Genomic DNA, 114,373 nt, shown 5'->3' on the forward strand with positions numbered 1-114,373 from the left:
CTGTCGGGTGGTGGGACTGATGACATCGTTATGATGTTGATAGTTGGCTTCACCGACGCCCACGTAGGCCAGCACGTGTTCCGTATTGGTGATCGCCACCGCGTCGGCGGTAATGTCGCGGCGGATAATGTCGCAAACCTGGCGCAGAGAATCGCTGTTGACCTGACGGAACAGCGGCAGGGTTTTGTTGGCAATGTCGAGCGCCAGTTTCGCCTGCCGCGCGGCGCTGGCCTCCTTTTCCCCTTCCACGCTCTGCACCAGCAGCACGATAAAACCGATGCAGACGCTGCCGAGGATCATCGGGATACCAATTTTCGAAACAATATCCACGCCGAGGCTGAGGGAAGGGGCCCAGATCACCACCAGGATCATGGTCAGAGTCTCACAGACCATTCCGGCCAGAATGCCGATTTTCCAGCGTTGATCGCGGGCCACTTTGCGGTTAATCAACCCCGACAGCAGGCCGGCGATGATGCTGGTGATAAAGCAGGGCACGGCGGTCACCCCGTCAATATCAATCAGATAGCGGTGCACACCGGCAATCACCCCGACAATGGCCCCCACCCAGGGACCAAACAGGATCCCGCCGGACATCACGGCGATGATGCGCACGTTTACCAGCGATCCTTCCACCGGCACACCGGACCAGGTACTGAAGAGCGCGAACAGCGAGAAAATGGCGGTGACAGCCAGCAGCTCTTTCGGCGTATGCGCCGACTTATGCAACAGTTCGCGGAACAGGCGCAGGCGAATGAGAAAAAACAGGCAAATAAGCATCAGGGCCGCACGATCATAGACCGCCAGCATCATAGTAAAGATTTCGTGCATGGGTGCGCCGCGTCAGTGGCCAGAAAAGGACATGATAAAAAACCTGACGACAGAAGACCAGCCGCAGAAAAATAATGAGGAAAAGGCGCACTTTTAAAAGGGGATTGAGGGGTGGGAAGGCGATGTACCGCCAGACGCCAGAAGAAACGATAAATACCCGTGATAGAAAAGATATCAATATGTTACCACTTGCAGACAAAACGGTATTCATCCCGCAGCGTACTGCCGTATTTAGCGCAGACGATACCCGTTTTTAACGCCAGTGATTATTTTTCGTCAGGGCACTCGACAACGTGATTTTTTTCAGGTTATTTTCTAAACGAGCCGCAACAGCGGCAGCGTCGCTCGGACGGTCCGGGCGCTAACGTTAATCAGAGGAACCTATGGCTGAATCCAGTCCTGAACGCCGTTTTACGCGTATCGATCGTCTCCCCCCGTACGTTTTTAATATTACTGCCGAACTGAAAATGGCTGCGCGCCGGCGCGGCGAAGATATTATCGATTTCAGTATGGGCAATCCCGATGGCGCGACGCCGCCGCATATCGTGGAAAAACTCTGCACCGTCGCCCAGCGGCCTGACACCCATGGTTACTCTACCTCGCGGGGGATCCCACGCCTGCGTCGCGCTATTTCGCGCTGGTATGAAGAACGCTATAACGTCGATATCGATCCGGAATCGGAAGCGATCGTCACCATTGGTTCGAAAGAGGGGCTGGCGCACCTGATGCTGGCGACGCTGGATCATGGCGACACCGTGCTGGTGCCGAACCCCAGCTACCCGATCCATATCTACGGCGCGGTGATTGCCGGGGCGCAGGTGCGCTCGGTGCCGCTGGTGGAAGGGGTGGATTTCTTTAACGAACTGGAACGCGCCATCCGCGAGAGCTATCCGAAGCCGAAGATGATGATCCTTGGCTTTCCCTCGAATCCGACCGCGCAGTGCGTCGAGCTGGATTTCTTTGAAAAGGTTGTCGCCCTGGCGAAGCAGTATGACATCCTGGTCGTCCACGATCTGGCCTATGCCGATATCGTGTATGACGGCTGGAAAGCGCCCTCCATCATGCAGGTGCCCGGCGCACGCGATGTCGCCGTCGAGTTCTTTACCCTGTCGAAAAGCTATAACATGGCCGGCTGGCGCATTGGCTTTATGGTCGGTAATAAGACCCTGGTGAACGCCCTTGCCCGCATCAAAAGCTACCATGACTACGGCACGTTTACGCCGCTGCAGGTGGCGGCGATCGCTGCCCTGGAGGGCGATCAGCAATGCGTGCGGGATATCGCTGAACAGTATAAGCGCCGCCGCGATGTGCTGGTGAAAGGGCTCCATGAGGCCGGCTGGATGGTGGAGTGTCCGAAAGCGTCCATGTACGTCTGGGCGAAAATTCCGGAACCTTATGCCGACATGGGCTCGCTGGAGTTCGCGAAAAAGCTGCTTAACGAAGCGAAGGTTTGCGTTTCTCCGGGGATTGGCTTTGGCGATTATGGCGATACCCATGTCCGCTTCGCGCTGATCGAGAACCGGGACCGGACGCGTCAGGCGATCCGCGGCATTAAGGCGATGTTCCGCGCGGATGGCTTGCTGCCCGTCGCGAGCTAGCGCTTCGGCGAATACGCTATAACAAAAACGGGAGCCTCTGGGCTCCCGTTTTTTTTGACACCGCTGCAGTCTAGATCATCAGGGCAAAAGTACCGGCCCAAACGATGACCATAAAAGAGAGGCCCATAAAGAAGTATTTCACGACTCATCACTCCACGCGCTTATGCGACGTTCAAATGAATTAATTGTTCTGTTTTTCAAGGGCTGTCGCTGGTGAAATCTCACCCTGCGGCAGCTCGCAATTCTGTGCGTTAAGTGCTCCAGATGGCGCTAATGTACGCCTAAAAAATCAGGGAAACAAGAGGCATTTTTTTATTAATTTTTAGTTACTTACGAGTGTCGTGATTCGGCGACACATTAATTTCGCCCGGTAATAAATTTAGCGCCAGCGACGCTGCGAAAACGGGTTTCTCATCAGGGCGATTAGCGGGGCTAGTCAGGCTTGGCGCGCGGCATTCACGTTGCCACGCGCCACCGGTTTAATGCAGATCAGAGGCGCGCTGTCGCCACTCGGCAGGGTAGTGTGCCGGGATAAAGCGCAGCGTGATCGCCATGAGTAACAGGACACAGAGCGCATGCCAGGACCAGTCAAGGGTGTAGTTCCCGCTCAGGCTACGCAGGAGGCCGGAAAGCCAGGGCGACAGGCCGGCGATAATAAATCCGATACCCTGCATAAAGGCTACCAGCCGGCCGGCCACCGTCGGTTGTCCGGCGTGATCGAGGGCCAGCACCAGGCACAGGGGAAACGCGCCGCCCAGACCGACGCCGCAGGCGAGAGCCCAGAGCGCGGAGAAGTGCTGCGGCAGCCAGATGAAGCCGCAGAAGCCAATCAGCTGGAGCGCCAGAGCAAACAGCAGAAGCTGGCGCCGGTCATCCTGGCGAGCCAGCGCCGGCAGCAGCAGCGCGCCCGCGGTTTGCCCAACCGTCAGCAACGCCAGCAGCGAGCCGCTGTACTGGGCGCTGTCGCCAAGCTGCATATAATAGGGCGGCAGCCAGGCGATCAGACTGGCGTAGCCGGCATTGATCAGTCCGAAATAGAGCCCCAGCGTCCAGGCGCGGCGCTGGCCAATAATCGCTACCCGGGGGGCGGCGCTGGTCTGATGCGGAGCACGGGGCAGGTGCCGGCAAATCGCCAGCCAGCTGAGCAGGGCGAGGAGGGCGGGGAGCGCCCACCAGGCCAGCGCATCCCGCCAGGCTGTGCTGTGCGACGCCAGCCACGGCGTTAACGCTGCGCCTAACCCGCCGCCGCCCATTAGCGCGGCTGACCATAGCCCCATCACCAGCGGCGTCCGTCGGGCGAATAAGCGCTTAATCACCGCCGGGATGGCAGCCTGGATGATGCCGATGCCAACGCCTCCTGCCAGGGCGCTGGTGAGCAGTAGGCCGCTATTCGGGGCGATTTCCCGCAACAGGGCGCCCGCCGCGATAATCAGCAGGCTTAGCGCAATGCTACGGTTTTGACCGACATGACGATCGACCCAGCCGCCGGCCAGCGCCAGCACGCCCATCGCTACCACCGGCAGGGCGGTCAGTAGCGCGGCCAGGGTATAGCTCATCCCGCTGGCGGCGCGGATCTCCGGAAGCAAAGGGCCGATGGAGGTGAGCAGCGGCCGCATATTTATGCCGATCAGCACCAGGATCCCCAGCGTCAGATTCTGTCGCAACACGGCTTTCATGGCTGCTGTTCCGCCCACCGCTGATAAACTGCCAGCCCCTCCGGCTGGGGGCGATGATGGATCGGCAACGTCTGCTGCGCCAGCGGCTGCTGCAACTGCTGATAAATCGCGGCGGTAGATAGCTGAAAAGGCTCTCCGTCCTGATTGCTGTTGGCGAAAAATACTTCCCGCACGCCGGTTAGATAGAGTGCGCTAAGACACATCGGACAAGGCTGTCCGCTGGCGTAAATAACGCATTCGCGCAGAACTTCGCTTCCCAGCCTGGCGGCAATATCGCGAACAGCATTCAGTTCGGCATGCGCCGTTGGGTCGCCGCTTAGATGAAAGGTGTTGACGGCTTCGGCGACAACCTCTTTATGGCGCACCATCACGGCGCCAAAGGGGCGACCACCGTGGGTTGTGTTGTGTTTTGCCAGCGCTAAGGCGCGCTGGAGATAGCGATCGTGAGCGGACATAGTCACTCCTGCATAAGATGATGTTCAAGGTAAAAGAGGCAACGGGTCGTGCGTAGAGGGTACGTAACTTGTTTCATAAGTTAAAAGACTTATTTATGATGAACCCTAGTTGAATTACTTATAGGTAAGCGGATGCTCCTGCGCCATCTTTCCTACTTTATCGCTGTGGCAGAACACCGTGGCTTTACCCGCGCCGCCGCGGCGCTGCACGTCTCCCAGCCGGCGCTGTCACAGCAGATCCGCCAGCTGGAAGCCATGCTGGAGGTTCAGCTTTTCGACCGCTCTGGCCGTTATATCCGGTTAACCGATGCCGGAGAGATCTGGCTGGAGTATGCCCGCCGGGCGTTACGCGATCTTGAGGAGGGGCGGCGCGCTCTGCATGACGCTGAGGATCTGCAGCGCGGCAAACTCCGCATTGCCATGACGCCGACCTTCACCACCTATATGCTGGGACCGCTGGTGGAAAACTACTATCGACGCTACCCCGGCGTGAAATTGCTGATCCAGGAGATGAACCAGGAGCGCATGGAAATGATGTTGCTGCAGGATGAACTGGATGTCGGCATCGCCTTTGACGACAGTCGTTCCCCGGATATTGTCGTTCAGCCGCTGCTGACGGAAACCCTCGCGCTGGTGGTGAGCCGCACGCATCCTCTGGCCAGAGAGAACGCGCTCAGGCTGCAGGCGCTCGACGCGCAGCCGCTGATTTTACTGAGCAGCGAGTTTGCCACCCGGGAGCAGATCGATCGTTATTGTCGTCGTCATCGGCTCGAACCTGACGTGCAGATGGAGGCCAACTCTATCGGCGCCGTTCTGTCGGTCATTCGGCGAACGCCCCTTGCGACACTGCTGCCGGCGGCTATCGCCGGGCAGTATGATGATGTGGTGGCGATTGAGCTGGAACCCGCGCTGCTGCAGCGAACGGCCTGTTTGCTCCAGCGCAGGGATGCGTGGCAGAGCGCCGCGGTACGCGAATTTATCGCCCTGGCGCGGGAGATTGCGCTAACGCTTGAGCAGGAAAACCGCCTGCCTCCTGCCTGAAGGCGTGCGTCGCTCGACGGCGAGCCAGGATTAACGGTGGGCTGCGTTGCTGGTGTCGGCCTCGTCGGGCAGGGCATTCTCTCTAAGCATGACTTCCTCCTTCAGCCTTTCCAGCACGTGATGAAAGAGCTGGGTCTTGTCAGGCTCAGCCATTTGCTGCAATTTCACATTAAATAAACTATGGGACAGAATAAGATCGTGGATAAATTCCAGCAGTACCTCACTTTGCGGAAGTGAGGTTAATTCCTGATGGGTATAACCGGTTTGTTGCCGTAGCGGATTTTTTGTGACATCCATCGGTCGGGCGCTAATGCTATGGGCAAATATTTTCTCAATTGCCTGACTGGTAATATAGAGCCGATTCAATGACAGGATGGGGTTTTCGGCTTCCTGCGGAATGAAGTGACAATAAACAAACGGTTTCTCAGGCAGCATCATGCTGAACCTGTTTTCACGATGAATATCGTTAGGCGCCTCCAGCAACGCCATTAAATTCCGGCTGTGCGGATGCCAGAGTCCTGAAGCTGTGACCTTGACGTTGAACTGCGTGACGGTATTCCCGCTCTGGGTTTCCATGACGGGAATATCGCCATCAATCCGCAAAATGCTATGGATATGGGAGTGTGGCGACCAGTAAGTTTCCAGCGTCTCAGATGAATTGAGTGGATTAAATGTGTTGGTTACCTCTTTTTCCTGATGAGAAAGGACGGCGAGTTTTAGTGTTCCCCGCGTCGGGTTAAGCTTCAGGCATAGATTGATCGCACCGATATCATGCCAGTGAAGAATGTCTTCAATTTCACAGTTTAATAATTTTTGCGCCCGGGAAAGGGAACAATACTCCATTGGCGGTAAATTATTTAATTTCCAGATATTCCGTTCTGTTATATTCATAAGGATTGTTTATTGCAGAAAAATAGCGGTCGGTATTAGCAATGAAAATCTGATGGTCATGTGCTTTTTTTTGTTAACGTCGCTGGTCTGATTGATGAAATTCATTCATGTTGAGAATATTATATCAATAAGATGATTATTCTTATTGTTACGTCTGTCATTCACTTGATTGTGTAATACTATCATTTATTTCGCTCGAGAAAAATAGTTTGCTTAGCGCCTGAATACAACACTTTTTTTGTTTTTTTATTAACGACCTCGACGAGAGGGAACGCATCATGAAGAGAATGTGGATCTTGAGATCAATGCCTGGACGACAGGGATAACGCAAACGGATGCTCGCGGAATCCGTTTGCGGCGGCCAAGCTTAACGGGTTACAGAGGGATAGCGATCTCCTGGCTGCGCGATGGCATACCAGGCCATCATCTCCGCGGTACCCGGCTGACCTTCTGCTGGCGCCCAGTCCATAGTGTCGATTTCAGCAAGCGGTTGATAAGCGCCTTGTTTGACTTCAAATACCATTCCACCAGCGTCGAGTGAGAGCACCGTATGCCAGGTGCCAGGCTCCATTTCCAGCGCCGTGCAGGTTTCACCCAGCACCACCCGGTTAGTGATCGCGCCATGATCATCAAAATTTAGCACCACAAAGCGACCTTTCAGCGGCAGCAAAAGTTCAAAGGTATGTCGGTGCCGGTGCGGGCGGATATAGGTGCCGGGTTCCATAGCGATAGCCAGACGCTGCACCGGGTCGCTCAGCTCAGGGTGAAAATTGCGATGGGCACGTAAGCGCGGGGAACTGGCCGCCGCTTCGCTCTGCTGCTGCATATCGCTAAGGGTGATCTGTTTCATATCAACGCCTGGCTCCTTTGTTGTCCAGAGAGTGTTGCATCGGCTGGGCGGCAGGTTGACGACCAGGCCACGCGATATTGTACGCATAAAGCGTGTTGCTGTCGGTTAATTGTCGAGGCTATAGAGTGCAGGAGGGCTTCTGCCAGGCAACCACGCAATTCCTACCTGCTTTTTTTGCCTGGTACAGGGCGCCGTCGGCACGGTTAAGTCATTCATTCTATACCGTTTTAGGATCCTCCGTTGTGGCAAGACCGATACTGATCGTAACGCTTTAGGCCAGTTTAACCCTGCTGCTGACGTCGCCTGGGTTGATAATGGTCTGGCGGGTCCGCTCGGCGATGAGTTGCGCCTTCTGTTGGCCCACGTCAGACAGTAATAGCGCAAATTCCTCGCCGCCTGTTCTGGCCACAATATCATCTCTGCGAACCTGATCCTGAAGTACCCCGGCCACATACTGAATAACAAGATCTCCCTGAAAGTGACCATATTTGTCATTGATGCGCTTGAAATGATCGATGTCGCATAACAATTTAGACAATGGTTTTGCACAGAGACCCGTTGCATTTTTTTATCAGCACAAGGTAAAAATAACGGCGGTTATACAGCTGCGTCAGATAATCACGAATCGAGTTCTGATAGGCATTCTCATATTTATTGTTGGATAATTGATAAAGATTAAACGCATTAAGGAAAATAATGATAATAAAGATCAGAGTGCCCAGCGTTTCGAAAAGCCTCGCTTTATAACCTGTGTTCTCGCTAGCGACATCTGCGGTTGTTAAGAAAGAGAAGGTTAAGATATAAACGAAGTAGTAAAAATAGATTCCTGTCCAGAATATATTTCTGAAGCGGGTTAATGCCATCGTCGTGAAAAAAAAGAACGTCCATATGTAAGCCATTATATTACTGGCTAAGCGAATCGTTGGTTCATACAGGTGGATTGAGGAAAATCCAACAATCAGGACGATAGCTAAGGTCAGGCTTACACAGGCAAAGGTAATAATAATGTGATTATGGGAGGCCAGCAGGCGATGCGAACGAAACTTGAATACTAATGCCGCGGTGATGATTTAGGTGAGTGTTAACGCGTTGCGGTAAAAATAGATGAGTCTGATGGCCTGTTCATTAGGTCATACCTGTCAGGGCAAGAAAACTATGTTTTTATGATCCTGAATATCAATATTTTGAATGTCTGTCGGGAGTGAGCAGTATGCTTTTCGTGCGGTCGCTGCTGACGATGTCATTACGTTTTACAACTCGTCTTTTCCTGTGAGTTGTTCATTTTAGTCACAAAATTATAACTGGTGTTTTCCTCTTTTTAAAAAGAGGAATGGCGCCACGGGTTTATATCTATAAATAAATCACTTTGTGCGTTAACAGGAAGGGGGCATTGATGATCAGGTCGGTACCACCTTGAGTAGACTGTCTACAGGAGCTGCAGAAAAACCATCAAAAGTCGGCGTGGATCCGACATAAAGCAGGAGGGTTATGGTGTCCCCTGCAGGAATCGAACCTGCAACTAGCCCTTAGGAGGGGCTCGTTATATCCATTTAACTAAGGGGACAAGGCGGCACGAGTATAGCGTTTTTCGCCCGCCTGAGTAAGAGCTATACCGTCTGACTGCTTAAACCCTCGCCATTCTGAGCGCTTTTTTATGCCCGGTCGGCGTTTTTGGCTTTTCCGGCGGCCTGCGCGCGGGCTTCTGCTTTTCGCTTGTTGCTCATGTCGTTACGGATCTGCGCATGGCTCAACAGCGCGAAGATGAAGGTTCCGCCGCAGATATTTCCCGCCAGCGTCGGCAGGGCGAACGGCCAGATGAAGTCGCTCCAGGGAAGGCTTCCGTTAAATACCAGATAGAGGATCTCTACCGAGCCCACCACGATATGGGTGGTATCCGCCAGGGCGATAAGCCAGGTCATCAGAATGATCACCACGATCTTGGCGGCGCCGGCAAGGGGAAACATCCAGACCATGGTGGCGACCAGCCAGCCGGAAATAATCGCATTGGCGAACATCTCCGTCGGGCTGTTTTTCATCACATCTTCGGCGATGCTGACGAAGGCCTGGCGGGTCGGCTCATCAAAAACAGGCATATAATTGAAGGCCCATGCGGCCACCGCGGTGCCGATGAGATTGCCCGCCAGTACCACCGACCATAGCCGCATCAGCAAACCGACGTTTCCGGGGGTGGGATTGTGCATCACCGGCAGTACGGCGGTGACCGTGTTTTCCGTGAACAGCTGCTGGCGGGCCATAATCACGATAATAAAGCCGAAGGTATACCCGAGGTTCTCGAGTAAAAATCCGCCAGGGATCCCCTCCAGCTTGACGTGAAAAATCCCTTTCGCCAGCAGGGAGGCGCCCATCGACAGACCGGCCGCAATCGCCGACCACAGCAGGGCCAGCGCATCGCGCTCCATCTCTTTTTCCCCTTCCTGGCGAATATGTTCATGGATCGCCATCGCCCGAGAGGGAAGGCGATCTTCGTCAACTTCTATCTCTTCACCGCGCTGTTTTTCTTCACTTTCGACCTCGCGTTCGTCATCCGCAGGCTTTAATTTGTTATCGTCTGGTTCATCCATTTCACGGCCCTCGCTGACAAGTTATCTAGTTAAAGCGTAGCGGCTTTCCCTGGCGACTGGCTGGGGATACTCTTAAATCGCAAAAATGGTTACGCCAGATTTTTATCGCTCCGCTAGAATAGGAGCCCCGCGATCTCGTTATTCCCAGGCTATGATCAAATCAACAACTTGGGTGATATAGACATCGTTCAACGTGCTGTTACAATCGCTCACATCTTTACGGGCGGAAACGTTGTCTTTCCGTCATGGATGGCAACTCGCGATAGCCATAAAAACCAGGGAGACATCTATGAATTATCGCCTGTCGGCGCTTGCGCTTGGCGCCACATTGCTGGTGGGATGTGCCAGTTCCAGCTCTGGCGATCGGCCGCAGGGGCGCTCAGACCCGTTAGAAGGGTTTAACCGCACGATGTTCAATTTCAACTTTAACGTGGTTGATCCTTACGTGCTTCGTCCCGTCGCGGTGGCATGGCGTGACTATGTTCCGCAGCCGGCGCGCAATGGCTTAAGTAACTTCACCAGCAACCTGGAAGAGCCGGCGGTGATGGTGAACTCCTTCCTGCAGGGCGACCCCTATAAAGGTATGGTCCACTTTACCCGCTTCTTCCTGAACACCATCCTCGGGATGGGGGGTCTGATCGATGTCGCCGGGATGGCTAATCCGCAGCTGCAGCGCGTTGAACCGCATCGTTTCGGCAGTACGCTCGGCCACTATGGCGTCGGCTATGGTCCGTATGTGCAACTGCCATTCTACGGCAGCTTTACCCTGCGTGACGAAGGCGGCGATATGGCCGATGGCCTCTATCCGGTGCTTTCCTGGCTGACCTGGCCGATGTCGATCGGCAAATGGGCGGTAGAAGGGATTGAAACACGCGCTCAGCTGCTGGATTCCGACGGCCTGCTGCGCCAGTCTTCCGATCCTTACATTATGGTGCGTGAAGCTTACTTCCAGCGTCATGACTTTATCGCCAACGGCGGTAAGCTGACCCCGGCGGACAATCCGAACGCCCAGGCCATTCAGGATGAACTGAAAGATATCGATTCACAGTAATCGGCAAAGAAAAAAAAGGGTGAACATGATGTTCACCCTTTTTTGTTGTGTGCCGCTTATCAGAAGCGGTAGTTGAAGTTGGCGCCGTACAGCCAGGCGGTCCCTTCGGAGCGGAAGGTATACGGGCCTTCCTTGATTTCAACATGCTGCCCGTGCATATAGGAAATCCCGACGTCAACCGACGCATCCTTGTTGAACGCGTAGGTGGTACCCGCGCTCAGCCACAGGCGATCCTGATCCGGAATGGAAATGGAGCGATTGTTGGCCGGTACCGGGCTGTCGTCGAAGGCGATACCGGTGCGGAAGGTCCAGTTATCGTCGTAATAATAGGTCGTCCCCAGCGCTACGCGGTAGGCGTCCTTAAAGCCTTCCTCTTTATAGAACAGCGTCTGGCCGTTGCTGCCGGTGGCTTTCAGCTCCTGGAACTGGCTCCAGCTGGTGTAGGTCAGACTGTAGTGGACCGCCCACTGCGGCGCCACGCGGTTATAGCCCGACAGTTCCCACATTTCCGGCAGGTTAAGGGTCAGTGAACCGCCGGTGGTCTGGCCGTTAGTACCCGCCGGCAGACCGAAGTTGCCGAGGATCTGGTTATAGGCTGCCGGCAGGCTGCTGCGATAGTTACCGTCGAAATCGATCTTGACCTCGGAACGGTAGGTTAAACCGTAGCGGTTGTTCTTATCCAGCTCATAGAGGATACCGGCGTTCCAGCCAAAGCCCCACGCATTGCCGTTAAGATGGGCGATCTGCGTGTCGGCTGGGATCTTCGCCACCTGGCCTGCCAGCGCCGGCGGCAGCGCGCCAGAGCCAGCGACAATCTGGCCCAGATCGCCTGCATAGCGCTCGATCTTCGCCTTAGCGTAGACCGCATCGAAACCTAAGCCAAAGCTCCAGTTGCTGTCGAGGCGATAGGCGCCGCTCAGGTTGAAGTTAGCCGTAGTCAGGTCGGTTTTACCGCCCATGCTGCCGGCCGCATAATCATCGTTATACTCTGTTGCCAGGCCGTAGTTGGAGGTGATGGACGCCCCCCAGCCGAACTGATCGTTAATCGGCGCGACAAAGTGGAAGTTGGGTACCCACGCCGTCGGGGCGATATTGTCCGCATTCAGGCTTTTGCCGGTGGGGGAAGTCCCGGAGACATTGACGCCCGGGTCGACAAAAACGGCGCCCGCCGACATAGTCGGACGGTCAAACATCATAATTAATGCCGGGTTACGACTGGCATTGCCTGCATCGTCTGCGATAGCCCCTTCACCGGAATAGGCCCGACCCAGCCCTGATGAAGAGAATTCGTTGAGCTGGAAGCCTGCTGACCAGGCCTGGGTGGAAACAAGTGCGACAGCCACTGCAAGGGCAGATTGGGTAAAGCGGGTTTTCTGGCTCATGCCCATAACCTCATTGAGTTATTTTTTTTTAAACTATGTTACATGCCGTAACAGAAGCGCGGAAGTGTAGGGTCTGCGGTACAACAGAGAAATCAGACCAGTGCGCTGAGTATAGGTCTGACCAGATGAGTTGTTGCAAGTTTGTTTATGAAGTTTTTCAATTGTGATAACAGAAACGCGATCCAGCTGGCAAAATTGTCGGGGGGAAGGCGACGGAGAAAAGATGATTTTTGTTTTAGATCATTTTTAAGTGTGATTTCTGTCACTTAACGCCGTGATAGCGATTATCGGCTGGAGGCAAACCGGAGGGCGGGCGTAAAATAGGCACATTAATTGTCTGGCACCGCAGGTGCATATCCAGAGGAAATCTACGATGAGTAAATGTAGCGCTGATGAAACCCCGGTTTGCTGCTGTATGGATGTTGGGACCATTGTCGACAACACTGACTGCACCGCCTCATACAGCCGCGTATTCGCCAACCGCGCGGAAGCAGAGCAAATGCTCGCCGCGCTGAGCGAAAAAGCCCGGAGTGTGGAATCTGAACCGTGCAAAATTAATCCCGTCTTCGCCGACGTTGACGGCGGCGTAAAGCTGGATATCGATTTTGTGTTTAGCTGTGAAGCCGAATCCCTCATCTTCCAGCTGGGTCTGCGTTAATCCCTCCGCTTAGCGCCCCGTGAACGGGGCGTTATCTTTTCTGTTCAATGTGTTTTGGCTCGCAATTTTTCGCTTCCCCGATTGGCTTAATGTAAAAAATTAGTTAACAATGCTATCAGGTCAGACCACTTGGTTGTCTTGGTTAACAGGGGAGAGTTATGAGTCAGGCATTACCGCTTATCACCCGTCAGGGCGATCGCATTGCCATTGTCACAGGGTTACGCACGCCGTTTGCGCGTCAGGCGACGGCATTTCATGGCGTTCCTGCCGTTGATTTAGGAAAAATGGTGGTTGGCGAAATGCTGGCGCGCAGCGATATTCCTGTGGAAGCCATTGAACAGCTGGTCTTCGGTCAGGTCGTGCAGATGCCGGAGGCGCCGAATATCGCCCGGGAAATTGTGCTCGGTACCGGAATGAGCGTGCACACCGACGCCTACAGCGTCAGTCGCGCCTGCGCCACCAGCTTCCAGACCGTGGCGAATGTCGCTGAAAGCCTGATGGCCGGCACCATCCGCGCCGGTATCGCCGGCGGTGCCGATTCCTCCTCTGTGCTGCCTGTCGGCGTCAGCAAAACGCTGGCCCGCGCGCTGGTCGATGCGAACAAAGCCCGCACGCTGAGCCAGAAACTAAAGCTGTTTTCCCGCCTGCGGCCGCGCGACCTGCTACCAGTCCCCCCGGCGGTGGCGGAATATTCAACCGGCTTACGGATGGGCGATACCGCCGAACAGATGGCGAAAAGCTGGGGGATAAGCCGGGAACAACAGGATGCGCTGGCGCATCGATCACACCAGCTGGCGGCTAAAGCCTGGGAAGAGGGAAAGTTGTCCGCGGAGGTGATGACCGCCTATGCGCCCCCCTTCCGCGAGCCGCTGGAGCAGGACAACAACATCCGTAAAAATTCAACCCTCGCAGATTACCAAAAGTTACGCCCGGCCTTCGACCGTAAACATGGCACCGTTACCGCCGCCAACAGCACGCCGCTGACGGATGGCGCGGCGGCGGTGATCCTGATGACCGAGTCGCGGGCCAAAGAGCTGGGTCTGACGCCGCTGGGTTATCTGCGCAGCTATGCCTTTACCGCCATCGACGTCTGGCAGGATATGCTGCTGGGGCCCGCATGGTCCACGCCGCTGGCGCTGGAGCGCGCTGGCCTGACGCTGGCAGATCTCACGCTTATCGATATGCACGAAGCTTTCGCCGCGCAGACGCTGGCCAATCTTCAGTGCCTGGCAAGCGACCGCTTTGCCCGCGAGGTGCTGGGGCGTGCGCAAGCCACCGGTGAGGTGGATGAGAGTAAATTTAACGTCCTCGGCGGCTCTATCGCCTACGGTCATCCCTTTGCCGCCACCGGCGCGCGGATGATCACCCAGACGCTGCATGAGCTGCGGCGACGGGGAGGGGGATTTGGTCTGGTGACGGCCTGCGCGGCAGGCGGTCTGGGCGCGGCGATGATTGTGGAGGCTGAATAATGGATACGGTTTCCGCTTTTAAGCTTGAAGTCCGTGCGGACAACATCGCGGTGATTACCATCGATGCCCCGGGTGAAAAAATGAATACCCTGAAGGCCGAGTTCGGCAATCAGGTGCGGGGACTGATACGCCAGATACGCGACGATAAGTCGGTGCGCGGCGTGGTATTTATCTCCGCCAAAGCCGATAACTTTATCGCCGGCGCAGATATCAACATGATTGCCCGCTGCCGCAGCGCGCAGGAGGCGGAAGCGCTGGCCCGCCAGGGGCAGCAGATTATGGCCGAGATCCATGGCTTGTCGATTCCGGTCATTGCCGCCATCCATGGCGCTTGTCTGGGCGGCGGACTGGAGCTGGCGCTGGCCTGCCATGGCCGCATTTGTAGCGATGACGAAAAAACCCGACTCGGGTTGCCGGAGGTACAGCTTGGCCTGCTGCCGGGTTCCGGCGGGACGCAGCGTTTACCGCGGCTGATCGGCGTCAGTACGGCGCTGGATATGATGCTCACCGGCAGGCAGTTACGGCCGCGCCAGGCGCTGAAGGCCGGTCTGGTGGACGAGGTGGTGCCGCAGACAATTTTACTGCAGACGGCGGTGGAGCTGGCGCTGAAGGGGCGCCCGGCCAGCCGCGAGGTGCCTGTTCGCGAACGCGTGCTGGCGGGCCCCCTGGGTCGCCATCTGTTATTCCAGTACGTCGGCAAGCAAACGCAGCGCAAGACCCAGGGCAACTACCCGGCGGTGAAGCGAATTTTGCAGGTCGTCGAGAATGGTCTGGCCCATGGCTGCAGCAGCGGTTACGCCGAAGAGGCCCGCGCGTTTGGCGAACTGGCGATGACCCCGCAGTCGCAGGCGCTGCGATCGATCTTCTTTGCCAGTACCGATCTGAAAAAAGACCGTGGCGCCGAGGCGGAACCCGCTCCGCTGAGAAGCGTTGCCGTCCTGGGCGGCGGCCTGATGGGCGGGGGGATCGCCTATGTGACTGCCTGTAAAGGCGGACTGCCGGTGCGAATCAAAGATATTCAGCCGGGCGGGATCAACCACGCCTTAAAGTACAGCTGGGATCTGCTGAACAAACAGGTTCGCCAGCGTCGACTGCGCCCCAGCGAGCGCGATCGTCAACTGGCGCTGATCACAGGCACTACCGACTATCAGGGCTTTACCCATCGCGACGTGGTGATTGAGGCGGTATTCGAGGACCTGGCGCTGAAACAGCGGATGGTCAGTGAAGTGGAGCAAAACGGCGGGCCGCAGACTATCTTTGCCTCGAATACTTCGTCGTTACCGATAGGCGATATAGCCGCCCATGCCAGCCACCCTGAGCGGGTGATCGGCCTGCACTTTTTCAGTCCGGTGGAGAAAATGCCGCTGGTTGAGGTGATCCCGCATAAAGGAACCGATCCGCAGACCATCGCCACGGTGGTGCAACTGGCTAAACGTCAGGGGAAAACGCCGATCGTGGTGGCGGACAAAGCGGGCTTCTATGTAAACCGCATCCTCGCGCCGTATATAAATGAAGCGATGCGCCTGCTGGTGGAGGGAGAACCGGTTGAGGTGATTGATAAGGCGCTGGTGAAATTCGGTTTCCCGGTGGGACCGGTTCAACTGCTGGATGAAGTGGGTATTGATACCGGCACCAAAATTATTCCCGTGCTGGAGAATGCCTTTGGAGAGCGTTTCAGCCCGCCTGCAAACATCATTGACGCGATTTTGAAGGACGATCGCAAAGGTAGAAAAAATAATCGTGGTTTCTATCTTTATGAGACAAAAGGGCGTAAAAGCAAAAAACGGCCCGACCCGGCAGTCTATCCGCTGCTGGGCATCGACCGCCCCCAGTCGCGGTTGTCTGCGCAGCAGGTGGCGGAGCGCTGTGTGATGATGATGCTTAACGAGGCGGCGCGCTGCTTTGATGAGCAGATTATCCGTAGCGCGCGCGATGGTGATATCGGCGCCGTATTTGGTATAGGGTTTCCGCCATTTCTTGGCGGCCCGTTCCGGTATATGGATACTATCGGCGCGGGTGAAGTTGCCGCGATCCTGCAGCGCCTGGCCGCCCAGTACGGCCCACGTTTTACACCCTGTGACACTTTATTACGCATGGCCGAACAGGGGACCACCTTTTGGCCAGCGGATGAACGGATGACCTAAGTTATGGTCAAAGAAGGTAAATCCGGCTGCGGATGACGCTGTTGATTGGCTGTTTTGTAAACAATCATTGACTATACTTACGCCATTGAGGTAAAAAACAGCGTTTCATTCGTTGAATGGATCAGGCACAATGCCCGGCCACCGGGTCACCTGCGTATTGTCTTCGCAGGCCAAACTACGGTGCTTCTGGTTAACAAAAGCGGTGCAATATGCAAGTTTTTATTATGCGTCACGGCGACGCTGCCCTCGATGCAGCCAGCGACTCGGTTCGTCCATTAACCGTATGCGGTTGTGATGAGTCTCGTCAGATGGCAACCTGGCTGAAAGGTCAAAAAGTGGATATTGAGCGCGTTCTTGTCAGTCCCTATCTGCGTGCGGAACAAACGCTGGATATTGTTGGGGAGTGCATGAACCTGCCGAAACATGTCGACGTGATGCCGGAACTCACGCCGTGCGGCGATGTGGGAATGGTGAGCGCCTATCTGCAGGCGCTGGCAAATGAAGGCGTGGCGACGGCGCTGGTCGTCTCCCACCTGCCGCTGGTGGGGTACCTGGTCTCAGAGCTGTGCCCGGGGGAAACGCCCCCGATGTTCACCACCTCGGCTATCGCCTGCGTTAATCTGGACGCCGACGGCAAGGGTGAATACCTCTGGCAGAAAAGCCCCTGCAATCTCAAGATGGCCAACGCCATCTGACGACCCCGGAGCTCGCCGTCAAGGCAGCTCCGGCGGTTGCCACTCCTCGACCTCAATCAGAATCAGCAGTGCGGCGTCACCGCCGTACTCTTTTGGCGCCTGATGAAAAGCCATGATGTGCGGATGCTGCGCCAGCCACAGCGGGGTTTGCTGTTTGAGAATGTGCTTCCCGTGCCCGTGCATCACGCAGGCGCAAAACACATGCTCGCGGCGGCAGGCAGCAATCAGCGCGCCCAGTTCCTGTTTGGCCTGCTGCTGGGTGAGCCCATGCAGATCGAGAAACAGTTCCGGCGAATAATCCCCACGACGCAGCTTTTTCAGCTCAAAATGGCTGACGTCGGCGCGGACATATTTTGTCGAGCCTTCGGTATTCAGTAACGGCTGAAACTCATCGGAAAAATAGTGGCTGTTGTCGGCCTGCTCCTGCAGCAGACGCTTAGGGGCAACCTCGGTGATTTTCTTGCGCTGCGGGCGGTGAACGATGGTGTCCTGTTTGATCTTCCGCGTGCCGGTCATCAGCTGACGGAACAGCGCCTGATCCTCCTCGCTAAGCGATGTCTTCTTTTTCATTGTCCGCTCTCATTAATACTTTGCGCTAGTTTACCCGACTCAATATCCCTTCGGGCAAGGAAAACCTGTTTTTTCCCCCGCCACCCCACGCAAGAATGCTGATTTATCGCCGTCTTCATGGCACACTAGCCGCCGAATTTATAGCAGAGTGTGCCCTGGAGGATGTCGTGGATAAAATTTTTGTTGATGAGGCAGTCAATGAGCTGCATACCATTCAGGACATGCTGCGCTGGGCGGTAAGCCGTTTCAGCGCTGCTAATATCTGGTACGGTCACGGGACTGACAACCCATGGGACGAGGCGGTACAGCTGGTGCTGCCTTCGCTGTATCTGCCGCTGGATATTCCGGAAGATATGCGCACTGCGCGCCTGACCTCCAGCGAGAAACACCGCATTGTAGAGCGGGTGATTCGCCGCGTGAACGAGCGTATTCCCGTCGCCTATCTGACCAACAAAGCGTGGTTCTGCGGCCATGAGTTTTACGTCGATGAGCGAGTGCTGGTGCCGCGCTCCCCGATCGGCGAACTGATCAATAACCAGTTTGCCGGGCTGATTACCCATAAGCCGCAGCATATCCTTGATATGTGCACCGGCAGCGGCTGCATCGCCATTGCCTGCGCCTATGCCTTCCCGGAAGCCGAAGTCGACGCCGTGGATATCTCCCCGGACGCGCTGGCCGTCGCCGAGCACAATGTGGAATCCCATGGCCTGATCCATCATGTGACGCCGATCCGTTCCGACCTGTTCCGCGACCTGCCGAAGCTACAGTACGATCTGATCGTCACTAATCCGCCGTATGTCGATGAAGAGGACATGGCCGATCTGCCGGAAGAGTATGAGCATGAGCCGGTTCTGGGTCTGGCCTCCGGAAGCGATGGCCTGAAGCTGACGCGCCGCATCCTCGGCAATGCGCCGGATTATCTCAGCGACGACGGGATTCTGATTTGTGAAGTCGGTAACAGCATGGTACATCTGATGGAGCAGTATCCGGACGTGCCGTTTACCTGGCTTGAGTTTGATAACGGCGGCGACGGCGTCTTTATGCTGACCAAACAGCAGCTGATTGACGCTCGCGCGCACTTCGGTATTTATAAAGACTAAAAAAAACAACACGCCAACATAACGACAAAGAATGGAGCCGTGATGGCAGGAAATACAATTGGACAACTCTTTCGCGTCACCACTTTCGGCGAGTCGCACGGCCTGGCGCTGGGCTGCATCGTTGACGGCGTGCCGCCGGGCATTCCGCTGACCGAAGCCGATCTGCAGCACGACCTCGATCGTCGTCGCCCGGGTACCTCGCGTTACACCACGCAGCGTCGCGAGCCGGATCAGGTCAAAATCCTCTCCGGCGTCTTCGAAGGCGTCACCACCGGGACCAGTATCGGGCTGCTGATTGAGAACACCGATCAGCGCTCGCAGGATTACGGCGCGATCAAAGATCTGTTCCGTCCTGGCCATGCGGATTACACCTACGAGCAAAAGTATGGTCTGCGCGACTATCGCGGCGGCGGTCGCTCCTCCGCCCGCGAAACCGCGATGCGCGTGGCGGCCGGGGCGATTGCCAAAAAATTCCTCGCCGCGAAGTTCGGCATCGTCATTCGCGGCTGCCTGACGCAGATGGGCGACATTCCGCTGGCTATTAAAGACTGGGATCAGGTTGAACAGAATCCTTTCTTCTGCCCGGACCCGGAGAAAATCGACGCTCTCGATGAACTGATGCGCGGTCTGAAAAAAGAGGGCGACTCCATTGGCGCCAAAGTGACCGTCGTCGCCGACGGCGTACCGCCGGGCCTTGGCGAGCCGGTCTTTGACCGCCTTGATGCCGATATTGCCCACGCGCTGATGAGCATCAACGCCGTGAAAGGCGTGGAGATTGGCGACGGTTTCGACGTGGTTAAGCTGCGCGGCAGCGAAAACCGCGATGAGATCACCAAAGCCGGATTCCAGAGCAACCACGCCGGCGGCATTCTTGGCGGCATCAGCAGCGGTCAGCAGATCGTTGCCAACATCGCGCTGAAGCCGACCTCCAGTATTACCGTTCCCGGTCATACCATTAACCGCTTTGGCGAAGAGGTGGAGATGATCACCAAAGGGCGTCACGATCCGTGCGTCGGCATACGCGCCGTACCGATCGCTGAGGCGATGCTGGCGATTGTCTTAATGGATCACTTTATGCGTCAGCGCGCGCAGAATGGCGACGTGACGACGACAATTCCACGCTGGTAACCATGAAAAACACCGTTATCGCCCTGCTGGCGCTGCTGGCCAGCGCCGGCAGCCTGGCCGCCACGCCATGGCAGAAGATATCCCAGCCAATTGGCGGCAGCGCGCAGTCGATTGGCGCGTTCTCCAATGGCTGTATCGTTGGCGCCGAGGCGCTGCCGCTGAACGCCGCCGGCTATCAGGTGATGCGTACCGATCAGCGTCGCTACTTCGGTCATCCGGATCTGGTTCAGTTTATTCAGCGCCTGAGCAATCAGGTGCACAATAAAGGCATGGGGACCGTGCTGATTGGCGACATGGGGATGCCGGCAGGCGGCCGCTTTAACGGCGGCCACGCCAGCCATCAGACGGGCCTCGATGTCGATATCTTCCTCCAGCTGCCGCAGACGCGCTGGACATCGTCCCAGTTGCTGAAGCCGCAGGCCCTGGATCTGGTCGCCAGCGATGGCAAACGCGTGGTGCCGTCGCTGTGGAGTCCGCAAATCAGCCAGCTGATCAAGCTGGCGGCGGAAGATAGCGAAGTGACCCGCATCTTCGTCAACCCGGCGATTAAACAGCAGCTGTGTCTGGATGCGGGCAACGACCGCCAGTGGCTGCGCAAAGTTCGTCCCTGGTTCCAGCATCGCGCCCATATGCACGTCCGTCTGCGCTGCCCGGCGGGCAGCCTGGAGTGCGAAGATCAGGCGCCGCCGCCGGCCGGCGATGGCTGCGGTGCGGAGCTGCAGAGCTGGTTCGAGCCACCTAAACCCGGGTCTACCCCACCTGTGAAGAAGACGCCGCCGCCGTTGCCGCCTTCCTGCCAGGCGCTACTGGATGAGCATGTGCTGTAATGGATAGTTTTATCGAGTTGTTTTCCGTATCGCCGCTGGTGCTGGTGGTGCTTTTCTTTGTCGCCATCCTGGCCGGTTTTATTGACTCACTGGCCGGGGGCGGGGGCTTACTGACCGTGCCGGCGCTAATGGCCGCCGGTATGCCGCCGGCCCAGGCGCTGGCGACCAATAAGCTGCAGGCCTGCGGCGGATCGCTGTCGGCGACCCTCTATTTTGTCCGCCGCAAGGTGGTCAATCTCGCCGATCAGAAGCTGAATATTCTGATGACCTTTATCGGTTCAACCGCCGGCGCGCTGCTGGTTCAGCACGTGCAGTCCGATATTCTTAAGCAGATCCTGCCATTGCTGGTGATCGGCATCGGTCTCTATTTTCTGCTGATGCCGAAACTGGGCGAAGCGGACCGACAGCGTCGGCTCTACGGCCTGCCGTTTGCGCTGGTCGCCGGCGGCAGCGTCGGGTTTTACGATGGCTTTTTCGGCCCCGGCGCCGGTTCGTTTTATGCGCTGGCGTTTGTCACCCTGGCCGGGTTTAACCTGGCGAAGTCGACGGCCCACGCCAAACTGCTCAACGCCACCTCGAACGTCGGCGGCCTGCTGCTGTTTATTATCGGCGGAAAGGTTATCTGGGCCACCGGCTTTGTGATGATGGCCGGCCAGTTTATTGGCGCCCGCGCCGGCTCCCGGCTGGTGCTGAGCAAAGGGCAATCGCTGATCCGACCGATGATCGTTATCGTTTCGGCGGTGATGAGCGCGAAACTTCTCTACGACAGCCACGGGGCTGAGATTTTGCAGTGGTTGGGAATTCATTAATGCAACAGCAACACCATTATCAGCAGCTTATTGACCTCTTCGACAGCTGCTTTGCCGCAGATTTTAATACTCGCCTGGTGAAAGGCGACGATGAGCCGATCTACCTCCCGGCGGACGATGACACGCCATATCACCGTATCGTCTTCGCGCACGGTTTTTTTGCCAGCGCTCTGCATGAGATCTCCCACTGGTGCATCGCCGGCAAAGCCCGCCGCGAGCTGGTGGATTTTGGCTACTGGTACTGTCCGGACGGCCGCGATGCGATGACACAAAGCCAGTTTGAGGACGTGGAGGTGAAACCGCAGGCCCTGGAGTGGCTGTTCTGCGTGGCGGCGGGATTTCCGTTTAACGTCAGCTGCGACAATCTGGAAGGTGACGTTGAACCCGATCGCATCGCCTTTCAGCGCCGGGTACATGCCCGGGTGATGACTCTGCTTGAGCAAGGGATCCCCGAACGTCCGGCGCGTCTTATTCGCGCATTACAACACTATTATCAAACGCCGCCATTGACGGCAGAACACTTTCCGTGGCCGGAAGACCTGCACTAAGGCCACACATTACATGACAAGAGGTAAGATGATGATCGCGGAGTTTGAATCACGCATTCTGGCGCTGATTGACAACATGGTAGACCACGCCAGTGATGATGAACTGTTTGCCGGCGGTTATCTGCGCGGCCACCTGACGCTGGCGGTGGCTGAGCTGGAAGGTGAGGGCGAACATTCAGCGGAAGCGGTACACAGCAAAGTCAGCCATAGCCTGGAGAAAGCCATCGGCGCTGGCGAACTGTCGCCGCCGGACCAAATTCTGGTGCAGGGCATGTGGGAAAACCTGTATCAGCAGGCGAAAAATCAGGCCTGATCCATGATGTAGGTCGGATAAGCGTAGCGCCATCCGACACGCTAACGGCGCAACCAGGATTTACCCTGTTTGCGCTGTGCTTCGCCGGGCTACCGCGTTGGTCGCCCGGATGAGGCCGGGAATGTCGCGCTTCCCAGGATTTTTCTCCCCTTGCGCTGTTACTTCACCGCTTTTCCCTTCAGCAGTTTTCTCACCCATAGCCGATTCGGATTCAGCGCCGCCAGGGTGCCGCTATCCAGCGGCAGCGGTTCAGCGCTCATCTGCGCCGCCAGCAGCTCAGCGCTTAACGGCGCGGTGCAAATGCCTCGCGATCCGAGGGCGCCAAGCATAAACAGGTTATGGAAGACCGGCGCGCTACCGGCGTTATCCTGCCGTTCGTGGAGGCTGGCGTATTGCATCAATGTCGCCGCATAGTCCGGCACGTTGCCGACCATCGGCAGATGATCGCGGGTGGCGCAGCGCACGCCGCAGCGGGCGTCACTGGCGCTAATATCCACGTCCTGCGGCCACTCCGCGCCCGGGAAGCAGTCGATCAGCCGTTGCCGGTTGTGCTGCTGATCTTCTTCGCTGAAGGTGGTGTCGGTTTTGCCGCGATGGTAGCTGGCGCCAATGCAGTGCTGCTGATTTTGCGGATTCTGCGGCGTCAGGTAGCCGTCGTAGCACAGCACCTGGCGCAGGTCGGAAAGCCGCGGGGTGGTGGGTATATGGCTGACCTGGCCGCCAACGGGGTAGACCGGCAACGGCGCGGTTTGCGCAAAATCCGATATGCGGTGGCCGTTGGCCAGCACGACCGCCTGATGATAGCGCTGCCGGTTGAGCAGCCAGCCATCGCCCTCCGCACTCAACGTCTCGACCTGATAACCATAATGCACGTGCAGTCCGCGAGTCGCCGCCAGCGCCAGCAGCTCGGCGGTGAGCTGCTGCGGGCACAGCCAACCGCCGGCCGGATAGGTTATGCCGCCGCAGCCGGTCTCGACGCCGGTCAGCTCCGCGGCCTGCTCCGCCGTCACCGCGCAGGCGATATCAGGGGGCAGCTCCAGGGCCAGCATCTGATTGATTTTGTGTGCGCTTTTTTCATCCCAGCCAAGCTGGGTGACTCCGCACCATTGATGATCGAACAGCACCGGCAGCGCGTCGTAGGTGCGGCGGGCGAAGGTAAAGGCGGCCGGGAAAAAGCGCGCCAGCGCCGGATCGTGCTGGCTTAACAGCGGGTAGAGCGCGCCCTGGCGATTACCGGAGGCGCCCTGCGCCGGGGCGTCGTCCGCACAGTAAAGGGTCACCTGCCAGCCGCGACGCAGCAGCGCCAGGGAGAGCAGGGCGCTGGCGATACCGCCGCCGACGATGGCCGCCTCGCGGGCCTCGCTCCCGGGGCGGGCGAACCAGGGCGCGCGCGCCGGAAAGGTCAGCGTTTGCGCCATCTCGCCGGTCAGCATCTCCCGTTTGCGGCCGAAGCCTTTGGTTTTACGCAGGGTAAACCCAGCTTCCTGCAGACCGCGGCGGACAAAACCGGCGGAGGTAAAAGTGGCCAGCGTCCCGCCGGGACGCGCCAGGCGCGCCATGGCATTGAACAGATCCTGGGTCCACATGTCGGGATTTTTCGCCGGGGCAAAGCCGTCGAGAAACCAGGCGTCCACCTGCTGATTCAGCGAATCATCCAGCTCTCTGGTCAGCTCGTTGATATCGCCAAACCACAGATCGAGCGTGACCCGTCCGCCGTCGAGCAGCAGACGATGGCATCCGGCGAAGGCCGAAGGCCATTGCGCCTGCAGTTGTTCCGCCCATGGAGCCAGCTCTGGCCAGCGCTGGTGCGCCAGGCGGAGATCTTCCGCCTTCAGCGGATATTTCTCAAAACTGATGAAATGTAACCTTTGCAGGGTAACGTCCGGGTTATCGCGAACAAAAACGTCAAACGCCTGCCAGAGGGTGAGGAAATTGAGCCCGGTGCCGAAGCCGCTCTCCGCGACGATCAACAGCGGGCGAGGGTGGCTGGAGAAGCGCTCCGGCAGGCGATTTCCGCCGAGAAAGACGTAGCGTGTCTCTTCCAGACCGTTGTCATTGGAAAAGTAAACATCGTCAAAATCTCGGGAAACAGGTGTACCCTCAGCATTGAATTCCAGGTTGGCGGGTTGTATAGCGTTTTGTTTCACGTAAGTTACTCGAATCACAAGGCGTAGCGCGATCTTAGCGATGTGTGCCTGAGGGCGCAAATTTATACACAAAATGTCTGATCGGACTTGTTCGGCGTACAAGTGTACGCTATCGTGCGACACGAAACTTAAAATAGTGCGACTTACAGAGGTATTTAATGAAACGTGCAGTGATTACTGGCTTGGGCATCGTTTCCAGCATCGGTAATAACCAGCAGGAAGTCCTGGCATCTCTGCGTGAAGGACGTTCAGGGATCACTTTCTCTCAGGAGCTGAAAGATTCAGGGATGCGCAGCCACGTATGGGGCAACGTCAAACTGGATACCACTGGCCTCATTGACCGCAAAGTAGTGCGCTTCATGAGCGACGCCTCCATCTATGCTTACCTGTCCATGGAACAGGCCGTTGCCGACGCAGGTCTGGCGCCGGAAGCATACCAGAATAACCCGCGTGTCGGCCTGATCGCAGGCTCCGGCGGCGGCTCCCCGAAATTCCAGGTCTTCGGCGCCGATGCCATGCGCAGCCCGCGTGGTCTGAAAGCCGTGGGTCCGTATGTGGTCACCAAAGCGATGGCTTCCGGCGTTTCCGCCTGCCTCGCCACGCCGTTTAAAATCCACGGCGTTAACTACTCCATCAGCTCCGCCTGCGCCACTTCCGCACACTGCATCGGTAACGCGGTAGAGCAGATCCAGCTGGGCAAACAGGATATCGTCTTTGCCGGCGGCGGCGAAGAGCTGTGCTGGGAAATGGCCTGCGAGTTCGACGCCATGGGCGCGCTGTCCACCAAATACAACGACACGCCGGAAAAAGCCTCCCGCACCTATGACGCCAACCGTGACGGCTTCGTTATCGCCGGCGGCGGCGGTATGGTCGTGGTGGAAGAGCTGGAACACGCCCTGGCGCGCGGCGCGCACATCTATGCGGAAATCGTCGGCTACGGCGCAACCTCCGATGGCGCAGACATGGTAGCCCCATCCGGTGAAGGCGCTGTGCGCTGCATGCAGATGGCGATGCACGGCGTTGATACCCCGATCGACTACCTGAACTCCCACGGTACTTCCACGCCGGTCGGCGACGTGAAAGAGCTGGGCGCGATCCGCGAAGTGTTCGGCGACAACAGCCCGGCTATCTCGGCGACCAAAGCAATGACCGGTCACTCGCTGGGCGCTGCTGGCGTGCAGGAAGCTATCTACTCCCTGCTGATGCTGGAGCACGGCTTTATCGCGCCGAGCATCAACGTCGAAGAGCTGGACGAGCAGGCTGCCGGCCTGAACATCGTCACCAAACCGACTGACGCTAAGCTGACCACCGTGATGTCCAACAGCTTCGGCTTTGGCGGCACCAACGCCACGCTGGTGATGCGTAAATACAACGCCTAATCGGCACGCGATGCACTGAGGGGAGCCACCGGCTCCCCTTTTTTGTCATCTTGACAGGGTAAGAGCCCGCAGGCACACTGCTGGCGGATCCATTAGTCTCTCCACTAATGCGTAAGCGTTTAACGTCAACCAACGCGCCTTAACCCTGATAGTCAGGTGGAGGGGGCGTGTCGCTTTGCTCGCCTTACTCTGCGAATCTGGAGTAATGCATGTCCGCAGTCACTGAAACAACATCTCATTCATCCGCGAATTTGTCGCTTTTTCGCATTACGCTCGCCGTCTTTTTGACCTATATGACCGTCGGTTTGCCGCTGCCGGTGATCCCGCTGTTTGTCCATCAGGAGCTGGGATTGGGTAACACCATGGTCGGCGTAGCGGTGGGGATCCAGTTCCTCGCCACCGTTCTTACCCGCGGCTACGCCGGGCGCCTGGCAGACCAGTACGGCGCCAAACGCTCCGTCCTGCAAGGGATGCTGGCCTGCGCCCTGGCCGGCGCGGCCTGGCTGGCCGCTGCGCTGCTGCCGCTGCCGGTGTTCGCGAAGCTGGGCCTGTTGCTGCTGGGCCGCCTGATCCTCGGGTTTGGCGAAAGCCAGCTGCTGACCGGCAACCTGAGCTGGGGGATGGGGCTGGTGGGGCCGGCCCGCTCCGGCAAAGTGATGTCATGGAACGGCATGGCGATGTACGGCTCGCTGGCGGTGGGCGCCCCGCTGGGATTGTTAATTTACAGCCACTTTGGCGTGGCGGTCCTGGCCTGCGTCACCATGGGACTACCGCTTGTCGCCTTGCTCATCAACGGCACGGTGCGCAAAGTGACGGCGCACGGCGGCGAGCGGCCTTCACTGTGGAGCGTCATCGGCATGATCTGGCGGCCGGGTATTGGCCTGGGCCTGCAGGGCGTCGGCTTTGCGGTGATCGGCACCTTCGTTTCTCTCTATTTTGCCAGCCAGAACTGGCCGATGGCCGGATTTACCCTGACGGCGTTTGGCGGCGCCTTTGTGCTGATGCGGGTGCTGTTTGGCTGGATGCCGGATCGGTTTGGCGGCGTTAAAGTGGCGATGGTCTCGCTGCTGATAGAGGCGGTCGGTCTGACGCTGCTGGGACTGGCGCCCGGCGTCTGGGTGGCGCTGGCCGGCGCGGCGCTGACCGGATGCGGCTGTTCGCTTATTTTCCCGTCGCTTGGCGTGGAGGTGGTGAAGCGCGTCCCGGCGCAGGTGCGCGGCACTGCGCTCGGCGGCTATGCGGCCTTTCAGGATATCTCTTATGGTTTGACCGGGCCGCTGACCGGTCTGCTGGCCACTTCGCTGGGCTACTCGTCGGTATTCCTTGCCGGCGCCCTCTGCGCGGCGCTGGGGATCCTCGTCACCCTCATCTCATTTCGCCGCTAGGTTGTTGTCAGACCAGAAACCGCCGTAGTAAACACTGCGGCGTTTGGCATCAAAGGGTGCCGTGAACGCCGCCAGTGCCTGCTGGGCTACAGCAGGAGCCACAGAACCAGGAGCAGGACAACCGCGCCCAGCGCCAGCTGCCAGGGCTTAGCTGCCCATGTCCGCCGGGTCGCGGGCTCCTCCTGCGGGATCGCCAGCGTCTCCTGGGCGCGGGCTACCCGCAGCACAAACACCTTATTCAGCAGCGCCAGGATCTGCGCCGGGCTCAGCGTGGTCTGCGGCGTGACCTGCCAGTTGCGACGGGCAAAGTCGACAATCTTCTGCCACTCCGCGGCCTCCAGCGGCTGCTTGAGCGCCCCCTGCAGCGAGGTAAGCGTGGGCGCGCTTTGCGCGCTGAGCGTCTGCCGCGCCTGCAGCCAGTACGAAAGCGGCGTGAAGTGCGTCGCCGGGATCAGCTCCCCGGACTTGACGCCGCAAAGTTCCAGCATGGACTGCCAAATCAGTTTGCTTGGTTCGCCGGTGGCGGCCGCCAGCTTAGTCACCAGCTGATTGAGCGTGTTGTGCTCGGCCGGCAGCAGTGGACGAAGGGTCGGCGGGCGCTGCTGCGGCTGCGGGATCGACAGCTGACCGCGCTGCAGCAGATGCAGAATGTTCTCCAGTTGCGACTGGCTGAGGGCATGCAGCGCCGTTTGCCCATAATGCTGACGAATATAATCGCTCACCGCCTGGCGGTTATTGCCCTGGCCGAGCAGATCGCTGAGCTGCGCCAGGGTCTGGCGATGATGATGATTGTCCTGCGCGGCGGCCAGGCGCTGGTTGAGACTGGCCTCGGCGGCGCTGAAATGGCGGGCCAGCAGGGGCGTGTCGCCTTTCAGTCCGAGGTCATGTTTGACGCAGGCCCACACTTCCGCATTCTGCTGCGAGGTCAGCGCCACCAGGCGCGTGATCAGTCGCTCCAGGACGGTGCGTTGCTGCATGGAAAGCGAAGGTTCGCCGGTGGCGGCAGTGCCTGATGGGCCTCGCCCTGGAGGACGGTCTGGCATATCTGCAAGGGGGTGCGTCATGATTCATCCTTTCGATATCGCGGTGCTGGAACCAGGTGATGAGTATGCCTGGCGGCCAGATTATGGCACACTTCCCCGGTTAACTCTCGTTCTCAGACAGGTACTGAACTGTGAAAATCCTCGTTGATGAAAATATGCCCTATGCCCGTGAGCTTTTTAGCCGTTTAGGCGACGTGCAGGCGATCCCGGGCCGCCCGGTCCCGGCCGATGCCCTGACCGATGCGGATGCCTTAATGGTGCGCTCGGTCACCCGGGTCAATGAAGCATTGCTTGCCGGCAAGGCCATCAGGTTCGTCGGCACCGCGACCGCAGGCACCGATCATGTCGATCAGGCGTGGCTGCAGCAGGCGGGGATTGGTTTCTCCGCGGCGCCAGGCTGCAACGCCATTGCGGTGGTGGAGTATGTCTTTTCATCGCTGCTGATGCTGGCCGAACGTGACGGCTTCTCGCTGCGCGATCGCACCGTCGGGATTGTCGGCGTCGGTAACGTCGGCGGGCGACTGCAAAAGCGTCTGGAGGCGCTGGGCATCAAAACTCTGCTCTGCGATCCGCCGCGCGCTGACCGCGGCGACGAAGGCGACTTCCGCTCCCTTGACGATCTGGTCCAGCAGGCCGATGTCCTCACCTTCCATACCCCGCTGTATAAAGAAGGACAATATAAAACGTTGCATCTGGCGGATGAGGCGCTGATTAGCCGCCTGAAGCCCGGAACGATTTTGATCAACGCCTGCCGCGGGCCGGTGGTGGATAACGCCGCGTTGCTGAAACGCCTGGAAGCCGGTCAGTCCCTGAGCGTGGTGCTGGACGTTTGGGAGCCGGAGCCGGATCTCAACATAGCGCTTCTCAAGCGGGTGGATATCGGCACGGCGCATATCGCCGGCTACACCCTTGAAGGGAAGGCGCGCGGGACGACGCAGGTATTCGAAGCCTATAGCGCCTTTATCGGTCATCCGCAGCAGGTGGCGCTGGATACCCTGCTGCCGGCCCCGGAGTTTGGCCGCATCACCCTGCATGGCCCGCTCGATCAGCCGACGCTGAAAAGACTGGTTCATTTGGTGTATGATGTGCGCCGCGATGATGCGCCGCTGCGGAAGGTGGCGGGCGTCGCCGGTGAATTCGACAAGCTGCGTAAAAATTATCAGGAACGTCGCGAATGGTCTTCGCTGTACGTGCAGTGCAGCGATGAGCAGGCGGCGACGCTGTTGCGCCAGCTCGGTTTTAACGCCGTGCATCATCCTGTTCGTTAATGTCTTCTTAATGCCCCTGCCGGATACTCCGGCAGGGCCGCTTTATTTCTGGAGTAAACCACCATGTCTGAAGGCTGGAATATTGCCGTACTGGGCGCAACGGGCGCCGTAGGCGAAGCCCTGCTCGAAACTCTCGCTGAACGCCAGTTCCCGGTGGGGGAGATTTTTGCTCTGGCGCGCAACGAAAGCGCGGGCGAACATCTGCGTTTTGGTGGCAAGTCGGTGATCGTCAAGGACGCCGCCGAGTTTGACTGGACCCAGGCCCAGCTGGCTTTCTTTGCCGCAGGCGTCGAAGCCAGCGCAGCGTATGTCGAAGATGCGACAAACGCCGGATGTCTGGTTATCGATCTCAGCGGCCTGTTTGCGCTGGAGCCGGACGTACCGCTGGTGGTGCCGGACGTGAACCCGTTCGTGTTAGGCGATTACCGCAACCGCAATCTGATTGCGGTGCCCAATAGTTTGACCAGCCAGCTGCTGACGGCGCTGAAGCCGCTTATCGATCAGGGTGGACTGTCGCGCATTAGCGTCACTAACCTGCTCTCCGCCTCTGGGCAGGGGAAAAAAGCGGTGGATGCGCTGGCAGGGCAGAGCGCCAAGCTGCTGAACGGCATCCCCATCGATGAAGACGATTTCTTTGGCCGCCAGCTGGCCTTCAACATGCTGCCGCTGCTGCCGGATCGTGAAGGTAGCGTGCGCGAAGAGCGCCGTATCGTCGATGAAGCGCGCAAAATTCTTCAGGATGACGGGCTGATGATCTCCGCCAGCGTCGTCCAGTCGCCGGTCTTCTACGGCCATGCGCAGATGGTGAACTTTGAAGCGATGCGTCCGCTGGCGGCGGAAGAGGCGCGTGACGCCTTTACCCGCGGCGAGGAGATCGAACTTTCTGAAGAGGGCGGATTCCCCACTCAGGTTGGCGACGCCTCCGGCAACGCCCGTCTCTCCATCGGCTGCGTGCATAATGATTACGGCATGCCGGAGCAAGTCCAGTTCTGGTCGGTGGCGGATAACGTCCGCTTCGGCGGCGCGCTGATGGCGGTGAAGATCGCCGAGAAGTTGATTGAGGAGTACCTGTACTGATGTCTGAGATGGAGCAACAGCCGGTCTGTAAAATCGCGCTGGGCATCGAGTACGACGGTAGCAAATATTACGGCTGGCAGCGGCAAAACGAAGTACGCAGCGTGCAGGAGAAGCTGGAAAAGGCGCTCTCGCAGGTGGCGAACGAACCCATTACCGTCTTTTGCGCTGGCCGCACCGACGCCGGTGTCCATGGCACCGGCCAGGTGGTGCATTTCGAAACCCGGGCGCAGCGTAAAGATGCCGCCTGGACGCTGGGGGTAAATGCGAATTTACCTGGTGACATCGCGGTGCGTTGGGTCAAACATGTCCCGGCGGATTTTCACGCCCGGTTCAGCGCCACGGCGCGCCGCTATCGTTACGTCATCTATAATCATCGCCTGCGTCCGGCGGTATTAAGTCAGGGCGTCACGCATTTTCACCAGCCGCTCGACGCCGCGCGCATGCAGCGTGCCGCACAGTGTCTGCTGGGGGAGAATGACTTTACCTCGTTTCGCGCGGTGCAGTGCCAGTCGCGTACCCCGTGGCGCAACGTGATGCATATTAACGTTACCCGCTACGGCGCTTATGTGGTGGTGGATATCAAAGCGAATGCCTTTGTACATCATATGGTCAGGAATATTGTGGGCAGCCTGATGGAAATCGGGGCCGGAAACCAGCCGGAGAGCTGGATGGCAGAACTGCTGGCAGCAAAAGACAGGACGCTCGCTGCGGCAACGGCAAAAGCGGAAGGGTTGTATCTGGTGTCGGTGGATTACCCGGCCCATTATGATTTACCGGTGCTGCCAATGGGCCCGCTGTTTCTGGCGGACTAATAGGGTCATTAAGGGTAAAGACAAACATGGACTTGATTCACTTTTTAATTGATTTCATCCTGCATATTGATGTGCACCTGGCCGAGCTGGTCGCCCAGTATGGCGTCTGGGTTTATGCCATTCTGTTTTTGATTCTGTTCTGCGAAACCGGGCTGGTGGTAACGCCGTTCCTGCCGGGGGATTCCCTGCTGTTCGTCGCGGGCGCGCTCTCGGCCCTGCCCACCAACGATCTGAATGTCCACCTGATGGTATTGCTGATGGTCATCGCGGCTATCGTCGGCGATGCGGTCAACTACACCATTGGCCGGCTTTTCGGCGAAAAGCTGTTCAGCAACCCGAACTCGAAGATTTTCCGTCGCAGCTATCTGGATAAAACCCATAGCTTCTACGAACGTCACGGCGGAAAAACCATTATCCTGGCGCGCTTTGTGCCGATAGTCCGAACCTTCGCGCCGTTTGTGGCGGGAATGGGGCATATGTCCTATCGTCATTTTGCGGCCTATAACGTCGTCGGGGCGCTGCTGTGGGTGCTGCTGTTCACCTACGCCGGCTATCTGTTTGGCGATCTGCCGGTGGTGCAGGAGAACCTGAAGCTGCTGATCGTGGCGATCATCGTGCTTTCCGTCCTGCCGGGCGTGATTGAGATTATTCGCCATAAGCGGGCGGCGGCGAAGCAGGCGAAGTAGTTTAGCCTGCGTTGCGCGTGACGGTGCACGAGCGTCACGCGCAGCGGTTTGACCACTTTTTTATCCCATGTTCCGGGATGATATGATTTAATGTGCAACATTCATGGTCTGTAAGAGGCAAAAATGGCATTATGCGCCCCTTACGACAAAACTGGCATCGACCAGGTTCAGGCAGAAAGGTTATCAATGAGCTGGATTGAACGAATTAAAAGCAACATCACTCCCACCCGCAAGGCGAGCATTCCTGAGGGTGTATGGACCAAGTGCGACAGCTGCGGTCAGGTACTCTACCGCGCCGAGCTGGAGCGCAACCTGGAGGTTTGTCCTAAGTGCGATCACCATATGCGCATGTCGGCGCGTAATCGCCTGCATAGCCTGTTGGATGAAGGTTCCCTGGTGGAACTGGGTAGCGAACTTGAGCCAAAAGATGTGCTGAAGTTCCGCGATTCAAAAAAATACAAAGACCGCCTGGCGTCCGCTCAAAAAGAGACGGGCGAAAAAGACGCGCTGGTGGTGATGAAAGGTACGCTCTACGCGATGCCGGTGGTGGCCGCGGCCTTTGAATTCTCCTTTATGGGGGGATCGATGGGTTCCGTCGTTGGCGCACGCTTTGTGCGCGCGGTGGAGCAGGCGCTGGAAGATAACTGCCCGCTGATCTGCTTCTCCGCCTCCGGTGGCGCCCGTATGCAGGAAGCGCTGATGTCGCTGATGCAGATGGCGAAAACCTCCGCGGCGCTGGCAAAAATGCAGGAGCGCGGATTACCGTACATCTCTGTGCTGACCGACCCGACCATGGGCGGCGTATCGGCGAGCTTTGCGATGCTGGGCGACCTGAACATTGCCGAGCCGAAAGCGCTGATCGGCTTTGCCGGTCCTCGCGTCATTGAGCAGACCGTACGTGAGAAGCTGCCGCCGGGATTCCAGCGCAGTGAGTTCCTGATTGAAAAAGGGGCGATCGATATGATCGTTCGCCGTCCGGAAATGCGTCTCAAGCTGGCCAGCATTCTGGCGAAGCTGATGAACCTGCCGGCGCCGGTTGCCGCTTCGGAAACGCCTCATGAAGGCGTGGTGGTGCCGCCGGCACCGGATCAGGAACCCGAGGCCTGATAAAGCAGAGGGCAGGGCCTGGCGGCGCTGCCCTTTTTTATTCAAACGCGTTAACCGTCAATTCTTGCGGGCATCATGGAAAAAGATCCTATTCCTCAGGCCACGTCGCCCCTGGCTACGTGGCTTTCTTATCTGGAACATCTGCACAGTAAAACCATCGACCTGGGGCTGGCGCGCGTCAGCGAGGTCGCGCGGCAGATGGATATCGTCAAACCGGCGCCGTTCGTCTTTACGGTCGCGGGCACCAATGGCAAAGGCACCACCTGCCGCACGCTGGAAACGGTCCTGATGGCGGCCGGCTATAAAGTGGGGGTCTACAGCTCTCCGCATCTGGTGCGCTACACCGAACGCGTGCGCATTCAGGGCGCGGAACTGCCGGAGGCAGCGCATACGGCCTCGTTTGCGGAGATTGAAGCGGCGCGGGGCGACATCTCGCTGACCTATTTTGAGTACGGCACGCTCTCTGCGCTATGGTTGTTTAAGCAGGCGCAGCTGGATGTGGTGATCCTGGAGGTGGGCCTCGGCGGCCGTCTCGACGCTACCAATATCGTGGATGCCGACGTCGCCGTGGTCACCAGCATCGCCCTCGATCATACCGACTGGCTGGGACCGGATCGCGACAGTATCGGCCGGGAGAAAGCCGGTATCTTCCGTGCCGGTAAACCGGCGGTGGTAGGGGAGCCGGATATGCCGCACACCATTGCTGAAGTGGCGCGCGAGAAAGGCGCGCTGCTCCAGCGCCGCGGCGTCGACTGGCGCTATGAGGTGGAAGGCGAGACATGGTCCTTCCGCGACGCGGGCGGGGCGTTAAGCCGCCTGCCTCTGCCTCAGGTGCCGTTGCCGAATGCCGCCACGGCCGTGGCGGCGCTGCGCGCCAGCGGCCTTGCCGTGGATGACGCTATCCTGCGCGCGGGGATCCGCGACGCGATGCTGCCGGGACGCTTTCAGATTATCAGCGACGCCCCGCGGGTGATCCTCGATGTGGCGCATAACCCGCACGCGGCGGCTTATCTCGCCGGGCGTCTCAAAACGTTAGCGAAAACGGGACGCGTGCTGGCGGTTATTGGTATGCTGCATGATAAGGACATCGCCGGTACGCTGGCCAATCTGACGCCGGAAGTTGACGTCTGGTACTGCGCGCCGCTGGATGGTCCGCGCGGGGCGACGGCGGAGCAGCTGGTGGAACATTTGCGTGGCGGCACAGTCTATAGCAGCGTGGCGCAGGCATGGCGCGCGGCCATGGCTGACGCTCAAGCGGAAGATACAGTGCTGGTGTGTGGTTCATTTCACACGGTAGCGCAGGTAATGGAAGAGATTGACGCGGGGAGAATCGGTGGCGAGTAAGTTTCAGAACCGTTTAGTCGGGACAATCGTGCTGGTGGCGCTGGGGGTGATTATCCTGCCAGGGCTGCTGGACGGGCAGAAAAAGCATTATCAGGATGAGTTTGCCGCGATCCCGCTGGTGCCGAAACCCGGCGATCGCGATGAACCTGATATGCTGCCGGCGGCGACTCAGGCGCTGCCTTCGCAGCCGCCGGAAGGGGCGGCGGAGGAGGTGCGGGCTGGCGATGCCGCTGCGCCATCGTTAGATCCGTCGCGTATCCCGGTGAACAGCAACAGCTTCGATGACGTTCAGGAGCCGGTGGTTGCCGCGAAACCGCAGCCTAAACCCCAGCCGAAGCCGCAGCCGAAGCCGCAACAGCAGGCTGCGACGCCTACCCCTCCGCCGGCTAAGCCTCAGCAGCAGCAACCACCGCAGCAGCAGGCGGCCCTGCCGGCGCCGACCGGCAAGGCCTATGTGGTCCAGCTGGGCGCGTTGAAGAACGCCGATAAGGTGAACGAGATCGTCGGTAAGCTACGGGCATCGGGCTTCAAAGTCTATACGTCGCCTTCGACGCCGGTACAGGGTAAAATTACCCGTATCCTCGTCGGCCCGGATGCGTCAAAAGACAAGCTGAAGGGCCAGTTGGGCGATCTGCAACAGATCTCCGGGCTCAGCGGGGTGGTGATGGGCTTCACCCCGAACTGATGGTTTTTTTCCGCCATGCGGAGAGAACGCGGCGGGGCTAAACGCCCCGCAAACCCTGTCTCAGCCGCCCTGAAGAGGCGAAAGGCAGTCTGGCGTTGAATGTTTTTTCAGCGCCATTTTTATTTCTGTAGGGCAAGGAAATCCCTACGCAAACGTTTTCTTTTTCTGTTAGAATGCGCCCCGAACTGGAAGACAGGGCGTAAAATCGTGGGACGTATATGGTCTGGATTGATTACGCCATTATGGCGGTGCTGGGTCTTTCTTGCCTGGTCAGCCTGATCCGCGGCTTCGTTCGCGAAGCTTTATCGTTAGTCACGTGGGGTTGCGCGTTTTATGTCGCCAGCCACTACTACGCTGACCTGTCTGTCTGGTTTACGGGCTTTGAGGATGAACGGGTTCGAAATGGGATTGCTATTGCGGCGCTGTTTATCGTGACGCTCATCGTTGGCGCTATCGTGAACTATGTGATAGGCCAGCTGGTGGAGAAGACCGGTTTGTCAGGTACCGACAGGGTATTGGGGATCTGCTTCGGCGCGCTACGTGGGGTGCTGATCATCGCCGCTATCCTGTTCTTCCTTGACACCTTTACCGGGATGGCGAAGAGCGATGACTGGCAGCAGTCGCAGTTTATTCCCTATTTTACCCCCGTCATCAGATGGTTTTTTGAATACCTGCAAAGCTCGTCAAGTTTCTTGCCTAAAGTATAGACTTTGGGTCGTTGCTGAACGAGGAAAAGACGTATGTGCGGTATTGTCGGTATCGCCGGTGTTATGCCGGTTAACCAGTCGATTTATGATGCGCTAACGGTGCTCCAGCACCGTGGACAGGATGCCGCTGGCATCATCACCATTGATGCCAACAACTGCTTCCGGTTGCGTAAGGCTAACGGGCTGGTAAGCGACGTATTCGAAGCCCGCCATATGCAGCGTATGCAGGGCAATATGGGGATTGGCCACGTGCGTTACCCCACGGCGGGCAGCTCCAGCGCCTCCGAAGCGCAGCCGTTTTACGTCAACTCGCCGTATGGCATCACGTTGGCGCATAACGGCAACCTGACCAACGCCCATGAGCTGCGTAAAAAGCTGTTTGAAGAAAAACGCCGCCATATCAATACCACCTCAGATTCCGAAATCCTCCTCAATATTTTCGCCAGTGAGCTGGATAACTTCCGTCACTACCCACTGGAAGCGGACAACATCTTTGCCGCGATTGCGGCGACCAACCGCCTGATCCGCGGCGCGTACGCTTGCGTGGCGATGATCATCGGTCATGGCATGGTGGCCTTCCGCGACCCGAACGGCATTCGTCCGCTGGTGCTGGGCAAACGTGACGTAGGCGATGGCCGCACCGAGTATATGGTGGCCTCGGAAAGCGTGGCGCTTGACACCCTTGGCTTTGAATTCCTGCGCGATGTGGCGCCGGGCGAAGCGGTTTATATTACCGAGAAGGGCCAGCTGTTTACCCGTCAGTGCGCCGATAACCCGGTCAGCAACCCGTGCCTGTTCGAGTATGTCTATTTTGCCCGTCCGGACTCGTTTATCGACAAAATTTCCGTCTACAGCGCCCGCGTCAATATGGGGACTAAGCTTGGCGAAAAGATTGCCCGCGAGTGGGAAGATCTGGATATTGACGTCGTTATCCCGATCCCGGAGACCTCCTGCGATATCGCGCTGGAGATCGCCCGTATCCTTGACAAGCCTTATCGTCAGGGCTTCGTGAAGAACCGCTACGTCGGCCGCACATTTATCATGCCGGGTCAGCAGCTGCGTCGTAAGTCTGTGCGCCGCAAGCTCAACGCCAACCGTGCGGAGTTCCGCGATAAGAACGTGCTGCTGGTGGACGATTCCATCGTCCGCGGCACCACCTCGGAGCAGATCATCGAGATGGCGCGCGAAGCAGGGGCGAAAAAAGTGTATCTGGCCTCAGCCGCGCCGGAAATTCGTTTCCCGAACGTGTACGGTATCGATATGCCGACCGCCAACGAACTCATCGCCCATGGCCGCGAAGTGGATGAGATCCGCCAGATCATCGGCGCCGATGGCCTGATTTTCCAGGATCTCAACGATCTGATCGAAGCGGTGCGCGCGGAAAATCCGGATATTCAGCAGTTTGAATGCTCAGTGTTCAACGGGGTATACGTCACCCGGGATGTCGACCAGCAGTACCTCGACTACCTCGATTCCCTGCGTAACGATGATGCCAAAGCGGTTCAGCTGCAGAACGAAGTCGAAAACCTCGAGATGCACAACGAGGGTTAAGCCGTTCGCGCGTCGCGGGCCCGCCGTTCCTGATGGACGGCGGGCCTTTTTTTCGCCCGGCAACCGTGCGTCAATGGTTGCGCCAACGGCTATAATCCGGCAAAGTCTGCGGCACGACGCGCAAGGGGTAACTGAACGTGAAACGACTGATTATTGGCATTTCCGGCGCCAGCGGCGCCATCTATGGCGTGCGGATGCTGCAGGTGCTACGGGATGTGCCGGATATTGAAACCCATTTGATCCTCAGCCAGGCGGCGCGCCAGACGCTGGCGATGGAGACCGACTTTACCGTGCGTGAAGTACAGGCGCTGGCTGATGTGGTGCATGATGCCCGCGACATCGCCGCCAGCATCTCCTCCGGCTCGTTTAAAACCGCCGGGATGGTGATTTTACCCTGCTCAATGAAAACGCTCTCGGGTATTGTCCATAGCTACACGGATGGTCTGCTGACGCGGGCGGCGGATGTGGTGCTGAAGGAGCGTCGTCCGCTTGTGCTCTGCGTGCGGGAGACCCCGTTCCATCTTGGCCATCTGCGTCTGCTGGTGCAGGCCGCGGAGCTGGGGGCGGTGATTATGCCGCCGGTGCCGGCCTTCTACCATCGGCCGCAAAGCCTGGATGATGTTATCAACCAGACCGTCAACCGGGTGCTCGATCAGTTCGACATTAGCCTGGAACAAGACTTGTTTACTCGCTGGCAAGGGGCCCAGGATTGCACCAAATAGGTGCGCGAAATGTACGCTTGCGCTGCGGTGGTGCAAATTTGTCGCCCCGATCAAATCCTCGACATTTATTTCGTCTTTTTGCGCTCAGGCGCTGCGGTTTCGCCAGTAATGCTGGTATCTTCCCTTTTAAGACAATCCTGCAACTTTATTTTAACAAATTTAACCCTGTTCCCGGCACGCACCGGGAAGATGGCACAAAAACTGCAGGATTGCTCGGCAATCACCATAACAAGCAACGCACCACATCACGACACTTAAGGGTACTGTATGAAGAAGACGATTCTGGCTCTCTCTTTACTCGTGGGAATGAGCAGCACGGCCAGCGTGTTCGCTGCTCTGCCGCAGAGCATTCGCATTGGCACTGACGCGACCTATGCGCCGTTTTCGTCGAAAGACGCGAAAGGGGACTTTGTTGGCTTTGATATCGATTTAGGCAATGAACTGTGCTCTCGTATTAAGGTGAAATGTACCTGGGTCGGCAGTGATTTTGACTCCCTGATCCCCTCCCTCAAGGCGAAGAAAATTGACGCCATCATCTCCTCGCTCTCCATCACCGAGAAGCGCCAGCAAGAGATCGCCTTCTCTGATAAGCTTTATGCCGCCGACTCCCGTCTGATCGCGGCCAAAGGCTCGCCGATCCAGCCGACGCTGGAGGCGCTGAAAGGTAAACACGTCGGCGTGCTGCAGGGCTCCACGCAGGAAGCCTATGCTAACGATCGCTGGCGCAGCCAGGGCGTTGACGTGGTGGCCTATCAAAACCAGGACCTGATCTATTCCGACCTCTCCGCGGGTCGTCTGGATGCGGCGCTGCAGGATGAAGTCGCCGCCAGCGAAGGCTTCCTCAAACAGCCCGCCGGGAAAGATTTCGCCTTCGCCGGCCCGTCGGTTAAAGACAAAAAGTACTTTGGCGACGGCACCGGTATCGGCCTGCGTAAGGACGACGCCGAGCTGAAAGCCGCGTTTGATAAAGCGCTGGGCGAGATGCGCAAAGACGGCACCTACGACAAAATGGCGAAGAAATACTTCGATTTTAACGTCTACGGCGACTAAGACTGCCGCAGGCCCGCGCTATCGGGTGGGCCTGCCGCCATGCTCGTGTAAAAGCCCTGAAAAGGTGCATCGCCAGACGCTGTGGATCATATTAGTGCAAAGGCGGCCGCTTTTGTGGCTAAAAAATGCATAGTTAAGCGTTTGTGATGCAAAAAAATGGCCTTTCTGGTGCATAAATCTTTGCCCTCAAGGGGCGAATAATGGCACGATAACTGGTGTTAATAGTTCTAATAAACCCGTTAGAATGACAGTCTGTCGAGGATAGTTATGAAAAAACTGGCGTTGTCTCTCTCTTTAGCGCTGGCCCTTTCCAGCGTTTCCACGGTCTTTGCCGCTATTCCGCAAAAAATTCGTATCGGTACCGATCCGACTTATGCTCCCTTCGAATCGAAGAATGCGCAGGGGGAATTGGTGGGTTTTGATATCGATCTGGCAAAAGAGCTGTGTAAGCGTATTAATACCCAATGTACCTTTGTGGAAAACCCGCTGGATGCGCTGATCCCCTCTTTAAAAGCGAAGAAAATCGACGCGATTATGTCTTCGCTGTCGATTACCGAAAAGCGTCAACAGGAAATCGCTTTCACCGACAAACTGTATGCGGCTGATTCGCGTCTGGTGGTGAAAAAGGGCAGCCCCGTGACGCCGGACCTCGCCACCCTGAAGGGGAAGCGCGTGGGCGTGCTGCAGGGCACGACGCAGGAAACTTATGGTAATGAGCACTGGGCGCCGAAAGGTATCGAGATTGTCTCCTATCAGGGACAGGACAATATCTATTCCGACCTGACCGCCGGCCGTATTGATGCCGCTTTCCAGGATGAGGTCGCGGCCAGCGAAGGGTTCCTGAAACAGCCTATCGGTAAAGATTACCAGTTTGGCGGTCCGTCGATTAAAGACGAAAAGCTGTTCGGCGTCGGCACCGGTATGGGGCTGCGTAAGGAAGACAACGAACTGCGTGAAGCGCTGAATAAGGCGTTTGCAGAGATGCGTAAGGACGGCACCTACGACAAGCTGGCGAAAAAATATTTCGATTTTAACGTATACGGCGAATAATTCTCACGCCTCACCACTGCGCGTCCGATTCACGCGCAGTGGTGGATGACAGACAGGGTAGGCAGCATGCTGTATGGGTTTTCACAGGTTATTTTGCAGGGTGCGCTCGTCACCCTGGAGCTTGCGCTCAGCTCGGTCGTTCTCGCCGTCCTGATCGGGCTGGCGGGCGCGGGCGCAAAGCTATCGAGCAACCGTCCTCTGGCGCTGGTGTTTGAAGGCTATACCACACTGATCCGCGGCGTCCCCGACCTGGTGCTGATGCTGTTGATTTTCTACGGCCTGCAGATTGCGCTCAACAGCGTCACCGACGCGTTGGGCATGTCGCAGTTTGATATTGACCCGATGATCGCCGGGATAATTACCCTTGGCTTTATCTATGGCGCCTATTTTACGGAAACCTTCCGCGGCGCCTACCTGGCGGTGCCGAAGGGGCATATCGAAGCGGCCACCGCCTTTGGCTTCAGCGGCGGGCAGACGTTCCGGCGCATCCTGTTCCCGGCGATGATGCGCTACGCGCTGCCGGGGATCGGCAACAACTGGCAGGTTATCCTCAAGGCGACGGCGCTGGTCTCGCTGCTGGGGCTGGAGGATGTGGTCAAAGCCACGCAGCTGGCGGGCAAAAGCACCTGGCAGCCGTTCTACTTCGCCATCGTCTGCGGCCTGATTTATCTGGTGTTTACCACCCTGTCTAATGGCGTACTGCTGCTGCTCGAACGCCGCTATACCGTTGGCGTGAAGAGGGCTGACCTGTGATTGAAATTATTCAGGAGTACTGGAAATCACTGCTGTGGACCGACGGGTATCGCTTTACCGGCGTGGCGATTACCTTATGGTTGCTGATCTCTTCGGTGGTCATGGGGGGCATCCTGGCGGTCTTTCTGGCAATCGGCCGCGTTTCGAGCAATAAGTTCATCCAGTTTCCCATCTGGCTGTTTACTTACATATTTCGCGGCACGCCGCTGTACGTGCAGCTATTGGTCTTTTACTCCGGCATGTACACCCTGGAAATCGTCAAAGGCACTGAACTGCTGAACGCCTTTTTCCGCAGCGGGTTAAACTGTACGGTGCTGGCGCTGACCCTGAACACCTGCGCCTATACCACCGAAATTTTCGCCGGCGCGATCCGCTCGGTACCGGCGGGCGAAATTGAAGCGGCGCGGGCCTACGGCTTCTCTTCGGTCAAACTGTACCGCTGCATCATCCTGCCTTCCGCGCTGCGGATTGCGCTGCCGGCCTACAGTAACGAAGTGATCCTGATGCTGCACTCAACGGCGCTGGCGTTTACCGCCACGGTGCCGGATCTGCTGAAAATCGCCCGCGATATCAACTCGGCCACCTATCAGCCGTTCACCGCCTTCGGCATCGCCGCGGTGCTCTATTTAATTATCTCGTATGTGCTGATTAGCTTGTTCCGCAAAGCGGAAAAGCGCTGGTTGCAGCATATCAAACCTTCTTCAACGCATTGAGAACGCCATGTCCGACAATAAATTAAACGTTATCGATCTGCATAAACGCTATGGGGAACACGAGGTGCTGAAGGGCGTCTCGCTGCAGGCGAAAGCCGGGGACGTTATCAGTATCATCGGTTCATCGGGTTCCGGGAAAAGTACCTTTTTGCGTTGTATTAACTTCCTTGAAAAACCGAGCGAAGGCACGATCGTCGTCAGCGGCCAGAATATTGGCCTGGTACGGGATAAAGACGGCCAGCTGAAGGTAGCCGACAAGAACCAGCTGCGCCTGCTGCGCACCCGGTTGACCATGGTGTTTCAGCATTTCAATCTGTGGAGCCATATGACGGTGCTGGAGAACGTCATGGAGGCGCCGATTCAGGTGCTGGGCTTAAGCAAACAGGAAGCGCGCGAACGGGCGGTAAAATACCTGGCCAAGGTCGGGATAGACGAACGTCAGCAGGCGAAATACCCGGTGCATCTTTCCGGCGGCCAGCAGCAGCGTGTCTCTATTGCCCGCGCGCTGGCGATGGAGCCGGAGGTGCTGCTGTTTGATGAGCCGACCTCCGCGCTGGATCCGGAGCTGGTGGGCGAAGTGTTACGCATTATGCAGCAGCTGGCGGAAGAGGGGAAAACCATGGTGGTGGTGACCCACGAAATGGGCTTTGCCCGCCACGTCTCTTCGCATGTCATTTTCCTGCATCAGGGAAAAATTGAAGAAGAAGGGCATCCGGACGCGCTGTTCGGCGCGCCGAAAAGCCCGCGCCTGCAGCAGTTTCTGAAAGGTTCGCTGAAATAAACGGCTCACCCGGCGTCCGCGGGCGCCGGGTGGGATCCACGCTCCAGCCGGTAGATCCAGTCATCGTAATCGACGCCGTTCAGATGATAGGCTTTCTCCAGCACCTGCGTGCGTACAAAGCCCTGCTTCTCCAGCAGGCGCGATGAGCCACGATTCTCTGCCAAAACCCAGGCATTGATAGCCCGCACCCCCAGCGTACTGAAACCATAATCGCAGATCGCCTGCAGCGCTTCGCTGGCATACCCTTTTCCCTGAGCCTCGGGCAGCAGCGCATAGCCGACGTCGGCCTCGTGCGGATTTTTAGGGCTGACGCGAAGCCCAATATCGCCCAGCGCATCGCCGCGCTGATTACGCAGAACATACACGCCGGGATCGGCGCAGCGACTGGCGAACACGCTGCGCAACGCCTCCTCGCTTAACATTTCGCCCATAAAACGCATCACCTGCGGATCCTGGCGCAGGCGCAGAAAAAAGGGCCAGTCATCGGTAACAAAGCGGGTAAGCGAAAGGCGAGGCGTGGTGATGGTCGTCATAAAGCAGTCAATACAAAGAAGGAAAGGCCTACCTTAGCACTTTACTCCGCCTGTTAACACCGGCGAACCGGCCCGCTGTCGATGAACTCAGGCGCTTCAGGGCGCGGGTTGCCCGGGATAGGGCGACGCTGCAGCGCCAGGCTGAGACCATCCTGGCGTGGGGCATTAGCCAGCAGAATGGAATCAGGGGAGCCAATGCCCCCCCTTGTCAGCCATTAACTCAGCACATCCTTTAGCGCTTCGTCGAGATCGTACCAGCGGAAGGCGAAGCCGGCGGCTTCCAGCCGCTTAGGCAGCGCGCGCTGACCGCCGAGCACCAGGACGGCGGATTCGCCCATCAGCAGGCGGATGGCGGCGGCGGGGACGCGGAAAATCGCCGGTCGATTGAGCGCATGACCCAGCGCGTGGGCGAACTGCTCGTTATGCACGGGATAGGGCGAAACCATATTGAACGGGCCGCGCAGATCGTTATCCAGCAGCCACAGAATGCCGTTAACCATATCGTCGATATGGATCCAGGCCAGGTACTGTCTGCCGCTGCCGATAGGCCCGCCGAGGCCGAGCTTAAAGGCTGGGGTCATTTTGCCGAGAATACCGCCCCGCGGCGCCAGTACCACGCCGGTGCGCAGCAGACAGACGCGAGTGCGCTCGCTTTGCGCTTCGCAGGCAATTTGCTCCCAGCGGGCGCAGAGCTTATGGGTAAACTCATTGTGCGGCGGCTCTTCTTCGGTCACCACCACTTCGCCGAGGTCGCCGTAATAGCCGGTGGCTGACCCGCTGATCAGCACGGAGGGAGGGGTGTCGCTGGCGTGGATCAGGCCCACCAACCGCTGAGTGAGATCCCAGCGACTATGGCATAAGCGCTGTTTCTGTTCGGCGGTCCAGCGTTTATCGGCGATGGGCTCGCCCGCCAGATTGATGACGGCATCGATGTCATTGAGGTGGTGATGGCCCTCGAAATCGCGCCACAGCGTGACGCGCGGATCGAGACGGGCGCGGGCGGTATCCGGATGCCGGGTGGAGACCGTGACGCTATGCCCGAGCTCCAGCAATCTGGGTATCAGATGTCGGCCAATCAGGCCGGTACCACCAGTAAGCAGGATCTTCATACCACCTCTCTGACATGGTTAGCGCCGCCAGCTCATGGTCATGGATACCGAGTCGGCATAGCGCAACGCGTGAAGTTTATCGATCTCCACTTCAGCATATGTGACCCAGTGATGTTCGCATGCGATATTCAGCACATCCTGAGTTAATTTTTCCAGCAGTGAAAAACGACCATTCTCAAGATGGCTGATGATGCGTTTGGTAATGGTGCGGTAGTTCAACGCATCATTAATGTCCTCGCTGTCGCGCGCTTTATCGGCAGGGTAGTGAATGGCCACATTCACCACCACGTCCTGGCGGTTGGCGATCTCTTCCTCTTTAATACCAATAAAAGTACGCAGGCGCAGGTTCTTAATACGAATAATGGCGTCTGGTTGAGACATTGCAGGCTTCCTCCGTGGTGTAAGTCCTGCAATCATACAACAAAGCGCGACGGGCGAGCAGGGGGTTAATAAGACTGAATTTTTAGCATCGCTTCCACTGTCGCCGGCCGCTGCTTAATGCGCTCATACCAGTTATGCACCGCCGGATAGTTCGCCAGATCGATCCGCTGGCGGACATGGCAGTTCACCCAGGGCCAGGCGGCGATGTCGGCGATGCTGTAGTGGTCCCCGCCCAGCCACGGGCTGGATCCCAGTCGGTGATTCAGTACCCCGTAGAGTCGCTGGGTTTCCACCTGAAAACGCTCAATCGCGTAGGGCACGGTTTGCGGCGCTGAGTGGGAAAAATGCTGATTTTGCCCCAGCATCGGTCCCAGGCCGCCGACCTGCCAGAACAGCCACTGCAGGGTGGTATAGCGCGCCCGCAGCTCCCCGCTCAGCAGCTTGCCGCTTTTTTCCGCCAGATAGAGCAGAATGGCGCCGGACTCAAAGACGCTCAACGGCGCGCCGCCGTCGGCAGGCATGTGGTCGACGATAGCCGGAATTTTGTTATTCGGCGAAATCGCCAGAAACTGCGGATGAAACTGCTCCCCTTTACCGATATCGACCCGGATTAGCCGATAAGCCAGCTGCGCCTCTTCGAGAAAGAGGGTGATTTTGTGGCCGTTTGGGGTGGGCGCATAGTAGAGATCGATCATAATATTTCCCGCCGTCGTGGGTCGCAAACTGATCGAGTATAGGTGAAGCTGCGCGACCCGGGAGAAAATCCGCGAGCGGCGCGTCGGTCTGTCGCCAGCCACGCAGCGGGCGAGCAGTGACATCGCCTGTAAGACAGGCTATGTTGGTTTATTGCCCTGTCTACCAACCCTGAGGAAGCTATGAGCCAGCCTGTGATTACCCTGTGGTCCGATGCCGATTTTTTCTCACCGTACGTGATGTCTGTCTATGTCGCGCTGCAGGAAAAGAGCCTGCCTTTTAGCCTTAAAACCATCGACCTGAACCGCGGCGAACATCTGCAGGCCGGCTGGACGGGCTATGCCGCCACCCGTCGCGTACCGCTGCTTGAGGTTGACGATTTCGCGCTGAGCGAGTCTTCGGCGATTACCGAATATCTGGATGAACGTTTCGCGCCGCCTGAGTGGGAGCGCCTTTATCCACACGATCTGCAAAAGCGGGCCCGCGCCCGGCAGATCCAGGCCTGGCTGCGCAGCGATCTGGTGCCCATTCGTGAAGAGCGATCCACCGCCGTGGTGTTTGGCGGAGTGAAAATGCCGGCGCTCAGCGAGGCAGGCAAGCGGTCGGCGGAAAAACTGTTTGCCACCGCGACCACACTGCTGGCCCACGGCGGGCAAAATTTATTCGGCGAATGGTCTATTGCCGACGCCGACCTGGCGCTGATGCTCAATCGTCTGGTTCTCAATGGCGATGAGGTGCCGGAGGCGCTGGCGGATTATGCGGCGTTCCAGTGGCAGCGGGCCTCAATCCAGCGTTACGTGGCGCTTTCCGCCAAACGCGGAGGCTGATAACCCGCTGCGCTTCCGCTATCATAGAGGCATCGTAACCAGTGGAGATGGAACCTATGAAGCTGATGTTTGCCTCCGATATTCATGGTTCGCTGCCCGCCACGGAACGCGTGCTTGAACGTTTCGCGCAAAGTGGCGCCAGGTGGCTGATCATCCTCGGCGATGTGCTTAATCACGGACCGCGCAACGCGTTGCCGGAAGGCTATGCGCCGGCGGAGGTGGCCGAGCGGCTGAACAGCGTGGCGGAGCGCATCATTGCCGTCCGCGGTAACTGCGACAGCGAAGTGGATCAAATGCTGCTTCGTTTTCCCATGACCGCACCCTGGCAGCAGGTGCTTGGCGAAGGCTATCGCCTGTTTCTGACCCACGGTCATCTGTATAGCCCGGACAATTTGCCGCCACTTGCCGCTGGCGATGTCCTGGCGTATGGCCATACTCATATTCCGGTTGCTGAAAAACGCGGGGCGATCTCTCTGTTTAATCCAGGCTCAGTGAGTATCCCGAAAGGGGGATATTCCGCCAGCTATGGGCTACTGGATGAGGGGCGTCTGCAGGTTTTAGCACTCAATGATAATCAGGTTATTGCAGAGGTCGCAATTTACCCGTAATTTAGCCCTCAATCATAAAGACGCGCCGCAAGAGCGCTTTTAAAGTAAGGTTTCCTGATGGCGGAACAGAATCATTTGGCAAGCACAGAATGGGTCGATATTGTTAATGAAAACAATGAGGTGATAGCACAGTCCAGCCGCGAGCAGATGCGCGCGCAGTGCCTGCGCCACCGGGCGACCTATATCGTCGTTCACGACGGAATGGGGAAAATTCTGGTGCAGCGACGCACCGAGACAAAAGACTTTCATCCGGGCATGCTGGATGCCACCGCCGGCGGCGTCGTGCAGGCTGATGAGCAATTGCTGGAGTCGGCCCGCCGCGAGGCGGAAGAGGAGTTAGGCATCGCCGGGGTGCCGTTCGCCGATCACGGCCAGTTCTACTACGAAGATAAATTCTGCCGCGTCTGGGGAAGCCTGTTCAGCTGCGTTTCCCACGGGCCGTTTGCCCTGCAGGAAGAAGAGGTAAGCGAGGTGTGCTGGTTAACGCCGGAAGAGATCACCGCCCGCTGCGATGAGTTCACGCCCGACTCCCTGAAAGCGCTGGCGCTGTGGATGACCCGCAACGCCGGTAACGAGTATGATGACGCGGAAGAGAGCGAGCGCGAATAATCGCGCGAACGCGTGGCAGCAAACGCTGTTCGCCTCCTGACAAAAAAAGGCAGCCATCTGGCTGCCTTTTGCTTTTCTCTCAGCGAGCGATTACTTCTGCTGCTGAGCTGACTGGATCGCGGTCAGTGCGATGGTGTAGACGATATCGTCTACCAGCGCGCCACGAGACAGATCGTTGACCGGCTTGCGCATACCCTGCAGCATCGGCCCGATGGAGATCAGGTCGGCAGAGCGCTGTACCGCTTTGTAAGTGGTGTTACCGGTGTTCAGATCCGGGAAGATGAACACGGTCGCGCGGCCAGCTACCGGCGAGTTCGGCGCTTTGGATTTCGCGACGTCAGCCATCACCGCGGCGTCATACTGCAGCGGACCGTCGATCATCAGGTCAGGACGTTTTTCCTGCGCCAGGCGGGTCGCTTCGCGGACTTTTTCTACATCGCTACCCGCGCCGGAAGTACCGGTGGAGTAGGAGAGCATCGCCACGCGCGGTTCGATGCCGAAGGCAATCGCGGAGTCAGCGGACTGAATCGCGATTTCCGCCAGCTGCTCTGCGGTCGGATCCGGGTTGATCGCGCAGTCGCCGTAAACGTAAACCTGTTCCGGCAGCAGCATGAAGAACACAGAAGAGACCAGCGAGCTGCCCGGTGCGGTTTTGATCAGCTGCAGCGGCGGACGAATGGTGTTGGCGGTGGTGTGTACCGCGCCGGACACCAGGCCGTCGACTTCGTCTTGTTCCAGCATCAGGGTGCCGAGAACCACGTTATCTTCCAGCTGCTCGCGGGCGACCGCTTCGGTCATGCCCTTGCTCTTACGCAGTTCGACCAGGCGAGCCACGTAGCTTTCGCGTACCACTTCCGGGTCGACGATTTCGATACCGGCGCCCAGCTCAACGCCCTGCGCTGCCGCAACACGGTTGATCTCATCCGGGTTACCTAGCAGCACACAGGTGGCGATCCCGCGTTCGGCGCAGATAGCGGCGGCTTTCACGGTACGCGGCTCGTCGCCTTCCGGCAGAACCACGCGTTTGCCGGCTTTGCGCGCCAGCTCGGTCAGCTGGTAGCGGAAGGCTGGCGGGGAGAGACGACGGCTGCGCTCGGAGGTCGCGGTCAGCGATTCGATCCAGTCGGCGTTGATGTAGTTGGCGACGTATTCCTGAACTTTCTCAATGCGCTCGTGATCGTCAACCGGTACTTCGAGGTTGAAGCTCTGCAGGCTCAGGGAGGTCTGCCAGGTGTTGGTGTTGACCATGAATACCGGCAGGCCGGTGGCGAAGGCGCGTTCGCACAGCTTGCTGATGCGCGCGTCCATTTCATAGCCGCCGGTCAGCAGGATGGCGCCGATTTCCACGCCGTTCATCGCAGCCAGGCAGGCGGCAACCAGCACGTCAGGACGATCTGCGGAGGTCACCAGCAGCGAGCCCGCGCGGAAGTGCTCCAGCATGTGCGGGATGCTGCGCGCGCAGAAGGTCACGGATTTGACGCGGCGGGTGTTGATGTCGCCTTCGTTGATGATGGTCGCATTCAGGTGATGGGCCATGTCGATCGCGCGGGTGGCGATCAGATCGAAGCTCCACGGTACGGCGCCCAGCACGGGCAGCGCGCTGCCGTTTTGCAGCTGAGCCGGGTCGATCTTCACGACTTTCGCTTTGGATGAGTCGTCGAAGATTTCTGACAGGTCAGGACGGGTACGGCCCTGCTCGTCGACCGGCGCATTCAGTTTGTTGATGATAACGCCGGTGATGCTGGTGTTTTTCGCGCCGCCAAAGCTGTTGCGGGTCAGTTCAATACGCTCGTTCAGCTGTTCTGGCGTATCAGTGCCCTGCGACATCACGAAGACGATTTCCGCGTTCAGGGTTTTGGCGATTTCAAAGTTCAGCGCCTGGGCGAACTGATGCTTACGGGTCGGCACCAGGCCTTCCACCAGTACCACTTCCGCGTCCTGAGTGTTCGCGTGGTAGTTGGCGATGATCTCTTCCATCAGCACATCTTTCTGATTGCTGGAGAGCAGAGACTCAACGTGGTTCATCTTCAGCGGTTCAGCAGCGGTGGTGGTGGAGGAGCTGGCGCGAACGATGGTGGTGGTCTGGTCCGGGGCATCGCCGCCGGAGCGCGGCTGGGCGATAGGTTTAAAGACGCTCAGACGAACGCCTTTGCGTTCCATAGCGCGGATCACACCGAGGCTGACGCTGGTCAGGCCTACGCTGGTACCGGTAGGAATTAACATGATAGTACGGGACACGGTATATCCTCTTTCGTTACCGCCAGTATCAGGCGGGATACAAAACAGCACCACCAGCGACCCGTCATACTCCACGTTGCACGTGCGTTGGCTCTACTTGCTCACCCCGGTCGCGTACGCGCTGTACGCGCCGGGGATCTGCTGTGTCGCCGCCTTCCTGCAGCTCGAAGTATTGCGGGTCAGGGCTGGCGGTGTGGAATTATGCGGTCAGACGGCTGGCGTCTTGCGCGATGACCAGCTCTTCGTTGGTCGGGATAACCACGGCTGGACGGGTGCCTTCTTTGTTGATGAAGCCAGACTTGCCGAAGCGGGCAGCCAGGTTACGCTCATGGTCAACTTCAAAGCCCAGTACGCCCAGTTTGCCCAGCGACAGCTCACGCACCATCGCGGCGTTTTCACCGATGCCACCGGTGAAGATCACGGCGTCGAGACGGCCGTCCATCAGCGCGGTGTAGGAGCCGATGTATTTCGCCAGGCGGTGGCAGTAGACGTCCATCGCGCGTTTAGCGTCGGCTTTTTCCTGGTAGTTGTCTTCCACGTAGCGGCAGTCGCTGGTGACTTCGGTCAGGCCCAGCAGGCCGGACTCTTTGGTCAGCATTTTGTTGATGGCGTCAACGCTCATGCCCAGGGTGTCGTGCAGATGGAAGATGATGGCCGGATCGATATCGCCGGAGCGGGTACCCATCACCAGGCCTTCCAGCGGGGTCAGACCCATGGAGGTGTCAACGCATTTGCCGTTACGAATAGCGGAAACCGAACCACCGTTGCCGAGGTGGCAGGTGATGATGTTCAGCTCTTCAACCGGCTTGTTCAGGATCTTAGCGGCTTCCTGAGTCACGTAGAAGTGGCTGGTGCCGTGCGCGCCGTAACGACGAACGCCGTGCTCTTTGTACAGGCTGTACGGCAGGGCGTAGAGATAGGATTCTTCCGGCATGGTCTGGTGGAACGCCGTATCGAATACTGCCACGTTTTTGTCTTTCAGGTGCGGGAAGGATTTCAGCGCTTCAGCGATGCCGATCAGGTGTGCCGGGTTGTGCAGCGGGGCGAAGGACGCGGCGTCTTTAATGCCCTGAATCACGGACTCGTCGATGACTACGGAGCTGGTGTATTTTTCGCCGCCGTGGACGATACGGTGGCCGATTGCGGTCAGCTGAGCAGACAGTTCTGGTTTTTGTGCCAGAATAGTGTTAACGATAAAGTTCAGTGCTTCGCTGTGCGCGGCGCCCGCGCCTAATTCGGCTTCTTGTTTGCCGCCGTCAATTTTCCATTTGATACGGGCTTCCGGCAGGTGGAAGCATTCCGCTAAACCGGACAGGTATTCGTCGCCGTTCACGGCGTCAAGGATAGCAAATTTCAGAGAGGAGCTACCGCAGTTCAGAACCAGTACTAACTTACTCGACATGGAAGTACCTTTTTATGATACGTGGCTAAAAAAACGTCAGTGTGTCATTAGCGTAGCGCAGGATGACCTCGACATTTATGATTAACATCATGCCTTGTTCTGTTTTCAGGCACGATGAGATAAGTACATTTGATTTTATGCCATTTTGCATAATTTTCAGCCAATGGCAGAATATGCGATAATTTGACTAGCCTGGCAAAAGAGTCTATCCGCCCTTTCAGGCGGGCACAGGATACCTGATTGCGGCATCCTTTGCCAAAATCTTTTGAACGATGTCATGCATAGTTGGTGTTTTGCACGAATTTTTTAAGTTTTATATGTAAAGTTGAGGTAAAGCCATGTCGACCCCTGAGAAACGCCCCGTTAGCTTCTTTAGCTTGTTCAACCGCGGGCAGCACTACGCCAAGACCTGGCCTCTCGACAAGCGCCTCGCGCCGGTATTTATCGAAAACCGCATCATTCGTGCCACCCGCTACGCCATCCGCATCATGCCGCCGATCGCCATTTTCACCCTCTGCTGGCAGATAGCGCTGGGCGGCCAGCTGGGTCCCGCCGTGGCCACCGCGCTGTTTGCATTGAGCCTGCCGATGCAGGGGTTATGGTGGTTGGGTAAACGTTCAGTGACGCCGCTGCCGCCTTCCATTCTTAACTGGTTCTACGAAGTACGCGGCAAACTGCAGGAGGCGGGGCAGGCGCTGGCGCCTGTCGAAGGCAAGCCCGATTATCAGGCGCTGGCTGACACGCTTAAGCGCGCCTTCAAACAACTCGATAAAACTTTCCTTGATGATTTGTAATTCACTACGGAAAACGCATATAAAAGAAGGCGCATGATTTATGCGCCTTCTTTATTTCACGCCCTACCGTGCTACAGGAGTCACAACATGGAAATGACCAATGCGCAGCGTCTGATTTTATCCAATCAGTACAAAATGATGACGATGCTCGACCCGGACAATGCGGAGCGCTACCGTCGTCTGCAGACCATCATTGAGCGTGGGTATGGGCTGCAGATGCGTGAACTGGACCGCGAGTTCGGCCAGTTGACGGAAGAAACCTGCCGTACCGTTATCGACATCATGGAGATGTACCACGCGCTACACGTCTCCTGGACCAACCTGAAAGACGCGGAGGGTATCGACGAGCGTCGGGTCACCTTCCTCGGCTTTGATGCCGCCACCGAAGCGCGTTTTCTCGGCTACGTGCGCTTTATGGTCAATGTTGAAGGCCGTTACAGCCACTTTGACGCCGGTACCCATGGCTTTAACTCGCAGACCCCGATGTGGGAGAAATATCAGCGGATGCTGAGCGTCTGGCACGCCTGCCCGCGCCAGTATCATCTGAGCAGTAACGAAATTAACCAAATCATCAATGCCTGAGGGAGGTGCCCGTGCAGTGTAAAGGTTTCCTGTTCGATTTAGACGGGACGCTGGTGGATTCCTTACCGGTGGTGGAGCGTTCATGGTGCAAGTGGGGGGATCGTTTCGCCATCGACCATGATGAAATTCTCAGTTTTATTCACGGCAAGCAGGCCATTACCTCCATTCGCCATTTTATGCCGGGTCGCAGCGAGGAGGATATCCAGGCCGAATTCCGTTATCTCGAGCAGATGGAAGCCACTGATATCGAAGGCATCGTCGCCCTGCCGGGGGCGTTAGCCCTGCTGAATTCGCTCAATGAGGCTGGGATCCCGTGGGCGATTGTCACCTCCGGCTCGATTCCGGTTGCGCACGCGCGTCACCGCGCGGCGGGCCTGCCGATGCCGGAGGTGTTTGTCACCGCTGAGCAAGTGAAGCACGGCAAGCCGGCGCCGGACGCCTATCTGCTGGGCGCCGAGCGGCTGGGGCTGCCTGCCGGGGAGTGCGCGGTGGTGGAAGATGCGCCGGCGGGGCTGCTCTCCGGGCTGACGGCAGGCTGTCGCTCCATCGCGGTCAAGGTGCCTGCCGATGCCCCCCGTCTGGATGAAGCCGACCTCGTGCTGAGCAGCCTGGAAGATCTGCTGGTTGAACGCCAGGCCGACGGCGTGGTGAATGTGCGTCTTAAAGCGTAAACCCATGATTTCGCCCCGCGTCGTCGGGGCTTTTTTATGCCACTATGTCGACTCCCACTTGTGACAAGGAAACGTTGTGAACGGTGAATTGATTTGGGTTTTATCCCTCCTGGCCATCGCGGTTGTGCTGTTTGCTACCGGCAAGGTGCGCATGGATGCTATCGCCCTGATGGTCATTGTCGCCTTTGTCCTCAGCGGCACGCTGACGCTGACCGAAGCTTTTTCCGGGTTCAGCGATCCTAACGTGATCCTGATTGCCGCCCTGTTTATTATCGGCGACGGCCTCGTGCGTACCGGGGTAGCCACCAAGATGGGCGCCTGGCTGGTGAGCGTAGCAGGCAACAGCGAAACCAAAATGCTGATCTACCTGATGCTCACCGTCGCCGGGCTGGGCGCGTTTATGAGCTCCACCGGCGTGGTCGCCATTTTCATTCCGGTGGTCCTTAGCGTCTCGGCGCGGATGAATACCTCCCCCTCGCGGCTGATGATGCCGCTGAGCTTTGCCGGGCTTATCAGCGGGATGATGACCCTGGTGGCCACGCCGCCCAACCTGGTGGTCAACAGCGAACTGCTGCGCGAAGGGCTGCACGGCTTCAGTTTTTTCAGCGTCACGCCGATTGGCCTGGTGGTGCTGATCCTGGGCATCGTCTATATGCTGGCGGTGCGCTTTATGCTGAAGACGGATAATGGCGAATCCGCGCGCGATGGACGAAAAAGAAGCACCTTCCGCGATTTGATTCGCGAATATCACCTCACCGGCCGCGCCCGCCGGCTGGCGATCAGACCCGGTTCGCCGATGATCGGTCAGCGGCTGGATGATTTAAAGCTGCGTGAGCGCTACTGTGCCAACGTCATCGGCGTTGAGCGCTGGCGGCGGTTCCGTCGGGTGATTGTTAACGTCAACGGGGTATCGGAATTTCGCGCCCGCGACGTCCTGCTGATCGATATGTCCGCCTCCGATGTCGACCTGCGCCAGTTCTGCGGCGAGCAAATGCTCGAGCCGATGGTGCTGCGCGGCGAGTATTTTGCCGATCAGGCGCTGGATGTGGGGATGGCGGAGGTGGCGCTGATCCCGGATTCAGAGATGATAGGCAAAACGGTGCGTGAGATAGCCTTCCGCACCCGGTTTGGTCTCAATATCGTCGGCATGAAGCGCGATGGCAAAGCGATGGATGGTTCCGTGGTCGATGAGCCGCTGCAACTCGGCGATATCCTGCTGGTGGTCGGCAACTGGCGGCAAATTGCTCTGCTGGCGAAGCGCGGTCGGGATTTCGTGGTGCTCAATATGCCGGTTGAGGTCGATGACGCTTCGCCGGCCCACAGCCAGGCTCCGCACGCGATTTTCTGTCTGGTGCTGATGGTGGCCCTGATGCTGACGGATGAAATCCCCAACCCTATCGCCGCGATCATCGCCTGTCTGCTGATGGGCAAATTCCGCTGCATCAACGCCGAAAGTGCCTACAAGGCGATCCACTGGCCGAGCATTATTCTGATTGTCGGGATGATGCCGTTTGCCCTGGCCTTGCAGAAAACCGGTGGGGTGGATCTGGTGGTCAAGGGACTGATGGACGTTGCCGGAGGCGAGGGGCCTTATCTGATGCTCGGCTGCCTGTTTGTGATGTGCGCGGCGATAGGCCTGTTTATCTCTAACACGGCCACCGCAGTGCTGATGGCGCCTATTGCCTTAGCGGCGGCGAAGTCGATGGGCGTGTCGCCCTATCCCTTTGCCATGGTGGTGGCGATGGCGGCTTCGGCGGCGTTTATGACCCCGGTCTCCTCGCCGGTCAACACCCTGGTGCTTGGCCCGGGTAAGTATTCCTTCAGCGACTTTGTAAAGATTGGCGTGCCCTTTACCGTGCTGGTAATGGTGGTCTGCGTCCTGCTGATCCCGGTGCTCTTCCCGTTTTAAGGTATGCAGGCCGGGTAGGGGGCGACCGCTGCCCGGCCTGAAAAATTACAGCGGCGAATCCTGGCTGATTTCATCCAGCGACAGCTGGAAGCTCGGGACAAACACCTGCATAAAATAATCCATCTCCGCGCTGCGCCGCGACGCCAGCGTTTTTTCCAGACGGCCTTTGGCCAGCAGAAATTCATTGTTGCCCGCCGACAGCTCTTCGAGGCATTTCAGGTAGGCGCAGAGGGCGTCAGCCTGTTTGACGATCGACTGCTCTTCCTCACTGTAGTGATGCTCGTCAATCAGCGGTTCGAAAATATCGCGCAGCTCGTCAGGCACCATATCCACCAGCTTCTGCTGGGCGATTTTCTCAATCGCCTTATACTCCTGGGCAATCTGCGAATTGAAATATTTCACCGGAGTAGGGAGATCGCCAGTTAAGACTTCCGAGGCGTCATGGTACATCGCTAACAAGGCGATACGCTCGGCGTTGACCTGGCCGCCGAATTTGCGGTTTTTGATCGCCGCCAGCGCGTGGGCGACCATCGCCACCTGCAGGCTGTGCTCGGAGACATTTTCAGTGCGCACGTTGCGCATCAGCGGCCAGCGGTTAATCAGTTTCAGACGGGAGAGGTGGGCAAAGAAATGACTCTGACTCATAGGAACCCTTAATCAGTGACAACATCGGGTTCCATTGTGCGCAGGGATCGCCGCCGGATGCAAATGCCGGCGGCGGCACGATTACAGCTGATGGTAGCCGGAGAGGAAGCGGCCGAAGCGGGAGATCGCCATCTCCAGGTCGTCTTCGCGAGGCAGGGTCACAATGCGTACGTGATCCGGCCACGGCCAGTTAAAGGCAGTACCCTGCACCAGCAGCACTTTCTCCTGCAGCAGGAAATCGAGCACCATTTTCTGGTCATCGTGAATATTGAAGCGTTTGGCGTCGATTTTCGGGAACATATACAGCGCGCCTTTTGGCTTCATGCAGGAGACGCCCGGAATATCGTTGATCAACTCCCAGGCGCGGTTGCGCTGTTCATACAGACGCCCGCCGGGAATGATGAATTCGCTGATACTCTGGTAGCCGCCCAGCGCCGTCTGGATAGCATGCTGGGCCGGCACGTTGGCGCACAGACGCATCGACGCCAGCATTTCCAGTCCTTCGATATAGCCTTTCGCATGTTTTTTCGGGCCATTCAGCACCATCCAGCCCTGACGGAAGCCGGCGACGCGGTAAGTTTTCGACAGTCCGTTGAAGGTCACCGTCAGCAGATCGGGCGCCAGAGCGGCAATGGAGTGATGCTGGGCTTCGTCGTAGAGGATCTTGTCGTAGATCTCATCGGCGAAAATAATCAGGTTGTGCTGGCGGGCGATCTCCACGATCTCCTGCAGCAGCTCTTTGGAATAGACCGCGCCGGTGGGGTTGTTGGGGTTGATGATCACGATCCCGCGGGTGCGAGGCGTAATTTTAGCGCGGATATCGTCAAGATCCGGGAACCAGTCAGAGGATTCGTCACACAGATAGTGCACCGCTTTACCGCTGGAAAGGGACACCGCCGCCGTCCACAGCGGGTAGTCCGGGGCGGGAACCAGCATCTCATCGCCGCTGTTTAACAGCGCCTGCATCGCCTGGACAATCAGTTCGGACACGCCGTTGCCGATGTAAATATCTTCCACGGTGACATCGCGCATTCCCCGCGCCTGGTAATGCTGCATGATGGCTTTACGCGCCGAGTACAATCCTTTCGAATCGCAGTAACCCTGGGCGGTAGGCAGATTGCGGATGACGTCGACGAGGATCTCGTCAGGGGCTTCGAAGCCGAAGGGCGCCGGGTTGCCGATGTTCAGTTTCAGAACCTTATTGCCTTCTTCTTCAAGACGTTTCGCTTCTTTCAGAACCGGGCCGCGGATGTCATAACAGACGTTCTCTAACTTGCTGGATTTTTCGATGGGGGACATGAATCTTGACCTTTTAGCTGTTATCGCCACTCCCTGCCGTGGAAGTCAGCACGGAACAATGTACTCCGCCTCCCCGCTGTTTTGAAGGCTTTGCAGGAGAAGATTTTGCTAACGCAGGATTTTAAGCGTAATTGATTTATCTGCTGCTTGCTGATTTTTCCTGTGTTTTATGCCTTTTCATGGCATTTTTTCGGTCGTCTATGTTGAGGTAGTGCCTTTTTTACCATCATTTATCTGGTTTGTTTGTCGGGTAAACGGGGGGGCTGAAGAATGGATGGCCGCAAAAAAACGCTATCCTTAATGTAATAGCGGTTGATTTGTAATCTTGATGTTAAGTAATTTTAATAAAAAACTGTGCGCAAGCGCATTATTATTATTTTTGACAGGTAATAATCTGAGGTTTGTTAATTTATATTAAATGTTGAAAAAAATTTAAAATTAACTCAGTTAATCCTTATTAAGGCTTATAAAAAGGATGGGAATCGGTTAGAATATCGCCGTTAATATCAGTGGTAGTCGGTATGATTTACGGCTGAATTGGTATCTAATATATTGTTATTACAGAATTTTATTGTTCGTTTTTCGCCAAAAAAGACGTCCGGCGAAAGAGAGGCTTTCTCACCACCACTGTGCGATTTCCCGGGGAGACGTATGACGCCTTGCTGGCCGTGGTAATTAATAATAATGAGGAATACGAACAATATATTACTCCGGTGTTCTGCGCATTTGCTCAGATGAGTACTTTGGCATGTAATAACGTTCGTCCAGTTGTTTATCCGCCATCTGACGGTGAGCACAAGGCTCAGGGAATAGCCGGAAACCTGGCGTAAAGCATCAACAAGGCAGGTCAGCGTTAGCCACCTGTAAGTGAAGAAAGATGATTAATACAACACGTCCGATACTCAACCTCGATCTCGATCTGCTGCGCACCTTTGTAGCCGTCGCTGATTTGAACACCTTCGCCGCCGCCGCCGCCGCAGTGTGCCGTACCCAGTCCGCGGTCAGCCAGCAAATGCAACGCCTGGAGCAGCTGGTTGGCAAGGAGCTTTTCGCTCGTCACGGACGCAATAAACTGCTGACCGAGCAGGGCATCCAGCTGCTGGGCTATGCCCGCAAAATCCTGCGCTTTAACGATGAAGCCTGCATGTCGCTGATGTATGGCAGTCTGCAGGGGGGACTGACCATCGGCGCGTCGGAAGAAACCGCTGATACTATCCTGCCGTTTCTGTTAAACCGCATCGGCTGCTTCTATCCCAGAATGACGCTGGAGATTAAAGTCCATCCCCACGCCGTCATCATGGCGATGCTGAGCGGGGGAGAGGTCGATCTGGCATTAACCACCCATCAGCTTCCCGGTTTTACCGCTTTTACGCTGAGAACGTCGCCTACCCTCTGGTACTGTGCGGCGGACTACGTGCTGGCGAAAGGGGAGTCGATCCCCCTGATCCTGCTCGAAGAGCCTGGCCCGTTCCGTGAGGACATCATCGCCGCGCTGGAGGCTGCCCGCGTCTCCTGGCATCTGGCCCACGGCGCCTCGTCGCTCTCCGGGGTGAAAGCGGCAGTGAAAGCCGGGCTGGGGGTCACCGCGCGTCCGGTCGAAATGATGAGCCCGGATTTGCGCGTGGCCGGCATTAGCGATGGCCTGCCGGTCCTGCCGGATACCCGGTACGTCGTCAGCTGCAATCCGCAGACGGTGAGCGAACTACCGCAGGCGATTTTTCAGTCTCTGAGCCAGGAGAGCGATCCCTGGCGCGCGGGGCCGGCACTTACTCCGGAAGAGGGAGGAAGCACCTTCATTTTGTGAGGTTATTTTGCTAACAAAGATCACAAAAACTGGTAACAGAATGTAAGTGTCCAAAAAGAGCCTCAGGGGTAGGTTTCTCGTCTGGTGGCTCTTTTTTTTGCACTCTTATTGATGTTTTGAATCTTTTTTTTATTTCTTTGCAGAAAAATCAGCATATTGGCGTGACCGGACGCTCACCTTGCCGACTTTTTCCTGCACTTTCAACACTTCCTGCTAATGTTAAAAAACCGGATGGATTGTTGCCGATTTCCTGGGGTAATTAACAAAACCGTGTCGCAGATCAAGAAAATACCCCTCTTTGGGGGGAGGAATCGAGGCTAAATCCTGTCAAAATAGCAGGGATTTTTGATTTACGACGGAAACGGACACGATTCAACAACACTAAAACCGAACAGTATGCAAGGTTATTTCGCATAAAAGGGCATTTAATGTTAATGAAAAGATTCCAATGTAAATTAATGTTATGAAAACTTTTGTTAAAGTTGACAAAAGGTTAAAGAAAGGGGTAAAAAGCCACGGCATCTGGGCTTCTCACATCTTCCAGGGACGCTTTTTTGCACGGTTATTTTTTATTCCTCCCGTGAAACGCTGTGGCGTTCATCTGCCAGTAAGAGCAGAGGGTTTTGGCGCTACACTTTTTTGGTTAAGCAATGCGTATGTCAACATCCACTGAAGTCATCGCTCATCACTGGGCATTCGCTATATTTCTCATCATCGCTATCGGTCTGTGCTGCCTGATGCTCGTCGGCGGCTGGTACCTTGGCGGTCGCGCGCGCGCGCGTAGCAAAAACACGCCGTTTGAATCGGGGATCGACTCCGTTGGTTCGGCCCGCTTACGTCTTTCTGCGAAGTTTTATCTGGTTGCCATGTTCTTCGTGATCTTCGACGTGGAAGCCCTGTATCTCTACGCATGGTCGGCCTCCATCCGCGAGAGCGGCTGGGTCGGCTTTGTGGAAGCCGCAATTTTCATTTTAGTGCTACTGGCTGGTCTGGTTTATCTCGTTCGCATCGGCGCACTGGACTGGACGCCCGCGCGTTCCCGTCGCACGCTGGTTAACCCGGAAACAGACAGTCCCACTAACCGTCATATGCAGTAAAAGCGAGGCAATAAGATGGATTATACGCTCACCCGCATAGATCCTAACGGTGAGAACGACCGTTACCCCCTGCAGAAACAGGAGATCGTTACCGACCCCCTGGAGCAGGAAGTCAACAAAAGCGTGTATATGGGGAAACTCGAACACGCGCTGCATGACATGGTGAACTGGGGCCGTAAGAACTCAATTTGGCCGTATAACTTCGGCCTTTCTTGCTGTTATGTGGAAATGGTGACGTCATTCACTGCGGTGCATGACGTTGCGCGCTTTGGGGCCGAAGTTCTGCGCGCCTCTCCGCGTCAGGCGGACCTGATGGTGGTCGCCGGAACCTGCTTCACCAAAATGGCGCCGGTTATTCAGCGTCTCTATGATCAGATGCTGGAGCCGAAGTGGGTGATCTCCATGGGCGCCTGCGCGAACTCCGGCGGCATGTACGACATCTATTCCGTCGTCCAGGGCGTGGATAAATTCATTCCGGTCGATGTGTACATCCCGGGCTGCCCGCCGCGTCCGGAGGCCTATATGCAGGCGCTGATGCTGCTGCAGGAGTCCATTGGTAAAGAACGTCGTCCGCTCTCATGGGTGGTTGGCGATCAGGGCGTCTATCGCGCCAATATGCAGTCGGAACGCGAGCGTAAACGCGGCGAACGTATTGCAGTGACCAATCTGCGGACGCCGGACGAGATTTAATTTGCGCCTGCGGGCGGGAGAACCACTTCGCAAATCAATCTACAACAGCGCGAAGTCTCGCCCGGCAGTCACCACGGACCTTTTGCAATGGTGAACAATATGACCGATTTAACCGCGCATGACGCCGCACCAGCCTGGCAAACCCGCGATCACCTTGATGACCCGGTGATCGGCGAACTGCGCAACCGCTTTGGGCCGGATGCCTTTACCGTTCAGCCAACCCGCACCGGCGTACCGGTGGTATGGGTCAAGCGCGAACAGCTGCTTGAGGTGGGTGATTTCCTGAAGAAATTGCCGAAGCCTTACGTGATGCTGTTTGACCTGCACGGCATGGACGAACGTCTGCGCACGCACCGCGATGGCCTGCCCGCCGCGGATTTTTCCGTTTTCTATCACCTGATTTCCATCGACCGCAACCGCGACATCATGCTCAAGGTGGCGCTGTCTGAAAACGATCTGCATCTGCCGACCTTCACCAAACTGTTCCCCAACGCCAACTGGTATGAGCGTGAAACCTGGGAAATGTTTGGTATTACCTTCGATGGCCACCCGAACCTGCGTCGCATCATGATGCCGCCGACCTGGGAAGGCCACCCGCTGCGTAAAGACTACCCGGCGCGCGCCACCGAATTCGATCCGTTTGAGCTGACCAAAGCCAAGCAGGATCTGGAGATGGAAGCGCTGACTTTCAAACCGGAAGAGTGGGGCATGAAGCGCGGCACCGACAACGAGGACTTCATGTTCCTCAACCTCGGTCCGAACCACCCCTCCGCGCACGGTGCGTTCCGCATTATTCTGCAGCTGGATGGCGAAGAGATCGTCGACTGCGTGCCCGACATCGGTTACCACCACCGCGGCGCCGAGAAGATGGGCGAGCGCCAGTCCTGGCACAGCTACATCCCGTACACCGACCGTATCGAATACCTTGGCGGTTGCGTCAACGAGATGCCGTACGTGCTGGCCGTGGAAAAACTGGCCGGGATCACCGTGCCGGATCGCGTCAACGTGATCCGCGTAATGCTCTCCGAACTGTTCCGCATCAACAGCCACCTGCTGTATATCTCTACCTTTATTCAGGATGTCGGCGCGATGACCCCGGTCTTCTTCGCCTTTACCGATCGGCAGAAAATCTACGATCTGGTGGAAGCGATCACCGGTTTCCGTATGCACCCGGCGTGGTTCCGCATCGGCGGCGTCGCGCACGATCTGCCGCGCGGCTGGGATCGTCTGCTGCGTGAGTTCCTCGAGTGGATGCCGAAGCGTCTGGACTCCTATGAAAAAGCCGCCCTGCGCAACACCATTCTGAAGGGCCGTTCCGTCGGCGTGGCAGCCTATACCGCTAAAGAGGCGCTGGAGTGGGGCACCACCGGCGCAGGCCTGCGCGCCACCGGTATCGGCTTCGACGTGCGTAAATGGCGTCCTTATTCTGGCTATGAAAACTTCGACTTCGAAGTCCCGACCGGGGGCGGCGTCTCTGACTGCTACACCCGCGTGATGCTGAAAGTCGAAGAGCTGCGCCAGAGCCTGCGCATTCTTCAGCAGTGCCTCGACAATATGCCGGAAGGGCCGTTCAAAGCGGATCACCCGCTGACCACGCCGCCGCCGAAAGAGCGCACGCTGCAGCATATCGAAACCCTGATCACCCACTTCCTGCAGGTATCGTGGGGCCCGGTCATGCCGGCCAACGAATCCTTCCAGATGATTGAGGCGACCAAGGGGATTAACAGTTACTACCTGACCAGCGACGGCAGCACCATGAGCTACCGTACCCGCGTCCGCACGCCGAGCTTTGCGCACCTGCAGCAGATCCCGTCGGCGATCCGCGGCAGCCTGGTATCCGACCTGATCGTCTATCTGGGTAGTATCGATTTTGTTATGTCAGACGTGGACCGCTAATTATGCACGAGAATCAACAACCACAAACCGAGGCTTTTGAGCTGAGTGCGGCAGAGCGTGAGGCTATTGAGCACGAGAAGCACCACTACGAAGACCCGCGTGCGGCGTCCATCGAAGCGCTGAAAATCGTTCAGAAACAGCGCGGCTGGGTGCCGGATGGCGCGATCTACGCCATTGCCGATGTGCTGGGCATCCCGGCCAGCGACGTCGAAGGCGTGGCGACGTTCTACAGCCAGATTTTCCGCCAGCCGGTTGGCCGTCACGTGATCCGCTACTGCGACAGCGTGGTGTGCCACATTACCGGCTATCAGGGAATTCAGGCCGCCATCGAGAAGAAGCTGAACATCAAGCCAGGGCAGACCACCTTTGATGGCCGCTTTACCCTGCTGCCGACCTGCTGCCTGGGCAACTGCGACAAGGGACCGACCATGATGATTGATGAGGATACTCACAGCCATCTGACGCCGGAGGCAATTCCTGACCTGCTGGAGCAGTACAAATGAAAACCGTAATTCGTACTGCGGAAACGCATCCGCTCACCTGGCGCCTGCGCGACGACAAGCAGCCGGTCTGGCTGGACGAGTATCGCAGCAAAAATGGCTATGAAGGGGCGCGAAAAGCGCTGACCGGCATGGCGCCGGACGAGATCGTCACGGCGGTAAAAGACGCTGGCCTGAAAGGGCGCGGCGGCGCGGGCTTCTCCACCGGTCTGAAGTGGAGCCTGATGCCGAAAGACGAGTCCATGAACATCCGTTACCTGCTGTGTAACGCCGATGAAATGGAGCCGGGCACCTATAAAGACCGCCTGCTGATGGAGCAACTGCCGCACCTGCTGGTGGAAGGCATGCTGATCTCCGCGTTTGCGCTGAAGGCCTACCGCGGCTACATCTTCCTGCGCGGAGAGTATATCGAAGCGGCCCAGCATCTGCGCCGCGCGATTGCCGAAGCCACCGAGGCGGGCCTGCTGGGGAAAAACATCCTCGGCACCGGTTTTGACTTCGAGCTGTTTGTCCACACCGGGGCAGGGCGCTATATCTGCGGCGAAGAGACGGCGCTGATTAACTCCCTGGAAGGTCGCCGCGCTAACCCGCGCTCCAAGCCGCCGTTCCCGGCGAGCTCCGGCGTGTGGGGTAAGCCGACCTGCGTCAACAACGTGGAAACCCTGTGCAACGTGCCGGCGATTTTGGCCAACGGCGTTGAGTGGTACCAGAACATCTCCACCAGTAAAGATGCCGGCACCAAGCTGATGGGCTTCTCCGGCCGCGTGAAGAACCCGGGCGTCTGGGAGCTGCCTTTCGGCACCACTGCCCGCGAGATCCTGGAAGATTACGCCGGCGGTATGCGCGATGGCCTGAAGTTTAAAGCCTGGCAGCCGGGTGGGGCAGGGACCGACTTCCTCACCGAAGCGCACCTCGATCTGCCGATGGAGTTCGAAAGCATTGGTAAAGCGGGCAGCCGTCTGGGCACCTCGCTGGCGATGGCCGTTGACCACGAGATCAACATGGTCTCGCTGGTGCGCAACCTCGAAGAGTTCTTCGCCCGCGAGTCCTGCGGCTGGTGTACGCCGTGCCGCGATGGGCTGCCGTGGAGCGTGAAGATCCTGCGCGCCCTGGAGCGCGGCGAAGGCCAGCCTGGCGATATCGAAACCCTTGAGCAACTGTGTCGATTCCTGGGCCCGGGTAAAACCTTCTGCGCGCACGCGCCGGGCGCGGTTGAGCCGCTGCAGAGCGCGATTAAATATTTCCGCGAAGAATTCGAGGCTGGCATTAAGCAGCAGTTCAGCAATACCCATGCAATCAACGGGATTCAGCCGAACCTGCTTAAGACGCGCTGGTAATCTAAAGGTTTTTTTATTTTTGGAAGCACGCTAATGGCTACGATTCATGTAGACGGCAAAGAATACGAGGTCAACGGAGCGGACAACCTGCTGGAGGCTTGTCTCTCTCTTGGGCTTGATATTCCCTACTTTTGCTGGCACCCGGCGCTAGGGAGCGTCGGTGCTTGCCGCCAGTGTGCGGTGAAGCAATATCAGAACGCGGAAGACACGCGTGGTCGCCTGGTGATGTCCTGTATGACTCCGGCATCCGACGGCACCTTTATTTCTATCGACGATGGCGAAGCGAAGCAGTTCCGCGAAAGCGTGGTGGAGTGGCTGATGACCAACCACCCGCACGACTGCCCGGTCTGCGAAGAGGGCGGCAACTGCCACCTGCAGGATATGACGGTGATGACCGGCCATAGCTTCCGCCGCTATCGTTTTACCAAGCGTACCCACCGCAATCAGGATCTGGGGCCGTTTATTTCTCACGAAATGAACCGCTGCATCGCCTGCTACCGCTGCGTGCGCTACTACAAAGATTATGCCGACGGCACCGATCTGGGCGTCTATGGCGCCCACGACAACGTCTACTTCGGCCGCCCGGAAGATGGCACCCTGGAGAGTGAATTCTCCGGCAACCTGGTGGAAGTCTGCCCGACTGGCGTCTTCACCGATAAAACCCACTCCGAGCGCTATAACCGTAAATGGGACATGCAGTTTGCGCCGAGCATCTGCCAGCAGTGTTCCATCGGCTGTAACATCAGTCCGGGCGAACGCTATGGCGAACTGCGTCGTATCGAAAACCGTTATAACGGGACCGTTAACCGCTACTTCCTCTGCGACCGCGGTCGTTTCGGCTATGGCTACGTGAACCTGAAAGACCGTCCGCGTCAGCCGGTTCAGCGCCGCGGCGACGATCTGATTACCCTCAACGCCGAGCAGGCGATGCAGGGCGCGGCGGATATTCTGCGCCAGTCGAAGAAAGTGATCGGCATCGGCTCCCCGCGCGCCAGCATTGAAAGCAACTTCGCGCTGCGCGAGCTGGTGGGCGCCGACAACTTCTATACCGGCATCGCCAAAGGCGAACAAGCGCGCCTGCAGATGATGCTGAAAGTGCTGCGCGAAGGTGGGATCCACACCCCAAGCCTGCGCGATATCGAATCCTACGACGCGGTACTGGTGCTGGGCGAAGACATTACCCAGACCGGCGCGCGCGTCGCGCTGGCGGTGCGTCAGGCGGTGAAAGGGAAAGCACGCGAAATGGCGGCGGCGCAGAAAGTGGCCGACTGGCAGATTGCGGCGATCCTCAACATCGGCCAGCGTGCCAAACACCCGCTATTCGTCACCAACATCGATGACACCCGCCTGGATGACATCGCCGCGTGGACCTATCGCGCGCCGGTGGAAGATCAGGCGCGTCTCGGCTTCGCCATCGCCCATGCGCTGGACGACAGCGCGCCGGCGGTTGACGGCCTGAGCCGCGAACTGCAGGGTAAAGTCGATGTCATCGTCCAGGCGCTGGCCGGGGCGAAAAAACCACTGATTATTTCCGGAACCAACGCCGGCAGCATGGAGATCATCCAGGCCGCCGCTAACGTGGCGAAAGCCCTGAAAGGCCGCGGCGCCGACGTCGGCGTGACAATGGTTGCCCGCGCGGTGAACAGCGTCGGTCTGGGTATGATCGGCGGCGGCTCGCTTGAAGAGGCGCTGGACGAACTGGAAAGCGGCGCCGCAGACGCGGTTATCGTGCTGGAAAACGACCTTCACCGTCATGCTTCCGCCGCCCGCGTCGACGCAGCGCTCTCCAAAGCGCCGCTGGTGATGGTGGTTGACCATCAGCGCACGGCGATTATGGACAAAGCGCACCTGGTGCTCTCCGCGGCAAGCTTTGCGGAAAGCGACGGTACCGTGGTCAACAACGAAGGCCGCGCTCAGCGCTTCTTCCAGGTCTACGACCCGGCCTACTACGACGCGAAAACCGTCATGCTGGAAAGCTGGCGCTGGCTGCATTCCCTGCACAGCACCGTTAACAACCGTCAGGTTGACTGGACGCAGCTGGACCACGTCATCGATGCCGCGATTGCCGCCCTGCCGCAGCTGGCGGGCATTAAAGACGCCGCGCCGGATGCGACCTTCCGCATTCGCGGTCAGAAGCTTGCGCGTGAACCGCACCGCTACAGCGGCCGCACGGCGATGCGCGCCAACATCAGCGTCCACGAACCGCGTCAGCCGCAGGATAAAGACACCATGTTCGCCTTCTCCATGGAAGGGAACAACCAGCCGTCCGCCCCGCGTTCGCAGATCCCGTTCGCCTGGGCGCCGGGCTGGAACTCCCCGCAGGCATGGAACAAGTTCCAGGATGAAGTGGGCGGGAAACTGCGCCACGGCGATCCGGGCGTCCGTCTGTTTGAAGCGTCCGCCAGCGGGCTGGAATACTTCACGGCGGTGCCGGCCAGCTTCCAGGCGGAAGACGGGAAATGGCGTATCGCGCCGTACTACCACCTGTTTGGCAGCGATGAGCTGTCACAGCGCGCGCCGGTGTTCCAGAGCCGGATGCCTGAGCCGTACATCAAGCTGAACCCGGCGGATGCCGCGAAGCTTGGCGTCAACGCCGGGGCGATGCTCTCCTTTAGCGTGGAAGGCCAGACCCTGCGTCTGCCGCTGGTTATCTCTGAAGGTCTGACCGCAGGACAGGTTGGCTTACCGATGGGCATGCCGGGCATTGCGCCGGTACTGACCGGATCGCGTATTGATTCACTGCAGGAGGCGAAAGCATGAGCTGGTTAACGCCGGATCTTATCGACATTCTGTTAAGCATCCTGAAGGCCGTGGTCATTCTGCTGGTGGTGGTCACCTGCGGCGCGTTCATGAGCTTCGGCGAGCGTCGTCTGCTCGGTCTGTTCCAGAACCGCTACGGGCCAAACCGGGTGGGCTGGGGCGGTTCGCTGCAGCTGGTCGCCGACATGATCAAAATGTTCTTTAAAGAGGACTGGGTTCCGCGCTTCTCGGATCGCGTGATCTTTACTCTGGCGCCGGTGATCGCCTTTACTTCGCTGCTGCTGGCCTTCGCCATTGTGCCGGTCAGCCCGACGTGGGTGGTGGCCGATCTGAACATCGGGATCCTGTTCTTCCTGATGATGGCAGGCCTGGCGGTCTATGCGGTGCTGTTCGCCGGTTGGTCGAGCAACAACAAATACTCCCTGCTGGGGGCGATGCGTGCTTCCGCGCAGACCCTGAGCTACGAAGTGTTCCTCGGCCTCTCCCTGATGGGCGTGGTGGCGCAGGCGGGGTCATTCAATATGACCGATATCGTCAACAACCAGGCGCATCTGTGGAATGTCATCCCGCAGTTCTTCGGCTTCGTGACGTTCGCCATCGCCGGCGTGGCGGTGTGTCACCGTCACCCGTTCGACCAGCCGGAAGCGGAGCAGGAGCTGGCCGATGGTTACCACATTGAATATTCCGGCATGAAGTTCGGTCTGTTCTTCGTCGGTGAATACATCGGTATCGTCACCGTTTCAGCGCTGATCGTCACGCTGTTCTTCGGCGGCTGGAATGGCCCGTGGTTACCACCTTTCATCTGGTTCGCGCTGAAAACCGCGTTCTTCATGATGATGTTCATTTTGATCCGCGCATCATTACCGCGTCCGCGCTATGACCAGGTAATGTCCTTTGGCTGGAAGGTATGCCTGCCGTTAACGCTGGTCAACTTGTTGGTAACGGCGGCTGTCATTCTCTGGCAGGCGCAATAAGGGGTGAATTGAACATGACCTTAAAAGAATTATTGGTGGGGTTCGGCACCCAGGTCCGCAGTATCTGGATGATTGGCCTGCATGCCTTCGCCAAACGTGAAACCCGGATGTACCCGGAAGAGCCGGTCTATCTGCCGCCGCGCTATCGCGGCAGGATTGTGCTGACGCGCGATCCGGACGGTGCAGAGCGCTGCGTCGCCTGTAACCTGTGTGCGGTAGCCTGCCCGGTGGGCTGTATTTCGCTGCAGAAAGCAGAGACGGTAGACGGCCGCTGGTACCCTGAGTTCTTCCGCATCAACTTCTCACGCTGCATCTTCTGCGGTGTGTGCGAAGAAGCGTGCCCGACCACGGCGATCCAGTTGACCCCGGACTTTGAGCTGGGTGAATACAAGCGTCAGGATCTGGTGTACGAAAAAGAGGATCTGCTGATTTCCGGTCCGGGCAAATACCCGGAATATAACTTCTACCGGATGGCGGGTATGGCAATCGACGGCAAAGATAAGGGCGAAGCGGAAAACGAAGCTAAGCCGATCGACGTCAAGAGCCTGTTACCGTAAGGAGAGGGCAATGGAATTCGCTTTTTATATCTGTGGCCTGATCGCCATCCTCGCAACCTTGCGGGTCGTCACCCACACCAATCCGGTGCATGCGCTGCTGTACCTGATCATTTCGCTGTTAGCGATTGCCGGAGTGTTCTTCTCGCTGGGCGCTTACTTCGCCGGGGCGCTGGAGATTATCGTCTACGCCGGGGCCATTATGGTGCTGTTCGTCTTCGTGGTGATGATGCTCAACCTGGGCGGCAGCGAAATCGAACAGGAACGCAAATGGCTGCAGCCGGGGATCTGGATTGGCCCGGCCATCCTTTCCGCGGTGCTGCTGGTGGTTATCGTTTACGCCATCCTGGGGATTAACGACCAGGGTATCGACGGCGCGGCGATCAACGCCAAAGAAGTGGGTATTGCGCTGTTTGGGCCGTACGTCCTGGCGGTGGAGCTGGCCTCCATGCTGCTGCTGGCGGGCCTGGTGGTCGCCTTCCATATCGGCCGCGAAGAGCGCGCCGGCGAGGTGCTGAGCAACCGCGTGAACGACAGCGACAAAAGAAAAACGGAGGAACACGCATGATCCCCTTAACACATGGACTGATCCTCGCGGCCATCCTGTTTGTGCTTGGTCTGACGGGGCTGGTGATCCGCCGCAATCTGCTGTTTATGTTGATCAGCCTGGAAATCATGATTAACGCCGCCGCGCTGGCCTTTGTGGTGGCGGGCAGCTACTGGGGCCAGACTGATGGTCAGATTATGTATATCCTCGCTATCAGCCTCGCGGCTGCGGAAGCGAGTATCGGTCTGGCGCTGCTGCTGCAGCTCCATCGTCGCCGCCAGAACCTGAACATCGATTCAGTAAGTGAGTTGCGTGGATGAACATGCTTGCCTTAACCATTCTTTTGCCATTGATTGGCTTTGTGCTGCTGGCCTTTTCCCGCGGGCGCTGGTCGGAAAACCTTTCCGCCACCGTTGGCATGGGCTCGGTAGGCCTGGCGGCGCTGGTCACCGCCTACGTCGGCGTTGACTTTTTCGCTAACGGCAAACAGGCGGTCAGCGTGCCGCTGTGGACCTGGATGTCGGTTGGGGATTTCAACATCGGCTTCAACCTGGTGCTGGACGGCCTGTCGCTGACCATGCTCTCCGTGGTGACCGGCGTCGGCTTCCTGATCCATATGTTCGCCTCCTGGTATATGCGCGGTGAAGAGGGCTATTCCCGCTTCTTCGCCTACACCAACCTGTTTATCGCCAGCATGGTGGTTCTGGTACTGGCCGATAACCTGCTGCTGATGTACCTGGGTTGGGAAGGGGTGGGTCTCTGCTCTTACCTGCTGATCGGTTTCTACTACACCGATCCGAAGAACGGCGCCGCAGCGATGAAAGCGTTTGTGGTGACCCGCGTCGGCGACGTGTTCCTCGCCTTCGCGCTGTTCATTCTTTATAACGAACTGGGTACCCTCAACTTCCGCGAAATGGTTGAGCTGGCGCCGCAGCACTTCGCTAACGGCAGCACCACGCTGCAGTGGGCGACGCTGATGCTGCTCGGCGGTGCGGTCGGTAAATCCGCCCAGCTGCCGCTGCAAACGTGGCTTGCCGATGCGATGGCGGGTCCCACGCCAGTCTCCGCGCTGATCCACGCCGCCACCATGGTTACCGCGGGCGTCTACCTGATTGCGCGCACGCATGGCCTGTTCCTGATGACGCCGGAAGTGCTGCATCTGGTCGGGATCGTCGGGGCGATAACGCTGGTGCTGGCGGGCTTCGCCGCGCTGGTGCAGACCGACATCAAACGCGTTCTCGCTTACTCCACCATGAGCCAGATTGGCTACATGTTCCTCGCGCTGGGCGTGCAGGCATGGGATGCGGCGATTTTCCATCTGATGACCCACGCGTTCTTTAAAGCGCTGCTGTTCCTGTCGTCTGGTTCGGTGATTCTCGCCTGCCATCACGAACAGAACATCTTCAAGATGGGCGGTCTGCGCAAATCTATTCCGCTGGTGTACGTCTGCTTCCTGGTGGGGGGCGCGGCGCTGTCCGCTCTGCCGCTCATTACCGCAGGCTTCTTCAGTAAGGATGAGATTCTGGCGGGGGCGATGGCCAACGGCCATATCAACCTGATGGTGGCGGGCCTGGTCGGCGCCTTTATGACCTCGCTGTACACCTTCCGCATGATTTTCATCGTGTTCCACGGTAAAGAGCAAATTCACGCGCACGCAGGGAAGGGGATCACCCATCATCTGCCGCTGATTGTGCTGCTGGTGCTGTCCACCTTCGTTGGCGCGCTGATCGTGCCGCCGCTGGAAGGCGTCCTGCCGCAGACCACTGAACTGGCGCACGGCAACGTGATGACGCTGGAGATTGCCTCCGGGATCATCGCCATTGCCGGCATCCTGATCGCCGCATGGCTGTGGCTGGGCAAACGCACCCTGGTGACCTCTATCGCCAACAGCGCGCCTGGCCGCTTCTTCGGTACCTGGTGGTTCCATGCCTGGGGCTTCGACTGGTTATACGACAAAGTCTTCGTTAAGCCATTCCTCGGCATTGCCTGGCTGCTGAAGAGCGATCCGCTGAACGCATTGATGAACATCCCGGCGATCCTCTCCCGCTTCGCAGGTAAAGGCCTGCTGGTGAGCGAGAACGGCTATCTGCGCTGGTATGTGGCGTCAATGAGCATCGGCGCGGTGGTGGTGCTGGCGCTGCTGATGGTATTGCGTTGAGTTTGAGAACCATTGTGTTGCCCGGCGGCGCGCTGCTTGCCGGGCCTACGGGACCGTAGGTCGGGTAAGCGTTAGCGCCACCCGACACAACAAGCCTCAAACCGAAGTGAATTTTCTGTGAGAATTCGTTGAAAATCAGGTCGTAAAGGACAGGCATTATCGGCGAAGTCAACGTGGACGCCGCCTGCGCGGAGCAACCGGAGCGTATTAAAGTACGTGAGGATTGTGAGCACAGCCGGAGTTCGCTATGACGAGTAAGATAGCCTGAACCGGACTTAAATAAGGAATAAAAATCACCATGTTATTGCCTTGGTTGATATTAATCCCCTTTATCGGCGGCTTCCTGTGCTGGCAGACCGAACGCTTTGGCGTGAAAGTGCCGCGCTGGATCGCGCTGATTACTATGGGACTGACGCTGGCGCTTGGCCTGCAGCTGTGGATGCAGGGCGGCTATTCTCTGACGCAATCCGCGGGTATTCCGCAGTGGCAGTCTGAGTTCGTGCTGCCGTGGATCCCACGCTTCGGCATTAGCATTCATCTGGCGATCGACGGCCTGTCGCTGCTGATGGTGGTGCTGACCGGTCTGCTCGGCGTGCTGGCGGTGCTCTGTTCCTGGCGCGAAATCGAAAAATACCAGGGATTCTTCCACCTCAACCTGATGTGGATCCTGGGCGGCGTCATCGGCGTGTTCCTCGCCATCGACATGTTCCTGTTCTTCTTCTTCTGGGAAATGATGTTGGTGCCGATGTACTTCCTGATCGCGCTGTGGGGCCACAAAGCCTCTGACGGTAAAACGCGTATCACGGCGGCCACCAAGTTCTTCATCTACACCCAGGCGAGCGGCCTGGTGATGCTGATCGCCATTCTGGCGCTGGCATTCGTCCACTTCAACGCCACCGGCGTGTGGACTTTCAACTATGAAGAGCTGTTGAAAACCCCGATGTCCCACGGCGTGGAATACCTGCTGATGCTCGGCTTCTTCATCGCCTTCGCGGTGAAAATGCCGGTGGTGCCGCTGCACGGCTGGCTGCCGGACGCCCACTCCCAGGCGCCGACCGCCGGTTCCGTCGACCTCGCGGGGATCCTGCTGAAAACCGCGGCCTACGGTCTGCTGCGCTTTGCGCTGCCGCTGTTCCCGAACGCCTCCGCCGAGTTTGCGCCCATCGCGATGTGGCTGGGCGTGATCGGGATCTTCTACGGCGCGTGGATGGCCTTTGCGCAGACGGATATCAAACGTCTTATCGCCTACACCTCCGTGTCCCACATGGGCTTCGTGCTGATTGCTATCTACACCGGCAGCCAGCTGGCGTATCAGGGGGCGGTGATCCAGATGATTGCTCACGGTCTCTCCGCGGCGGGTCTGTTTATTCTCTGCGGCCAGCTGTACGAACGTCTGCATACCCGTGACATGCGTCAGATGGGCGGTCTGTGGAGCAAAATCAAATGGCTGCCGGCGATGTCGATGTTCTTCGCCGTCGCCACCCTGGGGATGCCGGGCACGGGTAACTTCGTCGGCGAATTTATGATCCTGTTCGGCAGCTATAAAGTGGTGCCGGTGATCACCGTGATCTCGACCTTTGGTCTGGTATTCGCGTCCGTTTACTCGCTGTCGATGCTGCATCGCGCTTATTTCGGTAAAGCGAAAAGCGAAATCGCGGCGAAAGCGCTGCCGGGGATGTCCCTGCGTGAACTGTCTATCATCCTGCTGCTGGTGGTGCTGCTGGTGCTGTTGGGCTTCTTCCCGCAGCCGATCCTCGACACCTCGCATGCTGCGATGAGCAACATTCAGCAGTGGTTTGTTAATTCTGTTTCTACTACAAGGCCGTAATTCGCCATGACAATAACTCCACAACAACTGATCGCACTGCTACCGCTGCTGATCGTCGGCTTGACGGTGGTGGTTGTGATGCTCTCCATTGCGTGGCGACGCAATCATTTTCTCAATGCCACGCTGTCGGTTCTCGGGCTTAACGCCGCGCTGGTCTCGCTCTGGTTCGTCGGCCAGAACGGGGCGATGGACGTCACGCCGCTGATCCGCGTTGACGGCTACGCTATGCTCTATACCGGGCTGGTGCTGCTGGCGAGCCTCGCGACCTGTACTTTCGCCTACCCGTGGCTTGAGGGTTACAAGGACAACAAAGAAGAGTTCTACCTGCTGGTGTTGATTGCCGCCCTGGGCGGCATTCTGCTGGCCGGTGCGAATCATCTGGCGGCGCTGTTCCTCGGCATCGAGTTGATCTCCTTGCCGCTGTTCGGCCTGGTCGGCTACGCCTTCCGCCAGAAGCGTTCGCTGGAAGCGAGCATCAAATACACCATCCTCTCCGCGGCAGCCTCCTCTTTCCTGCTGTTCGGTATGGCGCTGGTGTATGCGAACTCCGGCAACCTGTCCTTCCTTGCGCTGGGCAAGAGCCTGGCGGACAACACCCTGCACGAGCCGCTGCTGCTGGCGGGGCTCGGCCTGATGATCGTCGGTCTTGGCTTTAAGCTGTCGCTGGTGCCGTTCCACCTGTGGACGCCGGACGTTTACCAGGGGGCGCCTGCGCCGGTCTCCACCTTCCTGGCGACCGCCAGCAAGATTGCTATCTTCGGCGTGGTGATGCGTCTGTTCCTGTACATGCCGGTGGGCAACAGCGAAGCGGTGCGCGTGGTGCTGGGGCTGATCGCCTTCGCCTCTATCATCTTCGGTAACCTGATGGCGCTGAGCCAGACCAATATCAAACGTCTGCTCGGTTACTCTTCTATCTCCCACCTCGGCTATCTGCTGGTGGCGCTGATCGCCCTGCAAAGCGGCGAAATGTCGATGGAAGCCGTTGGCGTCTACCTGGCCGGCTACCTGTTCAGCAGCCTCGGCGCGTTCGGCGTGGTCAGCCTGATGTCCAGCCCATACCGTGGCCCGGACGCGGACTCGCTGTTCTCCTACCGCGGTCTGTTCTGGCACCGTCCGATCCTGTCGGCGGTGATGACGGTGATGATGCTCTCCCTGGCCGGTATCCCAATGACGCTCGGCTTTATCGGTAAGTTCTACGTGCTGGCCGTCGGTGTTCACGCCCATCTGTGGTGGCTGGTTGCCGCGGTGGTTGTCGGCTCGGCGATCGGTCTCTACTACTACCTGCGCGTGGCGGTGAGTTTGTACCTGAGCGCGCCGGAGCAGCTGAACCGTGATGCGCCGTCGAACTGGCAGTACAGCGCGGGCGGTATCGTGGTGCTGATCTCTGCCCTGCTGGTGCTGGTGCTCGGTATCTGGCCGCAGCCGCTGATTAGCATCGTGCAGCTGGCGACGCCGCTGATGTAAGTTGATTGCCTCAATAAAAAAACCGCCGGAATGGCGGTTTTTTTTATGCCCGGAATGTTACGCCACCCTGTAGACCATAAAGTCTTCCGCCAGCAGGGTGTCCGGGAAAATCTCCCGGCATTCCGCCAGCATCCGCAGGCAGCCTTCGGCATCGTAGCGAGAGCTAAAGTGGGTGGCGATTAGCGTGCCGACCCCCGCTTCTTTGGCAAGCGCTGCGGTCTGCTGACTGGAAGAGTGGCCGCGGCTATTGGCTTTCTCCGCCATCGTCTGCTCCAGCGTGGTTTCGTGCACCATCACATCCGCCCCGCGCGCCATTTCCAGCGCCTGCGGGCAGGGGGCGGTATCGCCGAAGATGGCCAGCGTTTTACCCGGCGTAGCGGGCCCCAGGTAGCGGCTGCCGTCGATCGTCCGGCCATCCGCCAGCGTGACCTGTTCACCGCGCTTAAGCCGGTGAAACAGCGGTCCGGGGGGCACGCCGTCGGCAATCAGCTGGGCGGCGTCGAGGGCGCCGGGCTTGTCATGCTGCTCAATGCGATACCCGTAGCACTCCACCGGATGGCTGAGCGGGAACGCGGTGACCCGATAGCCCTCTTCGTCGAACACCAGACCGGGGCCGACTTCGACGATGGTCAGGGGATAATCGGTCCACGAACCGCTGAGGCGCAGCGCGGTGTCAATGAATTCCTTTATTCCTTTTGGTCCGTAGACCGTCAGCGGCAGCGAATTCCCCTGCATCGAGCGGCTGCACAGCAGGCCGGGCAGGCCGAACAGATGGTCGCCGTGCAGATGGGTAATAAAGATCTTATTCAGTTTGCCTGGATGATGGGGCGTATGCAGAAATTGATGCTGGGTCCCTTCGCCGCAGTCAAACAACCACATTTCGGCGCGGGTTGGCTGTTGCAAATTGAGTATTATCGACGTCATATTACGCGTGCGGGTCGGCACCCCGGCGGATGTCCCCAAAAAAGTTAATTCCATCGTCCAGTGTCCTCAGGGCGAGTCGCAAAGTATCAGTATATCAATAAGGAGCAGCAGATGATGACCTGGCAGGATCTCCATCATAGTGAACTTACCGTTCCCCAACTGTATGCGCTGCTGAAGCTGCGCAGCGAAGTCTTTGTCGTGGAGCAGCAGTGCGCCTATCAGGATGTCGACGGCGATGATTTGGTCGGGGAAAATCGCCATCTGCTCGGCTGGCGCGATGGCGAACTGGTGGCCTATGCGCGGATCCTTAAAAGCGAAGAGACGTACGATCCGGTGGTGATTGGCCGGGTTATCGTCAGCCCCGCCGCGCGCGGCGAAAAGCTCGGCCATCAGCTGATGGCGCAGGCGCTGGCCAGCTGTCAGCGGCACTGGCCGCAAAAGGCGATTTACCTCGGGGCGCAGGCGCATCTGCAAGCCTTTTACGCCCACTTCGGTTTTACGCCAGTGACTGAGGTCTATGATGAGGACGGCATTCCGCACATCGGCATGGCGCGGGAAAGCCGCGCTCTCTGACCCCTGAACACTCGCGTCCCAACCTTGTTCCGGGCCGGCGAGCGGGGGAGTTAAAACCCGCTCCCTCGTCATGGGTACTGCTATTCCGCCGTTGAACCCCTTATAATGTGGGGTTTTACTACCGTGGAGGTTTGCGTGCTGTCTGTTTCCACTGCGCTGGCCCGTTTACGTGACGGCCTGAGTGAGCCCTTTCCTGACTCACCCGGCACGCGAATTATCGATATTGCCTTTCCGCTGAATGATGCCTTCGATCCGCTGCTATGGTGCGGCCAGCAGCCGCAGTGGCCGCAGTTCTACTGGCAGCAGCGCAATGGCGACGAGGAGCTGGCGGCGCTGGGGGCGGTAAAAAGCTTTCCCTCGCTCGACGCCGCAAACCGCTTTTTACACCAGGCCGGGCGGCAGGATCTGCGCATCTGCGGCCTGAATGCGTTTGCCCCGCAGCAGGGCCGGCTGGTGCTGCCGCGTCTGGAGTGGCGTCGGTGCGGCGGCAGGGCCGTGATGCGGCTGGTGCTGCACAGCGACCTCTCCCTGCGCGACGATGCCGTGACGGCGGGTGATTTTCTCGCCAGTCTGACCACCGCCCAGGCGACCCCTGGCGGCGTGCCGCCGCTGCTGAGCGAGCGCCACTCCTCCGATTATCCCCAGTGGCAGGCAATGATAGACCAGGCGACGCAGGCCATCGCCGCCGGCGACATGGATAAAGTGGTGCTGGCGCGGGCAACCGACCTGCAGTTTGCCGCCCCGCTGGATGCCGTGAGCATCATGGCCGCCAGCCGCAGCCGCAATCTTAACTGTTTTCATTTCCTGATGGCGTTCAATGCCCGGCAGGCGTTTTTCGGCTCCACGCCGGAGCGGCTGTGGCGCCGGCGCGGCGCGCTGCTGCGCACCGAAGCGCTGGCGGGCACCGTCGCTAATCATCAGGATGACGTGAAGGCGCAGCAGCTGGCCGACTGGTTGATGAAAGACGACAAAAATCAGCGGGAAAACATGCTGGTGGTGGAGGATATCTGCCAGCGCCTGCAGAGTGAGGCCTCGACGCTGGACGTTCTGCCGCCGCAGGTGGTGAGGCTGCGCAAGGTGCAGCATCTCCGACGCTGCATCTGGACCGAGCTGGCGGAGCCTGACGACAGCCGCTGTCTGCTGCAGCTCCAGCCCACCGCCGCGGTGGCCGGCCTGCCGCGGCGGGCGGCGCTGGCATTCATTCAGCGCCATGAACCTTTTTCCCGTGAATGGTACGCCGGTTCCGCCGGGTATCTGTCACTGGCGCAAAGCGAGTTTTGCGTGGCGCTGCGTTCGGCGAAAGTGGACAACGACACTCTGCGACTGTATGCCGGGGCGGGGATCGTCAGCGGCTCCGATGCGCAGGAGGAGTGGCAGGAGATTGACAACAAAGCGGCCGGGCTGCGCTCGCTGCTGTGTCCATAAGACGGGAATGACGATGCATATCAAAACGCCGTCACTTTGCCTTATCTATACTTAGCATCAATATTTGATACCGGACAATTTCATGTCAGTAAGCGCATTTAACCGACGCTGGGCGGCGGTGATCCTGGAAGCTTTAACGCGCCACGGCGTGCAGCATATCTGCATTGCGCCGGGCTCGCGCTCGACACCCTTAACCCTGGCGGCGGCGGAAAACCGCGCCTTTATCCATCATACCCATTTTGACGAACGCGGCCTCGGCCACCTGGCGCTCGGTCTGGCGAAAGCCAGTCGCCAGCCGGTGGCGGTTATTGTGACCTCCGGGACCGCCACCGCGAACCTATATCCGGCGCTGATTGAGGCGGGGCTTACCGGGGAAAAGCTGATTCTCCTGACTGCTGACCGTCCGCCGGAGCTGATCGACTGCGGCGCCAATCAGGCGATTCGTCAGCCGGGGATGTTCGCCTCCCATCCGTCGCAGACGATTTCTCTGCCGCGTCCCTCGCAGGATATTTCCGCCCGCTGGCTGGTCTCGACCCTCGACCAGGCCTTGGGCGAGTTGCACGCCGGCGGGGTGCATATCAACTGCCCGTTCGCCGAACCGCTGTATGGCGATATGGATGATACCGGCGTGGAGTGGCTGCAGCAGCTCGGCAACTGGTGGCAGAGCGATAAACCCTGGTTACGTCAGGCGCTGCAGATGGAAAGTGAGAAACAGCGCGACTGGTTCTTCTGGCGGCAAAAGCGCGGCGTGGTCGTGGCGGGCAGAATGAGCGCCGCCGAAGGGAAAAAAGTGGCCGAGTGGGCGCAAACCCTCGGCTGGCCGCTGATCGGCGATATCCTGTCACAGACCGGGCAGCCGCTGCCGTGCGCTGACCTGTGGCTGGGCAACGGCAAAGCGGTGAGCGAGCTGGCGCAGGCGCAGATCGTGGTTCAGCTCGGCAGCAGCCTGACCGGCAAGCGGGTCCTGCAGTGGCAGGCCACCTGCGAGCCTGATGAATACTGGCTGGTGGATAATCTGCCCGGCCGTCTCGATCCGGCGCAGCACCGCGGCCGTCGTCTGCTCGCCAGCATTGACCGCTGGCTTGAGCTTCACCCGGCGGAGAAACGCCAGCCGTGGGCAACGGCTATTCCTGAGCTGGCCCGAAAGGCGTGGGAGGCGGCGGTCGCCAGTAACGAACCCTTTGGCGAAGCGCAGCTGGCGCAGCGAATTCGGCGCTATCTGCCGGAACAGGGGCAACTGTTTGTCGGCAACAGCCTGGTGGTGCGCCTGATCGACGCCCTGGCGCAGCTGCCGGCTGGCTACCCGGTTTACAGCAACCGCGGCGCCAGCGGCATTGATGGCTTGATCGCCACCGCCGCCGGCGTCCAGCGCGCCAGCGCCCGGCCAACCCTGGCTATCGTCGGCGATCTTTCGGCGCTGTACGATCTCAACTCGCTGGCCCTGCTGCGCCAGGCGTCGGCGCCGCTGGTGCTGATCGTGGTGAACAACAACGGCGGGCAGATTTTCTCCATGCTGCCGACGCCGCAGGACGAGCGGCGCCAGTTCTACTTAATGCCGCAGGACGTTGATTTCAGCCACGCGGCGGCGATGTTCGGCCTGGTCTATCATCGCCCGGCTGACTGGCAGGCGCTGGATGAGGCGCTGGCCGGCGCCTGGCGCCGGGCAGGGGCGACGGTGATTGAGCTGGCGGTCAATGAGACCGACGGCACGCAGACCCTCCAGCAGCTGCTGGCGCAGGTAAGTCGCCTGTGACCCTCAGCGCTGCAGTCGAACATGGCCAGCCGGGTTATCCCTGGCTGGTCTTTCTGCACGGTTTTTCCGGCGACCGCCATGAGTGGCGGGAAGTAGGCGACGCGTTTCGCGCCTGGCCGCGGCTGTATCTCGATCTGCCGGGCCACGGCGGCTCGGCGGATATCGCGGTGCGGGACTTTGCCGGGGTCAATATTCTGCTGCAGGCTACGCTTAATAGTTACAACATACTTAACTACTGGCTGATCGGCTACTCGCTGGGGGGCCGGGTGGCGATGAACTTCGCCTGCCAGCCGCGCGCGGGCCTGCGCGGCCTGATCGTTGAGGGCGGCCATCCGGGGCTGCAGGATGCCGAAGCGCGGCAGGCGCGGCGCAGCAACGACAGCGCCTGGGCGGAACGTTTTCGCCATGAGCCGTTGGCGCAGGTCTTTGCCGACTGGTATCAGCAGCCGGTCTTCGCTTCACTGGATGCCGGGCAGCGCGCGGCGCTGGTCGCCTTACGCAGCCGGAACAACGGCGCGACGCTGGCCGAGATGCTGCAGGCGACCTCCCTTGGCGGGCAGGCCGATCTGCGCGCGTCCCTGCAGGCGCGCGATTTCCCCTTTCACTACCTGTGCGGCGAGCGCGACGTGAAGTTTCGCGCCATCGCGCAGGCGCTCGCGGCGGATCTCCATCTTATTCACCATGCCGGACACAACGCGCACCGGGACAACCCGGCGGCGGTGATTGCCTGTCTGGCGCAGATTCTGGCAAGTTAACTGAAGGACATTCTATGATCTCTCTTGATGAAGCAATGCTCTATGCCCCTGTTGAATGGCACGATTGTTCCGAAGGCTATACCGATATTCGCTATCACAAATCGGCCGACGGCATTGCCAAAATCACAATCAATCGCCCGCAGGTGCGCAACGCCTTCCGCCCGCTGACCGTCAAAGAGATGATCCAGGCGCTGGCGGATGCCCGTTATGACGACAATATCGGGGTGATTGTCCTGACCGGGGAAGGTGAGAAAGCCTTTTGCGCCGGCGGCGATCAGAAAGTCCGCGGCGATTACGGCGGCTATCAGGACGACTCCGGCGTGCATCATCTCAACGTACTCGACTTTCAGCGCCAGATCCGCACCTGCCCGAAACCGGTGGTAGCGATGGTGGCCGGCTACTCTATCGGCGGCGGCCACGTGCTGCACATGATGTGCGATCTGACCATCGCGGCGGAAAACGCCATCTTCGGTCAGACCGGGCCGAAAGTCGGCTCCTTCGACGGCGGCTGGGGCGCCTCCTATATGGCGCGCATCGTCGGGCAGAAAAAAGCGCGCGAAATTTGGTTCCTCTGCCGTCAGTATGACGCGCAGCAGGCGCTGGACATGGGGCTGGTGAACACCGTGGTGCCGCTGGCGGATCTGGAAAAAGAGACGGTGCGCTGGTGTCGTGAAATGCTGCAGAACAGTCCAATGGCGCTGCGCTGCCTGAAAGCGGCGCTGAACGCCGACTGCGACGGCCAGGCCGGTCTGCAGGAGCTGGCGGGCAACGCCACTATGCTGTTCTACATGACGGAAGAGGGACAGGAAGGCCGCAATGCCTTCAACCAGAAACGTCAGCCGGACTTCAGCAAATTTAAACGGAATCCCTAATGCGCGTTTCGCAGGTTTACCGCTGGCAGATACCGATGGACGCGGGCGTGGTGCTGCGAGAACGGCGGTTAAAAACCCGCGACGGGCTGTTCATCCACCTGCGGGAGGGTGAGCGGGAGGGCTGGGGGGAAATTTCTCCCCTGCCGGGATTCAGCGCAGAGACCCTGGCGGAGGCGGAGGCGGCGCTGCTGCCCTGGGCTCAGGCCTGGCGCGACGGCGCGGAGCCGGCGCTTCCTGCGCTGCCCTCTGTCGCCTTTGGCATCAGCTGCGCGCAGGCGGAGCTCAGCGGCGAGCTGCCGCAGGCCGCGGATTATCGCGCGGCGCCGCTCTGCTCCGGCGATCCGGATGAGCTGTTCGCCAGACTGGCGGCGATGCCCGGCGAGAAAGTCGCTAAGGTGAAAGTGGGGCTCTGGGAGGCGGTCCGCGACGGCATGGTGGTTAATCTGCTGCTGGAAGCCATCCCCGACCTGCAGTTGCGTCTGGATGCCAACCGGGCCTGGACGCCGCTGAAAGCGCAGCAGTTTGCGAAATATGTCGATCCGGCGTATCGCCAGCGCATTGCCTTTCTTGAGGAACCTTGTAAAACGCGGGAGGACTCGCGGGCCTTTAGTCGCGAAACCGGGATCGCTATCGCCTGGGATGAAAGCCTGCGCGAGGCGGATTTTCGCTTCGTCGCCGAGCCGGGCGTGCGCGCGGTGGTGATCAAGCCGACGCTAACCGGCAGTTTACACCGGGTTCAGCAGCAGGTCGCCGCGGCCCATGCGCTGGGGCTGAGCGCGGTGATCAGCTCGTCGATCGAGTCCAGCCTCGGGTTAACCCAGCTGGCGCGGGTTGCCGCCTGGCTGACGCCGCAGACCATCCCCGGACTGGACACCCTGTCGCTGATGGGCGCTCAGCTGGTGCGGGCGTGGCCGGAAAGCACCCTGCCGATGCTCAGCATCGATACGCTGGAGCCGCTGCTGTGACCTTTCGCGACTGGCCCTGGCGGCACTGGCGCCAGCGGCGCGGAGAGGCGCAGGCGCTGCGCCTGAATGACCAGCCGCTGACCTGGCGCGACCTGTGCGCCCGCGTTGACGCGCTGGCGGCCGGGTTTGCCGCGCAGGGCGTAACCGAAGGTCACGGGGTGGCGCTGCAGGCTTTTAACCAGCCGTCGACGCTGCTGACCTGGCTGGCGCTGCTGCAGTGCGGCGCGCGGGTGCTGCCGCTGAATCCGCAGCTGCCGACGGCGTTGCTGCAGGAACTGCTGCCAGTGTTGACCGTCCAGCATCAGCTGGTGCTTAACGGCGATGCGCTGCCGGGGGATTTACCGGCGTTAACCCTGCAGGCGACAGCGGGAACCCATGCTGTGCCGTGGCGTGAGGATCGTTTCGCCTCAATGACGCTGACCTCGGGGTCGACCGGTTTGCCGAAGGCGGCAGTGCATCATGCCAGCGCCCATCTGGCCAGCGCCGCCGGCGTGCTGGCGCTGATGCCGTTTGCCGCAGAAGATGACTGGCTGCTGTCGCTGCCGCTGTTTCATGTCTCCGGCCAGGGGATTATGTGGCGCTGGCTGCTGGCCGGCGCGCGGCTGACGGTGCGCGATAAACAACCGCTGGCGCAGATGCTGCAGGGCTGTACCCATGCTTCGCTGGTGCCGACTCAGCTGTGGCGCCTGCTGAATGACGATGCTGCGCTTTCCCTCAAGGCGGTGCTGCTCGGCGGCGCGGCGATCCCGGTCGAATTGACCGAGCGGGCGCGGGGGCAGGGGGTACGCACCTACTGCGGCTATGGCCTGACCGAATTCGCTTCCACCGTCTGCGCTAAAGAGGCCGACGGCGCGGCGGATGTGGGCGCGGCGTTGCCGGGGCGGGAGATGAAAATCGTTGCCGGCGAGGTCTGGCTGCGGGCGGCGAGCATGGCCGCGGGCTACTGGCGCGACGGTCAATTGTTGCCATTGACCAACGACGAAGGGTGGTTTGCCACCCGCGATCGCGGCGAGATCATCGATGGACGGCTTACTCTCCTCGGGCGCCTGGATAATCTCTTTTTCAGCGGTGGGGAAGGGATCCAGCCGGAGGAGGTGGAACGGATCATCGGGGCGCATCCGCAGATACAGCAGGCGTTTGTCGTGCCGCTGGACGATGCGGAATATGGCCAGCGTCCGGTAGCGGTGGTGGAATGCGATGACGGCTGCGAAATGAGCGTGCTGGCGGCATGGAGCGCGGAACGGCTGGCGCGTTTCCAGCAGCCGGTGCGTTGGCTGCGGCTGCCGGAAACGTTAAAGAACGGTGGGATTAAGATCTCGCGCCGCGCGCTGCGCGAATGGGTCAATTCGCCGGCTTAGCCGATATTGGCTTCGGCGCGACGCTGGCGCTGTTTACGCCGCAGACGCAGCAGCGGCGGCACCACCAGCACGGCGATAGCCAGCACCAGCAGCGTTTTGGTCACCCCGCTTTGCCACAGGATCGCCAGATTGCCGTTGCTGATCGACAGCGCGCGACGCAGGTTCTGCTCCAGCATCTCCCCCAGCACGAAGCCAAGGATCAGCGGCGACATCGGGAAGTGCATTTTGCGCATGATGTAGCCGAGCACCCCGAGCCCCACCATCAGCAGCAGGTCAAAAGTGGTGCTGTGTACCGCGTAGACGCCGACGGCGGAGACCGCGGCGATGGCCGGGACCAGAAACCACAGCGGAATGGTCAGCATACGGGTGAACAGGCCGATCAGCGGAATGTTCATGATAAGCAGCATCACGTTGGCGATCAGCAGGGCGGCAATCAGCCCCCAGACGATATCCGGCTGCTCGGTGAACATTGCCGGGCCGGGGGTGATGTTATACAGCGTCAGCGCGCCCATCATCACCGCGGTGGTGCCGGACCCCGGCACGCCGAGCGTCAGCATGGGAATAAAGGAACCGCAGGCGGAGGCGTTATTGGCCGCTTCCGGCGCCGCCACGCCGCGAATATCGCCCTTGCCGAAGTTATCGCTGTTACCGCTGAGTTTTTTCTCCGTCATGTAGGTAATGGCGCTGGCGATGGTCGCCCCGGCGCCGGGCAGAATGCCGACGAAGAAACCCACCACCGAAGAGCGCAGGGTCGCGCCGACGCACTGCGCGGCCTCTTTGGTGTTAAACAGCATCCGTCCGGTTTTCCGCACCAGCGTTTGTCCGCCGCTGGTGCTCTCCAGCATCAACAGGATCTCTGAAACCGAGAACAGGCCGATCACCACCACAATAAACTGTACGCCGTCCGAGAGATGGACGCTGTCGAAGGTGAAGCGGTAAACCCCGGTATTGGCGTCCACCCCTACCGTCGCCAGACCCAGGCCGATTAACGCCGCGAGGAACGACTTCAGCGGGTTCTGCGCCATCATGCTGCCAAGACAGGCGATGGCGAAGACCATCAGCGCGAAGTACTCCGCCGGACCGAACGCCAGCGACCACTGGGCGAGCAGCGGCGCGAACAAAATAATACCGCCGATGGCGATCATTGAGCCAAAGAAGGAACTGACGGCGGAAATCGACAACGCAACGCCGCCGCGACCCTGCTGGGCCATCGGATAGCCGTCGAGGGCGGTCATAATGGCGGCGGCATCGCCGGGCACGTTCAACAGAATTGATGAAATACGCCCGCCGTATTCGCAACCGATATAAACCGTCGCCAGCAGGATCAGCGCCGACTCCGCGGGTAAATGCAGGGCGAAAGCCAGCGGCAGCAGAATCGCCACGCCGTTGATAGGCCCCAGCCCCGGCAGGAGGCCGACGATAGTCCCGACAAAGCAGCCGATCAGGGCGATCAGCAGGTTCTCCGGCGTCATGGCGACGGCGAAGCCCTGCGAGAGATAGATCCAGGTATCCATAAACGCCTCCGTTAATTAAACCAGATGCCAAGGGGCAGGGTGACATCGAGCAGGGTGTCGAAGGCGTACCATAACGACACGCCCATCGCGACGCCGGCAATGCCCGCCGCCGGCAGCGTCGCGCCGAACAGCAAACCAATGATCGCCGTCAGCAGCGCGGTGGCCAGCGGAAAACCGAGCCATTCAAACCCCCAGGCGTAGACCACCAGCACCACGACCATGGTCAGCAGACGCTGCAGCACATGCCGTCCCGGCCACTCGACGGCGTCCGGGCGACGTAGCAACATTAACGCCGAGCACAGCAGCATCAGGCCGATGATCCCGAGCGGGAAGGGACGCGGGCCGACGGGTTCATAGGCGTATTCGCTGTGGATCTGCCAGGCGATAAACAGACCGCCAATACATAACAACAGCCACACTCCGGCAAAAATACGATCGCTCATTAGCGCCTCCGCGGATTATTTTGCCAGGCCAAAGGCTTTCGCCTGTTCGCGATAGTCGTTGACCTGCTGCTTAACGTAGGTATCGAGCTCCTTGCCGTTCATGTTGAATTCAAACAGGCCGCGCAGTTCACGTTGCTTTTTGAACGCTTCGGTTTGCTGCAGTTTAGTGAATTCATCGACCCACCACTGGTACTCGGCGTCGCTGACTTTCGGGCCCATAAAGAAGCCGCGAATAATCGGCCAGACCAGGTCGTAGCCCTGTTCTTTAGCGGTGGGGACATCGGCGAGCGCGCCCGGCAGTCGTTCACTGGAGAAGACCGCCAGCACGCGGATTTTATTGCCCTGCAGATAGGGCACCATCTCGCTGAGATCGCCGGAGACCGCCTGCACATGGTTACCGAGCAGCGCGGTCACCGGCTCGCCGCCGCCCTCAAAGGCGACATAGCGCATTTTATGCGGGTCGACGTTGGCTTTTTGCGCCAGCAGCGCCGCTTTCATCCAGTCCTGGCTACCGATGGAGGCCCCGGCGCCAATCACGATGCTGGAGGGATTTTTCTCCATCGCGGTCATAAACGACTTCAGATCTTTCCATGGCGAATCGGCGCGCACGGCGATCATGCCGTAGTCGGTGCCGACGCTCGCCAGCCAGCGCACGTCATCGACGCTGTAACGGCCGAATTTACCCTGCGACAGGTTCAGCAGCGAGCCGCCGGAGAAGGCGACGACGGTCCCCGGCTCTGCCGGACGCTGGGCGACAATGGCGTTGTAGGCTACCGCGCCCACGCCGCCGGGCATATAGGTGACGCGCATCGGTTTCTCGATAGCGCCGGTTTCCATCAGGCTCACCTGAATCAGCTTACAGGTCAGGTCAAAACCGCCGCCGGGTTTAGCGGGCGCGATACATTCAGTGCGGGACGGGGCCTCTGCGGCGAAGGCGGATGTGGTGCAAAGGCACAGCGCGATGGCGCTCAGATGGCGGAAAAATGGCGTTTTCATAGGCTTCCTCAGCAGGTACAGGGCAGGTTTTTTTGATTATGTGAACCGACATATGGCGATTCGGTTGCATGATTGTTAAAACAGTTACCTTTCATTTCCCTTTCAATGCAGCAGCAACGTTACAGGATGTGATATGCGTCTCTTATTAGCCGAGGATAATCGTGAGCTGGCTCACTGGCTGGAAAAAGCGCTGGTGCAGGGCGGTTTTGCCGTAGATTGCGTCGCTGACGGGCGTGCGGCCGACCATCTGCTGCAAAGCGAGCAATATGCGCTGGCGGTGCTGGATATCGGTATGCCGGGGTTCGATGGCCTTGAAGTGGTGCAGCGGCTGCGCAAGCGCGGGCAGACCCTGCCGGTGCTGCTGCTGACCGCCCGCAGCGCGGTAGCGGACCGGGTGAAGGGCTTAAATGCCGGCGCGGATGACTATTTACCCAAGCCCTTTGAGCTGGAAGAGCTCGACGCCCGCCTGCGGGCGCTGCTCCGGCGCAGCGAAGGGCAGGTGCATGAGGTGCAGCAGCTTGGCGAGCTGGCGTATTGCGACGAAGGCTATTTTTTACTCCGTGGCCAGATGTTGTCTCTGACGCCGCGCGAGCTGGCGCTATTGAAGGTGCTGATGTTTCGCCGCACCCGCCCGGTTTCCCGTCAGCAGCTGTTCGAGCAGGTGTTCAGTCTCAGCGATGACGTCAGTCCGGAAAGCATCGAACTCTACATTCATCGTCTGCGCAAGAAACTTCAGGCGAGCAATGTGCGTATAACCACCCTGCGCGGTTTAGGCTATCTGCTTGAGTGCGAGCGCCATGAGATGGAGTAAGCCGCAATCGCTCTATGCCCAACTGTTGCTGTTTCTCGGCCTGCCGCTGGTCCTGCTGTGGGGACTCTCCGCGTTTAACAGCTACGTCAGCGCGCTGCAGGCGGCGACGCAAGCCTACGATCGTACCCTGCTGTCGTCGGCGCGGACGGTGGCCGAGCAGCTGGTGGTTCGCGGAGGGCAACTGGAGGTGAATGTGCCCTGGGTGGTGCTGGACAGCTTCGAGCTCAATATGAACGATCGTCTCTATTACAAGGTGCTCGACCCGCAGGGGAAGGTCATTTCCGGCTATGACGATCTGCCCGCGATGCCGCCCTCCACCTCGCGAACTCAGCTCTATCCGGCGCTGGCGTGGTTTTATCATACCGAATATCGCGGTCAGGCAATCCGCGTGGCGCGCCTGCTGCAGCCCATCAACGAAGGCGGCATCGTTGGCATGGCGGAGATATATATTGCCGAAACGCTGCAGTCCCGCCGCTGGCTGGCCGGACAATTACTCTTCTCATCCTGGGTGTCGCAGGGGTTACTGGTCCTGTTGACGCTGGTGCTGGCAGCCTGGCTGCTGCGCCGCGTGCTGCGGCCCATGCGTCAGCTCTCCGCGCTGATGGTGCGCCGTGAACCCGGTCTGCTGACGCCGCTGCCGGAGCTGCTGCCCTGGTCGGAAACGCGGCTGCTGATTGTCGCGTTCAACCGCTACATCGACCGCCTGCGGGTGATGATCTCCCGCCAGGAGCGCTTCAGCGCCGATGCGTCCCATCAGCTGAAAACACCGCTGGCGGTGCTGAAAACGCAGGCTTCGGTAGCCCTGGCCAGCGACGATCCGCAACTGTGGCGCGAAAGTCTGCAGGCGATGCGCGCCACGCTGGACGATACGGTCTTGTTAACGGAGCGGTTGTTGCAGCTGGCGACGGTAAAACAGCGGGAGCAGGCGTTTGCGGTGATTAACTTGCCGGAGATTGTGCGCAACAGCTGCTTTTCACGTATCGCGCAAGCGCGGAGCAAACATATCGATCTTGGCTACGAGGGCGAGCAGTCGGCGGTATATGTGGCAGGCGATAGCGTTCTGCTGGGGGAGCTGTGCGCTAACCTGCTCGACAATGCCATTCGCTATACCCCGGAATATGGAACGGTCACGCTTAGCCTGCATCGCGATGGCGAAGTCGTCACGCTAAGTGTGGAGGATAGCGGTCCGGGCATCGAGGAAAACCTGATTAATCAGGCGCTGATGCCGTTTCGCCGCCTCGATAACGCGGGCGCGATTCCCGGCGCCGGGCTGGGCCTGGCGCTGGTTAACGATATTGCACGTTTGCATCGTAGCCACCTGCAGCTTTCGCGCAGCGAAAGCCTGGGCGGACTGAAGGCGACGCTGCGCCTGCTGACCGTGGCGTCAGAGTAGCCCCTTCATGCTCAGGGTGAGGCGGGTGGCGGCATTGAGATCGTAGTTTTTAAGCTCATCCGCTTTCACCCAGGCGTAATCGTCAAACTCCTCGTTGATCGTTACGTCGCGATTGGCGCTAACGCAGTCGAAGATTAGATAGATCATATAGATCGTTTCCTGGCGCCCGTCGGGATAGGTTTTCACGCGGGTATCGTCGCGGAAGCTCCATGGCGTGATACGGGTCAACTGCAGTTTTTCGCCAAGCTCCTCGCGGACTTCGCGTCGCAGCGCCTCTTCAATACTTTCCCCCGGCTCCACGCCGCCGCCGGACAAGGCCCATTGTCCGGGAAAAACGCCGCGGTCAGCAGCCATCTTGCACAACAGGTAATGGCCATCATTTTGGATTAGCGGGCAAACAATCGTCCTTTGACGCATGATTTTTCTCCTTCGCAGTAAGTCGGGCCGGGTATCGAGGAAACAGTTTGCGAGGCGCCTCGGCAAACCGCAAGGGAAATACGGCGCTGGCTTTACAGAGTGATAAGTTAAGCGAAAATTATCGTATGGAGAGCCACCATGGAAAGGACCACCCATTCCCCACATGACGCCGTGTTTAAACACCTACTGTCGCATCGGGCGACGGCGCGGGATTTTCTGGACATTCACCTTCCTGAACATTTGCGAGAATTATGCAATCTGCAAACGCTGCAGTTGGAGTCCGGAAGTTTTATCGATGAAGACCTGCGCGCCAGCCATTCCGATATTCTTTACTCGCTGCAAACCCAGGCGGGGGACGGATATATCTATCTGCTTATCGAACATCAAAGCTCTGCGGACCGTCATATGGCATTTCGCCTGATGCGTTATGCGATAGCAGCGATGCAGCGCCATCTGGATAAAGGACATACGCAACTGCCATTGGTGATCCCGCTGCTTTTTTATCATGGGCAAGTCTCGCCCTGGCCGTATCCCATGTGCTGGCTGGAAGGATTTGCTCATCCGCAAACCGCGCGGCAAGTATACAATCAGGATTTTCACTTAATCGATATCACGGTGCTTCCTGACGATACAATAATGCAGCACCGACGGGTCGCGATGCTTGAGTTGCTGCAAAAGCATATCCGGCAACGCGATATGATGGAACTGCAGGAGCAACTAGCCAGCCTGTTGGCGCTGGGATACACTAGCCGCAGACAGCTCAGGACGCTGCTTCACTATTTATTACAGGCAGGAAATGCCGCCGATCCGGTCGCCTTTTTACGTAATCTTGCGCAAAATGTCCCCAGACGGCTGCATAAGGAGACGCTAATGAACATTGCCCAGTTTCTGGAACAACGCGGCCATCAGCAGGGCCTGCAGCAAGGTCTTGAACAGGGAGAACAATTGGCTGCGCAACGTATTGCCCAGGCGATGCTGGAAAACGGGCTTGATCTGGCGCTGGTGGCGAAGCTGACGGGGCTTGCGCCGGAGCGCCTGGCCTTGCTCGCCCATTAATTTTTCTGCTTCCTTCAAACAGCCTGCGCAATGGCGATTGCGCAGGTAAATATAGATTTATTCAATCAATACAACCTAATTAAATATAATTCTACTGAATATGAATGCGGTGAAATTTACATTCTTTCGCAAATGCGCGGCGGTATTGCTGTAAAAAGACGCAACTGGTTACACTCTTGTGAAAAATCATTTCGCCAGGTCATTGATTCCTGACGAGTGCGCAGTAGAATTTTCAGGTTTTTTCGGGACTTCTTTGATTTTAATTTTCTGGATAGAGTAAATAATGAAAAAAAGCATTTTTATGGCGCTGGCTGGCGTCATGCTGGTCTCTTCGGCGGCCCATGCGATCAGCGTTACCGGCGAAGCAGGCGAGCATTACACCAACCTTGGGGTCGGCTTCGGCACCGAGTCCACCGGTCTGGCTGTTTCGGGTAACTGGCTGCACAGCGATAACGACGGCGACGCCGCGGGTTTAGGCCTGGGCCTGAATATTCCGCTGGGGCCGTTCCTGGCGACCGTGGGCGGTAAAGGGGTATACACCAACCCGAAACAGGGTGATGAAGGTTATGCGGCCGCGGTCGGCGGCGGCCTGCAGTGGAAAATCGGCGACAGCTTCCGTCTGTATGGCGACTACTACTACTCTCCAGATTCCCTCTCCAGCGGCATTGACAGCTATCAGGAAGCCAACGTCGGCGCCAGCTGGACCATTATGCGTCCGCTCAGCATCCAGGCAGGCTATCGCTATCTGAACCTGGCGGGCAAAGATGGCAACCGCGATAACACCATCGCCGACGGCCCGTACATCGGCGCCAGCGCCAGCTTCTAATCTCCTCCGGCGCGGTCTCTTCTTGCCGCGCCAGATTTTCCTCCTCGTCAGCCTCCCGCTTTGCGTTATAGTATTTGCCACCTGGCAGGCAAGGAGTGAGCAATGTTGAATGTGGAAATGCTGTCCACTGGCGATGAAGTGTTGCATGGTCAAATCGTTGACACCAATGCAGCATGGCTGGCGGATTTCTTTTTTAATCAGGGTTTACCATTAACGCGCCGTAATACCGTCGGCGACGATCTCGATGCGCTGGTGGCGATTCTTCGCGAACGCAGCGAACAGGCGGATGTGCTGATCGTCAATGGCGGCCTCGGCCCAACCAGCGACGACCTGAGCGCGCTGGCCGCGGCCACCGCGAAAGGCGAAGGACTTATTTTGCATCCGGAGTGGCTGGAAACCATGACCCGCTTCTTTGCTGAACGCGGGCGGCCGATGGCGGAAAGCAACCGTAAGCAGGCGGAAATCCCCGCCAGCGCCGAGATGATCAATAACCCGGTGGGCACGGCCTGCGGCTTTGCCATCCAGCTCAATCGCTGCCTGATGTTTTTCACCCCCGGCGTTCCCTCTGAATTCAAAGTGATGGTCGAGCAGGAGATTTTACCGCGCCTGCGCCAGCGCTTTACGCTGCCGGAACCGCCGGTATGCCTGCGGCTGACCACTTTTGGCCGCTCGGAAAGCGAGCTGGCGCAAAACCTCAATCCGCTGACGTTACCGCCTGGCGTAGTGATGGGCTACCGCTCGTCGATGCCGATCATTGAGCTGAAGCTGACCGGACCGGCTGAGCAGCGTGACGCCATGCTGGCCCTGTGGCCGGAAGTGCGTAAAGTGGCTGGCGACAGCCTGATTTTCGAAGGCACTGAAGGGTTACCGGCGCAGATTGCACGCTGCCTGCAGGAGCGGCAGCTGAGCCTGACGCTCAGCGAGCAGTTTACCGGCGGTCTGCTGGCGCTCCAGCTGTCCCGCGCCGGCGCGCCGCTGCTGGCCAGCGAAGTGGTCCCGGCGCAGGAGGAGACGCTGGCGCAGGCGGCCCGCTGGGCGGCCGAGCGGCGCATTAACCATTTTGCCGGCCTGGCCCTGGCGGTGAGCGGCCAGGAAAACGATCATCTTAACGTGGCCCTGGCCACCCCCGACGGCACCTTCGCGCTGCGGGTGAAGTTTAGCGTCACCCGCCACAGCCTGGCGGTACGCCAGGAAGTCTGCGCCATGATGGCATTAAACCTGCTGCGTCGCTGGCTGAATGGCCAACCGCTGGCCAGTGAACATGGCTGGATTAACGTGGTGGATTCCCTCTCAATGTAGGTCGTTTCCCGGCGCGCGGGCTTCTCCCGGGCGCCGGTTGTCCAGCCTGTTGTACTCTCCTGAAAAAATTCTGTGCGTTAAGTCGCAATTTTCCGCTGCGAACGGTCCAGCATACGGGAAAGCGATTGCCCCGCGATGTCGCTCACACTTTACCGCCCGGACAACCGCAACACTGATTCCAGTATTCAGGATTGGAGTCCAGTATGTTGGAATCAACGAAAGTCCCGGCGCTGACCCGCGCGATTGAGATCCTCAATTTAATTGGCCGCATCGGACCCTGCAGCGCGGCGACGATAATAGCGGAGCTGGGGATCCCAAAAAGCACGGTTTATCTGCTGCTGGGCGAGCTGAAAAAGCAGCGCTTCATCAGTATGGATAATCAGGATAACTACTGCCTGTGGACCAAACTGGTGGAGCTGGCCGGGCAGGCGCTAAGCAAAATGGACCTGCGCGAGCTGGCGCGGCCGCGCCTGACCCGGCTGATGGATGAGTGCGGCCTGCTCTGCCATCTGGGCATTATCGATCACGGTAACGCCTACTACATTCTGAAAATTGAATCACCCGCCACCATTAGCGTGCGTTCGCACGAAGGAAAGAGCCTGTCGCTTTACCGCTCCGGGATCGGCAAATGTCTGCTGGCCTGGCAGCCCGCCGGGGTTCAGGCATCGATTATCGATGAACTGCAGTGGGAGCGGGCTACGCCAACGACCATCAGCAATGCTCAACAGCTGCGGGAGGAGCTGGGGCGGATCCGCGCCCGGGGCTGGAGCTTTGATAATGGCGAGGACTACCCGGACGTGCGCTGCGTGGCCGCCCCGGTTTTTAACGCTAATAACGACCTGACCGCCGCCATCTCGGTGGTGGGCACCCGTCTGCAAATCAATGAAGACAATCGCGATTACCTTGCCGGTAAGGCGATTGCCTGCGCGAAAGATATTTCACGACTGCTGGGGTGGAAAAGCCCCTTTGAACAACTCGCCTCATCATAAGGAGAACACCATGACCCTACCGAAAATTAAACACGTCCGCGCCTGGTTTACCGGCGGCGCCACCGCAGAGCAGGGCGCCGGCGGCGGCGATTACCACGATCAGGGGGCTAACCACTGGATTGACGATCATATCGCCACCCCGATGAGCAAATACAAACAGTATGAGCAGTCCCGCCAGTCGTTTGGCATCAACGTGCTGGGCACGCTGATTGTGGAAGTTGAAGCCGACAACGGGCAGACCGGCTTTGCCGTGTCGACGGCCGGAGAGATGGGCTGCTTTATCGTGGAAAAACATCTCAACCGCTTTATCGAAGGCAAATGCGTCAGCGATATCAAACTGATCCACGACCAGATGCTCAACGCCACCCTTTACTACGCAGGATCCGGCGGTCTGGTGATGAACACTATCTCCTGTGTCGACCTCGCGCTGTGGGATCTGTTCGGGAAAGTGGTTGGCCTGCCGGTCTACAAACTGCTGGGCGGAGCGGTGCGTGACGAAATCCAGTTCTATGCCACCGGCGCTCGTCCGGATCTGGCGCAGGAGATGGGCTTTATCGGCGGCAAAATGCCCACCCACTGGGGCCCGCACGATGGCGACGCCGGGATCCGCAAAGACGTCGCCATGGTGGCGGACATGCGCGAAAAATGCGGCCCGGATTTCTGGTTAATGCTGGACTGCTGGATGAGCCAGGACGTTAACTATGCCACCAAACTTGCCCATGCCTGCGCCCCTTACAACCTCAAGTGGATCGAGGAGTGCCTGCCGCCGCAGCAGTATGAAGGTTATCGCGAGCTGAAGCGCCAGGCGCCGGCCGGGATGATGGTGACCAGCGGTGAGCACCATGGCACCCTGCAGTCCTTCCGCACCCTGTCGGAGACCGGAATCGATATTATGCAGCCCGACGTCGGCTGGTGCGGCGGCTTAACCACGCTGGTGGAGATAGCGGCTATTGCTAAAGCGCGCGGGCAGCTGGTGGTGCCGCACGGCTCGTCGGTTTACTCACATCATGCGGTGATCACTTTCACCAACACGCCGTTCAGCGAGTTTCTGATGACCAGTCCTGACTGCGCCACGCTGCGTCCGCAGTTCGACCCGATCCTGCTCGGCGAGCCGGTGCCGGAGAGGGGGCGCATTCATAAATCGGTACTGGATAAACCCGGCTTTGGCGTCGAGCTCAATCGCGACTGCAACCTGAAACGTCCTTATCAACACTGATCCCCCGGGCCGCCCGGCGGCCCACGCCTGAGGATATTATGATGAGCAACACTCTGCTGGAGAGCGTGGTGAAGAAAAACCGCGCCCGCTTAATCCCCTTTATGCTGGCGCTGTACGTGCTGGCGTTTCTTGACCGTTCGAATATCGGTTTCGCCAAAGAGACCTACCAGCTGGACACTGGCCTCAGCAACGAAGCCTATGCGCTGGGGGCGGGGATTTTCTTTGTGGTCTATGCCTTTCTTGGGGTGCCGGCCAACCTGCTGATGCGCAAATTTGGCGCCAGAAAATGGATCGGCTGCACCACGCTACTGTGGGGCGTGCTGTCGGCGGCGATGGCGTGGGCGGATACGGAAGCGAAATTCCTGCTGGTACGTACCCTGCTGGGCGCGGCGGAGGCGGGCTTCTTCCCCGGAATGATCTACCTCACGTCTCAGTGGTTTCCCCAGCAAAACCGCGCCAGCATTATGGGGCTTTTTTATATGGGGGCGCCGCTGGCGCTGACCCTCGGTTCGCCTTTATCCGGCGCGCTGCTGGAGATGCATGGGTTTATGGGCCATCCCGGCTGGTTCTGGATGTTTGTGATTGAAGGCCTGCTCGCCGTCGCCGCAGGAGCGTTCACCTTCTTCTGGCTGGACGATTCGCCGCAGCATGCCCGCTTCCTGAGCGCGGCGGAGAAACAGGCCCTGATAAGCGAGCTGGCGCGAGAGGAGGAGAAAAAGGTCACCTCGCGTCTGTCCGATGCGCTGCGTAACGGGCGGGTCTGGCAGCTGGCGCTGATCTACATGACCATTCAGGTGGCGGTCTATGGCCTGATTTTCTTCCTGCCCACTCAGGTCGCCGCGCTGTTGGGCACCAAAGTCGGCTTCATTGCCTCGGTGGTGACGGCTATTCCGTGGGTGGCGGCGCTGTTCGGCACCTGGCTTATCCCTCGCTACTCCGATCGCACCGGCGAGCGGCGCAATATTGCCGCGCTGACGCTGCTGGCGGCAGCGGTCGGGATTGCGGTTTCCGGGCTGGTGGCGCCGGTGCTGGCTATCATCGCGCTGTGCGTGGCGGCGGTAGGGGTGATTGCCGTGCAGCCGGTCTTCTGGACGATGCCGACGCAGTTGCTCTCCGGCACGGCGCTGGCCGCCGGGATTGGCTTCGTTAACCTTTTTGGCGCCATCGGCGGCTTTCTGGCGCCGATCGTTCGCGTGCAGGCCGAAACGCTGTTCGCCAGCAGCGCCGCTGGACTGTTAACCCTGGCCGGCGTGGCCATCATCGGGGTGATCACCATCTTCTCATTAAGCCTCACCCGCGCGGTTCCTCAGCGCGGCGGCGTACAGCATTGATTAAAGGAATCGCTATGAACGCACTGTTATCTAACCCCTTCAAACGTGGATTATTACGCGGTGAGACGCAAATAGGCCTGTGGTTGAGCTCGACCTCCTCCTATCTGGCGGAGATTGCCGCCACTTCAGGATATGACTGGCTGCTGATCGACGGCGAGCATGCCCCGAACACTATTCAGGACCTTTATCATCAGCTCCAGGCCATCGCCCCTTACGCCAGTCAGCCGGTGATCCGTCCGGTGGAGGGCAGCCGCAGCCTGATAAAACAGGTGCTGGATATTGGCGCCAGAACGTTGCTGGTGCCGATGGTCGATACCGCCGAGCAGGCGCGGGAAGTCGTCTCGGCAACCCGTTATCCTCCCGTCGGTAGCCGCGGCGTTGGCGCCGGCGTGGCCCGGGCGGCGCGCTGGGGCAGAGTGGAGAATTATATGGCGGAGGCGAATGACGAACTCTGTCTGCTGATTCAGGTGGAGAGCCGAACCGCGCTGGAAAATCTGGACGCTATCCTCGAGGTGGAAGGCATTGACGGGGTGTTTATCGGGCCGGCGGATCTCTCCGCTTCGCTGGGACACCCGGACGATGCTGGCCATCCTGACGTGCAGCGGGTGATTGAGCAGAGCATCCGGCGCATTCGCGCGGCGGGAAAAGCGGCAGGATTTCTGGCGGTCGACCCGGCGATGGCGGAAAAATGTCTCGCCTGGGGGGCCAATTTCGTCGCCGTCGGGGTCGATACCATGCTGTACACCCAGGCGCTGGACCGCCGGCTGGCAATGTTTAAATCCGCCAGCGCTCAGCCGCAGGAGAAAGCGAGCTATTGACGGCGCAGGCTGGCGCCGGACTCAGGCGAGCGCCTGCGCCAGCACCGTCAGCGGATGTTCGCAGCGTTTGCTGGTGGACATTTCTATCTGCCATTTACAGGTCTCGCAGTCGGTGACGACGATGTCGGCGCCGCTCTCCTCAATCTGACGGAACAGCGGGGCGCCGATAGCCTGGGATACCGCGTAATTCTCAGTCTTAAACCCGTAGGTGCCGGCGATGCCGCAGCACTGCGAATCCAGCACCTCCAGCTGCAGGCCAGGGATCAGCCGCAGCAGTTCGAGGGTATACAGCGACCAGCCCATTTTCTCCATATGGCACGGCGTGTGATAGACCACCTTCAGCGGCAGCGGGCGCAGCGGCAGCGTTTTGCCACTATCCAGTTGTTTCCAGATCCAGCGAGTGGCCAGCTCCACCCGGTCGCGGAGATCGCTGTTGTCGACATCAAGGAGATGCGGGTATTCATCGCGCAGCGTAAAGGTGCAGGTCGAGGAGGTGGCGATGATCGGCAGCGCGTTTTCCCGCATCGCGGCGACGTTGCTCTGCGCCTGCTTACGCGCTTTGTCAAAAAAGCCGTTGGCGATCAGCGGCACGCCGCAGCATTTTTCCCGTGATAACAACTGCACGCCGGTGCCCAGCGCATTGACGACGCGAATCAGATCCTTGCCCAGCTGCGGGTGGTTATAGTTGACGTAGCAACCATGAAAGAAGGCCACCTGCTCAGGGTACTGCGCCTGTCTGGCCGCGAGCTGGCGGTAAGCGCGGCGGAAGGTACCGAAGCCATATTTTGGCAGCGTGCGGCGATGATCGATATTGAGCGCCGCGTCGAGCAGGCGGCGTACCGGTTTTAAGCCGGTGGTGGCGTTTACCAGTGGGGCAAAGGGGGTGGAAAGGGTGCCCATCAGGTCGGTATGGCTGAGAATAGCGTCGCGCAGGGTCGGTTTTTGCTGGCCATACTGTGCCCGGGCGCGCTGAATGATATCGCCAATTTTCACATCCGACGGGCAGGCGACCTCACAGCGCTTGCAGTTAATGCAGTACTTGAGCGCCTCATCGTACAGCGCGCCATCCTTCAGGCGCAGGCGTTCGCCGTCCGGCCCCGCCTGTTTCGGCCCGGGATAGCGCGGATTGACCCGGCTTACCGGACAGGTGGTGGTACAGACCGTGCACTTAATGCAGCTTTCAAAACGGGTATCGTTCATGGTCGGCCTCCGGCGAGGGCGTGGATCTGTCTGGCGGCGTGCAGTGCGGTGACGGCGCAGACCCCGCCGCCGCAGCCGAGCTGAATGGCATCGAACCCGCCGAGCAGCGAACCGATGGCGAAAAGATTGCTGAACGGCTGCCCGCCCAGCATGGGGCGCAGCAGGGCATCGGTTTTCACCCCGAAGCGCTGCCACGGCTGGGAGGCAAAGAAGTCGCGCTGGTACCAGTCGTCGCGCGGCAGGGTCTGCTGTAGATCGAGACCGAGAATGGGTTCGCGGACGCTATCCCGCGTGGCGACAAGACCGTTACTGAAAAAGCTGCCGCTGGCCAGCACGGTAAAACGCGGACGCAGCGCAATATCGCCGTGATTTCGCGTCCAGACGGCCTCGACTGCGCCCTGTCGATAGCTGATGTTCACCACTTCATCGCCGGCAAGCCAGGTGCCGCCGCCGCGAATAAACTGCCGCTGCAGCAAACGGTGCAGGCGCATCCCGGGAACCGAAGGCGGCAGCGTCGGCAGCAGACGCAGCGGGCAGGGCAGGCGCGCCTGCAGCCAATGGTACAGGCGATCGTCGGCGAGGCCAAAGCAGGCGGGCATGATCAGCAGCTCATGCTGTTGCGCCAGCGGCAGCAGCGCCGCATGCAGGGCAGGCCAGTGGTTTTCATCGTCGAGGAGGCGGGCGATATTGGCGGCGCGAAACTCGGTGGGGTTGTCACGTAAAACATCCAGCAGCGGTAACTCGATTTCCACCGCCACGGCGGTGACGCCGGTTTGCCCGAGCGCGGCGGCGGCGAGATGCGGCTGAAAATCGGCAAAGCCGCTGATCCCCACCAGGCAGACCCCCTGTCGGGGGAGTGGCGCGACAGGAACCTCCTGCGGCGATAGCCACGCCGCGCGCAGCGTCCCCAGCGGCGTTACCCGCCGGTGCGGGCGGTGCGCGTCGCCCTGCATCACCGCGCCGCTGGCGGCCAGCAGGGCTTCAGTTTGTTTTGCGTATTCGAGCACCGCCCCGGCGCCGAGCCGGGAATAAGGGTGCTCAGGAAGCAGTTCAGCGAGCTGCTGCAGACCTTGCGCGAGGTCAGTGACGTTATCGCCGTTCGGCAGCGCCGAGAGCAGATCTAACGACGCGGAGGAAAAATGCAGCGCGCTTTGCCCGCGGCTGATGATAACGCTGCGCAGGCCGGACTGATTCAGCGTCAGGCCGCACAGCAGGCCGGCCAGTCCGCCGCCGATAATCGCGCAGTCAAATTTCATCCTGATGCTCCTGTGGTAGTCCGCACAGGCCGAGATAGACCCAGCGGGTGAATTCGCTTTCGCGCAGCGCGTCGCCCCAGGCGATGGGCTGCACGCCCTTCCAGCGCTCATTGAGAAACGCCGACAGCTGGGTCAACGACTGCGCGGGGGTGGTGACGTTAAAGCGCTGCAGCAGACCGGCGGCGCGGCAGGCGCAGAGTTCCCCCTGGCAGGTCCCCATGCCAATCCGGGTACGGCGGCGCAGGTCGAGCAGGGTGTGGACCGCCAGATTTTCCACCGCGTATTTCACTTCACCAGCGGTGACGGCTTCGCATTCGCAGACCAGACTACGGTGCTGGCGGCTGTCGCCAAGCCAGGCCGGCGTGCGATCGCCATGGCGGTAGACAGCCGATCCGCGCAGCGGGCCCGGCAGGGAGATAATTTTTCGCAGGGTGCTTTCCGTCGGCTCCTGCGACCCGGGGAGCGGGCTCTCGGCCGTGGAACAGGGGGTGGTGTTGCCCAGCTTACGACAGACGGCGTCGGTGGCCCACTCGGCCATCAGGCGATAGGTCATCAGCTTGCCGCCGGTGATGGTAATGAAGCCTTCCATGCCGTCGCGCTGAGCATGGTCGAGCAGGACGATGCCGCGGCTGACGCTGCGTCCGCTGGGATCGTTGTCGCTGGCCACCAGCGGGCGCACGCCGGAGTAGGCGCGGAGGATCCGGGTGCGGCCCATGACCGGCGCCAGCTTTTCACCTTCGCGCAGCAGGGTTTCGACTTCTGCGGTCGTTACCCGGTTGTCGTCAATTTCGTCATAAGGAATATGCATCGAGGTGGTGCCGATCAGCGAGATGGTATCCCCGGGCACCAGAATATCGGCATCGGCCGGCTTACGGCAGCGGTTGATCACCAGGTTGTTAATCCGGTGGTCAAGGATCAACAGCGATCCCTTCGCCGGGAACATGGTGATGCGCAGGTCGGCATATTCCGCAATGCGCTGCCCCCAGATCCCGGCGGCATTGACCACTACCCCGGCGTGCAGGGCGCGGGTCTGGTGAAGCTGACGATCGTATACCTGGACACCACAGACGCGGTCGCCCTGGCGCAGCAGGCCTGTCACTTCGCAGCCGGTGAGGATCTGCGCGCCGTGTTCGCGGGCGTCGAGCATATTGGCCGCGGTGAGGCGAAACGGGTCAATGGTGCCATCCGGGACCTGCACCGCCCCCAGCAGCGTCGGGTTGACGGCGGGCTCGCGGCGCAGCGCCTCCTGCGCAGAAAGCGGCGTGGCCTCTATGCCAGCCTGCTGGCAGGCGGCGATAAAGGTCTGCTGCCAGGCCAGATCGTCTTCAGGCAGGGTAATGAACAGACCGCCGGCCGGTTCGATACAGTGACGGGCGATGCGGCGCAGGATGCGGTTCTCACTGATGCATTCGCGGGCGGATTCGTTGTCGGTCACCGCATAGCGGGCGCCGCTGTGCAACAGCCCATGATTACGGCCGGTGGCCCCGGTGGCGATATCATGGCGCTCAATGAGCACTGTACGTAATCCGCGTCGGGCGCAGTCGCGGGCGATGCCGGCGCCGGTTGCTCCGCCGCCGATGATGATGACCTCGCTATCAAGACGTCCCGTCATCTTCAGCTCCTCTGCTTTCGTTTACCGCCATTTAGCCACAATCAATAAGGTTATTGTTTGATTTCGAGCATATTCGCGCGTTATTTGAGCGCATTATGTGATTTTGTGCTCACATTGGAACCTTTTGTCATATTTCTGTAACAAATTGTGCGATGTTTCACAGTATCAGCTCTACGTATTGCCTACCATCGCGGCCAGATTCGAAGTTGGTGATTAATCTGGGATTGTTGTCGTGACGTCAGTAAAAAACAGCAAGGGCCACGGAGGCTGATATGTTAAGTATTTTTAAACCCGCCGCGCATAAAGCGCGTTTGCCAGCCGCGGAGATCGACCCACTCTATCGTCGGTTACGCTGGCAGATTTTTATCGGCATCTTCTTTGGTTATGCCGCTTACTATCTGGTTCGTAAGAACTTTGCCCTGGCAATGCCCTATCTTATCGAGCAAGGTTTCTCCCGCGGCGATCTCGGTTTCGCCCTTTCCGGCATCTCCATTGCCTACGGATTTTCGAAATTCATCATGGGATCGGTCTCTGACCGTTCGAATCCGCGCATTTTCCTGCCGGCGGGGCTGATCCTCGCCGCGCTGGTGATGCTGGTGATGGGCTTCGTACCGTGGGCCACCTCGAGCATCATGATCATGTTCGTACTGCTGTTCCTCTGCGGCTGGTTCCAGGGGATGGGCTGGCCGCCGTGCGGCCGTACCATGGTCCACTGGTGGTCGCAGAAAGAGCGCGGCGGAATTGTTTCAGTGTGGAACTGCGCGCATAACGTCGGCGGGGGGATTCCGCCGCTGCTGTTCCTGTTGGGTATGGCCTGGTTTAACGACTGGCATGCGGCGCTCTATATGCCGGCTTTCGGCGCTATTCTGCTGGCGATTTTCGCCTTCGCGATGATGCGCGATACGCCGCAATCCTGCGGCCTGCCGCCGATCGAAGAGTATAAAAACGACTACCCGGACGATTACAGCGAAGAGCATGAACAAGAGCTGACGGCGAAGCAGATCTTTATGCAGTACATTCTGCCGAACAAGCTGCTGTGGTACATCGCGGTCGCCAACGTCTTCGTTTATCTGCTGCGCTACGGCATTCTTGACTGGTCGCCGACCTACCTGAAAGAGGTGAAGCACTTCGCGCTGGATAAATCCTCCTGGGCCTACTTCCTGTACGAGTACGCGGGGATCCCGGGCACCCTGCTGTGCGGTTGGATGTCGGATAAAGTGTTTAAAGGCAACCGCGGCGCCACCGGCGTGTTCTTTATGACCCTGGTCACCATCGCCACCGTCGTGTACTGGCTGAACCCGCCGGGTAACCCGGGCGTCGATATGGCCTGTATGATTATTATCGGCTTCCTGATCTACGGCCCGGTGATGCTGATTGGCCTGCATGCGCTGGAGCTGGCGCCGAAGAAAGCCGCCGGCACCGCCGCAGGCTTCACCGGCCTGTTCGGTTACCTCGGCGGTTCCGTGGCCGCGAGCGCCATCGTCGGCTACACCGTCGATTTCTTCGGCTGGGACGGCGGCTTTATGGTGATGATCGGCGGCAGCGTGCTGGCGGTTGTCCTGCTGGTTATCGTGATGCTCGGTGAACGCCGCCATCATCAACAGCTGAAGCAAGCCTAAGGAGCGGCGATGAACATGAAACTCACCGCGCTAATGAGCGGCATGATGTTGGCCAGTTCGGCGCTGTGCTTCAGCGCGACAGCGGCGGATAAAATGGTTATCGCCCACCGGGGCGCCAGCGGTTATCTGCCTGAACATACCCTGCCGGCGAAAGCGATGGCCTACGCGCAGGGGGCGGATTACCTTGAGCAAGACCTGGTGATGACCAAAGACGACCGACTGGTGGTGTTGCACGACCACTATCTGGATCGGGTGACCGACGTGGCCCAGCGCTTCCCGCAGCGGGCGCGTCAAGATGGCCGTTTTTACGCCATCGACTTTACCCTGGCCGAGATCAAGTCGCTGACGTTTACCGAAGGGTTTGAGCCGAAAGATGGCAAGAATGTGCAAACCTATCCCGGGCGTTTCCCGATGGGCAAATCCGATTTTCGCATTCATACCTTTGAAGAAGAGATTGAGTTTGTCCAGGGGCTGAATCATTCCACCGGCAAAAACATCGGTATTTACCCGGAAATCAAAGCGCCGTGGTTCCACCATCAGGAAGGCAAAGATATTGCCGCCAGCACGCTGAAAGTGCTGAAAGAATATGGCTACACCAGCAAGCAGGATAAGGTCTATCTGCAGTGCTTTGACGCCAACGAGCTCAAGCGTATTAAGCATGAGCTGGAGCCGAAGATGGGCATGGATCTCAAGCTGGTGCAGCTTATCGCCTATACCGACTGGAATGAAACCCAGCAGCGGCAGGCTGACGGCAAGTGGGTGAACTACAGCTATGACTGGATGTTCAAGCCGGGGGCAATGGCGCAGATTGCGCAGTACGCCGACGGCATTGGTCCGGATTATCATATGCTGGTGGCGGAAGGCTCAAAGCCGGGGGCGGTGAAGCTGACGGCGATGGTGAAGGAGGCGCACGCCAGCCATCTGCAGGTGCATCCGTATACTGTGCGCGCGGATCAACTGCCGGAGTACGCCAGCAACGTCAATCAGCTCTATGACCTGCTGTATCGCCAGGCGGACGTCGATGGCTTGTTTACCGATTTCCCGGATAAAGCGGTGCAGTTTCTGGACGCTAAGCAGTAAAAAGCCGGGTTTACCCGGCCTGTGAACGGCAGTTTTGTCGGGCGCATAAGCGTTACGCCGCCCGACAAAACTTACATCTCAATTTCGATATCGCCCTTCGCCCGGCAGCAGCAGGGCAAAATTTCTCCCGGCTGGATAAAGGCCAGCGGCTCGGTCAGCCAGTCAACCTGGCCGGAGACCAGACGAGTGCGGCAGGAGCCGCAATAGCCTGCGCGGCACTGATACTCGACGTCGATATTATGCGATTCAAGAGCAGCCAACAGGGAAGGGTGTTCATCCTGACACTCAAGGCGAGTGTCAGAGATTTTCAAGAAGATCCGCTTCATTACAGCTGGAAGTTGCTCAGGTCGTCGGCATCGACTTCAGAGTCGATCTGGCCGACCAGGTAAGAGCTGACCTCTACTTCCTGCGGCGCCACCTGGACGTTGTCGGAGACCAGCCAGGTGTTGATCCACGGGATCGGGTTGGAGCGGGTCTGGAACGGCAGATCGAGGCCCACCGCCTGCATGCGGATATTGGTGATGTACTCGACGTACTGGCAGAGAATATCTTTGTTCAGGCCAATCATCGAGCCGTCGCGGAACAGGTAGTCCGCCCACTCTTTCTCCTGCTGCGCCGCCAGCACGAACAGGTCATAGCACTCCTGCTTGCACTCTTCGGCGATTTCCGCCATTTCCGGATCGTCGCTGCCGGAGCGCAGCAGGTTCAGCATATGCTGAGTGCCGGTCAGGTGCAGCGCTTCATCGCGGGCGATCAGGCGGATAATTTTGGCGTTGCCTTCCATCAGTTTGCGCTCGGCAAAGGCGAAGGAGCAGGCGAAGCTGACGTAGAAGCGGATCGCTTCCAGGGCGTTGACGCTCATCAGGCACAGATAGAGTTTCTTTTTCAGCTCGCGCAGATTGACGGTCACGGTCTTGCCGTTGACGGTGTGGGTACCTTCGCCCAGCAGGTGCCAGTAGCTGGTCATCTCGATCAACGAATCGTAATAGTGGGAGATCCCCTCGGCACGCTTCTGGATCTGCTCATTGGTGACGATATCGTCGAACACGGTCGCCGGGTCGTTGACGATGTTGCGGATGATATGGGTGTACGAGCGCGAGTGAATGGTCTCGGAGAAGGCCCAGGTTTCCACCCAGGTCTCCAGCTCCGGGATGGAGATCAGCGGCAGCAGCGCCACGTTCGGGCTGCGGCCCTGGATGGAGTCGAGCAGCGTCTGGTACTTCAGGTTGCTGATGAAAATGTGTTTTTCATGTTCCGGCAGCGCCTGGTAGTCAATGCGATCGCGGGAGACGTCAACCTCTTCCGGGCGCCAGAAGAAGGAGAGCTGTTTTTCAATCAGCTTTTCAAAGATATCGTATTTTTGCTGATCGTAGCGGGCCACGTTAACCGGCTGGCCAAAAAACATTGGCTCAAGCAGCTGATCGTTTTTCGTCTGTGAAAAAGTGGTGTATGCCATTGAAGTGAGTCCTGTTGAACTGTACTGCCCGGCGGCGATGCGTTGGCCGGGCCTACAAAATCGTAGGCCGGGTAAGCGTAGCGCCACCCGGCAAAAATACCTTAGATCTTACAAGCGCCGCTTTCGCAGCCGTCGTCCTGGATGGACGGGGCCAGGTCATCCTGAGCGTCTTCAGCGCCATCACGGGTGTTGTGATAGTACAGCGTTTTGACGCCGAATTTATAGGCGTTGAGCAGGTCTTTCAGCAACTGCTGCATCGGCACTTTTCCGGAAGGGAAGCGCGTCGGATCGTAGTTGGTATTCGCAGAGATCGACTGGTCGATAAACTTCTGCATGATACCCACCAGCTGCAGGTAGCCGTCGTTGTTCGGCATTTCCCACAGCAGTTCGTAGGCGTTCTGCAGGTTTTCGTAGTCCGGCACCACCTGGCGCAGGATCCCATCCTTCGATGCTTTGATACTCACGTGGCCGCGCGGCGGCTCGATGCCGTTGGTGGCGTTGGAGATCTGCGACGAGGTCTCGGACGGCATCAGCGCGGAGAGCGTGGAGTTACGCAGGCCGTGGGTTTTGATGGACGCGCGAAGCGCTTCCCAGTCGTAGTGCAGGGCTTCGCTGACGATGCCGTCCAGGTCTTTTTTATAGGTATCGATCGGCAGGATACCCTGCGCATAGGTGGTTTCGTTGAACCACGGGCAAGCGCCCTGTTCGATAGCCAGTTCGTTGGAGGCCTTCAGCAGGTAGTACTGAATCGCTTCGAACGTTTTGTGGGTCAGGTTGTTGGCGCTGCCGTCGGAGTAGCGTTTGCCATGCTTCGCCAGATAGTAAGCGAAGTTGATCACGCCGATGCCCAGCGTACGGCGGCCCATCGCGCCGCGTTTGGCGGCCGGGATGGGGTAATCCTGATAGTCGAGCAGCGCGTCCAGGGCACGCACCGCCAGCACCGCCAGCTCTTCCAGCTCGTCGAGGCTGTCGATAGCCCCGAGGTTGAAGGCCGACAGGGTGCACAGCGCGATTTCGCCGTTTTCGTCGTTGACGTCTTCCAGCGGTTTAGTCGGCAGGGCGATCTCCAGGCACAGGTTAGACTGGCGCACCGGGGCGACCACCGGATCGAACGGGCTGTGGGTGTTGCAGTGGTCGACGTTCTGGATGTAGATGCGGCCGGTGGAGGCGCGCTCCTGCATCATCAGCGAGAACAGCTCAACCGCTTTTATGCGCTGCTTGCGAATGCTGTCGTCCTGCTCGTACTGGGTGTACAGGCGCTCAAATTCGTCCTGATCGGCGAAGAAAGCGTCATACAGGCCCGGGACGTCGGAAGGGCTGAACAGGGTAATGTCGCCGCCCTTCAGCAGACGGGTGTACATCAGCTTGTTGATCTGCACCCCGTAGTCCATGTGACGAACGCGGTTGGCGTCGGTCCCGCGGTTGTTTTTCAGCACCAGCAGGCTTTCCACTTCCAGATGCCACATTGGGTAGAAGAGGGTCGCCGCGCCGCCGCGTACGCCGCCCTGCGAGCAGGACTTCACCGCGGTCTGGAAATGTTTGTAGAACGGAATGCAGCCGGTGTGGAAGGCTTCGCCGCCGCGGATCGGGCTGCCCAGCGCGCGAATGCGGCCGGCGTTGATGCCGATGCCGGCGCGCTGGGAAACGTATTTCACAATCGCGCTGGAGGTAGCGTTGATGGAGTCCAGGCTGTCGCCGCACTCGATCAGCACGCAGGAGCTGAACTGACGGGTTGGGGTACGCACGCCGGACATGATCGGCGTCGGCAGCGAGATTTTAAAGGTCGACACCGCGTCGTAGAAACGCTTGATGTAGTCCAGACGCGTTTCGCGCGGGTAGTTAGAGAACAGGCAGGCAGCCACCAGAATATAGAGGAACTGCGCGCTCTCATAAATTTCGCCGGTGACGCGGTTTTGTACCAGGTACTTGCCTTCCAGCTGCTTAACGGCAGCGTAGGAGAAGTTCATGTCGCGCCAGTGGTCGAGGAAACCGTCCATCTGCTGGAACTCTTCTTCCGTGTAGTCTTCCAGCAGATGATGATCGTATTTACCCTTCTCGACCATCTTCACCACGTGATCGTAAAGCGCCGGCGGCTCAAACTGGCCGAAGGCTTTTTTACGCAAATGGAAAATCGCCAGACGCGCGGCGAGGTACTGGTAATCCGGCGCCTCGCGGGAGATCAGATCCGCAGCGGCTTTGATAATGGTTTCGTGGATGTCCGCGGTTTTAATGCCGTCATAGAACTGGATATGCGAGCGCAACTCTACCTGGGAAATCGAAACGTTATTCAGTCCTTCTGCCGCCCAATCCAGTACGCGATGGATTTTGTCGAGATTGATGCGCTCGGTGGTTCCGTCGCGCTTTGTCACCAGCAGACTCTGATTCATGTGGATTTTACCTGTCCGTGAAAGAAAATATCCCCCGTTTATCCACAGAAGGCCGTTGTGACTAACTCTGTGGATAAATACTATATGTAGGGGGTTGTCGATAAAAGGAACGCTATATGGTGAGTATTTTAGTAAGGAATCTTTTGAGTACAAGGGTTGATTTTGACGTTAAATTGAGGTTGCGGAAGGGTAATAATCCGCAAGTCCACGTCGCATAAGGCCTGGAGAAGAAGTCAATAAAACAGAAAAAAAAATGAAAATTTGATCGAGTGCTGATTTCTTCATCGGAAGAAATAATCACGCGGCTTGATGCCGCGCAATCATCATAAGCGCAGGTGCTGACGTCACGCTTTTTTGGCGCTGGTATGCAACATATAGTTAACATCAACCCCCGGCGCCAACTTGAAGGTGTTGGTCAACGGATTGTAATGCAGGCCGATGATATGCTGCTCTTTCAGAGAAGTCTGATCTACCCAGCCCAGCAGTTCGGCCGGCTTGATAAACTTTTTCACATCATGAGTGCCTTTGGGCACCATCTTCATGACATATTCCGCGCCGACCACCGCCATCAGCCACGCTTTACCGTTACGGTTGATGGTGGAGAAGAAGACCTGGCCGCCAGGCTTCACCAGCCGCGCGCAGGCGTGGACGACCGACTGTGGGTCAGGGACGTGCTCCAGCATCTCCATGCAGGTGACGACGTCATACTGCTGCGGATTCTTCGCGGCATGTTCTTCAACCGTTTCCTGAACATACTCCACCTGAATTCCGCTCTCCAGGGCGTGCAGTTTCGCCACCTGCAGCGGCTCGGCGCCCATGTCCAGCCCGGTGACCGTCGCGCCTTCGCGCGCCATGCTCTCGGCGAGGATGCCGCCGCCGCAGCCGACATCGAGGACTTTTTTACCGAACAGGCCGCCAGAGCGTTCGGCGATATAGCCCAGCCGCAGGGGGTTAATGCGGTGGAGCGGTTTGAACTCGCCCTCCAGATCCCACCAGCGCGAGGCGACGGCTTCGAATTTGGCGATTTCAGCATGATCGACGTTAGGGGCTACCGACGTTTTTTCGGCATTCATGGGCGCTTTTACTCCTTTTCTGTTCAGACCTGCGAGTATATCAGCAGCGCGCCATGAATAAACCGTATTGCTTTACCTCTCTTAGCGCGGCTGTGTTATAATTTGCGACCTTTGAATCCGGGATACAGTAGAGGGATAGCGGTTAGATGAGCGACCTTGCGAGAGAAATTACACCGGTCAACATTGAGGAAGAGCTTAAGAACTCTTATCTGGATTATGCGATGTCGGTCATTGTTGGCCGTGCGCTGCCGGATGTCCGAGATGGCCTGAAGCCGGTACACCGTCGCGTACTTTACGCCATGAACGTATTGGGCAATGACTGGAACAAAGCCTATAAAAAATCAGCCCGTGTCGTTGGTGACGTAATCGGTAAATACCACCCGCACGGCGACTCCGCGGTATACGACACCATCGTGCGTATGGCGCAGCCGTTCTCGCTGCGTTACATGCTGGTGGACGGCCAGGGTAACTTTGGTTCCATCGACGGCGACTCCGCTGCGGCGATGCGTTATACCGAAATTCGTCTGGCGAAAATCGCTCATGAGCTGATGGCCGATCTTGAAAAAGAGACGGTCGATTTCGTTGACAACTATGACGGCACGGAGCGTATTCCGGACGTCATGCCGACCAAAATTCCTAACCTGCTGGTAAACGGCGCCTCCGGGATCGCCGTCGGGATGGCCACCAACATACCGCCGCATAACCTGACGGAAGTGATCAACGGCTGTCTGGCCTATGTCGACGATGAAGACATCAGCATTGAAGGGCTGATGGCGCATATTCCTGGCCCTGATTTCCCGACCGCCGCCATTATCAACGGCCGTCGCGGCATTGAAGAGGCCTACCGCACCGGTCGCGGTAAAGTCTACATCCGCGCGCGCGCGGAAGTGGAAGTGGATGCGAAATCCGGCCGCGAAACCATCATCGTGCATGAAATTCCCTATCAGGTGAACAAAGCGCGCCTGATTGAGAAAATCGCCGAGCTGGTAAAAGAAAAACGCGTGGAAGGCATCAGCGCGCTGCGTGACGAGTCTGATAAAGACGGGATGCGCATCGTGATTGAAGTGAAGCGCGACGCGGTAGGGGAAGTGGTGCTCAACAACCTCTATTCCCAGACCCAGCTGCAGGTCTCCTTCGGCATCAACATGGTTGCGCTGCACCATGGCCAGCCGAAGATCATGAACCTGAAAGACATCATCGCCGCATTCGTGCGCCACCGCCGCGAAGTGGTGACCCGTCGCACCATTTTCGAGCTGCGTAAAGCCCGTGACCGCGCGCATATCCTCGAAGCGCTGGCCGTGGCGCTGGCCAATATCGACCCGATTATCGAACTGATCCGTCGCGCGCCGACCCCGGCTGAAGCGAAAGCAGCGCTGGTTGCCCAGGCGTGGGATCTCGGTAACGTCGCGGCGATGCTGGAGCGTGCCGGTGATGACGCCGCGCGTCCGGAATGGCTGGAGCCCGAGTTCGGCGTGCGCGAGGGTAAATACTACCTGACCGAGCAGCAGGCCCAGGCGATTCTGGATCTGCGTCTGCAGAAACTGACCGGCCTTGAGCATGAAAAACTGCTCGACGAATATAAAGAGCTGCTGGAGCAGATCGCGGAACTGCTGCACATCCTCGGCAGCGCCGACCGTCTGATGGAAGTGATTCGCGAAGAGCTGGAGCTGATCCGCGACCAGTTCGGCGACGAACGTCGTACCGAAATCACTGCCAACAGCGCTGATATCAACATCGAAGATCTGATCAACCAGGAAGACGTGGTGGTCACCCTATCGCATCAGGGCTATGTGAAGTATCAGCCGCTGACCGACTACGAAGCACAGCGTCGTGGCGGTAAAGGCAAATCGGCAGCGCGCATTAAAGAAGAAGACTTTATTGACCGCCTGCTGGTGGCCAACACCCATGACACCATCCTCTGCTTCTCAAGCCGCGGTCGTCTGTACTGGATGAAGGTCTATCAGCTGCCGGAGGCCAGCCGCGGCGCGCGCGGTCGTCCGATCGTCAACCTGCTGCCGCTGGAAGCCGATGAGCGTATCACCGCTATCCTGCCAGTCCGCGAGTATGAAGAGGGCGTCAACGTCTTTATGGCCACCGCCAGCGGTACCGTGAAGAAAACCGCGCTGACCGAGTTCAGTCGTCCGCGTTCCGCCGGCATTATCGCGGTGAACCTGAACGAAGGCGATGAGCTGATCGGCGTCGATCTGACCTCTGGTCAGGACGAAGTGATGCTGTTCTCCGCGGCCGGCAAGGTCGTGCGCTTCAAAGAGGATGCCGTTCGCGCCATGGGCCGTACCGCCACCGGCGTACGCGGCATTAAGCTGGCGGAAAACGACAGCGTCGTCTCGCTGATTATTCCGCGCGGCGAAGGCGCGATCCTGACGGTGACGCAAAACGGTTACGGTAAACGTACCGCCGCGGCTGAGTATCCGACCAAGTCGCGTGCCACCCAGGGCGTTATCTCGATCAAAGTCACCGAGCGTAACGGTTCCGTGGTCGGCGCCGTACAGGTGGATGATTGCGATCAGATCATGATGATCACCGACGCCGGGACGCTGGTGCGTACCCGCGTTTCCGAAGTGAGCATCGTGGGCCGTAACACCCAGGGCGTGATCCTCATCCGCACCGCGGAAGATGAAAACGTGGTGGGGCTGCAGCGCGTCGCTGAGCCGGTAGACGACGAAGAACTGGACGCCATCGACGGTAGCGCGGCGGAAGGCGATGACGATATCGCCCCGGAAGCGGATACCGATGACGACATCGCCGAAGACGAAGAGTAATCGTCCCAGGTAAATGTTCTGAAAGGGCCGGGTATTCTCCCGGCCCTTTTTGCATTAACATTGCGGCAAAGCCGGTTTACCGCTACTTTAACCCCATTCTGTTGAGTCCCTGACGGCCGAGCATCGCCACATTGAAATATCTTGCCTCTTTTCACACAACCCTGAAGGTTTCACGTTATCTGTTCAGAGCGCTGGCGGTATTGCTGTGGCTGCTGATTGCGTTTGTCTCTGTATTTTATATCGTCAACGCGCTCCACGAGCGGGAAGCCGAGATCCATCAGGAGCTCAATCTCAACGCCGATCAGGCCCAGCGCTACATTCAGCGTACGGCGGATGTGATTAAAGAGCTGAAGTACGTCGCCGGTAACCGGCTGTCGGCAGGGGATGCGGTAGCGCAAGGGCAAAGCGGCGATATTGCGATCCCCAGCTTTGAACCCCTGTATCCTGACTCCGACTGCAGCGCGATGAGTAGCGCCTGGCGTAATTCGCTCCAATCGCTGGCGTGGTTTATGCGCTACTGGCGGGATAATTTTACCGCCGCCTACGACCTTAACCGTATCTTTCTCATCGGCAGCGATAATCTCTGTATGGCCAACTTTGGCCTGCGTGACGTGCCGATTGAGCGCGATCAGGCGCTGAAAGTCCTGCATCAACGCATTGAGCAATACCGCAATGCGCCGCAAAACGAGCGCGGCAACAACCTGTTCTGGATAAGCCAGGGCATGCGCCCCGGGGTGGGCTATTTTTACGCCCTGACGCCGATCTATATGGCCAATCGCCTGCAGGCGATGCTCGGCGTTGAGCAGACCATCCGCATGGAAAGCTTCTTTACGCCGGGCAGCCTGCCGATGAGCGTGACTATCTTCGACGATAACGGCCAGCCGCTGATCTCCCTGGCCGGCGCGGAAAGCAAAATCCAGAGCGAAGCGAAATGGATGCAGGAGCGAATGTGGTTTGGCTACAGCGCGGGTTTCCGCGAGCTGGTGCTGAAGAAAAGCCTCGCGCCGTCCTCCCTGAGCATCGTCTATTCCGTCTCGGTAGACCAGGTGCTGGAGCGGATCCGTATGCTGATCATCAACGCCATCGTTCTCAATATCCTCAGCGGCGCGATGCTGTTTGCGCTGGCGCGGATGTATGAGCGGCGCATTTTTATCCCTGCGGAAAATGACGCTCAGCGGCTGGAAGAGCATGAGCAGTTCAACCGCAAAATCGTGGCCTCCGCCCCGGTGGGGATCTGTATTCTGCGCACCCTCGACGGGACCAACATTCTCAGTAACGAGCTGGCGCACAACTATCTGAACATGCTGACCCATGAGGACCGCCAGCGGCTGACGCAGATCATCTGCGGCCAGCAGGTCAACTTTGTCGATGTGCTGACCAGCAACCATACCAACCTGCAGATTAGCTTTGTCCACTCACGCTATCGCAACGAAAACGTGGCGATTTGCGTGCTGGTGGACGTTTCCGCCCGCGTGAAGATGGAAGAGTCGCTGCAGGAGATGGCCCAGGCGGCAGAGCAAGCCAGCCAGTCGAAATCGATGTTCCTTGCCACCGTCAGCCATGAGCTGCGTACTCCGCTGTATGGCATCATCGGCAACCTCGATCTGCTGCAGACCAAAGCGTTGCCGAAGGGCGTCGATCGCCTGGTGACGGCGATGAACAACTCCTCAAGCCTGCTGTTGAAAATCATCAGCGATATTCTCGATTTCTCCAAAATCGAGTCCGAGCAGTTGAAGATCGAGCCGCGGGAATTTTCCCCGCGCGAGGTCATGAACCATATCTCCGCCAACTATCTGCCGCTGGTGGTGCGCAAGCAGCTGGGTCTGTACTGCTTTATCGAACCGGACGTTCCGGAACAGATGTCCGGTGACCCGATGCGCCTGCAACAGGTGATCTCCAACCTGCTGAGCAATGCGATCAAGTTCACCGACACCGGCTGCATTATCCTGCACGTCCAGTGCGCGGGGGATTATCTGCAGATTAGCGTCCGCGACACCGGGGAGGGGATCCCGGCGAAAGAGGTATTGCGCCTCTTCGACCCCTTCTTCCAGGTGGGGACCGGCGTGCAGCGCAACTTCCAGGGCACCGGCCTTGGCCTGGCGATTTGTGAAAAACTGATCAGCATGATGGATGGCGATATCGCCGTGGAAACGGAGCCGGGAATGGGCAGCCGCTTTACCATCCGCATCCCGCTGTATGGCGTGCAGAACACGCCGCAGATGACGGCGAACGGTTTCGCTGGCAAGACCTGCTGGCTGGCCATCCACAACACCTCGCTGGCGATGTTCGTCACCTCGCTGCTCAGCTATCACGGCCTCACGGTACGTCGTCATGCCGGAGAAACCCCGGACGCCGAGGATGTCTTACTCACTGACGATGAAGCGCTGAGCGGCTGGCAGGGAAGGGCGATGGTCATCTTCTGCCGTCGTCATATCGGTATTCCGCAGGAACGGGCCGCCGGCGAGTGGCTGCATAGCGTGACGACGCCGCATGAACTGCTGCCGCTGTTGGGGCGTATTTTCCACGTCGTGCTGGCCAGTGCGGACAACAGCCGGGCGCTGATGGCGCCGGAGGCGCAGGCCGGCAATAACGACGACATGATGATCCTCGTGGTTGACGATCATCCGATCAACCGGCGCCTGCTGGCGGATCAGCTGGGATCGCTCGGCTACCAGTGCGTGACCGCGAACGACGGGGTCGACGCGCTCAACGTCCTCAGCAAGCAGCACATCGATATCGTGCTCAGCGACGTCAACATGCCTAATATGGATGGTTATCGCCTGACGCAGCGCATTCGTCAGCTTGGCCTGACGCTGCCGGTGATTGGCGTCACGGCCAATGCCCTGGCGGAAGAGAAGCAGCGCTGTCTGGAATCGGGGATGGACAGCTGTCTGTCCAAGCCGGTGACGCTTGACGTGCTGAAGCAAACGCTGACGGTATATGCGGCGCGGGTACGTAAAGGGCGGGAATAACGGGGAACTCCGTCTCGCCGGGGCGAGACGGAGAGAGCGTAGGGTTACTCTTTGTCCGTCGAGCTCAGCGAGACGGAGGAGAGGTAGTTCAGCAGGGCGATGTCGTTTTCGACGCCCAGTTTCATCATCGCCGACTTTTTCTGGCTACTGATGGTTTTGATGCTGCGGTTAAGCTTTTTGGCGATCTCGGTCACCAGGAAGCCTTCGGCGAACAGACGCAGCACTTCGCTCTCTTTCGGCGACAGGCGTTTATCGCCATAGCCGCTGGCGCTGATTTTTTCCAGCAGACGAGAGACGCTTTCCGGGGTGAATTTCTTCCCTTTCTGCAGCGCGGCCAGCGCTTTTGGCAGATCGGTCGGCGCCCCCTGCTTGAGGACGATCCCTTCGATATCCAGATCCAGCACCGCGCTGAGGATCGCC

The 114,373-nt window shown here is 58.7% G+C and carries 108 protein-coding genes and 1 tRNA gene (2 of these 109 only partly in view); 73 read left to right on the forward strand and 36 right to left on the reverse strand.

Annotated features, from left to right (window positions below; translation table 11 throughout):
* On the reverse strand, positions 1-828 hold the beginning of the coding sequence (locus MKR05_RS16905) for a sensor histidine kinase (protein WP_023290579.1). 870 nt of this gene lie to the left of the window's left edge; 828 of the gene's 1,698 nt are visible here — the first part of the coding sequence; the start codon lies at positions 826-828; its stop codon lies off the left edge, out of view.
* On the opposite strand from MKR05_RS16905, the gene MKR05_RS16910 reads away from it, so the two are divergent.
* Positions 827-925, forward strand: a complete 99-nt coding sequence (locus MKR05_RS16910; RefSeq protein ID WP_032428955.1) for a hypothetical protein — start codon at positions 827-829, stop codon at positions 923-925. The genes MKR05_RS16905 and MKR05_RS16910 overlap by 2 nt on opposite strands.
* Before the next feature lie 286 nt (positions 926-1,211).
* Positions 1,212-2,426, forward strand: a complete 1,215-nt coding sequence (alaC, locus tag MKR05_RS16915; RefSeq protein ID WP_044524299.1) for an alanine transaminase — start codon at positions 1,212-1,214, stop codon at positions 2,424-2,426.
* A 70-nt stretch (positions 2,427-2,496) separates the two neighbouring features.
* On the opposite strand, the gene ypdK is transcribed toward alaC, so the two are convergent.
* The 3 genes from ypdK to MKR05_RS16930 all read right to left on the reverse strand — a co-directional run bounded on the left by ypdK (position 2,497) and on the right by MKR05_RS16930 (position 4,557).
* Positions 2,497-2,568 carry a membrane protein YpdK gene (ypdK, locus tag MKR05_RS16920; RefSeq protein ID WP_099119320.1) on the reverse strand — a complete coding sequence of 24 codons (72 nt, stop codon included), beginning with the start codon at positions 2,566-2,568 and terminating at the stop codon, positions 2,497-2,499.
* A gap of 337 nt (positions 2,569-2,905) precedes the next feature.
* Positions 2,906-4,102: a CynX/NimT family MFS transporter gene (locus MKR05_RS16925; RefSeq protein WP_044524297.1), complete on the reverse strand. Its 1,197-nt coding sequence runs from the start codon at positions 4,100-4,102 to the stop codon at positions 2,906-2,908.
* A complete protein-coding gene (locus MKR05_RS16930) occupies positions 4,099-4,557 on the reverse strand; it encodes a nucleoside deaminase (protein ID WP_101989142.1) in 459 nt (152 codons plus the stop codon). Before MKR05_RS16930 ends, MKR05_RS16925 begins: the two co-directional genes overlap by 4 nt.
* Positions 4,558-4,689: 132 nt before the next feature.
* Between MKR05_RS16930 and cynR the strand changes: the two genes are divergently transcribed.
* On the forward strand, positions 4,690-5,598 hold the full coding sequence (gene cynR, locus MKR05_RS16935) for a transcriptional regulator CynR (protein ID WP_101989141.1): 909 nt from the start codon (positions 4,690-4,692) through the stop codon (positions 5,596-5,598).
* 30 nt (positions 5,599-5,628) lie between these two features.
* On the opposite strand, the gene MKR05_RS16940 is transcribed toward cynR, so the two are convergent.
* The 6 genes from MKR05_RS16940 to MKR05_RS16960 all read right to left on the reverse strand — a co-directional run bounded on the left by MKR05_RS16940 (position 5,629) and on the right by MKR05_RS16960 (position 9,921).
* Entirely contained in the window at positions 5,629-6,489 is an 861-nt protein-coding gene (locus MKR05_RS16940; protein ID WP_064155275.1) for a hypothetical protein, read from the reverse strand.
* Positions 6,490-6,856: 367 nt separating this feature from the next.
* The gene (locus tag MKR05_RS16945; protein ID WP_023290574.1) at positions 6,857-7,339 is read right to left on the reverse strand and encodes a WbuC family cupin fold metalloprotein; all 483 of its coding nucleotides are present in this window, start codon (positions 7,337-7,339) and stop codon (positions 6,857-6,859) included.
* Between the two features lie 271 nt (positions 7,340-7,610).
* Positions 7,611-7,877 (reverse strand): GGDEF domain-containing protein, encoded by a 267-nt coding sequence (locus MKR05_RS16950; RefSeq protein WP_049013216.1) that lies wholly within the window; start codon positions 7,875-7,877, stop codon positions 7,611-7,613.
* Complete coding sequence (locus MKR05_RS27060; RefSeq protein ID WP_077258865.1) at positions 7,870-8,409, reverse strand: MASE4 domain-containing protein; 540 nt, start codon at positions 8,407-8,409, stop codon at positions 7,870-7,872. The genes MKR05_RS16950 and MKR05_RS27060 overlap by 8 nt, the downstream gene beginning before the upstream one ends.
* A gap of 419 nt (positions 8,410-8,828) precedes the next feature.
* Positions 8,829-8,903 (reverse strand) — tRNA-Arg (locus MKR05_RS16955).
* Between the two features lie 88 nt (positions 8,904-8,991).
* Positions 8,992-9,921 (reverse strand): formate/nitrite transporter family protein, encoded by a 930-nt coding sequence (locus MKR05_RS16960; protein WP_004201800.1) that lies wholly within the window; start codon positions 9,919-9,921, stop codon positions 8,992-8,994.
* Between the two features lie 289 nt (positions 9,922-10,210).
* Here MKR05_RS16960 and mlaA point away from each other — a divergent pair, with 289 nt between their 5' ends.
* Positions 10,211-10,972 (forward strand): phospholipid-binding lipoprotein MlaA, encoded by a 762-nt coding sequence (gene mlaA, locus MKR05_RS16965; RefSeq protein WP_101989140.1) that lies wholly within the window; start codon positions 10,211-10,213, stop codon positions 10,970-10,972.
* A 59-nt stretch (positions 10,973-11,031) separates the two neighbouring features.
* Here the strand turns inward: mlaA and fadL are convergent, their stop codons facing one another.
* The gene (gene fadL, locus MKR05_RS16970) at positions 11,032-12,354 is read right to left on the reverse strand and encodes a long-chain fatty acid transporter FadL (protein ID WP_023290543.1); all 1,323 of its coding nucleotides are present in this window, start codon (positions 12,352-12,354) and stop codon (positions 11,032-11,034) included.
* Positions 12,355-12,727: 373 nt separating this feature from the next.
* Here fadL and MKR05_RS16975 point away from each other — a divergent pair, with 373 nt between their 5' ends.
* The 4 genes from MKR05_RS16975 (at position 12,728) to sixA (ending at position 17,320) form a co-directional block, all read left to right on the forward strand.
* Positions 12,728-13,012 carry a YfcZ/YiiS family protein gene (locus MKR05_RS16975; protein WP_023290542.1) on the forward strand — a complete coding sequence of 95 codons (285 nt, stop codon included), beginning with the start codon at positions 12,728-12,730 and terminating at the stop codon, positions 13,010-13,012.
* Positions 13,013-13,170: 158 nt separating this feature from the next.
* Positions 13,171-14,481 carry an acetyl-CoA C-acyltransferase FadI gene (fadI, locus tag MKR05_RS16980; protein WP_101989139.1) on the forward strand — a complete coding sequence of 437 codons (1,311 nt, stop codon included), beginning with the start codon at positions 13,171-13,173 and terminating at the stop codon, positions 14,479-14,481.
* Positions 14,481-16,625, forward strand: a complete 2,145-nt coding sequence (gene fadJ, locus MKR05_RS16985; protein ID WP_065812256.1) for a fatty acid oxidation complex subunit alpha FadJ — start codon at positions 14,481-14,483, stop codon at positions 16,623-16,625. The genes fadI and fadJ overlap by 1 nt, the downstream gene beginning before the upstream one ends.
* Before the next feature lie 209 nt (positions 16,626-16,834).
* Positions 16,835-17,320: a phosphohistidine phosphatase SixA gene (sixA, locus tag MKR05_RS16990; protein ID WP_004201794.1), complete on the forward strand. Its 486-nt coding sequence runs from the start codon at positions 16,835-16,837 to the stop codon at positions 17,318-17,320.
* Between the two features lie 18 nt (positions 17,321-17,338).
* Here the strand turns inward: sixA and smrB are convergent, their stop codons facing one another.
* Positions 17,339-17,890, reverse strand: coding sequence for an endonuclease SmrB (gene smrB / locus MKR05_RS16995; RefSeq protein ID WP_004201792.1), 552 nt, complete (start codon positions 17,888-17,890; stop codon positions 17,339-17,341).
* 167 nt (positions 17,891-18,057) lie between these two features.
* Between smrB and prmB the strand changes: the two genes are divergently transcribed.
* From prmB to MKR05_RS17025, 6 genes are read left to right on the forward strand one after another with little or no spacing between them, the layout of a single operon-like run.
* Positions 18,058-18,990: a 50S ribosomal protein L3 N(5)-glutamine methyltransferase gene (gene prmB, locus MKR05_RS17000; RefSeq protein ID WP_023290538.1), complete on the forward strand. Its 933-nt coding sequence runs from the start codon at positions 18,058-18,060 to the stop codon at positions 18,988-18,990.
* 42 nt (positions 18,991-19,032) lie between these two features.
* Positions 19,033-20,118, forward strand: coding sequence for a chorismate synthase (gene aroC, locus MKR05_RS17005; protein ID WP_044524280.1), 1,086 nt, complete (start codon positions 19,033-19,035; stop codon positions 20,116-20,118).
* Between the two features lie 2 nt (positions 20,119-20,120).
* Complete coding sequence (gene mepA, locus MKR05_RS17010; RefSeq protein WP_023290536.1) at positions 20,121-20,945, forward strand: penicillin-insensitive murein endopeptidase; 825 nt, start codon at positions 20,121-20,123, stop codon at positions 20,943-20,945.
* Positions 20,945-21,754 (forward strand): sulfite exporter TauE/SafE family protein, encoded by an 810-nt coding sequence (locus MKR05_RS17015; RefSeq protein ID WP_004201787.1) that lies wholly within the window; start codon positions 20,945-20,947, stop codon positions 21,752-21,754. Before mepA ends, MKR05_RS17015 begins: the two co-directional genes overlap by 1 nt.
* On the forward strand, positions 21,754-22,302 hold the full coding sequence (locus tag MKR05_RS17020) for an elongation factor P hydroxylase (protein WP_032453614.1): 549 nt from the start codon (positions 21,754-21,756) through the stop codon (positions 22,300-22,302). The genes MKR05_RS17015 and MKR05_RS17020 overlap by 1 nt, the downstream gene beginning before the upstream one ends.
* 31 nt (positions 22,303-22,333) lie before the next feature.
* A complete protein-coding gene (locus MKR05_RS17025; RefSeq protein WP_023290534.1) occupies positions 22,334-22,615 on the forward strand; it encodes a YfcL family protein in 282 nt (93 codons plus the stop codon).
* A 158-nt stretch (positions 22,616-22,773) separates the two neighbouring features.
* Here the strand turns inward: MKR05_RS17025 and mnmC are convergent, their stop codons facing one another.
* The gene (gene mnmC / locus MKR05_RS17030) at positions 22,774-24,762 is read right to left on the reverse strand and encodes a bifunctional tRNA (5-methylaminomethyl-2-thiouridine)(34)-methyltransferase MnmD/FAD-dependent 5-carboxymethylaminomethyl-2-thiouridine(34) oxidoreductase MnmC (RefSeq protein WP_065883568.1); all 1,989 of its coding nucleotides are present in this window, start codon (positions 24,760-24,762) and stop codon (positions 22,774-22,776) included.
* Positions 24,763-24,920: 158 nt separating this feature from the next.
* Here mnmC and fabB point away from each other — a divergent pair, with 158 nt between their 5' ends.
* Together fabB and MKR05_RS17040 are read left to right on the forward strand one after the other, a co-directional pair.
* The gene (gene fabB / locus MKR05_RS17035; protein WP_002913291.1) at positions 24,921-26,141 is read left to right on the forward strand and encodes a beta-ketoacyl-ACP synthase I; all 1,221 of its coding nucleotides are present in this window, start codon (positions 24,921-24,923) and stop codon (positions 26,139-26,141) included.
* 209 nt (positions 26,142-26,350) lie between these two features.
* The gene (locus MKR05_RS17040) at positions 26,351-27,526 is read left to right on the forward strand and encodes an MFS transporter (RefSeq protein ID WP_064157280.1); all 1,176 of its coding nucleotides are present in this window, start codon (positions 26,351-26,353) and stop codon (positions 27,524-27,526) included.
* Positions 27,527-27,612: 86 nt separating this feature from the next.
* Here MKR05_RS17040 and flk read toward each other — a convergent pair whose 3' ends face one another.
* Positions 27,613-28,590 carry a flagella biosynthesis regulator Flk gene (gene flk / locus MKR05_RS17045; protein WP_048336253.1) on the reverse strand — a complete coding sequence of 326 codons (978 nt, stop codon included), beginning with the start codon at positions 28,588-28,590 and terminating at the stop codon, positions 27,613-27,615.
* Positions 28,591-28,700: 110 nt separating this feature from the next.
* On the opposite strand from flk, the gene pdxB reads away from it, so the two are divergent.
* The 10 genes from pdxB (at position 28,701) to MKR05_RS17095 (ending at position 38,528) form a co-directional block, all read left to right on the forward strand.
* Positions 28,701-29,837: a 4-phosphoerythronate dehydrogenase PdxB gene (gene pdxB, locus MKR05_RS17050; protein ID WP_048297940.1), complete on the forward strand. Its 1,137-nt coding sequence runs from the start codon at positions 28,701-28,703 to the stop codon at positions 29,835-29,837.
* A gap of 63 nt (positions 29,838-29,900) precedes the next feature.
* Entirely contained in the window at positions 29,901-30,914 is a 1,014-nt protein-coding gene (locus MKR05_RS17055; RefSeq protein WP_284118395.1) for an aspartate-semialdehyde dehydrogenase, read from the forward strand.
* Positions 30,914-31,726, forward strand: coding sequence for a tRNA pseudouridine(38-40) synthase TruA (gene truA, locus MKR05_RS17060; protein ID WP_032453605.1), 813 nt, complete (start codon positions 30,914-30,916; stop codon positions 31,724-31,726). The genes MKR05_RS17055 and truA overlap by 1 nt, the downstream gene beginning before the upstream one ends.
* Before the next feature lie 26 nt (positions 31,727-31,752).
* On the forward strand, positions 31,753-32,412 hold the full coding sequence (locus MKR05_RS17065) for a DedA family protein (RefSeq protein WP_002913221.1): 660 nt from the start codon (positions 31,753-31,755) through the stop codon (positions 32,410-32,412).
* Positions 32,413-32,598: 186 nt separating this feature from the next.
* The gene (accD, locus tag MKR05_RS17070) at positions 32,599-33,519 is read left to right on the forward strand and encodes an acetyl-CoA carboxylase, carboxyltransferase subunit beta (protein WP_004201773.1); all 921 of its coding nucleotides are present in this window, start codon (positions 32,599-32,601) and stop codon (positions 33,517-33,519) included.
* Between the two features lie 75 nt (positions 33,520-33,594).
* Positions 33,595-34,863 (forward strand): bifunctional tetrahydrofolate synthase/dihydrofolate synthase, encoded by a 1,269-nt coding sequence (gene folC / locus MKR05_RS17075; protein WP_050533223.1) that lies wholly within the window; start codon positions 33,595-33,597, stop codon positions 34,861-34,863.
* Positions 34,853-35,548, forward strand: coding sequence for a cell division protein DedD (gene dedD / locus MKR05_RS17080; protein WP_023290524.1), 696 nt, complete (start codon positions 34,853-34,855; stop codon positions 35,546-35,548). Before folC ends, dedD begins: the two co-directional genes overlap by 11 nt.
* A 218-nt stretch (positions 35,549-35,766) precedes the next feature.
* Positions 35,767-36,255, forward strand: a complete 489-nt coding sequence (gene cvpA / locus MKR05_RS17085) for a colicin V production protein (RefSeq protein ID WP_023290523.1) — start codon at positions 35,767-35,769, stop codon at positions 36,253-36,255.
* A 33-nt stretch (positions 36,256-36,288) separates the two neighbouring features.
* Positions 36,289-37,806: an amidophosphoribosyltransferase gene (purF, locus tag MKR05_RS17090; RefSeq protein WP_004180758.1), complete on the forward strand. Its 1,518-nt coding sequence runs from the start codon at positions 36,289-36,291 to the stop codon at positions 37,804-37,806.
* A 137-nt stretch (positions 37,807-37,943) separates the two neighbouring features.
* Positions 37,944-38,528 (forward strand): UbiX family flavin prenyltransferase, encoded by a 585-nt coding sequence (locus MKR05_RS17095; RefSeq protein WP_023290522.1) that lies wholly within the window; start codon positions 37,944-37,946, stop codon positions 38,526-38,528.
* Positions 38,529-38,593: 65 nt separating this feature from the next.
* On the opposite strand, the gene MKR05_RS17100 is transcribed toward MKR05_RS17095, so the two are convergent.
* A complete protein-coding gene (locus MKR05_RS17100; protein ID WP_032424512.1) occupies positions 38,594-38,755 on the reverse strand; it encodes a hypothetical protein in 162 nt (53 codons plus the stop codon).
* Between the two features lie 40 nt (positions 38,756-38,795).
* On the opposite strand from MKR05_RS17100, the gene argT reads away from it, so the two are divergent.
* The 5 genes from argT (at position 38,796) to hisP (ending at position 42,875) form a co-directional block, all read left to right on the forward strand.
* On the forward strand, positions 38,796-39,578 hold the full coding sequence (argT, locus tag MKR05_RS17105; protein ID WP_004180753.1) for a lysine/arginine/ornithine ABC transporter substrate-binding protein ArgT: 783 nt from the start codon (positions 38,796-38,798) through the stop codon (positions 39,576-39,578).
* A gap of 267 nt (positions 39,579-39,845) precedes the next feature.
* On the forward strand, positions 39,846-40,628 hold the full coding sequence (hisJ, locus tag MKR05_RS17110) for a histidine ABC transporter substrate-binding protein HisJ (RefSeq protein WP_002913209.1): 783 nt from the start codon (positions 39,846-39,848) through the stop codon (positions 40,626-40,628).
* Positions 40,629-40,694: 66 nt separating this feature from the next.
* Positions 40,695-41,381, forward strand: a complete 687-nt coding sequence (locus MKR05_RS17115; protein ID WP_023290521.1) for a histidine ABC transporter permease HisQ — start codon at positions 40,695-40,697, stop codon at positions 41,379-41,381.
* On the forward strand, positions 41,378-42,094 hold the full coding sequence (hisM, locus tag MKR05_RS17120) for a histidine ABC transporter permease HisM (protein WP_002913207.1): 717 nt from the start codon (positions 41,378-41,380) through the stop codon (positions 42,092-42,094). The genes MKR05_RS17115 and hisM overlap by 4 nt, the downstream gene beginning before the upstream one ends.
* Before the next feature lie 7 nt (positions 42,095-42,101).
* Positions 42,102-42,875 carry a histidine ABC transporter ATP-binding protein HisP gene (hisP, locus tag MKR05_RS17125; protein ID WP_002913206.1) on the forward strand — a complete coding sequence of 258 codons (774 nt, stop codon included), beginning with the start codon at positions 42,102-42,104 and terminating at the stop codon, positions 42,873-42,875.
* Positions 42,876-42,880: 5 nt separating this feature from the next.
* Here hisP and MKR05_RS17130 read toward each other — a convergent pair whose 3' ends face one another.
* Positions 42,881-43,408 (reverse strand): GNAT family N-acetyltransferase, encoded by a 528-nt coding sequence (locus tag MKR05_RS17130; RefSeq protein WP_044524272.1) that lies wholly within the window; start codon positions 43,406-43,408, stop codon positions 42,881-42,883.
* 128 nt (positions 43,409-43,536) lie between these two features.
* On the opposite strand from MKR05_RS17130, the gene MKR05_RS17135 reads away from it, so the two are divergent.
* Entirely contained in the window at positions 43,537-43,644 is a 108-nt protein-coding gene (locus MKR05_RS17135; protein ID WP_032429195.1) for a hypothetical protein, read from the forward strand.
* Here MKR05_RS17135 and MKR05_RS17140 read toward each other — a convergent pair.
* The 3 genes from MKR05_RS17140 to yfcG form a co-directional block, all read right to left on the reverse strand.
* Positions 43,624-44,517 carry a TIGR01777 family oxidoreductase gene (locus MKR05_RS17140; protein ID WP_017899519.1) on the reverse strand — a complete coding sequence of 298 codons (894 nt, stop codon included), beginning with the start codon at positions 44,515-44,517 and terminating at the stop codon, positions 43,624-43,626. The two genes, MKR05_RS17135 and MKR05_RS17140, sit on opposite strands and share 21 nt — an antisense overlap.
* A gap of 18 nt (positions 44,518-44,535) precedes the next feature.
* Positions 44,536-44,898, reverse strand: a complete 363-nt coding sequence (gene folX / locus MKR05_RS17145) for a dihydroneopterin triphosphate 2'-epimerase (protein ID WP_002913200.1) — start codon at positions 44,896-44,898, stop codon at positions 44,536-44,538.
* 65 nt (positions 44,899-44,963) lie between these two features.
* Entirely contained in the window at positions 44,964-45,593 is a 630-nt protein-coding gene (gene yfcG / locus MKR05_RS17150) for a GSH-dependent disulfide bond oxidoreductase (RefSeq protein ID WP_023290519.1), read from the reverse strand.
* Positions 45,594-45,773: 180 nt separating this feature from the next.
* On the opposite strand from yfcG, the gene yfcF reads away from it, so the two are divergent.
* Genes yfcF through yfcD form a run of 3 tightly spaced genes read left to right on the forward strand, consistent with a single transcriptional unit; the run spans position 45,774 to position 47,635 of the window.
* A complete protein-coding gene (gene yfcF, locus MKR05_RS17155) occupies positions 45,774-46,418 on the forward strand; it encodes a glutathione transferase (protein WP_032453600.1) in 645 nt (214 codons plus the stop codon).
* Between the two features lie 56 nt (positions 46,419-46,474).
* On the forward strand, positions 46,475-47,026 hold the full coding sequence (gene yfcE, locus MKR05_RS17160) for a phosphodiesterase (protein ID WP_023290517.1): 552 nt from the start codon (positions 46,475-46,477) through the stop codon (positions 47,024-47,026).
* Between the two features lie 57 nt (positions 47,027-47,083).
* Positions 47,084-47,635, forward strand: a complete 552-nt coding sequence (gene yfcD / locus MKR05_RS17165; RefSeq protein ID WP_002913197.1) for an NUDIX hydrolase YfcD — start codon at positions 47,084-47,086, stop codon at positions 47,633-47,635.
* 90 nt (positions 47,636-47,725) lie between these two features.
* Here yfcD and pta read toward each other — a convergent pair whose 3' ends face one another.
* Both pta and ackA read right to left on the reverse strand, forming a co-directional pair.
* The gene (pta, locus tag MKR05_RS17170; protein ID WP_032453599.1) at positions 47,726-49,873 is read right to left on the reverse strand and encodes a phosphate acetyltransferase; all 2,148 of its coding nucleotides are present in this window, start codon (positions 49,871-49,873) and stop codon (positions 47,726-47,728) included.
* Between the two features lie 199 nt (positions 49,874-50,072).
* The gene (gene ackA / locus MKR05_RS17175) at positions 50,073-51,275 is read right to left on the reverse strand and encodes an acetate kinase (RefSeq protein ID WP_008803940.1); all 1,203 of its coding nucleotides are present in this window, start codon (positions 51,273-51,275) and stop codon (positions 50,073-50,075) included.
* A gap of 338 nt (positions 51,276-51,613) precedes the next feature.
* Between ackA and yfbV the strand changes: the two genes are divergently transcribed.
* The 4 genes from yfbV to MKR05_RS17195 all read left to right on the forward strand — a co-directional run bounded on the left by yfbV (position 51,614) and on the right by MKR05_RS17195 (position 55,231).
* On the forward strand, positions 51,614-52,069 hold the full coding sequence (yfbV, locus tag MKR05_RS17180) for a terminus macrodomain insulation protein YfbV (RefSeq protein ID WP_002913194.1): 456 nt from the start codon (positions 51,614-51,616) through the stop codon (positions 52,067-52,069).
* Positions 52,070-52,156: 87 nt separating this feature from the next.
* Entirely contained in the window at positions 52,157-52,651 is a 495-nt protein-coding gene (locus MKR05_RS17185) for a YfbU family protein (RefSeq protein ID WP_023290515.1), read from the forward strand.
* Between the two features lie 11 nt (positions 52,652-52,662).
* Positions 52,663-53,322 (forward strand): sugar phosphatase, encoded by a 660-nt coding sequence (locus tag MKR05_RS17190; RefSeq protein ID WP_064157276.1) that lies wholly within the window; start codon positions 52,663-52,665, stop codon positions 53,320-53,322.
* 76 nt (positions 53,323-53,398) lie between these two features.
* Positions 53,399-55,231, forward strand: coding sequence for an SLC13 family permease (locus MKR05_RS17195; protein ID WP_044524269.1), 1,833 nt, complete (start codon positions 53,399-53,401; stop codon positions 55,229-55,231).
* 45 nt (positions 55,232-55,276) lie between these two features.
* On the opposite strand, the gene yfbR is transcribed toward MKR05_RS17195, so the two are convergent.
* Together yfbR and alaA are read right to left on the reverse strand one after the other, a co-directional pair.
* Positions 55,277-55,876 carry a 5'-deoxynucleotidase gene (gene yfbR, locus MKR05_RS17200; RefSeq protein WP_002913188.1) on the reverse strand — a complete coding sequence of 200 codons (600 nt, stop codon included), beginning with the start codon at positions 55,874-55,876 and terminating at the stop codon, positions 55,277-55,279.
* 81 nt (positions 55,877-55,957) lie between these two features.
* On the reverse strand, positions 55,958-57,175 hold the full coding sequence (alaA, locus tag MKR05_RS17205) for an alanine transaminase AlaA (protein ID WP_004201748.1): 1,218 nt from the start codon (positions 57,173-57,175) through the stop codon (positions 55,958-55,960).
* Between the two features lie 877 nt (positions 57,176-58,052).
* Here alaA and MKR05_RS17210 point away from each other — a divergent pair.
* The 14 genes from MKR05_RS17210 to nuoN all read left to right on the forward strand — a co-directional run bounded on the left by MKR05_RS17210 (position 58,053) and on the right by nuoN (position 74,784).
* On the forward strand, positions 58,053-58,979 hold the full coding sequence (locus tag MKR05_RS17210; RefSeq protein ID WP_032453594.1) for a LysR family transcriptional regulator: 927 nt from the start codon (positions 58,053-58,055) through the stop codon (positions 58,977-58,979).
* A gap of 650 nt (positions 58,980-59,629) precedes the next feature.
* Complete coding sequence (gene nuoA, locus MKR05_RS17215) at positions 59,630-60,076, forward strand: NADH-quinone oxidoreductase subunit NuoA (RefSeq protein ID WP_064157274.1); 447 nt, start codon at positions 59,630-59,632, stop codon at positions 60,074-60,076.
* Between the two features lie 15 nt (positions 60,077-60,091).
* Positions 60,092-60,766 carry an NADH-quinone oxidoreductase subunit NuoB gene (gene nuoB / locus MKR05_RS17220; RefSeq protein WP_002913178.1) on the forward strand — a complete coding sequence of 225 codons (675 nt, stop codon included), beginning with the start codon at positions 60,092-60,094 and terminating at the stop codon, positions 60,764-60,766.
* An 87-nt stretch (positions 60,767-60,853) separates the two neighbouring features.
* The gene (gene nuoC / locus MKR05_RS17225; protein ID WP_004201746.1) at positions 60,854-62,662 is read left to right on the forward strand and encodes an NADH-quinone oxidoreductase subunit C/D; all 1,809 of its coding nucleotides are present in this window, start codon (positions 60,854-60,856) and stop codon (positions 62,660-62,662) included.
* Positions 62,663-62,664: 2 nt separating this feature from the next.
* Complete coding sequence (gene nuoE / locus MKR05_RS17230) at positions 62,665-63,165, forward strand: NADH-quinone oxidoreductase subunit NuoE (RefSeq protein WP_002913160.1); 501 nt, start codon at positions 62,665-62,667, stop codon at positions 63,163-63,165.
* Positions 63,162-64,499: an NADH-quinone oxidoreductase subunit NuoF gene (gene nuoF, locus MKR05_RS17235; protein WP_002913158.1), complete on the forward strand. Its 1,338-nt coding sequence runs from the start codon at positions 63,162-63,164 to the stop codon at positions 64,497-64,499. The genes nuoE and nuoF overlap by 4 nt, the downstream gene beginning before the upstream one ends.
* A 33-nt stretch (positions 64,500-64,532) precedes the next feature.
* Positions 64,533-67,259: an NADH-quinone oxidoreductase subunit NuoG gene (gene nuoG, locus MKR05_RS17240; protein WP_044524268.1), complete on the forward strand. Its 2,727-nt coding sequence runs from the start codon at positions 64,533-64,535 to the stop codon at positions 67,257-67,259.
* A complete protein-coding gene (gene nuoH / locus MKR05_RS17245) occupies positions 67,256-68,233 on the forward strand; it encodes an NADH-quinone oxidoreductase subunit NuoH (RefSeq protein WP_023290510.1) in 978 nt (325 codons plus the stop codon). Before nuoG ends, nuoH begins: the two co-directional genes overlap by 4 nt.
* A gap of 14 nt (positions 68,234-68,247) precedes the next feature.
* A complete protein-coding gene (gene nuoI / locus MKR05_RS17250; protein ID WP_284118408.1) occupies positions 68,248-68,790 on the forward strand; it encodes an NADH-quinone oxidoreductase subunit NuoI in 543 nt (180 codons plus the stop codon).
* Between the two features lie 10 nt (positions 68,791-68,800).
* The gene (gene nuoJ / locus MKR05_RS17255) at positions 68,801-69,355 is read left to right on the forward strand and encodes an NADH-quinone oxidoreductase subunit J (protein WP_004201743.1); all 555 of its coding nucleotides are present in this window, start codon (positions 68,801-68,803) and stop codon (positions 69,353-69,355) included.
* The gene (gene nuoK / locus MKR05_RS17260; RefSeq protein ID WP_004865088.1) at positions 69,352-69,654 is read left to right on the forward strand and encodes an NADH-quinone oxidoreductase subunit NuoK; all 303 of its coding nucleotides are present in this window, start codon (positions 69,352-69,354) and stop codon (positions 69,652-69,654) included. Before nuoJ ends, nuoK begins: the two co-directional genes overlap by 4 nt.
* On the forward strand, positions 69,651-71,492 hold the full coding sequence (nuoL, locus tag MKR05_RS17265) for an NADH-quinone oxidoreductase subunit L (RefSeq protein WP_048297930.1): 1,842 nt from the start codon (positions 69,651-69,653) through the stop codon (positions 71,490-71,492). Before nuoK ends, nuoL begins: the two co-directional genes overlap by 4 nt.
* A 298-nt stretch (positions 71,493-71,790) precedes the next feature.
* Positions 71,791-73,320, forward strand: a complete 1,530-nt coding sequence (nuoM, locus tag MKR05_RS17270; RefSeq protein ID WP_048297929.1) for an NADH-quinone oxidoreductase subunit M — start codon at positions 71,791-71,793, stop codon at positions 73,318-73,320.
* 6 nt (positions 73,321-73,326) lie between these two features.
* Entirely contained in the window at positions 73,327-74,784 is a 1,458-nt protein-coding gene (gene nuoN / locus MKR05_RS17275; RefSeq protein ID WP_004201737.1) for an NADH-quinone oxidoreductase subunit NuoN, read from the forward strand.
* 57 nt (positions 74,785-74,841) lie between these two features.
* Here nuoN and rnz read toward each other — a convergent pair whose 3' ends face one another.
* A complete protein-coding gene (gene rnz, locus MKR05_RS17280) occupies positions 74,842-75,762 on the reverse strand; it encodes a ribonuclease Z (protein ID WP_065812263.1) in 921 nt (306 codons plus the stop codon).
* Positions 75,763-75,819: 57 nt separating this feature from the next.
* Between rnz and MKR05_RS17285 the strand changes: the two genes are divergently transcribed.
* The 7 genes from MKR05_RS17285 to menE all read left to right on the forward strand — a co-directional run bounded on the left by MKR05_RS17285 (position 75,820) and on the right by menE (position 83,409).
* A complete protein-coding gene (locus MKR05_RS17285; protein WP_032428946.1) occupies positions 75,820-76,281 on the forward strand; it encodes a GNAT family N-acetyltransferase in 462 nt (153 codons plus the stop codon).
* A gap of 135 nt (positions 76,282-76,416) precedes the next feature.
* Positions 76,417-77,706 carry an isochorismate synthase MenF gene (gene menF, locus MKR05_RS17290; protein ID WP_023290507.1) on the forward strand — a complete coding sequence of 430 codons (1,290 nt, stop codon included), beginning with the start codon at positions 76,417-76,419 and terminating at the stop codon, positions 77,704-77,706.
* Positions 77,707-77,788: 82 nt separating this feature from the next.
* Positions 77,789-79,459 (forward strand): 2-succinyl-5-enolpyruvyl-6-hydroxy-3-cyclohexene-1-carboxylic-acid synthase, encoded by a 1,671-nt coding sequence (menD, locus tag MKR05_RS17295; protein ID WP_101989135.1) that lies wholly within the window; start codon positions 77,789-77,791, stop codon positions 79,457-79,459.
* Complete coding sequence (menH, locus tag MKR05_RS17300; protein ID WP_101989134.1) at positions 79,456-80,214, forward strand: 2-succinyl-6-hydroxy-2,4-cyclohexadiene-1-carboxylate synthase; 759 nt, start codon at positions 79,456-79,458, stop codon at positions 80,212-80,214. The genes menD and menH overlap by 4 nt, the downstream gene beginning before the upstream one ends.
* Before the next feature lie 14 nt (positions 80,215-80,228).
* Complete coding sequence (gene menB, locus MKR05_RS17305) at positions 80,229-81,086, forward strand: 1,4-dihydroxy-2-naphthoyl-CoA synthase (RefSeq protein ID WP_004201730.1); 858 nt, start codon at positions 80,229-80,231, stop codon at positions 81,084-81,086.
* Positions 81,086-82,051: an o-succinylbenzoate synthase gene (gene menC, locus MKR05_RS17310; RefSeq protein ID WP_080901567.1), complete on the forward strand. Its 966-nt coding sequence runs from the start codon at positions 81,086-81,088 to the stop codon at positions 82,049-82,051. Before menB ends, menC begins: the two co-directional genes overlap by 1 nt.
* The gene (gene menE / locus MKR05_RS17315; RefSeq protein ID WP_284118415.1) at positions 82,048-83,409 is read left to right on the forward strand and encodes an o-succinylbenzoate--CoA ligase; all 1,362 of its coding nucleotides are present in this window, start codon (positions 82,048-82,050) and stop codon (positions 83,407-83,409) included. The genes menC and menE overlap by 4 nt, the downstream gene beginning before the upstream one ends.
* Here menE and MKR05_RS17320 read toward each other — a convergent pair.
* The 3 genes from MKR05_RS17320 to MKR05_RS17330 are packed head-to-tail and all read right to left on the reverse strand — an operon-like array spanning position 83,406 to position 86,362.
* Positions 83,406-84,923 (reverse strand): tripartite tricarboxylate transporter permease, encoded by a 1,518-nt coding sequence (locus tag MKR05_RS17320; protein WP_023290502.1) that lies wholly within the window; start codon positions 84,921-84,923, stop codon positions 83,406-83,408. The two genes, menE and MKR05_RS17320, sit on opposite strands and share 4 nt — an antisense overlap.
* A gap of 11 nt (positions 84,924-84,934) precedes the next feature.
* Complete coding sequence (locus MKR05_RS17325) at positions 84,935-85,366, reverse strand: tripartite tricarboxylate transporter TctB family protein (protein WP_023290501.1); 432 nt, start codon at positions 85,364-85,366, stop codon at positions 84,935-84,937.
* Positions 85,367-85,381: 15 nt separating this feature from the next.
* Positions 85,382-86,362: a tripartite tricarboxylate transporter substrate binding protein gene (locus tag MKR05_RS17330; protein WP_023290500.1), complete on the reverse strand. Its 981-nt coding sequence runs from the start codon at positions 86,360-86,362 to the stop codon at positions 85,382-85,384.
* 133 nt (positions 86,363-86,495) lie between these two features.
* On the opposite strand from MKR05_RS17330, the gene tctD reads away from it, so the two are divergent.
* Positions 86,496-87,173 (forward strand): transcriptional regulator TctD, encoded by a 678-nt coding sequence (tctD, locus tag MKR05_RS17335; protein WP_032453566.1) that lies wholly within the window; start codon positions 86,496-86,498, stop codon positions 87,171-87,173.
* Positions 87,160-88,566, forward strand: a complete 1,407-nt coding sequence (locus MKR05_RS17340; protein ID WP_044524256.1) for a sensor histidine kinase — start codon at positions 87,160-87,162, stop codon at positions 88,564-88,566. Before tctD ends, MKR05_RS17340 begins: the two co-directional genes overlap by 14 nt.
* Here MKR05_RS17340 and nudI read toward each other — a convergent pair.
* The gene (nudI, locus tag MKR05_RS17345) at positions 88,558-88,983 is read right to left on the reverse strand and encodes a nucleoside triphosphatase NudI (protein WP_044524255.1); all 426 of its coding nucleotides are present in this window, start codon (positions 88,981-88,983) and stop codon (positions 88,558-88,560) included. The two genes, MKR05_RS17340 and nudI, sit on opposite strands and share 9 nt — an antisense overlap.
* Positions 88,984-89,121: 138 nt before the next feature.
* Between nudI and MKR05_RS17350 the strand changes: the two genes are divergently transcribed.
* The 7 genes from MKR05_RS17350 to yfaU all read left to right on the forward strand — a co-directional run bounded on the left by MKR05_RS17350 (position 89,122) and on the right by yfaU (position 96,518).
* On the forward strand, positions 89,122-90,039 hold the full coding sequence (locus tag MKR05_RS17350) for an Rpn family recombination-promoting nuclease/putative transposase (RefSeq protein ID WP_085551283.1): 918 nt from the start codon (positions 89,122-89,124) through the stop codon (positions 90,037-90,039).
* 283 nt (positions 90,040-90,322) lie between these two features.
* Positions 90,323-90,865 (forward strand): YfaZ family outer membrane protein, encoded by a 543-nt coding sequence (locus tag MKR05_RS17355; protein WP_004201712.1) that lies wholly within the window; start codon positions 90,323-90,325, stop codon positions 90,863-90,865.
* 102 nt (positions 90,866-90,967) lie between these two features.
* Entirely contained in the window at positions 90,968-92,164 is a 1,197-nt protein-coding gene (locus MKR05_RS17360; RefSeq protein ID WP_044524253.1) for a nicotinamide mononucleotide deamidase-related protein YfaY, read from the forward strand.
* Positions 92,165-92,367: 203 nt separating this feature from the next.
* The gene (locus tag MKR05_RS17365) at positions 92,368-93,153 is read left to right on the forward strand and encodes an IclR family transcriptional regulator (protein WP_023290494.1); all 786 of its coding nucleotides are present in this window, start codon (positions 92,368-92,370) and stop codon (positions 93,151-93,153) included.
* A gap of 10 nt (positions 93,154-93,163) precedes the next feature.
* Positions 93,164-94,369, forward strand: a complete 1,206-nt coding sequence (rhmD, locus tag MKR05_RS17370; protein WP_017899291.1) for an L-rhamnonate dehydratase — start codon at positions 93,164-93,166, stop codon at positions 94,367-94,369.
* 41 nt (positions 94,370-94,410) lie between these two features.
* Positions 94,411-95,700 (forward strand): MFS transporter, encoded by a 1,290-nt coding sequence (locus MKR05_RS17375; protein ID WP_032428943.1) that lies wholly within the window; start codon positions 94,411-94,413, stop codon positions 95,698-95,700.
* Positions 95,701-95,714: 14 nt separating this feature from the next.
* Positions 95,715-96,518, forward strand: a complete 804-nt coding sequence (gene yfaU, locus MKR05_RS17380) for a 2-keto-3-deoxy-L-rhamnonate aldolase (RefSeq protein ID WP_023290492.1) — start codon at positions 95,715-95,717, stop codon at positions 96,516-96,518.
* 21 nt (positions 96,519-96,539) lie between these two features.
* Here yfaU and glpC read toward each other — a convergent pair whose 3' ends face one another.
* The 3 genes from glpC to glpA are packed head-to-tail and all read right to left on the reverse strand — an operon-like array spanning position 96,540 to position 100,586.
* A complete protein-coding gene (glpC, locus tag MKR05_RS17385; protein ID WP_023290491.1) occupies positions 96,540-97,718 on the reverse strand; it encodes an anaerobic glycerol-3-phosphate dehydrogenase subunit GlpC in 1,179 nt (392 codons plus the stop codon).
* On the reverse strand, positions 97,715-98,974 hold the full coding sequence (gene glpB / locus MKR05_RS17390) for a glycerol-3-phosphate dehydrogenase subunit GlpB (RefSeq protein ID WP_101989132.1): 1,260 nt from the start codon (positions 98,972-98,974) through the stop codon (positions 97,715-97,717). Before glpB ends, glpC begins: the two co-directional genes overlap by 4 nt.
* Positions 98,964-100,586, reverse strand: coding sequence for an anaerobic glycerol-3-phosphate dehydrogenase subunit A (glpA, locus tag MKR05_RS17395; protein WP_101989131.1), 1,623 nt, complete (start codon positions 100,584-100,586; stop codon positions 98,964-98,966). Before glpA ends, glpB begins: the two co-directional genes overlap by 11 nt.
* A 272-nt stretch (positions 100,587-100,858) precedes the next feature.
* On the opposite strand from glpA, the gene glpT reads away from it, so the two are divergent.
* A complete protein-coding gene (gene glpT / locus MKR05_RS17400) occupies positions 100,859-102,205 on the forward strand; it encodes a glycerol-3-phosphate transporter (RefSeq protein ID WP_023290488.1) in 1,347 nt (448 codons plus the stop codon).
* Positions 102,206-102,214: 9 nt separating this feature from the next.
* Positions 102,215-103,285, forward strand: a complete 1,071-nt coding sequence (gene glpQ, locus MKR05_RS17405) for a glycerophosphodiester phosphodiesterase (RefSeq protein ID WP_023290487.1) — start codon at positions 102,215-102,217, stop codon at positions 103,283-103,285.
* Positions 103,286-103,356: 71 nt separating this feature from the next.
* Here the strand turns inward: glpQ and yfaE are convergent, their stop codons facing one another.
* The 4 genes from yfaE to ubiG form a co-directional block, all read right to left on the reverse strand.
* Complete coding sequence (yfaE, locus tag MKR05_RS17410) at positions 103,357-103,611, reverse strand: class I ribonucleotide reductase maintenance protein YfaE (RefSeq protein WP_004201692.1); 255 nt, start codon at positions 103,609-103,611, stop codon at positions 103,357-103,359.
* Positions 103,611-104,741: a class Ia ribonucleoside-diphosphate reductase subunit beta gene (gene nrdB, locus MKR05_RS17415; protein ID WP_004140835.1), complete on the reverse strand. Its 1,131-nt coding sequence runs from the start codon at positions 104,739-104,741 to the stop codon at positions 103,611-103,613. Before nrdB ends, yfaE begins: the two co-directional genes overlap by 1 nt.
* Positions 104,742-104,842: 101 nt before the next feature.
* Complete coding sequence (gene nrdA, locus MKR05_RS17420; RefSeq protein ID WP_048297918.1) at positions 104,843-107,128, reverse strand: class 1a ribonucleoside-diphosphate reductase subunit alpha; 2,286 nt, start codon at positions 107,126-107,128, stop codon at positions 104,843-104,845.
* A 344-nt stretch (positions 107,129-107,472) separates the two neighbouring features.
* Entirely contained in the window at positions 107,473-108,201 is a 729-nt protein-coding gene (gene ubiG / locus MKR05_RS17425) for a bifunctional 2-polyprenyl-6-hydroxyphenol methylase/3-demethylubiquinol 3-O-methyltransferase UbiG (protein ID WP_101989130.1), read from the reverse strand.
* A 146-nt stretch (positions 108,202-108,347) separates the two neighbouring features.
* Between ubiG and gyrA the strand changes: the two genes are divergently transcribed.
* Positions 108,348-110,981, forward strand: a complete 2,634-nt coding sequence (gene gyrA, locus MKR05_RS17430; protein WP_004201688.1) for a DNA topoisomerase (ATP-hydrolyzing) subunit A — start codon at positions 108,348-108,350, stop codon at positions 110,979-110,981.
* 131 nt (positions 110,982-111,112) lie between these two features.
* Positions 111,113-113,953 (forward strand): two-component system sensor histidine kinase RcsC, encoded by a 2,841-nt coding sequence (rcsC, locus tag MKR05_RS17435; RefSeq protein ID WP_135733007.1) that lies wholly within the window; start codon positions 111,113-111,115, stop codon positions 113,951-113,953.
* Between the two features lie 44 nt (positions 113,954-113,997).
* Here rcsC and rcsB read toward each other — a convergent pair whose 3' ends face one another.
* Positions 113,998-114,373, reverse strand: the 3' portion of a protein-coding gene (gene rcsB, locus MKR05_RS17440; protein ID WP_004201684.1) for a response regulator transcription factor RcsB. Its footprint extends 275 nt past the window's final position; 376 of the gene's 651 nt are visible here — the last part of the coding sequence; its start codon lies beyond the right edge, outside the window; it ends in the stop codon at positions 113,998-114,000.

Origin of the sequence: Klebsiella sp. K5-204 (assembly GCF_030128585.1) — a bacterium.
Lineage (GTDB): Bacteria > Pseudomonadota > Gammaproteobacteria > Enterobacterales > Enterobacteriaceae > Klebsiella > Klebsiella quasipneumoniae.

Bases quoted from the DNA above. Each gene is read 5' to 3' on its own strand.
- MKR05_RS16910 (WP_032428955.1), top strand. From the start codon at position 827: ATGGGTGCGCCGCGTCAGTGGCCAGAAAAGGACATGATAAAAAACCTG.
- alaC (WP_044524299.1), top strand. From the start codon at position 1,212: ATGGCTGAATCCAGTCCTGAACGCCGTTTTACGCGTATCGATCGTCTC.
- MKR05_RS16925 (WP_044524297.1), bottom strand. From the start codon at position 4,102: ATGAAAGCCGTGTTGCGACAGAATCTGACGCTGGGGATCCTGGTGCTG.
- MKR05_RS16930 (WP_101989142.1), bottom strand. From the start codon at position 4,557: ATGTCCGCTCACGATCGCTATCTCCAGCGCGCCTTAGCGCTGGCAAAA.
- cynR (WP_101989141.1), top strand. From the start codon at position 4,690: ATGCTCCTGCGCCATCTTTCCTACTTTATCGCTGTGGCAGAACACCGT.
- MKR05_RS16940 (WP_064155275.1), bottom strand. From the start codon at position 6,489: ATGAATATAACAGAACGGAATATCTGGAAATTAAATAATTTACCGCCA.
- MKR05_RS16945 (WP_023290574.1), bottom strand. From the start codon at position 7,339: ATGAAACAGATCACCCTTAGCGATATGCAGCAGCAGAGCGAAGCGGCG.
- MKR05_RS16960 (WP_004201800.1), bottom strand. From the start codon at position 9,921: ATGGATGAACCAGACGATAACAAATTAAAGCCTGCGGATGACGAACGC.
- mlaA (WP_101989140.1), top strand. From the start codon at position 10,211: ATGAATTATCGCCTGTCGGCGCTTGCGCTTGGCGCCACATTGCTGGTG.
- fadL (WP_023290543.1), bottom strand. From the start codon at position 12,354: ATGAGCCAGAAAACCCGCTTTACCCAATCTGCCCTTGCAGTGGCTGTC.
- MKR05_RS16975 (WP_023290542.1), top strand. From the start codon at position 12,728: ATGAGTAAATGTAGCGCTGATGAAACCCCGGTTTGCTGCTGTATGGAT.
- fadI (WP_101989139.1), top strand. From the start codon at position 13,171: ATGAGTCAGGCATTACCGCTTATCACCCGTCAGGGCGATCGCATTGCC.
- fadJ (WP_065812256.1), top strand. From the start codon at position 14,481: ATGGATACGGTTTCCGCTTTTAAGCTTGAAGTCCGTGCGGACAACATC.
- sixA (WP_004201794.1), top strand. From the start codon at position 16,835: ATGCAAGTTTTTATTATGCGTCACGGCGACGCTGCCCTCGATGCAGCC.
- smrB (WP_004201792.1), bottom strand. From the start codon at position 17,890: ATGAAAAAGAAGACATCGCTTAGCGAGGAGGATCAGGCGCTGTTCCGT.
- aroC (WP_044524280.1), top strand. From the start codon at position 19,033: ATGGCAGGAAATACAATTGGACAACTCTTTCGCGTCACCACTTTCGGC.
- mepA (WP_023290536.1), top strand. From the start codon at position 20,121: ATGAAAAACACCGTTATCGCCCTGCTGGCGCTGCTGGCCAGCGCCGGC.
- MKR05_RS17015 (WP_004201787.1), top strand. From the start codon at position 20,945: ATGGATAGTTTTATCGAGTTGTTTTCCGTATCGCCGCTGGTGCTGGTG.
- MKR05_RS17020 (WP_032453614.1), top strand. From the start codon at position 21,754: ATGCAACAGCAACACCATTATCAGCAGCTTATTGACCTCTTCGACAGC.
- MKR05_RS17025 (WP_023290534.1), top strand. From the start codon at position 22,334: ATGATCGCGGAGTTTGAATCACGCATTCTGGCGCTGATTGACAACATG.
- fabB (WP_002913291.1), top strand. From the start codon at position 24,921: ATGAAACGTGCAGTGATTACTGGCTTGGGCATCGTTTCCAGCATCGGT.
- MKR05_RS17040 (WP_064157280.1), top strand. From the start codon at position 26,351: ATGTCCGCAGTCACTGAAACAACATCTCATTCATCCGCGAATTTGTCG.
- flk (WP_048336253.1), bottom strand. From the start codon at position 28,590: ATGACGCACCCCCTTGCAGATATGCCAGACCGTCCTCCAGGGCGAGGC.
- MKR05_RS17055 (WP_284118395.1), top strand. From the start codon at position 29,901: ATGTCTGAAGGCTGGAATATTGCCGTACTGGGCGCAACGGGCGCCGTA.
- truA (WP_032453605.1), top strand. From the start codon at position 30,914: ATGTCTGAGATGGAGCAACAGCCGGTCTGTAAAATCGCGCTGGGCATC.
- MKR05_RS17065 (WP_002913221.1), top strand. From the start codon at position 31,753: ATGGACTTGATTCACTTTTTAATTGATTTCATCCTGCATATTGATGTG.
- accD (WP_004201773.1), top strand. From the start codon at position 32,599: ATGAGCTGGATTGAACGAATTAAAAGCAACATCACTCCCACCCGCAAG.
- folC (WP_050533223.1), top strand. From the start codon at position 33,595: ATGGAAAAAGATCCTATTCCTCAGGCCACGTCGCCCCTGGCTACGTGG.
- cvpA (WP_023290523.1), top strand. From the start codon at position 35,767: ATGGTCTGGATTGATTACGCCATTATGGCGGTGCTGGGTCTTTCTTGC.
- purF (WP_004180758.1), top strand. From the start codon at position 36,289: ATGTGCGGTATTGTCGGTATCGCCGGTGTTATGCCGGTTAACCAGTCG.
- MKR05_RS17100 (WP_032424512.1), bottom strand. From the start codon at position 38,755: ATGGTGATTGCCGAGCAATCCTGCAGTTTTTGTGCCATCTTCCCGGTG.
- argT (WP_004180753.1), top strand. From the start codon at position 38,796: ATGAAGAAGACGATTCTGGCTCTCTCTTTACTCGTGGGAATGAGCAGC.
- hisJ (WP_002913209.1), top strand. From the start codon at position 39,846: ATGAAAAAACTGGCGTTGTCTCTCTCTTTAGCGCTGGCCCTTTCCAGC.
- MKR05_RS17115 (WP_023290521.1), top strand. From the start codon at position 40,695: ATGCTGTATGGGTTTTCACAGGTTATTTTGCAGGGTGCGCTCGTCACC.
- hisP (WP_002913206.1), top strand. From the start codon at position 42,102: ATGTCCGACAATAAATTAAACGTTATCGATCTGCATAAACGCTATGGG.
- MKR05_RS17130 (WP_044524272.1), bottom strand. From the start codon at position 43,408: ATGACGACCATCACCACGCCTCGCCTTTCGCTTACCCGCTTTGTTACC.
- MKR05_RS17140 (WP_017899519.1), bottom strand. From the start codon at position 44,517: ATGAAGATCCTGCTTACTGGTGGTACCGGCCTGATTGGCCGACATCTG.
- folX (WP_002913200.1), bottom strand. From the start codon at position 44,898: ATGTCTCAACCAGACGCCATTATTCGTATTAAGAACCTGCGCCTGCGT.
- yfcG (WP_023290519.1), bottom strand. From the start codon at position 45,593: ATGATCGATCTCTACTATGCGCCCACCCCAAACGGCCACAAAATCACC.
- yfcF (WP_032453600.1), top strand. From the start codon at position 45,774: ATGAGCCAGCCTGTGATTACCCTGTGGTCCGATGCCGATTTTTTCTCA.
- yfcE (WP_023290517.1), top strand. From the start codon at position 46,475: ATGAAGCTGATGTTTGCCTCCGATATTCATGGTTCGCTGCCCGCCACG.
- yfcD (WP_002913197.1), top strand. From the start codon at position 47,084: ATGGCGGAACAGAATCATTTGGCAAGCACAGAATGGGTCGATATTGTT.
- ackA (WP_008803940.1), bottom strand. From the start codon at position 51,275: ATGTCGAGTAAGTTAGTACTGGTTCTGAACTGCGGTAGCTCCTCTCTG.
- yfbV (WP_002913194.1), top strand. From the start codon at position 51,614: ATGTCGACCCCTGAGAAACGCCCCGTTAGCTTCTTTAGCTTGTTCAAC.
- MKR05_RS17185 (WP_023290515.1), top strand. From the start codon at position 52,157: ATGGAAATGACCAATGCGCAGCGTCTGATTTTATCCAATCAGTACAAA.
- yfbR (WP_002913188.1), bottom strand. From the start codon at position 55,876: ATGAGTCAGAGTCATTTCTTTGCCCACCTCTCCCGTCTGAAACTGATT.
- alaA (WP_004201748.1), bottom strand. From the start codon at position 57,175: ATGTCCCCCATCGAAAAATCCAGCAAGTTAGAGAACGTCTGTTATGAC.
- MKR05_RS17210 (WP_032453594.1), top strand. From the start codon at position 58,053: ATGATTAATACAACACGTCCGATACTCAACCTCGATCTCGATCTGCTG.
- nuoA (WP_064157274.1), top strand. From the start codon at position 59,630: ATGCGTATGTCAACATCCACTGAAGTCATCGCTCATCACTGGGCATTC.
- nuoB (WP_002913178.1), top strand. From the start codon at position 60,092: ATGGATTATACGCTCACCCGCATAGATCCTAACGGTGAGAACGACCGT.
- nuoC (WP_004201746.1), top strand. From the start codon at position 60,854: ATGGTGAACAATATGACCGATTTAACCGCGCATGACGCCGCACCAGCC.
- nuoE (WP_002913160.1), top strand. From the start codon at position 62,665: ATGCACGAGAATCAACAACCACAAACCGAGGCTTTTGAGCTGAGTGCG.
- nuoF (WP_002913158.1), top strand. From the start codon at position 63,162: ATGAAAACCGTAATTCGTACTGCGGAAACGCATCCGCTCACCTGGCGC.
- nuoG (WP_044524268.1), top strand. From the start codon at position 64,533: ATGGCTACGATTCATGTAGACGGCAAAGAATACGAGGTCAACGGAGCG.
- nuoH (WP_023290510.1), top strand. From the start codon at position 67,256: ATGAGCTGGTTAACGCCGGATCTTATCGACATTCTGTTAAGCATCCTG.
- nuoI (WP_284118408.1), top strand. From the start codon at position 68,248: ATGACCTTAAAAGAATTATTGGTGGGGTTCGGCACCCAGGTCCGCAGT.
- nuoJ (WP_004201743.1), top strand. From the start codon at position 68,801: ATGGAATTCGCTTTTTATATCTGTGGCCTGATCGCCATCCTCGCAACC.
- nuoK (WP_004865088.1), top strand. From the start codon at position 69,352: ATGATCCCCTTAACACATGGACTGATCCTCGCGGCCATCCTGTTTGTG.
- nuoL (WP_048297930.1), top strand. From the start codon at position 69,651: ATGAACATGCTTGCCTTAACCATTCTTTTGCCATTGATTGGCTTTGTG.
- nuoM (WP_048297929.1), top strand. From the start codon at position 71,791: ATGTTATTGCCTTGGTTGATATTAATCCCCTTTATCGGCGGCTTCCTG.
- nuoN (WP_004201737.1), top strand. From the start codon at position 73,327: ATGACAATAACTCCACAACAACTGATCGCACTGCTACCGCTGCTGATC.
- rnz (WP_065812263.1), bottom strand. From the start codon at position 75,762: ATGGAATTAACTTTTTTGGGGACATCCGCCGGGGTGCCGACCCGCACG.
- MKR05_RS17285 (WP_032428946.1), top strand. From the start codon at position 75,820: ATGATGACCTGGCAGGATCTCCATCATAGTGAACTTACCGTTCCCCAA.
- menD (WP_101989135.1), top strand. From the start codon at position 77,789: ATGTCAGTAAGCGCATTTAACCGACGCTGGGCGGCGGTGATCCTGGAA.
- menB (WP_004201730.1), top strand. From the start codon at position 80,229: ATGATCTCTCTTGATGAAGCAATGCTCTATGCCCCTGTTGAATGGCAC.
- menC (WP_080901567.1), top strand. From the start codon at position 81,086: ATGCGCGTTTCGCAGGTTTACCGCTGGCAGATACCGATGGACGCGGGC.
- MKR05_RS17320 (WP_023290502.1), bottom strand. From the start codon at position 84,923: ATGGATACCTGGATCTATCTCTCGCAGGGCTTCGCCGTCGCCATGACG.
- MKR05_RS17325 (WP_023290501.1), bottom strand. From the start codon at position 85,366: ATGAGCGATCGTATTTTTGCCGGAGTGTGGCTGTTGTTATGTATTGGC.
- MKR05_RS17330 (WP_023290500.1), bottom strand. From the start codon at position 86,362: ATGAAAACGCCATTTTTCCGCCATCTGAGCGCCATCGCGCTGTGCCTT.
- tctD (WP_032453566.1), top strand. From the start codon at position 86,496: ATGCGTCTCTTATTAGCCGAGGATAATCGTGAGCTGGCTCACTGGCTG.
- MKR05_RS17340 (WP_044524256.1), top strand. From the start codon at position 87,160: ATGAGATGGAGTAAGCCGCAATCGCTCTATGCCCAACTGTTGCTGTTT.
- nudI (WP_044524255.1), bottom strand. From the start codon at position 88,983: ATGCGTCAAAGGACGATTGTTTGCCCGCTAATCCAAAATGATGGCCAT.
- MKR05_RS17350 (WP_085551283.1), top strand. From the start codon at position 89,122: ATGGAAAGGACCACCCATTCCCCACATGACGCCGTGTTTAAACACCTA.
- MKR05_RS17355 (WP_004201712.1), top strand. From the start codon at position 90,323: ATGAAAAAAAGCATTTTTATGGCGCTGGCTGGCGTCATGCTGGTCTCT.
- MKR05_RS17360 (WP_044524253.1), top strand. From the start codon at position 90,968: ATGTTGAATGTGGAAATGCTGTCCACTGGCGATGAAGTGTTGCATGGT.
- MKR05_RS17365 (WP_023290494.1), top strand. From the start codon at position 92,368: ATGTTGGAATCAACGAAAGTCCCGGCGCTGACCCGCGCGATTGAGATC.
- rhmD (WP_017899291.1), top strand. From the start codon at position 93,164: ATGACCCTACCGAAAATTAAACACGTCCGCGCCTGGTTTACCGGCGGC.
- MKR05_RS17375 (WP_032428943.1), top strand. From the start codon at position 94,411: ATGAGCAACACTCTGCTGGAGAGCGTGGTGAAGAAAAACCGCGCCCGC.
- yfaU (WP_023290492.1), top strand. From the start codon at position 95,715: ATGAACGCACTGTTATCTAACCCCTTCAAACGTGGATTATTACGCGGT.
- glpC (WP_023290491.1), bottom strand. From the start codon at position 97,718: ATGAACGATACCCGTTTTGAAAGCTGCATTAAGTGCACGGTCTGTACC.
- glpB (WP_101989132.1), bottom strand. From the start codon at position 98,974: ATGAAATTTGACTGCGCGATTATCGGCGGCGGACTGGCCGGCCTGCTG.
- glpA (WP_101989131.1), bottom strand. From the start codon at position 100,586: ATGACGGGACGTCTTGATAGCGAGGTCATCATCATCGGCGGCGGAGCA.
- glpT (WP_023290488.1), top strand. From the start codon at position 100,859: ATGTTAAGTATTTTTAAACCCGCCGCGCATAAAGCGCGTTTGCCAGCC.
- glpQ (WP_023290487.1), top strand. From the start codon at position 102,215: ATGAACATGAAACTCACCGCGCTAATGAGCGGCATGATGTTGGCCAGT.
- yfaE (WP_004201692.1), bottom strand. From the start codon at position 103,611: ATGAAGCGGATCTTCTTGAAAATCTCTGACACTCGCCTTGAGTGTCAG.
- nrdB (WP_004140835.1), bottom strand. From the start codon at position 104,741: ATGGCATACACCACTTTTTCACAGACGAAAAACGATCAGCTGCTTGAG.
- nrdA (WP_048297918.1), bottom strand. From the start codon at position 107,128: ATGAATCAGAGTCTGCTGGTGACAAAGCGCGACGGAACCACCGAGCGC.
- ubiG (WP_101989130.1), bottom strand. From the start codon at position 108,201: ATGAATGCCGAAAAAACGTCGGTAGCCCCTAACGTCGATCATGCTGAA.
- gyrA (WP_004201688.1), top strand. From the start codon at position 108,348: ATGAGCGACCTTGCGAGAGAAATTACACCGGTCAACATTGAGGAAGAG.